This is a genomic window from Vreelandella arcis, assembly GCF_900103865.1.
Classification (GTDB): Bacteria; Pseudomonadota; Gammaproteobacteria; order Pseudomonadales; family Halomonadaceae; genus Vreelandella; species Vreelandella arcis.
Map to the genome: position 1 here is coordinate 169486 of NZ_FNII01000007.1, position 96641 is coordinate 266126.

96 protein-coding genes, 2 pseudogenes and 1 riboswitch (1 of these 99 running past the window's edge) are annotated in these 96641 nt (G+C 56.9%); of the genes and pseudogenes, 50 read left to right on the forward strand and 48 right to left on the reverse strand.

The genetic code is table 11. The annotated features are described in order from the left end of the window. Together BLR97_RS10245 and BLR97_RS10250 are read right to left on the reverse strand one after the other, a co-directional pair. A protein-coding gene (locus BLR97_RS10245) for a circularly permuted type 2 ATP-grasp protein (protein WP_089705890.1) crosses the window boundary here: on the reverse strand, positions 1-1564 show its 5' portion. It extends 845 nt beyond the left edge of the window; the window shows 1564 of its 2409 coding nt (coding positions 1-1564); its start codon is at positions 1562-1564; its stop codon lies off the left edge, out of view. Between the two features lie 64 nt (positions 1565-1628). Beyond that, the gene (locus tag BLR97_RS10250; protein WP_089705893.1) at positions 1629-4895 is read right to left on the reverse strand and encodes a transglutaminase family protein; all 3267 of its coding nucleotides are present in this window, start codon (positions 4893-4895) and stop codon (positions 1629-1631) included. Positions 4896-5250: 355 nt separating this feature from the next. On the opposite strand from BLR97_RS10250, the gene BLR97_RS10255 reads away from it, so the two are divergent. Together BLR97_RS10255 and BLR97_RS10260 are read left to right on the forward strand one after the other, a co-directional pair. After that, positions 5251-6723, forward strand: a complete 1473-nt coding sequence (locus tag BLR97_RS10255; protein WP_089705896.1) for a circularly permuted type 2 ATP-grasp protein — start codon at positions 5251-5253, stop codon at positions 6721-6723. Positions 6724-6738: 15 nt separating this feature from the next. Continuing rightward, positions 6739-7740 (forward strand): alpha-E domain-containing protein, encoded by a 1002-nt coding sequence (locus BLR97_RS10260; RefSeq protein ID WP_089705899.1) that lies wholly within the window; start codon positions 6739-6741, stop codon positions 7738-7740. Between the two features lie 11 nt (positions 7741-7751). Here BLR97_RS10260 and BLR97_RS10265 read toward each other — a convergent pair whose 3' ends face one another. Next, positions 7752-8798 (reverse strand): zinc-binding metallopeptidase family protein, encoded by a 1047-nt coding sequence (locus BLR97_RS10265; protein WP_089705902.1) that lies wholly within the window; start codon positions 8796-8798, stop codon positions 7752-7754. 240 nt (positions 8799-9038) lie between these two features. Between BLR97_RS10265 and BLR97_RS10270 the strand changes: the two genes are divergently transcribed. Continuing rightward, on the forward strand, positions 9039-10538 hold the full coding sequence (locus BLR97_RS10270; RefSeq protein WP_089705904.1) for a CoA-acylating methylmalonate-semialdehyde dehydrogenase: 1500 nt from the start codon (positions 9039-9041) through the stop codon (positions 10536-10538). Positions 10539-10615: 77 nt separating this feature from the next. Here the strand turns inward: BLR97_RS10270 and BLR97_RS10275 are convergent, their stop codons facing one another. Continuing rightward, positions 10616-11308, reverse strand: a complete 693-nt coding sequence (locus BLR97_RS10275) for a hypothetical protein (protein WP_089705906.1) — start codon at positions 11306-11308, stop codon at positions 10616-10618. Positions 11309-11508: 200 nt separating this feature from the next. Beyond that, positions 11509-11611: riboswitch (TPP riboswitch) on the forward strand. Here BLR97_RS10275 and BLR97_RS10280 point away from each other — a divergent pair. The 5 genes from BLR97_RS10280 (at position 11601) to BLR97_RS10300 (ending at position 17849) form a co-directional block, all read left to right on the forward strand. After that, on the forward strand, positions 11601-12980 hold the full coding sequence (locus tag BLR97_RS10280; RefSeq protein WP_089705910.1) for an SLC5/6 family protein: 1380 nt from the start codon (positions 11601-11603) through the stop codon (positions 12978-12980). Its footprint overlaps the riboswitch before it by 11 nt. A 63-nt stretch (positions 12981-13043) precedes the next feature. Continuing rightward, on the forward strand, positions 13044-14459 hold the full coding sequence (locus tag BLR97_RS10285) for a diguanylate cyclase domain-containing protein (protein WP_089705913.1): 1416 nt from the start codon (positions 13044-13046) through the stop codon (positions 14457-14459). A 45-nt stretch (positions 14460-14504) separates the two neighbouring features. Next, positions 14505-15473, forward strand: a complete 969-nt coding sequence (locus tag BLR97_RS10290) for a magnesium transporter CorA family protein (RefSeq protein ID WP_089705915.1) — start codon at positions 14505-14507, stop codon at positions 15471-15473. 120 nt (positions 15474-15593) lie between these two features. Then, positions 15594-16757, forward strand: coding sequence for an alcohol dehydrogenase catalytic domain-containing protein (locus tag BLR97_RS10295; protein WP_089705918.1), 1164 nt, complete (start codon positions 15594-15596; stop codon positions 16755-16757). 18 nt (positions 16758-16775) lie between these two features. Continuing rightward, the gene (locus BLR97_RS10300; RefSeq protein ID WP_089705919.1) at positions 16776-17849 is read left to right on the forward strand and encodes a proline racemase family protein; all 1074 of its coding nucleotides are present in this window, start codon (positions 16776-16778) and stop codon (positions 17847-17849) included. Here the strand turns inward: BLR97_RS10300 and BLR97_RS10305 are convergent. Next, the gene (locus tag BLR97_RS10305) at positions 17810-18022 is read right to left on the reverse strand and encodes a DUF1289 domain-containing protein (protein ID WP_089705923.1); all 213 of its coding nucleotides are present in this window, start codon (positions 18020-18022) and stop codon (positions 17810-17812) included. The genes BLR97_RS10300 and BLR97_RS10305 overlap by 40 nt on opposite strands. A 132-nt stretch (positions 18023-18154) precedes the next feature. Here BLR97_RS10305 and BLR97_RS10310 point away from each other — a divergent pair, with 132 nt between their 5' ends. The 6 genes from BLR97_RS10310 to BLR97_RS10330 all read left to right on the forward strand — a co-directional run bounded on the left by BLR97_RS10310 (position 18155) and on the right by BLR97_RS10330 (position 23532). After that, entirely contained in the window at positions 18155-18766 is a 612-nt protein-coding gene (locus BLR97_RS10310) for a flavin reductase family protein (protein ID WP_089705925.1), read from the forward strand. Positions 18767-18875: 109 nt separating this feature from the next. Next, positions 18876-19094 carry a hypothetical protein gene (locus tag BLR97_RS19730; protein WP_170833010.1) on the forward strand — a complete coding sequence of 73 codons (219 nt, stop codon included), beginning with the start codon at positions 18876-18878 and terminating at the stop codon, positions 19092-19094. Next, positions 19027-20181, forward strand: a complete 1155-nt coding sequence (locus tag BLR97_RS10315; protein ID WP_089705928.1) for an ABC transporter substrate-binding protein — start codon at positions 19027-19029, stop codon at positions 20179-20181. The genes BLR97_RS19730 and BLR97_RS10315 overlap by 68 nt, the downstream gene beginning before the upstream one ends. Before the next feature lie 55 nt (positions 20182-20236). Next, positions 20237-22351: a methyl-accepting chemotaxis protein gene (locus BLR97_RS10320; RefSeq protein WP_089705931.1), complete on the forward strand. Its 2115-nt coding sequence runs from the start codon at positions 20237-20239 to the stop codon at positions 22349-22351. A gap of 146 nt (positions 22352-22497) precedes the next feature. Beyond that, a complete protein-coding gene (locus BLR97_RS10325) occupies positions 22498-23067 on the forward strand; it encodes a DJ-1/PfpI family protein (RefSeq protein ID WP_089705934.1) in 570 nt (189 codons plus the stop codon). A gap of 102 nt (positions 23068-23169) precedes the next feature. Further along, on the forward strand, positions 23170-23532 hold the full coding sequence (locus BLR97_RS10330) for a ribbon-helix-helix domain-containing protein (RefSeq protein WP_089705937.1): 363 nt from the start codon (positions 23170-23172) through the stop codon (positions 23530-23532). 4 nt (positions 23533-23536) lie between these two features. On the opposite strand, the gene BLR97_RS10335 is transcribed toward BLR97_RS10330, so the two are convergent. Beyond that, entirely contained in the window at positions 23537-24304 is a 768-nt protein-coding gene (locus BLR97_RS10335; protein WP_089705939.1) for a DUF1499 domain-containing protein, read from the reverse strand. Positions 24305-24407: 103 nt separating this feature from the next. Here BLR97_RS10335 and BLR97_RS10340 point away from each other — a divergent pair, with 103 nt between their 5' ends. After that, on the forward strand, positions 24408-24767 hold the full coding sequence (locus BLR97_RS10340; RefSeq protein ID WP_089705942.1) for a hypothetical protein: 360 nt from the start codon (positions 24408-24410) through the stop codon (positions 24765-24767). A gap of 2 nt (positions 24768-24769) precedes the next feature. Here the strand turns inward: BLR97_RS10340 and BLR97_RS10345 are convergent, their stop codons facing one another. Then, positions 24770-24982, reverse strand: a complete 213-nt coding sequence (locus BLR97_RS10345) for a DUF3820 family protein (protein ID WP_089705945.1) — start codon at positions 24980-24982, stop codon at positions 24770-24772. 113 nt (positions 24983-25095) lie between these two features. Here BLR97_RS10345 and BLR97_RS10350 point away from each other — a divergent pair, with 113 nt between their 5' ends. After that, entirely contained in the window at positions 25096-25521 is a 426-nt protein-coding gene (locus tag BLR97_RS10350; RefSeq protein ID WP_089705946.1) for a VOC family protein, read from the forward strand. A gap of 8 nt (positions 25522-25529) precedes the next feature. Here BLR97_RS10350 and BLR97_RS10355 read toward each other — a convergent pair whose 3' ends face one another. After that, complete coding sequence (locus BLR97_RS10355) at positions 25530-26447, reverse strand: AraC family transcriptional regulator (RefSeq protein WP_244511283.1); 918 nt, start codon at positions 26445-26447, stop codon at positions 25530-25532. A 198-nt stretch (positions 26448-26645) separates the two neighbouring features. Here BLR97_RS10355 and BLR97_RS10360 point away from each other — a divergent pair, with 198 nt between their 5' ends. Together BLR97_RS10360 and BLR97_RS10365 are read left to right on the forward strand one after the other, a co-directional pair. After that, positions 26646-27692 carry an NAD(P)-dependent alcohol dehydrogenase gene (locus BLR97_RS10360; RefSeq protein ID WP_089705949.1) on the forward strand — a complete coding sequence of 349 codons (1047 nt, stop codon included), beginning with the start codon at positions 26646-26648 and terminating at the stop codon, positions 27690-27692. Between the two features lie 244 nt (positions 27693-27936). Continuing rightward, complete coding sequence (locus BLR97_RS10365; protein WP_089705952.1) at positions 27937-29619, forward strand: methyl-accepting chemotaxis protein; 1683 nt, start codon at positions 27937-27939, stop codon at positions 29617-29619. 42 nt (positions 29620-29661) lie between these two features. Here BLR97_RS10365 and BLR97_RS10370 read toward each other — a convergent pair whose 3' ends face one another. Beyond that, a complete protein-coding gene (locus BLR97_RS10370; protein ID WP_089705955.1) occupies positions 29662-30429 on the reverse strand; it encodes a class I SAM-dependent methyltransferase in 768 nt (255 codons plus the stop codon). A 240-nt stretch (positions 30430-30669) separates the two neighbouring features. Between BLR97_RS10370 and BLR97_RS10375 the strand changes: the two genes are divergently transcribed. From BLR97_RS10375 to BLR97_RS10385, 3 genes are all read left to right on the forward strand, one after another. Next, positions 30670-31593 carry a formate/nitrite transporter family protein gene (locus BLR97_RS10375; RefSeq protein ID WP_089705958.1) on the forward strand — a complete coding sequence of 308 codons (924 nt, stop codon included), beginning with the start codon at positions 30670-30672 and terminating at the stop codon, positions 31591-31593. 123 nt (positions 31594-31716) lie between these two features. Continuing rightward, positions 31717-32346, forward strand: a complete 630-nt coding sequence (locus tag BLR97_RS10380; protein ID WP_089705961.1) for a hypothetical protein — start codon at positions 31717-31719, stop codon at positions 32344-32346. A gap of 175 nt (positions 32347-32521) precedes the next feature. Further along, entirely contained in the window at positions 32522-33415 is an 894-nt protein-coding gene (locus BLR97_RS10385) for a dihydrodipicolinate synthase family protein (protein ID WP_089705965.1), read from the forward strand. Positions 33416-33456: 41 nt separating this feature from the next. On the opposite strand, the gene BLR97_RS10390 is transcribed toward BLR97_RS10385, so the two are convergent. The 12 genes from BLR97_RS10390 to BLR97_RS10445 form a co-directional block, all read right to left on the reverse strand. Then, on the reverse strand, positions 33457-34173 hold the full coding sequence (locus BLR97_RS10390) for an ABC transporter ATP-binding protein (protein WP_089705968.1): 717 nt from the start codon (positions 34171-34173) through the stop codon (positions 33457-33459). Beyond that, positions 34166-34930, reverse strand: coding sequence for an ABC transporter ATP-binding protein (locus BLR97_RS10395; protein ID WP_211605105.1), 765 nt, complete (start codon positions 34928-34930; stop codon positions 34166-34168). Before BLR97_RS10395 ends, BLR97_RS10390 begins: the two co-directional genes overlap by 8 nt. Continuing rightward, on the reverse strand, positions 34923-36170 hold the full coding sequence (locus BLR97_RS10400) for an ABC transporter substrate-binding protein (RefSeq protein WP_089705971.1): 1248 nt from the start codon (positions 36168-36170) through the stop codon (positions 34923-34925). Before BLR97_RS10400 ends, BLR97_RS10395 begins: the two co-directional genes overlap by 8 nt. A 2-nt stretch (positions 36171-36172) precedes the next feature. Further along, a complete protein-coding gene (locus BLR97_RS10405; protein WP_089705974.1) occupies positions 36173-37141 on the reverse strand; it encodes a branched-chain amino acid ABC transporter permease in 969 nt (322 codons plus the stop codon). Beyond that, positions 37138-37995: a branched-chain amino acid ABC transporter permease gene (locus BLR97_RS10410; protein ID WP_089705977.1), complete on the reverse strand. Its 858-nt coding sequence runs from the start codon at positions 37993-37995 to the stop codon at positions 37138-37140. The genes BLR97_RS10405 and BLR97_RS10410 overlap by 4 nt, the downstream gene beginning before the upstream one ends. 38 nt (positions 37996-38033) lie before the next feature. Further along, positions 38034-38867 (reverse strand): phosphoenolpyruvate hydrolase family protein, encoded by an 834-nt coding sequence (locus tag BLR97_RS10415; protein ID WP_211605107.1) that lies wholly within the window; start codon positions 38865-38867, stop codon positions 38034-38036. After that, on the reverse strand, positions 38864-40084 hold the full coding sequence (locus BLR97_RS10420) for a Tm-1-like ATP-binding domain-containing protein (protein WP_089705980.1): 1221 nt from the start codon (positions 40082-40084) through the stop codon (positions 38864-38866). Before BLR97_RS10420 ends, BLR97_RS10415 begins: the two co-directional genes overlap by 4 nt. Before the next feature lie 10 nt (positions 40085-40094). Further along, positions 40095-40529: an SRPBCC family protein gene (locus tag BLR97_RS10425; RefSeq protein WP_089705983.1), complete on the reverse strand. Its 435-nt coding sequence runs from the start codon at positions 40527-40529 to the stop codon at positions 40095-40097. A 48-nt stretch (positions 40530-40577) separates the two neighbouring features. Beyond that, positions 40578-41405 (reverse strand): phosphoenolpyruvate hydrolase family protein, encoded by an 828-nt coding sequence (locus BLR97_RS10430; protein WP_089705986.1) that lies wholly within the window; start codon positions 41403-41405, stop codon positions 40578-40580. Positions 41406-41436: 31 nt separating this feature from the next. After that, positions 41437-42423, reverse strand: a complete 987-nt coding sequence (locus tag BLR97_RS10435) for a branched-chain amino acid ABC transporter permease (protein WP_089705989.1) — start codon at positions 42421-42423, stop codon at positions 41437-41439. Between the two features lie 2 nt (positions 42424-42425). Next, the gene (locus BLR97_RS10440; protein ID WP_089705992.1) at positions 42426-43313 is read right to left on the reverse strand and encodes a branched-chain amino acid ABC transporter permease; all 888 of its coding nucleotides are present in this window, start codon (positions 43311-43313) and stop codon (positions 42426-42428) included. An 80-nt stretch (positions 43314-43393) separates the two neighbouring features. Beyond that, positions 43394-44626: an ABC transporter substrate-binding protein gene (locus tag BLR97_RS10445; RefSeq protein ID WP_089705995.1), complete on the reverse strand. Its 1233-nt coding sequence runs from the start codon at positions 44624-44626 to the stop codon at positions 43394-43396. A 115-nt stretch (positions 44627-44741) separates the two neighbouring features. On the opposite strand from BLR97_RS10445, the gene BLR97_RS10450 reads away from it, so the two are divergent. Beyond that, positions 44742-45587 (forward strand): helix-turn-helix transcriptional regulator, encoded by an 846-nt coding sequence (locus BLR97_RS10450; RefSeq protein ID WP_089705997.1) that lies wholly within the window; start codon positions 44742-44744, stop codon positions 45585-45587. A gap of 19 nt (positions 45588-45606) precedes the next feature. On the opposite strand, the gene BLR97_RS10455 is transcribed toward BLR97_RS10450, so the two are convergent. The 3 genes from BLR97_RS10455 to BLR97_RS10465 all read right to left on the reverse strand — a co-directional run bounded on the left by BLR97_RS10455 (position 45607) and on the right by BLR97_RS10465 (position 48433). After that, entirely contained in the window at positions 45607-46335 is a 729-nt protein-coding gene (locus BLR97_RS10455; protein ID WP_089706000.1) for an ABC transporter ATP-binding protein, read from the reverse strand. Continuing rightward, positions 46328-47083 carry an ABC transporter ATP-binding protein gene (locus BLR97_RS10460; RefSeq protein ID WP_089706003.1) on the reverse strand — a complete coding sequence of 252 codons (756 nt, stop codon included), beginning with the start codon at positions 47081-47083 and terminating at the stop codon, positions 46328-46330. The genes BLR97_RS10455 and BLR97_RS10460 overlap by 8 nt, the downstream gene beginning before the upstream one ends. Before the next feature lie 414 nt (positions 47084-47497). Then, entirely contained in the window at positions 47498-48433 is a 936-nt protein-coding gene (locus BLR97_RS10465) for a glycerophosphodiester phosphodiesterase family protein (RefSeq protein WP_089706006.1), read from the reverse strand. Between the two features lie 211 nt (positions 48434-48644). Between BLR97_RS10465 and BLR97_RS10470 the strand changes: the two genes are divergently transcribed. Continuing rightward, positions 48645-50255, forward strand: coding sequence for a PQQ-dependent sugar dehydrogenase (locus tag BLR97_RS10470; RefSeq protein WP_089706009.1), 1611 nt, complete (start codon positions 48645-48647; stop codon positions 50253-50255). 28 nt (positions 50256-50283) lie between these two features. Here BLR97_RS10470 and betA read toward each other — a convergent pair whose 3' ends face one another. Together betA and betT are read right to left on the reverse strand one after the other, a co-directional pair. After that, positions 50284-51975: a choline dehydrogenase gene (gene betA, locus BLR97_RS10475; RefSeq protein ID WP_089706013.1), complete on the reverse strand. Its 1692-nt coding sequence runs from the start codon at positions 51973-51975 to the stop codon at positions 50284-50286. Between the two features lie 20 nt (positions 51976-51995). Next, complete coding sequence (gene betT, locus BLR97_RS10480) at positions 51996-54038, reverse strand: choline BCCT transporter BetT (RefSeq protein ID WP_089706016.1); 2043 nt, start codon at positions 54036-54038, stop codon at positions 51996-51998. A gap of 367 nt (positions 54039-54405) precedes the next feature. On the opposite strand from betT, the gene BLR97_RS10485 reads away from it, so the two are divergent. From BLR97_RS10485 to BLR97_RS19950, 3 genes and pseudogenes are all read left to right on the forward strand, one after another. After that, a complete protein-coding gene (locus tag BLR97_RS10485; protein WP_170833011.1) occupies positions 54406-56568 on the forward strand; it encodes a putative bifunctional diguanylate cyclase/phosphodiesterase in 2163 nt (720 codons plus the stop codon). 202 nt (positions 56569-56770) lie between these two features. After that, positions 56771-57805, forward strand: a complete 1035-nt coding sequence (locus BLR97_RS10490; RefSeq protein WP_089706022.1) for a DUF2235 domain-containing protein — start codon at positions 56771-56773, stop codon at positions 57803-57805. 109 nt (positions 57806-57914) lie between these two features. Then, a pseudogene (locus BLR97_RS19950) lies at positions 57915-58077 on the forward strand (SDR family NAD(P)-dependent oxidoreductase); the annotation flags it as partial. Between the two features lie 80 nt (positions 58078-58157). Here BLR97_RS19950 and BLR97_RS10500 read toward each other — a convergent pair. The 3 genes from BLR97_RS10500 to BLR97_RS10510 form a co-directional block, all read right to left on the reverse strand. Next, positions 58158-59633 (reverse strand): sodium:solute symporter family protein, encoded by a 1476-nt coding sequence (locus BLR97_RS10500; protein ID WP_089706025.1) that lies wholly within the window; start codon positions 59631-59633, stop codon positions 58158-58160. After that, complete coding sequence (locus BLR97_RS10505; protein WP_089706028.1) at positions 59626-59850, reverse strand: DUF3311 domain-containing protein; 225 nt, start codon at positions 59848-59850, stop codon at positions 59626-59628. The genes BLR97_RS10500 and BLR97_RS10505 overlap by 8 nt, the downstream gene beginning before the upstream one ends. Positions 59851-59929: 79 nt before the next feature. Next, on the reverse strand, positions 59930-61123 hold the full coding sequence (locus tag BLR97_RS10510; protein ID WP_089706031.1) for a M20 aminoacylase family protein: 1194 nt from the start codon (positions 61121-61123) through the stop codon (positions 59930-59932). Between the two features lie 133 nt (positions 61124-61256). On the opposite strand from BLR97_RS10510, the gene BLR97_RS10515 reads away from it, so the two are divergent. Next, complete coding sequence (locus tag BLR97_RS10515) at positions 61257-62165, forward strand: LysR family transcriptional regulator (protein ID WP_089706035.1); 909 nt, start codon at positions 61257-61259, stop codon at positions 62163-62165. Between the two features lie 121 nt (positions 62166-62286). Here the strand turns inward: BLR97_RS10515 and BLR97_RS10520 are convergent, their stop codons facing one another. After that, positions 62287-63270 (reverse strand): aldo/keto reductase, encoded by a 984-nt coding sequence (locus tag BLR97_RS10520; protein WP_089706038.1) that lies wholly within the window; start codon positions 63268-63270, stop codon positions 62287-62289. Positions 63271-63367: 97 nt separating this feature from the next. On the opposite strand from BLR97_RS10520, the gene BLR97_RS10525 reads away from it, so the two are divergent. After that, positions 63368-64321 carry a LysR family transcriptional regulator gene (locus BLR97_RS10525; RefSeq protein WP_089706041.1) on the forward strand — a complete coding sequence of 318 codons (954 nt, stop codon included), beginning with the start codon at positions 63368-63370 and terminating at the stop codon, positions 64319-64321. 116 nt (positions 64322-64437) lie between these two features. On the opposite strand, the gene BLR97_RS10530 is transcribed toward BLR97_RS10525, so the two are convergent. The 8 genes and pseudogenes from BLR97_RS10530 to BLR97_RS10565 form a co-directional block, all read right to left on the reverse strand. Then, a complete protein-coding gene (locus tag BLR97_RS10530) occupies positions 64438-64710 on the reverse strand; it encodes a Txe/YoeB family addiction module toxin (protein WP_089706044.1) in 273 nt (90 codons plus the stop codon). Beyond that, positions 64691-64963 (reverse strand): type II toxin-antitoxin system Phd/YefM family antitoxin, encoded by a 273-nt coding sequence (locus BLR97_RS10535; RefSeq protein ID WP_089706049.1) that lies wholly within the window; start codon positions 64961-64963, stop codon positions 64691-64693. The genes BLR97_RS10530 and BLR97_RS10535 overlap by 20 nt, the downstream gene beginning before the upstream one ends. A gap of 78 nt (positions 64964-65041) precedes the next feature. Further along, a pseudogene (locus BLR97_RS10540) lies at positions 65042-65229 on the reverse strand (LysR family transcriptional regulator); the annotation flags it as partial. A 142-nt stretch (positions 65230-65371) separates the two neighbouring features. Continuing rightward, the gene (locus tag BLR97_RS10545; protein ID WP_089706052.1) at positions 65372-66367 is read right to left on the reverse strand and encodes an isoaspartyl peptidase/L-asparaginase family protein; all 996 of its coding nucleotides are present in this window, start codon (positions 66365-66367) and stop codon (positions 65372-65374) included. Then, positions 66364-67161 carry an amino acid ABC transporter ATP-binding protein gene (locus tag BLR97_RS10550; RefSeq protein WP_089706055.1) on the reverse strand — a complete coding sequence of 266 codons (798 nt, stop codon included), beginning with the start codon at positions 67159-67161 and terminating at the stop codon, positions 66364-66366. Before BLR97_RS10550 ends, BLR97_RS10545 begins: the two co-directional genes overlap by 4 nt. Next, entirely contained in the window at positions 67158-68258 is a 1101-nt protein-coding gene (locus tag BLR97_RS10555; protein ID WP_089706058.1) for an amino acid ABC transporter permease, read from the reverse strand. Before BLR97_RS10555 ends, BLR97_RS10550 begins: the two co-directional genes overlap by 4 nt. Before the next feature lie 9 nt (positions 68259-68267). Next, positions 68268-69425, reverse strand: coding sequence for an amino acid ABC transporter permease (locus tag BLR97_RS10560; protein ID WP_089706060.1), 1158 nt, complete (start codon positions 69423-69425; stop codon positions 68268-68270). 118 nt (positions 69426-69543) lie between these two features. Further along, on the reverse strand, positions 69544-70584 hold the full coding sequence (locus BLR97_RS10565; RefSeq protein ID WP_089706063.1) for an amino acid ABC transporter substrate-binding protein: 1041 nt from the start codon (positions 70582-70584) through the stop codon (positions 69544-69546). A gap of 314 nt (positions 70585-70898) precedes the next feature. Here BLR97_RS10565 and BLR97_RS10570 point away from each other — a divergent pair, with 314 nt between their 5' ends. Then, the gene (locus BLR97_RS10570; RefSeq protein ID WP_089706066.1) at positions 70899-71783 is read left to right on the forward strand and encodes a LysR family transcriptional regulator; all 885 of its coding nucleotides are present in this window, start codon (positions 70899-70901) and stop codon (positions 71781-71783) included. Positions 71784-72006: 223 nt separating this feature from the next. Here the strand turns inward: BLR97_RS10570 and BLR97_RS10575 are convergent, their stop codons facing one another. Next, complete coding sequence (locus tag BLR97_RS10575) at positions 72007-72909, reverse strand: LysR family transcriptional regulator (protein ID WP_089706069.1); 903 nt, start codon at positions 72907-72909, stop codon at positions 72007-72009. 106 nt (positions 72910-73015) lie between these two features. Between BLR97_RS10575 and trpB the strand changes: the two genes are divergently transcribed. From trpB to BLR97_RS10610, 7 genes are all read left to right on the forward strand, one after another. Next, a complete protein-coding gene (gene trpB, locus BLR97_RS10580) occupies positions 73016-74242 on the forward strand; it encodes a tryptophan synthase subunit beta (protein ID WP_089706072.1) in 1227 nt (408 codons plus the stop codon). Positions 74243-74289: 47 nt separating this feature from the next. Then, on the forward strand, positions 74290-75108 hold the full coding sequence (gene trpA / locus BLR97_RS10585) for a tryptophan synthase subunit alpha (protein ID WP_089706189.1): 819 nt from the start codon (positions 74290-74292) through the stop codon (positions 75106-75108). A gap of 107 nt (positions 75109-75215) precedes the next feature. Further along, the gene (locus BLR97_RS10590) at positions 75216-75440 is read left to right on the forward strand and encodes an addiction module protein (RefSeq protein WP_089706075.1); all 225 of its coding nucleotides are present in this window, start codon (positions 75216-75218) and stop codon (positions 75438-75440) included. A 306-nt stretch (positions 75441-75746) separates the two neighbouring features. After that, a complete protein-coding gene (locus BLR97_RS10595) occupies positions 75747-76802 on the forward strand; it encodes a DUF3541 domain-containing protein (protein ID WP_089706078.1) in 1056 nt (351 codons plus the stop codon). 90 nt (positions 76803-76892) lie between these two features. Beyond that, positions 76893-77522, forward strand: a complete 630-nt coding sequence (locus BLR97_RS10600) for an SDR family oxidoreductase (protein ID WP_089706079.1) — start codon at positions 76893-76895, stop codon at positions 77520-77522. A gap of 143 nt (positions 77523-77665) precedes the next feature. Continuing rightward, on the forward strand, positions 77666-77995 hold the full coding sequence (locus BLR97_RS10605; protein ID WP_089706082.1) for a hypothetical protein: 330 nt from the start codon (positions 77666-77668) through the stop codon (positions 77993-77995). Between the two features lie 43 nt (positions 77996-78038). Continuing rightward, complete coding sequence (locus BLR97_RS10610; RefSeq protein ID WP_089706083.1) at positions 78039-78398, forward strand: VOC family protein; 360 nt, start codon at positions 78039-78041, stop codon at positions 78396-78398. A 73-nt stretch (positions 78399-78471) separates the two neighbouring features. Here the strand turns inward: BLR97_RS10610 and BLR97_RS10615 are convergent, their stop codons facing one another. The 3 genes from BLR97_RS10615 to BLR97_RS10625 all read right to left on the reverse strand — a co-directional run bounded on the left by BLR97_RS10615 (position 78472) and on the right by BLR97_RS10625 (position 81002). Then, positions 78472-79083: a LysE family translocator gene (locus tag BLR97_RS10615; protein ID WP_089706085.1), complete on the reverse strand. Its 612-nt coding sequence runs from the start codon at positions 79081-79083 to the stop codon at positions 78472-78474. Between the two features lie 79 nt (positions 79084-79162). Next, positions 79163-79993 carry a helix-turn-helix transcriptional regulator gene (locus BLR97_RS10620; RefSeq protein WP_089706087.1) on the reverse strand — a complete coding sequence of 277 codons (831 nt, stop codon included), beginning with the start codon at positions 79991-79993 and terminating at the stop codon, positions 79163-79165. A gap of 175 nt (positions 79994-80168) precedes the next feature. Continuing rightward, a complete protein-coding gene (locus BLR97_RS10625; protein ID WP_089706089.1) occupies positions 80169-81002 on the reverse strand; it encodes an oxidoreductase in 834 nt (277 codons plus the stop codon). Positions 81003-81115: 113 nt separating this feature from the next. Here BLR97_RS10625 and BLR97_RS10630 point away from each other — a divergent pair, with 113 nt between their 5' ends. Next, a complete protein-coding gene (locus BLR97_RS10630) occupies positions 81116-82072 on the forward strand; it encodes an AraC family transcriptional regulator (protein WP_244511285.1) in 957 nt (318 codons plus the stop codon). 275 nt (positions 82073-82347) lie between these two features. Beyond that, positions 82348-82791 carry a GNAT family N-acetyltransferase gene (locus BLR97_RS10635; RefSeq protein ID WP_089706096.1) on the forward strand — a complete coding sequence of 148 codons (444 nt, stop codon included), beginning with the start codon at positions 82348-82350 and terminating at the stop codon, positions 82789-82791. On the opposite strand, the gene BLR97_RS10640 is transcribed toward BLR97_RS10635, so the two are convergent. Next, positions 82788-83177, reverse strand: coding sequence for an ester cyclase (locus BLR97_RS10640; RefSeq protein WP_089706099.1), 390 nt, complete (start codon positions 83175-83177; stop codon positions 82788-82790). The two genes, BLR97_RS10635 and BLR97_RS10640, sit on opposite strands and share 4 nt — an antisense overlap. Before the next feature lie 98 nt (positions 83178-83275). Between BLR97_RS10640 and BLR97_RS10645 the strand changes: the two genes are divergently transcribed. From BLR97_RS10645 to BLR97_RS10660, 4 genes are all read left to right on the forward strand, one after another. Then, positions 83276-83611, forward strand: coding sequence for a zinc ribbon domain-containing protein YjdM (locus tag BLR97_RS10645; protein ID WP_089706102.1), 336 nt, complete (start codon positions 83276-83278; stop codon positions 83609-83611). A gap of 228 nt (positions 83612-83839) precedes the next feature. Next, positions 83840-84778: a LysR family transcriptional regulator gene (locus BLR97_RS10650; RefSeq protein ID WP_089706105.1), complete on the forward strand. Its 939-nt coding sequence runs from the start codon at positions 83840-83842 to the stop codon at positions 84776-84778. Between the two features lie 180 nt (positions 84779-84958). After that, positions 84959-86194: an MFS transporter gene (locus BLR97_RS10655; RefSeq protein ID WP_089706108.1), complete on the forward strand. Its 1236-nt coding sequence runs from the start codon at positions 84959-84961 to the stop codon at positions 86192-86194. Beyond that, positions 86175-86885 carry a haloacid dehalogenase type II gene (locus BLR97_RS10660; protein WP_089706111.1) on the forward strand — a complete coding sequence of 237 codons (711 nt, stop codon included), beginning with the start codon at positions 86175-86177 and terminating at the stop codon, positions 86883-86885. The genes BLR97_RS10655 and BLR97_RS10660 overlap by 20 nt, the downstream gene beginning before the upstream one ends. Here BLR97_RS10660 and BLR97_RS10665 read toward each other — a convergent pair. Both BLR97_RS10665 and gstA read right to left on the reverse strand, forming a co-directional pair. Further along, positions 86882-87826: an RpnC/YadD family protein gene (locus BLR97_RS10665; protein ID WP_089706114.1), complete on the reverse strand. Its 945-nt coding sequence runs from the start codon at positions 87824-87826 to the stop codon at positions 86882-86884. The two genes, BLR97_RS10660 and BLR97_RS10665, sit on opposite strands and share 4 nt — an antisense overlap. A gap of 486 nt (positions 87827-88312) precedes the next feature. Next, positions 88313-88918: a glutathione transferase GstA gene (gene gstA, locus BLR97_RS10675; RefSeq protein ID WP_089706119.1), complete on the reverse strand. Its 606-nt coding sequence runs from the start codon at positions 88916-88918 to the stop codon at positions 88313-88315. Positions 88919-89039: 121 nt separating this feature from the next. Here gstA and BLR97_RS10680 point away from each other — a divergent pair, with 121 nt between their 5' ends. Next, positions 89040-89924 carry a LysR family transcriptional regulator gene (locus BLR97_RS10680; RefSeq protein ID WP_089706122.1) on the forward strand — a complete coding sequence of 295 codons (885 nt, stop codon included), beginning with the start codon at positions 89040-89042 and terminating at the stop codon, positions 89922-89924. Between the two features lie 10 nt (positions 89925-89934). On the opposite strand, the gene BLR97_RS10685 is transcribed toward BLR97_RS10680, so the two are convergent. Further along, positions 89935-90828, reverse strand: a complete 894-nt coding sequence (locus BLR97_RS10685) for a LysR family transcriptional regulator (RefSeq protein WP_089706125.1) — start codon at positions 90826-90828, stop codon at positions 89935-89937. Positions 90829-90977: 149 nt separating this feature from the next. On the opposite strand from BLR97_RS10685, the gene BLR97_RS10690 reads away from it, so the two are divergent. After that, entirely contained in the window at positions 90978-92189 is a 1212-nt protein-coding gene (locus tag BLR97_RS10690) for a YbfB/YjiJ family MFS transporter (protein ID WP_089706192.1), read from the forward strand. Continuing rightward, positions 92189-92788, forward strand: a complete 600-nt coding sequence (locus BLR97_RS10695) for a glutathione S-transferase N-terminal domain-containing protein (protein ID WP_089706128.1) — start codon at positions 92189-92191, stop codon at positions 92786-92788. The genes BLR97_RS10690 and BLR97_RS10695 overlap by 1 nt, the downstream gene beginning before the upstream one ends. 15 nt (positions 92789-92803) lie before the next feature. Here the strand turns inward: BLR97_RS10695 and BLR97_RS10700 are convergent, their stop codons facing one another. Further along, the gene (locus BLR97_RS10700) at positions 92804-93286 is read right to left on the reverse strand and encodes a DUF2938 domain-containing protein (RefSeq protein WP_089706131.1); all 483 of its coding nucleotides are present in this window, start codon (positions 93284-93286) and stop codon (positions 92804-92806) included. Positions 93287-93473: 187 nt separating this feature from the next. On the opposite strand from BLR97_RS10700, the gene BLR97_RS10705 reads away from it, so the two are divergent. Beyond that, positions 93474-93950, forward strand: a complete 477-nt coding sequence (locus BLR97_RS10705; RefSeq protein ID WP_089706134.1) for a helix-turn-helix domain-containing protein — start codon at positions 93474-93476, stop codon at positions 93948-93950. Positions 93951-94194: 244 nt separating this feature from the next. Then, a complete protein-coding gene (gene mmuM / locus BLR97_RS10710) occupies positions 94195-95163 on the forward strand; it encodes a homocysteine S-methyltransferase (protein WP_089706137.1) in 969 nt (322 codons plus the stop codon). A 27-nt stretch (positions 95164-95190) separates the two neighbouring features. Here the strand turns inward: mmuM and BLR97_RS19735 are convergent, their stop codons facing one another. Continuing rightward, positions 95191-95349, reverse strand: a complete 159-nt coding sequence (locus tag BLR97_RS19735) for a hypothetical protein (protein ID WP_170833013.1) — start codon at positions 95347-95349, stop codon at positions 95191-95193. 167 nt (positions 95350-95516) lie between these two features. Between BLR97_RS19735 and BLR97_RS10715 the strand changes: the two genes are divergently transcribed. The 3 genes from BLR97_RS10715 to BLR97_RS10730 form a co-directional block, all read left to right on the forward strand. Further along, positions 95517-95843 (forward strand): DUF427 domain-containing protein, encoded by a 327-nt coding sequence (locus tag BLR97_RS10715; protein ID WP_089706140.1) that lies wholly within the window; start codon positions 95517-95519, stop codon positions 95841-95843. A gap of 205 nt (positions 95844-96048) precedes the next feature. Further along, complete coding sequence (locus BLR97_RS10725; protein ID WP_089706146.1) at positions 96049-96327, forward strand: hypothetical protein; 279 nt, start codon at positions 96049-96051, stop codon at positions 96325-96327. A 78-nt stretch (positions 96328-96405) separates the two neighbouring features. Then, on the forward strand, positions 96406-96641 hold a 236-nt coding region (locus tag BLR97_RS10730), incomplete at its 3' end, for a transposase (protein WP_422821918.1).

Below are 96641 nucleotides of genomic sequence, written 5' to 3' on the forward strand. Positions count from 1 at the left end.
CAAGGGCTAACAGCAGCTCATCCAATAGCCGGTCGGCTATTTCGTCCTGGTCGTATTCCATCAGTCGTAATAATGCTTCACGCAGCAGGCGCGAGCGGGCGTCCAGACGTTCGCCATAGCGACCCAGCCAAAACAGACTCTCGGCCACGCGGCTGGGCAAGTCGGTTCCATCCCGCGTGGCCACCGCCGGGCCTCGCGCTTGGCGTAGCTGGCTAACGTGGGGCTGGGGGGTGTTGGCGGTTATCCAGACGTCTTTAACCACCGGACTTTTCAACGAAGGCGACCCTGGGGCGCCGACCCAAGCCAAGCCTCCCGGCATGACATGATAGTGGCTGGGCAGATGGCCAGGCGTTGTAACGCTGCCCGGCGTGCGGGAAACAAAGCAGCGCAGGTTCAGCGCTGTTGGGGTTAAACGCTGCATTTGGCGATCGAACACCGGTGCGGTGGCTGGCGTCGTACTCGCCGTGGCGTTGGGCAGCAGCAGCGTTTCGCCGAGCAAGTGTTCGCACAGGGCCGGCAGGTAATCGGCCAGGGCAGGGGTTTCCAGCACGCCGACGCCCAGTGCGTTTGAAAGTGCCACGCCGCTGGCGCGGCTGGCCTGAAGTAGCCCAGGCACGCCCAGTTGTGAATCACCCTTGAGTTCCAGCGGGTCGCAATAGGCATCGTCACAGTGGCGCAGCGCGACGTCCACAGCCTGCAAACCGCCCAGCGTACGCAGCCAAAGCTGGCTATCGCGCACCACCAAATCCTGGCCTTCAGCGAGGTTGATATTCAGATAGTTGGCCAGGTAAGCGTGCTCAACGTAACGGGGGCTGCCGGGCCCAGGCGTAAGCAGCACGACGTATGGGTTATCGCGATGCTGGTAGGCGAGGGATGTCAGCGTGCGATGGTACTTATCTAAAAAGCCCGCCAGCCGCTTTAACGGCGCGTTGCGATACATCTCGGGTAGGGCGCGGGCCATCAAAATACGGTTTTCCAAGGCAAAGCCGGTGCCGGCGGGCGCTTGTAAACGATCTCCCAAGACGCGCCATTGCCCCTTGGTATCCTGCATCACGTCGATACCGTGAAAATTAATCGCGGATCGGTCGCTGGGTTTTGCGTCGTGGCAGGGCAGCAAAAAGTGCGGCGATGCCAACAGCGTTTGCGTGGGCAACAGGCCTGCATCAAAGAGCGTGCGAGCACCGTAGATATCGTCGAACAGGGCGTTAAATAAACGGCTTCGCTGGATCATGCCAGCCTCAAGCGCCTGCCATTCGGCTTGATCGATTACCCAGGGCAGCGGATCAAGCCGCCACGAACGCCCTTGGGTCTCGTCGTGCCTATTGAAGATAACGCCGTTTTCCGCCAGCAGCCGTTGTATTTCTTCATGCCGCCGTTGGCGGCCGTCTGTCCCCAGGGCCTCTAGCCCGCTGATTAGGGCCTGCCAGCCCGGGCGCAACTGGCCGTGGCGATCGAGCATCGCATCAAAGGTGCCGGGCTGTCCCTCGCCTAGCTGGTTCAAGTAATCCTCAACGAGCCCGGCTGTGCCGAGTTCATGCAGTGAAGCAGAGACAGAGACCGACATAGTGCTTATTGTCCTAAGCAAAAAAGGCGCGAATTATCCCGCAGCCGGCGCCGTGAGGAAAGCATTAGCGTGGGCTCCAACGCAGATCCAGCGTATTGGGCAGCTCTTGGCTGGGCATTTCAACGGCTGGCGCCTGAAAACCATGGCGGTGACCGCCTTCGATAAACCTGCCCAAGCGCCGGGCTTCCGCCTCAAAGGCGTTAACCGGAAAAGTATCAAAATTACGTCCGGTTGGGTGCACCACATGGTACGTGCAACCGGCCACCGAGCGTTGGTTCCAGGTGTCGATGACATCAAACACGAGGGGCGCGTGGATGGGGATTTGCGGGTGCAGCGCCGAAGGGGGCTGCCATGCTCGGTAGCGCACACCGGCCACCGCTTCGCCGTTGCGGGCGGTGGCCGAAAGCGGAACCCGGCGACCGTTGCAGGTAACCACGTAGCGGTCGCCGCTCATACCATTGACTTTGACTTCAAGGCGTTCAACCGAGGAGTCGACATAACGCGCTGTGCCCCCCGCACTGGTTTCTTCGCCAAGCACGTGCCATGGCTCGATCGCCTGACGAAGTTCAATGTTCAGCATGGGCGTGTGCAGTCGCCCGTGGAGCGGAAAGCGGAATTCAAGAAAGGGTGCAAACCAGTCAAGCGCAAAATCAAAGCCGTGGTAGCGCAGGTCGCTCAACACATCGCTTAGGTCTTCCCAAAGGTAGTGGGGCAGCATCCAACGATCCTGCAGAGCGCTGCCCCAGCGAACCGGTTTGGCGCGGTAGGGCGTTTTCCAGCAGCGGGCCACCAGCGCGCGAATCAGCAGCATCTGCATCAGGCCCATGCGCGCATGGGGCGGCATCTCAAAGCCGCGCAGCTCGAGCAGCCCTAGGCGGCCGCTGTCGCTGTCCGGCGAATAGAGCTTGTCGATACAGAATTCGGCGCGGTGGGTGTTGCCGGTTAAGTCGGTGAGCAGATGGCGCAGCAGTCGATCCACCAGCCAGGGTTGTACGACCTCGCCTTGAGGCATTTGTTGAAGGGCAATTTCCAACTCATAAAGCGCCTCGTGGCGGGCTTCATCAACCCGCGGTGCCTGACTGGTGGGGCCGATGAAAAGGCCTGAAAACAGGTACGACAGGCTGGGGTGGTGCTGCCAGTAGGTGACCAGGCTCGCCAGCAGGTCCGGGCGGCGCAGGAACGGCGAATCCTCCGGCGTCACGCCGCCGAGGGTGACGTGGTTACCGCCGCCGGTGCCGGTGTGGCGACCGTCGAGCATGAATTTCTCAGTACCCAGGCGCGCCTCACGCGCTTCGTCATACAGCCGTTCGGTTTGTGCGACCAAGGTTTGCCAGCTAGCCGCCGGCATGATGTTGACCTCAATCACGCCGGGGTCGGGGGTGATCATGAACCTTTCCAGGCGCGGGTCGCGGGGCGGGGCATAGCCTTCAATCATCACCGGACAGGCCAGCTCGCGGGCGCACTCTTCAACGCTGCTGAGCAGATCCAGGTAATGCTCTAACTGGGTGAGGGGTGGCAGAAATACGTGCAAGCGGCCATCGCGAGGCTCGACGCAAAGACTGGTGTGGATCACTTTAGGAGCGCGCTCATCACCGGCGTTGGGCTGTGCAGCCTGTCGCCTGGCGACTTCGCCATGAATGTCGCCAATGTCGGGGCGTGGCGCAAACAGCGATTGGGGTTTCGGTTGCTCGTCGGGGTCTGCCCAAGGCAGTGACGAAAGGGGCAGGCGCAGTCCCATGGGCGAATCGCCGGGGACTAAAAAAAGCTGCTCGCGCTTGAGTGGCCAGTGCCCGCTTTCCCAGCGGTGCGACTGGACGATGGAGTGGCGAAGCGGCAGCGCATAGCCGACGACGGAGCCTAAATCCTGCTCAAGTAGCCGGGCCAGACGGCGACGCTCGGCGTCATCATTTAAATTGACATCGCGTGGGTCAAGGCCCACGGGCAGCGATTGCTCTTGCCATAAGTAGTAGTAGGCGTCTTCAAATGCCGGGATCCACTGGTGCTGCGCCACGCCCAGGTGCTCGCCAAGTGCGTGGGTAAAGCGCTGGGCCATGGCGTCGTCGGCGACTACCTTCGGCGCACCTTCCATGCAGGCAAGCCAATTGGGGTCGCGCCACAGCGGCACGCCATCCTTGCGCCAGTAACAGGCCAGCGACCAGCGGGGCAGGGGCTCACCGGGGTACCATTTGCCTTGCTGCTGTTGAATCACGCTGCCCGGCGCATAGGCCGCCTGTAGGCGCGTTAGCAGCACCTCGGCGCGCTCGCGTTTATGCTCGCCCAGGGCATCGGTGTTCCACTCGGGGCTTTCCATATCGTCGATGGAAACGAAAGTAGGCTCGCCCCCCATGGTCAGGCGCACATCGTGCTGATTGAGCTCGCTATCCACTTGGTCGCCGAGCGTTAAAATCTGCTGCCACTGGTCGTCGCTGTAAGGTTTGGTGACACGCGGGTCTTCATGAATACGCTCGACGCGCATTTCGACGTCAAAAGTGACCTCGCATTTTTCTGAAGACCCAGTGATGGCGGCGGCGCTCCCAGTGGTCGGCGTGGCGGCCAGCGGGATATGCCCTTCGCCGGCAAACAGGCCCGAGGTGGGGTCAAGGCCTACCCAGCCTGCGCCGGGGAGAAACACTTCCGTCCAGGCGTGCAGGTCGGTGAAATCCACCTCGGTGCCGCTTGGGCCATCCAGCGCTTTTACATCCGGGGTGAGCTGGATCAAATAGCCGGACACAAAGCGCGCCGCCAACCCCAAATGGCGCAGAATCTGCACCATCAGCCAGGCGCTGTCGCGGCAGGAGCCGCAGCCCAGGGTCAGTGTTTCCTCGCAGCTTTGCACGCCGGGCTCCATGCGCACCAGGTAGCTGATGTCGTGCTGGATCCGTTGGTTGATGGCGACCAAGAAATCGACGCTGGTGGTCGGCTCCATGGGCACCGCTTTGAGCCATTCCATCAAGCGCGGCCCGGCCTCGGTGACCTCAAGATATGGCCCTAGTTCTTTGCGCAACTCGCCGGGGTAGGTAAACGGAATTGCCTGGGCGATGTCGTCGAGGAAGAAATCAAACGGGTTAATCACCGTCATTGGGGCGATGAGTTCAACGGCAATGGTGAGTTCACGCCGCGGTTCGGGAAATACGATACGCGCATTGAAGTTACCGAATGGATCCTGCTGCCAGTTTACGAAGTGGTCATCGCCGGAGATGTTGAGCGAGTAGGCGTCGATTTGAGTGCGACAGTGGGGGGCAGGTCGAAGGCGAACGACATGGGGCGATAAACGTACCGGTCGGTCAAAGTGGTAGGTCGTGTGGTGGTACAAGGCAACGCGAATGGTCATAAGCCAGCCTCAAAAAGCCGATATCGACCGACAGCCGGTCAAAGGTGAAACATTACTCGCAAGTATCGTTCCAGTTTTACTTTTTTGCAGCTGTCATCGTTATTAGGCCGTTTAAGTCGGGTGTAAGAGTCTTTTTGCACCATAAAGAGTTGTTCTTTGCCCCCTTGAGGGGCATTTTTTACCCACAATAGGTTAATTAATCTTAGGCTTCGGCGAGGAAAGGAATCGAACGTTGAAAAAACGCTAGAGATGGTACGCATTTTGCTGGGTTTGTTTATTCGTTTTGCGCGCGGCCAGCCTAAACTCATTAGTAGTTAGGCAGCCGCCGACCTTCCCCAGCGCGAGGAGAGCGCCCATGAGCCAAGTGAATTGGAATAACTATGCGTGCAGCGATTATTACGATGAACTGTTGGCGGCTCCCGGCAAACCCCGCGCTTCGGCGGGAGAGCTTTGCAGTATGTTTGCGCGGTTCAACGCTGATGAGTTAGCCGAGCGTAAAACGGCCGCGGAAATCGCCATTCGCACCATGGGCATCACTTTTACCGTGTATTCCGAAGGGGCCATGATTGATCGCGCCTGGCCGTTTGATATTGTGCCAAGAATCATCCCGGCCACTGAGTGGCGCAAAACCGAGGCCGGTTTAAAACAACGCGTCCAAGCGCTTAATTTATTTATTGACGATCTTTACCACGAGCAAAAGGTGGTGAAAGACAAGGTACTGCCCGCTGAGGTGCTCGCCCAATCGGTTAACTTCCGCCCCCAATGCGTGGGCATTAATCCTCCCCACGGCGTCTGGGCACATATTTGTGGTTCGGATCTGGTGCGCGGTGGTGATGGCACGCTTTATGTGCTGGAGGACAACCTGCGCATTCCCTCCGGTGTTTCCTACATGCTTGAAAACCGTAACGTGACCAAGCGGGTTCTACCGGAGCTGTTTGCCACCGGCAAAATCCTTCCTGTGGACGATTACGTAGCCCAGCTATACGACATGTTGGCAGCCATGTCGCCGCGTCCCGGAGATGACCCACAGGTAGTGGTGCTTACCCCCGGCATCTACAACTCTGCCTATTTCGAACACGCCTACCTGGCTCAGCAAATGGGCGTTGAGCTCGTTCAAGGCAGCGACTTGCTGGTGGACGATGACGACGTGGTGTATATGCGCACTGTTGAGGGGTTACGGCGTGTCGATGTGATTTATCGCCGGGTCGACGACGAGTTTCTAGACCCCGAAGCGTTTAACCCCGACTCGATGTTGGGAGCGGCGGGGTTAATGCGCGCCTGGCGGTCGGGTAACGTTGCGTTAGCCAATGCGCCGGGGGCCGGGGTCGCCGACGATAAAGTGGTTTATGCCTTTGTCCCCGAGTTAATTCGCTACTATCTGGACGAAGAGCCGCTGCTGCCCAACGTGCCCAGTTACCTGTGCATGTTTGAGGACGATCGACAATATGTGCTGGAGCATTTGGACGAATTGGTCGTAAAACCGGCTAACGAGTCGGGCGGCTACGGCATGCTGATTGGGCCTCGCTCCACCAAAGAAACTCGTGATGAATTTGCCCGCTTGATCAAGGCCAATCCACGCAACTATATGGCCCAGCCTACGCTTGCGCTATCGACCACACCCACCCTGTCCAACGGTTTACCCCAGCCACGCCACGTTGATCTCCGGCCGTTTATTCTTTCCGGCCCTGAAACCCACGTGACTACCGGTGGCTTAACCCGCGTGGCGCTGGTGGAGGGCTCGCTGGTGGTCAATTCTTCCCAGGGAGGCGGCAGTAAAGACACCTGGATTGTTGAAACCGATGAGCCTGCGGCGGCTGCCGTTGAGTAGACAGGAGTCTAGCCCATGCTGTCACGCGTAGCAGAAAACCTCTATTGGATGGCACGTTATATCGAACGGGCCGAAGATACCGCACGGCTTTTGAGTGTGAATAGCCACCTGATGCTCGACCTGCCTCACCATTTGCCTCTGGGGTGGGGGCCGCTGATTGAAATGACCGGCACGCTTGAAGCGTTCAATGAGCGCCATGGCAATTTTGACGAGCGCAGCGTGGTGCATTTTTTGTGTGCTGATGCACAAAATGGCAGCTCGATATTGGCCGCTTTGGCCAGCGCCCGCGAAAACCTGCGTACCACCCGCGACGTGGTGCCCAGAGAGATCTGGGAAGAGGTCAATCAGTTGTATCTTAACGTGGCCGATCACGCCGAAAACGGCGTTAGCCCCCGCCGTCGGGATGCATTTTTGAAGAGCGTTATCCGTGGTTGCCAAACCTTGACCGGCTTAATCGAAGGCACGCTAAGCCATAGCCCGGCTCGTACGTTCATTGAGTTAGGCCGTCAGTTGGAACGAGCCGATATGACCACGCGCATTGTCGATGTGCGCTCGGCGAGCTTGCTACCGCAAAACCCGGAAGAGCTACTGCCGTTTGAAAACCTGCAGTGGATGAGCGTGCTGAAATCGCTCACGGCCTATCAAATGTATCGCCAGCAGGTGCGGCTGCGGGTACGCGGGCCGGATGTGCTGCGCTTTTTGCTTCAAGACCCTAACCTGCCGCGCTCTATCGCCTGTAGCTTGGAAACCCTCGGGCATGAGTTACAGCTCCTGCCCAGGCAGGATCGCGTAGCCGCCACCGTCTCGCTGGTACGGGCGGATGTCGTCGACGCCGATATTCAGGCTTTGGCCCATTCACCGAGCAAATTGCATGCCTTTGTCGATGAGCTACAGATCGGTTTCGCGGCGATTCACGACACGCTCAACACGACCTATTTTGTCAGCGGCGACAACGTACCCCATGTGACGCAGCGGCAAACACAAAGCCATGCAGGCGATCAGGATAATGATGATTAAGGGAGACTAGGTTAGGCGTTGGCGTTTTCAATCAAGGTGTGAATATACGCCAGCTTATCGCGCACTGCTGGGGCGATCGCCCTTGGTGCCAGATCCAATAGCCCCATCTCGCGGTTAAGTTCATTGACCGCCATGCCTACTTGATGGAAAGCACGCAACATATCGTCCAGTGAGCCATCGTGCTCGGCGCGGGAAAGCCCCATGTGCAGCGCGGTATCCAGCACCGCGACCATGTCCAAGTAAAACGCGAAGGTTTCGGCAAAATCCTCCCACGGATGCATGGTGGCGTAGGCGGAAATAAAGCGCATCGACCAGTCATTGGGTGCACCGTGATGATAGTACTGCTCTAACGCCTCGGCATAGGTGGGTGAGGTATGGTCGCCAAAAACCTGGCGGCAGGCCTGCTCATCGCGCTCTTTAACGAGTAAATCCCAATAGTAATGGCCAATTTCATGGCGGAAGTGGCCGATTAACGTTCGGTGGGACTCGTTCATGTCCACCCGCAACCGCTCGCGCTCAACATCGTCGGCTTCTTTTACGTTGATGGTGATATGACCGTTCGTGTGACCGGTATATACCTTCTCTTGGCTGGCGGTAGAGCGCCACAATCCCTGGTCAGGCAGGGCGTCGGCCATAAACGAAAAGCTTAACGGGACGCGGATGTTGTCCCCGTGGGTGCCGTGGGGCAGCGCCAGTAGATCAAGCGTATAAAATAGCCGACGTTTAGCCGCTTCAAGCGCAGCCCAACGCTCACGATTCCCGTTAATCGTTAAGTCCGGAATCATGGCGTTATAGCGGCAGCAGTCGCATAGCGTGTCGGCATAGCCGTCGTTCATCACCACCATGCGGTTGCAAACGTTACTTAATACATAGTTCTGGCATTTCATTAATGCGCTACCGCAGCTCGGGTGAGTGCAGCGGTAACCGCCCTTGGGTAGCGGTTCTAGTGCGACGATATGAGTGCAGACCGGGCACCAGCCCACCTCAGACTGGCAGGCAAGGCAGTGTGTGTTTTCAAAAAACAACGGGTTGCCGCAGCGACAGCTAAAGGTCTGCATAGAACCTCCTTGTGGGGGCATCACGTCGCGGACCATGGAGTCCGTTCACTGGCTTGGACGTATTTTTTAAGCATAGCGAGGCGCTGGCGTCTATGGAAAGGCTAATTGACGCCGTGGGAGAGATTCTGTTTACTCATGCAATAGCTCATTGACGTTAACGTCAACTTGCTGTGCTACTCTGAGATCCTGCTTAACAACTTATAACGCCAATCCCAACACAACGACAACAGGAGCAGTGCCATGTCCGTTCGCGACATCACCATGTATATAGATGGCCAACCCGTCGCCTCGCAAAGCCAGGAATGGCGCGATGTGGTCAACCCCGCCACCCAGGAAGTCGTCGCCCGTGTGCCTTTCTGTACCGCCGAGGAAGTTGAACGCGCCGTAGCGAGTGCCAAAACCGCCTTTAAAGAGTGGCGAAAGGTGCCGTTAGGCAAGCGCATGCGCATTATGCTCAAACTCCAGGCGCTGATTCGCGATCACGCCGGCGAACTGGCGGCGTTGATTACCGAAGAACACGGTAAAACGTTACCTGATGCCGAAGGCGAGGTAGGCCGTGGCTTGGAAGTCGTTGAACACGCCTGCTCAATCACGTCGCTACAGCTGGGTGAGCTGGCTGACAACGCCGCCAATGAGGTCGACGTCTATACCATGCACCAGCCGCTGGGCGTTGGGGCGGGCATTACCGCGTTCAACTTCCCGATTATGCTGCCCTGCTTTATGTTTCCGCTGGCCATTGCCACCGGTAATACCTTTGTTCTGAAGCCCTCCGAGCAAGACCCTAGCTCGACGATGCGGTTGGTGGAACTGGCACACGAGGCAGGCATTCCAGCGGGTGTGCTAAACGTGGTTCACGGCGGCCCCGACGTGGCGAATCAAATCGCCGATCACCAGGATATTAAAGCGCTGTCGTTTATTGGGTCGAGCCACGTGGGCTCGCTGCTTTACAACCGCTCTGCCGCAGCAGGCAAGCGCATGCAGGCCATGATGGGGGCTAAGAATCACTGCGTGGTAATGCCCGATGCCAACCGTAGTCAAGCGATTGATAGCCTGTTGGGGTCGGCCTTTGGGGCCGCCGGCCAGCGCTGCATGGCTAATTCGGTGGTGGTGCTGGTGGGGGAAGCCCGCGAATGGCTGAACGACATTGTCGAAGGCGCCCGCAGCATGAAAGTCGGCCCCGGTACCCAGCGCGATGCGGATCTTGGGCCATTGGTATCCCCCCAGGCCAAAGAGCGGGTCGAGCGGTTGATCACCGCGGGCGAAAAAGAAGGCGCCAAGCTGATGGTCGATGGCCGGGGTTGCACGGTTGATGGCTTCCCGAAGGGTAACTTTGTGGGGCCCACGCTGTTTGCTGACGTCACCGCCGAGATGACCGTCTACCGCGAAGAAATCTTTGGCCCGGTGCTCTGCGTGGTCAATGTGGAAACCTTGGACGACGCCATCGCGTTTATCAACGCCAACCCTAACGGCAACGGCACCTCGATCTTTACCAACTCTGGCTGGGTGGCCCGGCGTTTTGAAACCGATATCGATGTGGGCCAGATTGGCATTAACGTGCCGATCCCCGTTCCGGTTGCCTATTTCAGCTTTACTGGCTCGCGCGGGTCTAAGTTGGGGGATCTAGGGCCTAACGGTAAACAGGCTATTGCCTTCTGGACCCAAACCAAGACCGTGACCGCACGTTGGTTTGAGCCGGAAAACGTATCCAGCGGTATTAACAGCACCATCTCGCTGGGTTAACGCCTCACTGCATAATCTTGCTTACCCATTCGCCACCTTCCCCTTGGCCTGTATAGGCTGAGGGGAAGCGGTCAGGGTTAGAAATTGTGAAACAGCGGTATGCTTTCTTCTAACAGTTGTTCGATGGGATCCAACTGGCTTTCGTGCAAGACGAGCAAAGACGGCTCGCTGATAAAGTGCTTGCCGATGGGGATCAATAGCGCAAATTCACCCTCTTCGACGTGGAATTCGTGAATCTCACGCAGGCCAAAAGATGTGTAGCACTGAGTGCAGCGGTACGCTTCGTCTTCGCCGTACACCAGGCGATGGTACATTTTGAACAGCGTATAAAGGGCTAACCCGCCTTCAAATGCTGGCCATCGGGCGGGAATCGTGCGTGTCTCTTCGTTTAAGGGTTGCCCATCGGCCTCAGCATTGGCAATCGCGTCGTTGAGCGGAGACGCCAGCAGCGCGTCGTCATCGGCAGGAAACGCAATATTGTCTTTTGAGGCTTGGGTGAAGTCGTTTACCGCACGCTTGAAGTCGGCCACGTTATGAATGGCGTAATCGACATGCTGCAGATCCTGCGGTTCAAAACCGCCGTTTTCCCACCCATGGATGACCCTTAGTGTCATCAAGCCACGCTCCATTGGGCGCGCTAACAGCATATGCAGCATGATATGAATGTGCAGCTGCCGCTCGTCGGCATCGTTTTCAAACGCGTTGTAGGGGTCTGCAAACAGTTCGTGTAGCCTTCCCGGCGTATGTTCCCTGGCTTCTGTGTAGTGCATTAGCGTTTTCCCTTGTGGCGAACCGTTGCACGGTTTCTATAACATTATTAGGTTACTTACTGAGTATGGAGAGCGGCTGCCCAGATTGAAAGACCCGCCCCGTTAAACATAACCTGTCTGCTTAATTGAGCACAGACAGGCACTTTACGCCGAGGCGATTATCGTTGAAGATAATGTTAGCTTAAATAAACCTACTCACTAACTGTCGCCAGGGGAGCCCTAAGGGGCTGAGAGTGCGCTTCGCGCTAACCCTGGAACCTGATCCGGATTATACCGGCGGAGGAAGCGCGACATGCCTTACCTAACATCAGCCGTGCTCGCCGCGGCGCTCTGTGGTTTTATCCTGCTTGGCCTGCGTGCGCGTTGGGTCGACGGCACGGTCGATGACTACATCACTGCTCGTAACTCGCAGTCGGGGGCGACCCTCGGCCTTTCTTTTCTTGCCTCGGGCATGGGGGCGTGGATCCTGTTTGCCCCGCCGGAGATCGGCGCCTTTGTCGGGCCTGTGGCCCTGGCAGGCTATGCCATTGGCTCGGCGCTGCCGTTTATCGTGCTGGGCCTATATGGCCCGGCCATCCGCCGCGCGTTGCCCGAAGGCAGAAGCATCGCTGAGTTTGCCCAGGCGTGCTATGGCACTGGCGTGCGCCGTTGGGTGTCGCTGGTATCAGTGGCCTATATGGCGTGTTTTTTAGCGGCGGAATTGACCGCCATCGGCGCGATTACCGCGCTGCTTTCCGATGTGCCCCCTGCTGCGGTGGTGCTGGGCGTAGCTTTAAGCACGCTAGCGTATACCGTGCTTGGCGGGCTGCGGGCAAGCCTTGCCACCGACCGCTGGCAAGCTTGGCTATTGGTGGCCCTGCTGCTTATTGTCAGCAGCGTGGCGTTCACGCACCTGCCCACCATGCCTTCAGTGTCGTCGATGCCGAGCGCCCCGTTAAGCGAGGCGTTAAGTGTTGCGCTAACCTTGGTGATCGCGGTCACGGCGGCCAATCTTTTCCACCAAGGGTATTGGCAACGGGTGTGGGCCGCGCAGGACGCCGGCAGCCTGGGCCGTGGTGCTTGGCTGGGTGGTGGCCTGACGATCGTCGTGGTGATGGTGATTGGCGGCTTGGGGATACTCGCCGCGATGAGCGGCGTTGAATTGGGCAATCCTCCCATGCCGTTTTTTGCGCTGCTGGCTAACGCCCCTGCGTGGCTCGCCATGCTGGCCCTGGTGTTAGCCGTTACGCTGGTGGCGTCGAGTGTCGATACGTTGCAGAACGCGATTGCCTCTTTAATGGTGTCTCAGCATGAGCAGCAGGGGCGGTCATTAATCACCGCGCGCTGGTTGACCGTCGCGCTGATGTTGCCGGTGGTGATTATCGCCCTGCAGGGGCTATCGGTATTGCGACTTTTTCTGATTGCCGACCTGCTGTGTGCCGCCATTGTCGTTCCAGTGCTGCTGGGGTTGTGGCGGCATATGAGTGCCATGGCTGCGATTGGCGGCGGCCTTGCGGGGTTATTGGGGGCCGTATTGCCTGGCTGGTTTGCCAACGGCAGCCTTGAAGCGGGGCTTTTAGCGGCCACGTTCCCCGGTGGCATCCCTACGCTGGGCCCCTTTTTAGGCGCGTTGTGCGCCTCAACGCTGGTGAGTGTGGGCTTGGCGATGGCGAGACGTTTTCGCGCACATTGAGCAATGCTTCGCCGTTCGCGTTATGCTGGTCGACCACCGTCTATCAGCATGGGTGACAACATCATGAACTACCCAATTTTGCCCGACGAAGAAGCACGTCTGGCAGCGCTTTATGAACTGGCGCTGCTGGACACGCCCGATGAGCCTGCGTTTGATCGGGTTACGCGTCTGGTCACTCAGTTGCTGAACGTCCCTATGTCAACAGTAACGCTGATCGATGCGAAGCGTCAGTGGATCAAATCCCGTGTCGGAACCGATACCCGTGAAACCTCACGAGACGTGGCGTTTTGTGCCTACACGATTGCCGATACTGCTCCGCTGATCGTCGAAGATGCCCGCCATGACCCACGTTTTGCCAGTAATCCGTTGGTCACCGCTGAGGAGGGTATTCGCTTCTACGCCGGTATTCCGTTACGAACTTCCCAAGGGCTTGCTCTGGGGTCACTATGCGCCATTGACACCCAACCGCGCAGCATTAGTGCTGCCGAGCTCGCCGCGCTTGAAGATTTGGCGTCGATTCTCACCGATGAAATTCACCTCCGCGAACGGTTTTTGTTTGAAAAAAAGCGCCGGGAAGCTTCCCAGGCGTCACTTGATGCACTGCATCTCGATCTCGAAAACCAGATTGAACGGCGCACCCGAGAGTTGAACTTGGTGATCGAGTCGGCCTACGACGCCTACATCAGCATTGATGATCACTATGTAGTGCTGGATTGGAACCGCGCGGCGGGATCCATGTTTGGTTGGTCCCGCGAAGAAGCGCTTGGGCGGCCCATTCAGCAGCTAATTTTTCCCGATGGCGTGCCCGAAGGCGATCAGCAAACGCCAGTGACCTACTATGCGGCACGCCGTGACGGCAGCCAATTACCCGTGGAAATGCGCATCAAGGCGCTGGAAATTGAGGGCGAATACCGGCGTAGCCTTTTTCTACACGATGTTACCGAGCGCATACAGCTAGAACGACTCCTTGATCAGCAGGCTCGTGAAGACGCGCTTACCCAGTTGCCTAACCGGCGCGCGCTTGATGAGCGGTTGCCGGAGGCCATGGCGCGCACGCGACGCCTGCAAAGCGCTCTGGCCGTGTTGTTTATGGATCTTGATGGGTTCAAAGCCATTAATGATCTACATGGGCATGCTGCCGGAGATGAACTGCTGCGCGAAGTGGCTAAACGCCTTACCGCGGCCGTGCGTGAAACCGACTATGTGGCCCGCTGGGCGGGCGACGAATTTGTATTGTTGCTGGAAAATATTGTGCCCGACGCTGCCGAGCGGCTTGCCCAGCAACTCGTTGAGACAATAGAGCAGCCACTAAGTCTGGACGATGTCACCGCTCATATCAGCACGAGCATTGGGGTAGCCCTGTATTACCCTAATGTGGATGAAACCGCCCAAGAATTGCTTAAGCGAGCCGATGTGGCGATGTATGACGCCAAGCACGCAGGCAAAGCGCAGGTGAAAGTGGCCGACACACCCGCTTAACGCTGTGCTGCTAAGTCATTAAGCTCTACTAAGCCAAGGACGACCATGATTCGAACACTGTTAACCACCCCCGACGGCGAGGTGCACGAAGGTGACGAGCAGCTCATTGGCAGATGGCGGCAAACGCCGGGTAGTCATATCTGGGTGGACATGCAAGGCGAAAGCCAGGCCGATGAGCAACGCCTTCTAGAAGACTTTGAGTGCCATCCAATGGCCATTCAAGATGCCCACAGAGAGCGCCACCCGCCGAAAATTGAAGAGTTCAATAACCACACGCTGATCATCTACCGCGGGATTTCATCGTTTGACGCCCAGCTTAATTTTGTCCCCCAGCAGGTGTGTTTTTTCATTGGGGAGCGGTTTTTAGTCACGCTGCACCCCGGCGAGGCGCTGAGCATACAGCGTCTTTTCAACGACCAAGGCCGGGCGTTATTGGCGCATTCGCCGGAGCATGCGGCGCTTAGGGTCATGTACCTGTCGGCGGGGTTTTATATTGATAGTCTGTTGGAGTTCGAAGCGGAGCTTAGCGATCTGGAAGATGAACTGCTGGAAAATGGCAACGATGTGCTGATGCGGAAAATCATCGCCTACCGCTCGCGGCTGGTGAAAATGCGCCGCATATTCAGCTATCACAAGGGAATTACCCAGGAGCTAACCGCCTACGATTACGCTCACTTGCCTCGCGGCGAGAGCGAAACCCTGCACGCGATTACCGACGTAGAAGAGCGCTTTGAGCGGTTGTATACCCTCACGCAAATGTACTACGACATTTGTGGCGACCTGGTGGATGGCTATATTTCGATTTCATCGCACCAGCTCAACATCACCATGCGAGTGCTTACGGTCATCACCGCTATTTTTGTGCCGCTTACCTTTATCGCCGGTGTCTACGGCATGAATTTCGAATACATCCCCGAACTCGGCTATCGATACGGTTACTTTTTTGTCTGGGGGGTAATGTTGGGCATCGGCGGCGTGTTGATTTGGCTGTTTAAGCGAAAGCACTGGTTTTAGGGTTCGCACTAACCCTAGGCGTTATGAAAGGGTGGCCGTCTGCTTGAGACAATACGAAAGTTTGTTATGGTTCTAAATAGTCATATTGGTCTTTTAAACCACTCCTAGAGGAGCCCGCAAATGACTGACGTTGCAACGCCTCCTACCACCATGGCGGCCATGCTGCTAACCGGTCATGGCGGCATCGAAAAGCTGGAATATCGCCAGGATGTAGCGACCCCAAGGCCCCAGGCAGGCCAAGTGTTGGTGCAGGTTACCGCAACGGCGAAAAACAATACCGACCGTAAAGCCCGCGAAGGACTGTATCCCACCAAAGATAAAGGGGACGTCACCTCGTTTGCCATGGGGGGCGAACCGACGCTTACCTTCCCGCGCATTCAAGGCGCCGATGTGGCGGGCCGCATTGTGGCGGTGGGCGAGGGCGTCGATGCCGCGCGAATCGGCGAGCGGGGGTTGTTGGACTTTAATCTTTACGCCGATGATCGCCGCGATATCAATCTGACCCCGGACTACTACGGCCACGGCGCGGATGGCGGTTTTGCCGAGTACATCGCCGTTCCCGCCGATCAGTTTCATCACGTGCCCAACCCGGAGCTGCACGATGCCGAGTTGGCCGCCATGGGGATGTGCTCTTACCAAACGGCCTATCACATGATGACGTCGGCCAGCATTGCGGCCGGTGAGCGCGTGTTGGTCACCGGCGCCAGTGGTGGCGTAGGCACGGCGCTAATTCAGCTTTGTCGCGTGGTTGGCGCAATTCCTTATGCCGTCAGCCAGCCCGATAAAGCCGATGCACTCCTGGCGCTTGGCGCCGAAGCGGTGATCGACCGTGGCGATCTGCCCACCTTTGTGGATCGCGTATTGGCCACGACGAACGGTCAACCCATCGACGCAGTGATGGACTTGGTCGGCGGCGATATGACCAACCTGTTTATCGACACCATGATTGTTGATATGCAGCACCGCAAGCGCTATCCGCGGCTTTCCATTGCGGGCGCCAGCGGCGGCAATCTCAGCGAAATTATGTGGACGAAAATTTATCTGTACCAGGTGCAGATCTTTGGCGTCTCCCACGGCACTCGGGAAGAGGCCGAGCAGTTAATTGCCTGGATTCGCAGTGGCGATCTAAAGCCTGTTTTGCATGCTGCCTTCAAGCTGTCTGAACTCCATGAAGCCGAGCGCTATTTCGTCAATCGCGATAGCAACTATCTGGGTAAGATCGTGATCGTCCCGGACAGCCAGTGGCAAAACCACGGCGCGCCGTTTGCCCTAAACGCACCCTAATCGCAAAGAGACCGGCGAATGAATACTCAGCACACTATCCAGTTAATGGATACCCACGCGGGCGGTGACGTCAGCCGCATTGTCACAGGCGGCATTGACCATCTTCCCGGTAATAGCGTCCGCGAACAGATGGAATACCTGCGTGACGATGCCGATGGCCTGCGTCGACTGTTGCTTGAAGAGCCTTACGGTATCCCGGAAATGTCGGTGGATCTGTTGGTGCCGCCCTGCGACCCGGAAGCCGTTGCCGGCTACATTATTATGGAAGTGATGGGCTATCCGATTTACTCGGGCTCTAATACCTTGTGCACCGCCACGGCGGTACTGGAAAGCGGCATCGTGCCCAAGCAAGAAGGCATTCAGCGCTTCAAACTCGAAGCACCGGCCGGCTTGGTACAGGTCGAAGCCAGGGTACATAACGGCGTGGTGGAATCGGTCACCTGTGGCGGTTTGCCCAGTTACATTGATACCTACCGCGAAACGATCCAGGTGCCCGGCATCGGCCCCGTGACCTATTCGATTGCCTACAGCGGTGGCTTTTACGCGCTGGTGGATGCCGCCGAATTAGGTTTTAAGCTAACTCTGGAAGAAGAGGCGGCGCTGGCGCTTTGTGCACATAAAATCGTTGAAGCGATTAAAGCAGAACGCGGTTTTTCCCATTACACCCTGGGCGATGTGGGGCCGCTACCGTTTTTGCATTTCATGGGGCCGGAAGAGAAGGTCGCTGACGGCTACGTTCGCTCGCGCTCCACCACCTATGTTCATCCCGGCGTGATTTGCCGCAGCACAACGGGCACAGGTACCTCCGCTCGGCTGGCGTTGATGCATTACGAAGGGCGGCTTCATCAGGGCGACAAGCTGGAAACCGTGTCGCTGCGCAACACCGGCTTTATCGGTACATTCGTCGACTCGCATCAGGAAGGCGCGTATCAGGTGGTGGAAAATACCATCACCGGGCGCAGCTATGTGCTGGCACATTCGGATATTGTGATTAACTGCGACGATCAGATGGTGAACTGCGGCGAGTTACATCACATTTTAACCGATCGTCATCATCCGCCTCGCGCTGAGATTCCCTCAGAAACGACATAGCCCTCGGCCTCAATGCGTTCCCACACCGGGGCCTTATCGGCCTCGGTCATCTTTCCCCAGCCTGCGATTTCATCCAATGTACGGCCGCAGCCTTCACAGAGCGATTGGCTTGGCTCGATACGGCAGACTTTCCGACAGGGAGATAGCGGACGGGGAGAAGGGGGTGAAGTCACAGGTATCGTTAACCTCTTAGACGCAAAAAAGGGGCGCGCGGAAGCCGCGTTCAACGGCTAGCGTAACATGACCCGCTCGCCACGGGCTGTGATAGCGTAACGACTTCGTTCATGTGTTGATGAGGAAAGGCCATGCATTGTTTGCTCGATGAATCGCCGTTAGAAGCAGGCACCTTATATCGGCTATTGTCCGGCACGATTTGTCCGCGCCCAATCGCTTGGGTGGCTACCCAGGATCGCAACGGCAACGACAACCTTGCCCCGTTTTCGTTTTTTAATGTCGTCAGCGTTGATCCACCGGTGGTGGGGTTTTCGCCGCTTCAGAACGGGCAGGGGCGTAGCAAAGATACTGTGCGCAACCTAGAAGAAAACCCCGAATGCGTGGTGCATATCAGTAGCGAAGCGCTGGTCGATGCGCTCAATACGACCAGCGCCAGCCTGTCGCCCGGTGAGGATGAGTTTATGCTGGCGGGGCTGGAAAAAGCCGCCATGCCCGGGGTATCGGTGCCTCGCATCGCCAGCGCGCCGGTCGCGTTTGGCTGCCGTTTGCGCGATATTATTCACTTTGGCGACCAACCCATGGCAGGCAACCTGGTGCTTGCCAACGTGATTTCCCTGCATCTTGATGACGCTATTTGGGACGGCCGTCACGTCAACTTGGACGTGCTTAAACCGGTCGGCCGTTTGGCAGGCAGCGATTACATCCGCACCACAGACCGTTTCGCCTTGCAGCGCCCCCGTTAACCCTTCAACCCATCAGCCAACGGATGGGTTACAAGTCGTTACTATGTTTATTAGTAATTACGAATAGTCGTCCTTTAGTTCAGGATTTTGCGGCCGATAGTGCTTCTGTATGTTCGCCACACTGATATTCAGTGTGGCGAAAGCGTATCTTCACGGCACTGTTTTACAACACTTTTTACAAGTTGTTTTAAAACTAATTAAAAAAGTTATTACACAAGCCGTACTTGGCAAAAAGCTGGCAAGCAAATTGAGGAAGGGCAATGCGACGATTTTGGATAGCGTTACTGGTAAGCATGGTGTGGGTTCCGGTGGCCCAGGCAGAGCTTAATTTTGCCATTGTAGCCCCTGATACAGGCGCGGCTGCTTCGCTCGGGCAAGGCATGAAAAAAGGCATTGATACCTATTTTGCCGAGGTCAATGCGGCGGGTGGGGTGAATGGTGAAACACTTTCTCTCACCGCCTTTGATGACCGGTACGACCCGCTGAGTGCCGCTCGGCATACCCGCGAGGTGGTCAATAACGACGACATCCTAGCGGCGATTGGTAACGTGGGTACGCCCACCGCAACGGTTACCATACCGATCCACAATGAAGCGGAAACCCTCTTATACGGTGCCTTCACTGGTGCGGGGGTATTGCGCCAATCTCCCCCTGACCGTTATGTCATTAACTATCGTGCAAGCTATGTTCAAGAAACCGCGGCGATGGTCAATGGCCTGATGGAAGCCGGCATCGAGCCGGAGGAAATTGCCTTCTTCACCCAAAACGACAGCTTCGGCGACGCTGGCTACAACGGGGCGAAGCAAGCGCTTGAAGCACAGGGCTTTACCGGCATCCAAAACCTCGCCCACGGACGCTTTTCCCGCGGGACCCGCAACGTTCATCAGGGACTGGCCACCATCCTCCAGGCGGCTGAAACGCCCAAAGCGGTGATTATCGTTGGCACTTACGGCCCCGCCGCTGACTTTATTCGTGAAGCTCGCCAGGACATCCCTGATGCGGTGTTCCTCAACGTGTCCTTCGTGGGCAGCCAGGCGCTGTTGAATGAACTGGGTGATCAGGCAGACGGCGTGATCGTGACCCAGGTAGTGCCGCCATTGGACGCTGATCTGCCCGCCGTTGAAGCCTACCGCCAGGCCCTCGATGAACATGCCAACGGCAGTGAGCCTGACTTTGTTTCGCTGGAAGGCTATCTGGCCGCCAAGTTGTTTGTGGAAGGTGTAAAAGCCGCCGGCGACTCACCGGATCGCGAGGCAATTGTCGACGGCCTGCTGGGGTTGGGTGAGGTAGACATTGGCCTGGAAGAGCCGCTGCACCTGGGGCCTAACGACCACCAGGCGAGTGACAGCGTCTGGCCGACGATCATTGACGACGGAAAATTTGAGTTAGTCGAGTGGTCAACGCTGCTGCGCTAAAGCGTTCATCCGCTGCTGATGCGTAATTTACCTCTGACACAAGCGAAGTAAGCTAATGAAAAAAACTCTCAGTTTACGTGCCATGTTGATTGGCTTGTTTCTGGCTGCCGTTATCGGTGCCGTGGTGCTGGCGGCAACTGGTTGGATCACTAATCAGCGTTTGATCGATTCGCAGCGCTACATCACCGGTGAAGTAATGCCGCTGCAAAATGCCAGCCGCGAGATGGTGTCGACCATGGGCGCATTTGGACAGCGTCATGCCGACCTGCTGGCCGCCGAGAACGCCGCCGATCTGGAAGAGATCCCCACCCGGGAAACCCTGGATCAGCGCTTTAATCAGGCACGCGATGACCTGGCGGCCGACGATGCCGAAACCCAGTCAAGCCAGTTGGCCACGCTGGATGAGCACTACCAAACCCTGCTTGCAAGCGACACCTCGCTGGAAAACGTTCGCGAGGAAGAACTCGCCCTTCAGGCTCGCATGAACGAGCAACTGGCCGAGATGCAGGCGTTGATCAGCGAAGTGATGAGTAGCGCCGGCGATATCGCCGGGCGGACCGCGCTCGTTCAGGTGCGCGAACAGCGCGCGCTAGAGGACCAACTGAACGCCTGGCGTAGCGACGGCATGACCACCTTGCCGACGGGCCTGCTGGATAACCTGTTCAGCAATGAAGCGGACGTGACCCGACTGAGTAGTGAAGTGCGCATCGCCGTGGCCATGCTGGCCGACCTTGGGCGTCGCTTATTGCAGGTGGAGAGCGAAGACGAGCTGGTCAACCTGCGTCACAATCAGATCGGCCAGCAAATTGGTTTGGCTCGGCAGTCGCTGGCGGGGATCATGAGCGCGCCAAGCGCCGATACCGAACAGGTCGCGCTGGTTAACGAATTGGACGATATTATCGTCGAGCTGGAAAGCCTGATGCTCACTGATGAAAGCTCCGTCTACGCGCTGCGTCAGCAGCAGCTGGAGCGTCAGGAGCAGGTTCAGAATGAGCTGAATAACGTCGGCCAGGCAATGGCGCAGATGGGCGATGCCCTGACCGACGTTGAAGCCTATGCGGTGGCACAAGCCGATACCGCCGCCGAGCAGGCTGAAACCCTGGCCAACGCAGGGCGTACGCTATTGATCACGGTGACCCTGGTGGTGATTGCGCTGCTGGCGATCTTCGGCTGGCGCACCATGGTACGCGTGCTGGGGCCGCTGCTGACCATGCGTCAACAGATGGAAAATATCAGCGGTGCCGCCGGCGAAAATGCTGACCTGTCGATGCGCCTTGATTTGCAGCGTAATGATGAAGTCGGCCAGACCGCGCAGGCGTTCAACCGCATGATGGACACCTTTGAAGGCATGGTGGCGCAAATTCGTCAAAGCGCCGAGGCGATTGCTGCCAGCAGCCGCCAGATTGCCTCGGGTAACGAAAACCTCTCCCAGCGTACCGATCAGCAGGCCGCTTCGCTGGCGGAAACCGCGTCGAGCCTCGAGCAGATCACCGCCACGGTCAAGCAAACCGCCGACTACGCGGACCATGCCAAAGGCGCGAGCAACAGCGTTGATCAGCGCGCCCGTTCCGCCGGAGATGTCGCCCAGCGCACCACCCAGGCCATGGGCGATATTCGCGAGGCCAGCGAAAAAATCACCAGCATCATCAAGGCCATCGACGACATCGCCTTCCAGACCAATCTGCTGGCGCTCAACGCCTCGGTAGAGGCCGCCCGGGCCGGTGAGCAAGGACGTGGTTTTGCCGTGGTCGCCCAGGAAGTCCGCAAGCTGGCCGGTAGAAGTGCGGAAGAAGCCGCACAGATCCGCCATCTGGTCGATGACAGCGTGGTCAAGGTGAGCGAAGGCGAGCACCTGGTGAATGCCTCGAGCACTCACCTAAATGAAATCGTCGACAGCCTGACCGAAGTCACGCGCTACGTGACGGAAATTGCCCAGGCGACCCACGAGCAGTCCTCCGGTATTGAGCAGATCAACCAGGCGATTGCCCAGTTGGATCAGGTGACGCACCAGAACGCCCACCTGGTGCAGGAAGCCTCCACCGAAAGCCAGACCCTCGACGAGCGTGCCAGTGACATGAACCTGCTGGTAAGCCGCTTCAAGGTCGGCGAAGGTGCCGGACAGCGCCATCTATCCCTGCCGGAGCAGAAGCCAGCGCCCCGCCTCAGCTAGTCTGCCCATACACCCGCCGTCATCGCGCAAGGCTTGGCGGCGGGTGTAGTAACGGCCTACTACCCGTCTTTTAATGGCGCTTGCTAAGCTCAAATCACACGCGCTCCGCGTGGAACTCCAACGTGTGGATAACAAGGAGACTTGAGATGAGCAGCAAGCGGATTTTAATGATTACCGGCGACTTCACCGAAGATTACGAAACCATGGTGCCGTTTCAGGCGCTGATGGCGGTGGGTCACCAAGTGGACGCGGTATGCCCCGACAAGCAGGCGGGGGACAGCGTAGCGACCGCCATCCATGATTTCGAAGGCGACCAAACCTACACCGAAAAACCCGGGCATCGGTTTGCCCTCAACGCAACCTTTGCCGAGATAAACCCGGCGGATTACGACGCGTTGGTGGTGCCCGGCGGTCGTGCGCCGGAATATCTTCGCCTGAACAAACAGGTGCTCACCATGGTGCAGCACTTTTTCGAGGCCGATAAGCCGGTGGCGGCGATCTGCCACGGCGCGCAGTTGTTAGCCGCCGCCAAAGTGCTGGAAGGCAGGCAGTGCTCGGCTTACCCGGCCTGCCAGCCGGAGGTAGAGCTTGCCGGAGGTCGCTTTGCCAACCTGGACGTGACCGATGCAGTGACCGACGGCAATCTGGTCACCGCGCCGGCGTGGCCCGCACATCCGGCCTGGCTTGCCCAGTTCATGGCGGTGCTGGACCGCTAAGCGCACTTTCAATGGCCTGTGCACCGCGCTGATCGACTGGGCGCGGGGCAGTTTGGCCGCTATGCTGATGGCATAGCGGCCAATACTTCAAAGAGGCGTGTGATGTGCAAACTGTTTATTGATGCCGACCCCGCGCTGTGGCAAAGCGCGACCCATTCGCTGCGCATTGACGGCATGGTGACCAGCGTGCGGCTGGAAAACTACTTCTGGCAGATTCTTGAGGAAATCGCCCAGCGTGATGGCATGAATACCGCGCAAATGATCACCCGGCTCTACCATGAGTCGATCGCCGCCGGACACGACTTGGGCAACTTCACGTCGTTTCTGCGCGTCTGTGCGCTGCGTTATCAAGCCCTCCAGCTAAGCGGTGATATACCCACGAGCCTGGCGGTGCCGATTGGTTCGCTGGATAGCGAACCTCTGGTTGGCCAGCAGGGTGCGACTCGCGCCAACCAAGTGCACTGAACGGCTATTCGAGCCGTTCTTCCAGCCCGTCAAGAAACGCCTCGATACGGCGCGCGTTGGTGCCGACATCGCTGGCGCCCAACCGCGACGCCGAACGCATATCCACCTTGACGCCGTCTTCCTGTTCGCTCAGGCGAATCACCACGTCATCCTTGAAGCCGAACCAGCGAGTCTCGGCGGTGGCCTCGATCGTGTGGTCGCTAATCGCCGCTATCTGCCAGCCGGCCGACTCGACCTCTGACTGGGCGGCGCTAAGCACCCGCGATAGCGGTGCTGCTACCACGAGCGGCTGCACCTCGGGGTAAGCGTCCTGCTGCTGACGCGCCGTTTCATCGCCGGGGTAGTCAACGCCGTTGGGCGCGGCTTCCCGGGCGTCGCGCAGGGCGTCAAAGGTCGGCGGGTTCTGGGTGTCGGTAGTGATGTCGTGAATCACCGGGGCCTGCTGGGCCCGCTGCCATTGCTGCCACGGCATATACAGCAGCGCGGCAGTGCCCACGAGTACGATCACCGCGGTGACACCCGCGCCGGGACGGCGCGTAAAGATGCTGAGCACCAGCACAAGCAGCCCCAGCGTGGCTGCCGCGGCGGCGAGATAGGCGCCATAGCGCAGCAGGCTGAAGGCGTCGCCCAGGGCAAGCAGTTCAGTGCGGTAGGCGGGGCCTGCTCCGCCCATCAGCAACAAGGCCGCCAGTAGCGCTAAAACGCTCAGCCAGGCCAGGACGTTGGGCCAGCGGCCACCTTTGGGTTGCTGAGCGCTGGGTGGTTTTGTCATGCTTTTCTCCTGAGTGACGACGCGTTAATCCATTTATATGTCTTCAGCATAACCAGCCATGTCACGGTATGCTTGTTTTCCTGCAACGAGAACGCCAACCACAATGACGCAAACTGATACACACGCCGCACTTGCCGACCAGGTACGCACGCTGCTGACCGACAAGCCCAGCGCTGAACTACCCATGACTTACCAGCAGGTGGCAAAGACCCTGGGGCTTGAGCCGCCGCGCACAATTCAGCGCGTGGCCCAGGCGATCGAGCAACTGATGGAAGAGGATGTCGCCGCCGGGCGGCCGATGATCGCGGCCCTGGTGGTCAGCCGCCGGGACGACCTGCCCGCCGAGGGCTTCTTTGAACACGCAGTGGCGCTGGGGCGATTCCCCGCGGATCCCGACCAGTACAAGTCGTTGTACATCGTCGAGCGGGAGCGGGCGCTCAGCTTCAGAGGCGCGCCTTGCTGACATCAGCCCTGGCGGAGCGGCGCGAGCAGATCGCTCAGGCCGTTGTGGTCGATTTCATGCATCAGGTGGAGCAGCTGGCCTATTTCCCCGGCGGGAAACCCCTCCCGCGCAAACCAGTTAAGGTACGGCCCGGGCAGGTCGGCGATAAGCCGTCCTTCGTACTTGCCGAAGGGCATGGTGCGGGTCACCAGCTTTTCAAGGTCTTGCGGGTTCACGTGCGCGATCCTTTTATGTGCATTTATGCACCTTTTATCGTGTCAAAACGCTATCATCAAGCGATCGCTTTCAGATAACGCGATTAACCAGACAAACGCCACAGGAGACAACCATGAGCCTTTCCCCTTTTCATCTGGCGATCCCCGTCTATGACCTGAGTGCGGCGCGGGCTTTCTACAACGATGTGTTTGGCTTGAGCGAAGGGCGCTCCAGCGACCACTGGGTGGACTTCAACTTTTTCGGGCACCAGCTGGTCATTCACGAACACCCCAAAACCCCCGGACAGGAAGCCGTCCATACCAACCCGGTCGACGGGCATGATGTACCGGTTCCGCACTTTGGCGTGGTGCTTGGCTGGGGCGAGTGGGAGGCGCTGGCAGCGCGTTTGAAGGCCCGCGACACCCAGTTCGTGATTGAGCCCTACGTGCGCTTCAAGGGCGAAGTGGGTGAGCAGGCCACCATGTTCCTGCTCGACCCCTGCGGTAACGCGTTGGAATTCAAAGCCTTCAAAGACATGAACCAGCTATTTGCCAAGTAGCTGTCGCTTCAGGAGCGCATGGCCTGTTCTTGGCGACGATGCTGCAACGGCGCGTCGCCAAAATAGCGCTTATAGTCACGGCTGAACTGCGGCACGCTGCGGTAGCCCACCGCCTGCGCCGCTTGGCTTACGTTATGGTTATCTTGTAACAGCAATTGCTGGGCTTTAATCAGCCGTAGCTGCTTGATGTATTGCGTCGGCGATGCGCGAGTGATTTGTTTAAAGTGTTGGTGAAACGTCGAGGGGCTCATGTTGGCCTGCTGGGCCAACTGCTCAACGCTGTAATCGTCGGCGAAGTGGCGATGCAGCAACGACAGCACCTGGACAATACGCGCATAGTGGCCGTGGCCGCGCACCAGGGCTCTAAGTGCCGGGCCTTGATCTCCCTTCAATGCTTCAAACACGACATCGCGAATGCGCGCCTTACCCATCGTGGCAAGTTCCACCGGATTGTGGAGTGCGCTCACGAGTCGCCCTACCGCGGCATGCATGCCGTCATTCATCGCGACGGATGCCATCGGCAGCGTAGTGGGGTAATCGCTAGGCGCATCACCCATGGTAGTGACCATCTCGCTCAGCAGCGCTGGTTCCAATTGAATGGAAACCCCCAATAAAGGCGCTTCCGGAGAACCGTGGGTTTCACACTCAAACGGCAGCGGCAAGGTTTGTACCAAGTATTGACCAGGGTCGTAGTGAATTTCCCTATCGCCTAGATAGCCGATCTTCCGACCCTGGGCGATGATAATTAAGCTAGGCTGGTACAGCAGTGGCGTGCGCACTTGGTGGCGGTCAAGGCTGAGCAGGTTGACGCCGCTAAGTGCGGTAGGTGTCATGCCTTGTTGTTCCACCAGCGGTGTGATCAATTCAGCCAGTGTGCTGCCCACGCCGTCTATACGCATGCTAGGGGTGAATACTTCGCCCGCCATTGCTACCTCGTGATAAAATTTCCGGTAAGGAAGATGATTGTGACAGGTTTTCTACCATCTCTTGTTATTTTATAGCGATGATCCGGAGGATTGTGCAAAAATTTCGTAGCTTCATTCATCGCTATCCAGGCCTATTAGGTTAATAATGGGTGTTAATCCCCGTTGTTGAGGGGATCATTGAAAAAGGAGCTTCATTTGATGAGCCAAGCAAAAGCCTACGCGGCATTTTCCGCCGAAAAACCCCTAGCCCCGTTTACTTTTGACCGCCGCGAGCCCCGCCCGGACGATGTCGCCATCGACATCATGTACTGCGGCGTTTGCCATAGTGACCTGCATTTTGCTCACAATGACTGGGGCATGACGCAGTACCCTATTGTCCCTGGTCACGAAATCGTCGGCCGTGTGACCTCTGTAGGCGACAAGGTAACCCGTTTTAAAGAAGGCGATATTGTCGGCGTTGGCTGTATGGTAGATTCTTGCCGTACCTGCTCGGCTTGTAAAGATGGCGTAGAGCAGTACTGCCTGGAAGGGTTCACCATGACCTACGGCAGCGAAGATCGCCAAGACGGCACCATGACCCAGGGCGGTTACTCAAACAAAATTGTCGTGAGCGATCACTTTGTGCTGAAAATGCCCGATGGCATCGATTTAGCCTCTGCCGCGCCGATTCTATGCGCAGGGATCACGACCTATTCACCGCTCAAGCATCACGGCGTAGGCAAAGGCCACAAAGTCGGCGTGATTGGCATGGGCGGCCTGGGCCACATGGGCGTCAAACTGGCGAAAGCGCTGGGCGCTGAGGTAACTGTGTTTACCCGCTCGGATGCCAAAGTGGAAGAAGCCAAGCGTAATGGGGCCGACCACGTCGTGGTATCTGGCGATCAAGCGCAAATGGATGCCGTGGCTGAAACCTTCGACTTTATGCTCGATACCGTGCCGGTTCAGCACGACCTTAACCCCTACCTAGCGTCCTTGAAGTACGACGGAACGCATATCTTAGTCGGTCTGCTCGAGCCGATTGAACCGGCCATCGAAGGCTTTAATCTGGTCTTCAAACGTCGCGTGGTAGCCGGCTCGCTGATCGGCGGCATCGCCGAAACCGAAGAAGTGCTGAAGCTGTGTGCCGACCAAGGCATCACCTGCGATGTTGAAATGCTGGATATCCAAAACATCAATGAAGGCTTCGAGCGTATGAAAAAAGGCGATGTGCGCTATCGCTTTGTGATCGACATGGCAACTATTTAACCCCACACCTTAGCTAGCTGTCTTTTAACGCCCGTTGGCGAGCGCCTGCTCGCCAACGGGCGTTTTTTTGTGGCATTGGTTTGCTAGCGTGAGCCTTATCAAAGGCCACATTATTCTGCTCTGCCTGGCGTCTTTTGCCGACGGATGTTGGGCGAATGCCTAATGTTTATTTGATTTCCTTAATATTGCGCGATATTGGCCGATATCATTTACCGATACTTAAAAAAGCCAAGGGATCAATAGGATGAAGCACCTCTCGATTAAATGGAGCCTAACCGCCGCACTGGTTATATTACTGTTAATCATTGGGTTGGTTAGCGGGCTGGGTTTTTACTCAAGCACCACCAGTGAAAAAGCGCTGCACGAATTGGCGATTAATAATGAGGAACTGGCGAACGCCGCCAACCGTACCCAAGTTAACGCCCTGCGGGCCCAAACCTTTTTAGACCGCTATGCTAGCTTCAGCACCCAGGGGAACCCTGACAAAGGCCAGGAGAGCCAGGAAATGGCCCGTGCTGCCGTTGAAGCCGCTGAGGAGCGCTTTGCGCAGTTCCGCCAGGTTGAGCTGGCCGAAGATGATCCCCGCGCCGAATACGTCGAGGATATGGTGGTGGCTTATGATGCTTTCGTCACCGAAGGAATCATCCCCTTACTCGACGCGGCGCCGTTTCAAGTCCAGTTCCGTCAAGAAGAGTTGAGCGAGCTGGGAGCTGATTTTGATGACGCCATGCAGGCGTTTACGAGTTACGCCAACCAGCGTAGCGATGCCATGCGGGACAATGTCTCCTCGTTGAATAATATCGTGGGGATGATCGCCATTACCCTGCTGGTCATTGCCGTACTGGCAACGCTCATCATGCGCATGGTGATTGTGCGCGGTTTGGTGACGCCACTGCGCGAGGCGGTTACCCACTTTGAACAGATTGCCAGCGGCGATTTAACCGCTAACATTGAAGACCGAGGCCGGAATGAAGTAGGGCAACTCTATAAAGGGTTAGCCTTTATGCAGACCAAACTCAAGTCGTTGGTGGTCTCGTTACGTGAAAGCAGCGACAGCGTGTTCAGTGGCACTGGCGATATTTCAGCGGGTAGCCAAGACCTCTCGGCGCGAACAGAGCAACAAGCTTCAGCGCTACAACAAACCGCTTCCAGCATGGAGCAAATGGCCTCCACGATTAGCCGCAATACTGAAACGGCCCAAGAGGCTGATCGATTGTCGGTTGGGGCTTCGCAGTCGGCCGAAGCTGGGGGCAAAGAGGTGTCTCACACGGTTCAGCTAATGCGAGATATCGCCTCAAGTGCTGAACGCGTCAGCGACATCATCGGTGTGATTGACTCCATTGCCTTTCAAACCAATATTCTCGCCTTAAATGCCTCGGTAGAGGCGGCACGGGCCGGTGAACAGGGTAGGGGATTTGCCGTTGTCGCCAGCGAGGTGCGCTTGCTGGCAAGCCGCAGCGCTGATTCGGCCAAAGAGATTCGGCAGTTAATTGAAGCGACCACCGGCCAAATCCATCAAGGCGCCGAACAGGCCGAAAGGAGTGGCGAGACGATCAACGGCACCGTGGATTCCATTCGTCAGGTCACCGCCCTGGTAAGCGAGATTTCCACCGCCACGCGGGAGCAAAACAGCGGTATAGAACAAATCAACGCTGCATTGACCGAAATGGACTCCGTCACCCAGCAAAACGCGGCGCTAGTACAGCAAACCAACGTGGCCGCTTCCTCGCTAGAGGGGCAAGCCAAACAGCTGTCTGCCCTGATGGCTACCTTCCGGTTGAAGCAGGGTGACGTAGCTCAAGGCAGTGCCGATGGGCAGGACATGCCGCAAGATACCTCGGCGCTGGCGGCGCCCCGTAAAGAAAGCCCACGTAACAAGCAGACAGCGCCCGCCCAGCATGATAACGACGAGTGGGACGAATTCTAAAAAACGCGGTGTTACCCCGCCTCATACGAGGCGGGGAAGGTATTAGATGCTGGCGCGGACGCGTAGACGAACATAATCCGCTGTCCAATTACCCTGAGAATCGCGCAGGCTATGGCTCAACAGCATCATTGTGTTGTCGACTACCGAGTCGCGCAAATCGTCTTCCAGGCCATGCAAAAACGGCCCAGCGAAGGTCTCTAGCCAGCCGCCCATGCCGTTAGGCAGCGGGGTCGGTTGGGGAATAAGCTCAATTGAATTCACTTTGAAACCGGCTGTTTCCAGCAGGTGGCGATAGTGCTCTGCCGTAGGGAAATACCACGGATAACGCCCGCGAGCGCTAATGCCGCGAAACTGCAATGCGGCAATCAATGCCGTGCAAATTGCCGCTACGTTGCCATGCCCGCCAAACTCGGCGACAAATCGGCCGCCGGGTTTTAAGGCGCGTTTAATGCTGGCCAGCACGGCTTGCGGGTCGAGCATCCAGTGTAGCGTTGCGTTGCTAAAGACAGCGTCGAATTCTTGGTCAAACGGCATTTGATAGGCATCTATCAACCGTGCGTTGAGACCGCGCGCCTTAGCGGCGCTGACCATCTCCTCTGAGGTATCGATTCCTAGCACCTCGGCCCCGCGTTTGGCGATGCGCTCGGTTAATTGGCCATCGCCGCAACCCAAGTCCAAAATCCGTTCGCCCTGTTTGGGCGCAAGCAGTCTTAATACCTCATCCCCCTGGTCGGGCGTGAGGTTTGTATGCCGGGCATAACCCTCAGGATTCCAGGACTGCCCGGTAGGCTGGCGTGACGAATCAGTCATAAATGCTTCCTAGCGTGGTGTTCCATTTAAATTATTAACTAAGTATAGCGTGATACACGGTTAACTGCGTTGTGCTACCGGCTTTTAAATGCAACCTAAAGGTTGGTTTTTGTATCTAAGTAATTGATGAATTAACCCCGATTGCGTACGCAGGCGGTGACTATCCAATTAGGTGAGTTGCCACTAAGCTTGAGAGCACACGTTTCCCTATTATCGTATCGTTGGCACAGGACGCACAGCATGAGTGAGGAAGTACATCACGCGGAAGATGATTTTGAAGGCGGCACAGACGCCGACTCGGACGGTGCGCAAAAAGGCTCAGACAAAAGCGTCGACGGTAAGCGCAACACAGGCAGTGAAGAAAAAGATGAAGCGCGTGAGCTACCCTCTCAGGCGGCGGAGGTTCACCAACGGCTACGCATGGATGGCCAAAAAGAATTAGCGCGCGGGTCGATGGCGCTGCTGCTCTCCGCGGTGGCCGCGGGTATATCGATGAGCTTTTCCATGGTGGCGCGCGGCATCATGCATGCAAAACTGCCCGATAGTGATGTGGGGTTCCTGGTGGAGTGCCTGGGCTATACGATTGGGTTTATTGCCGTGATTTTGGCCCGACAACAGCTGTTCACCGAAAATACCGTGACGGCCGTCTTGCCTGTTATGAGCCAGCCAACACGTAAGAACTTTGGGTCTCTAGGGCGGCTTTGGAGCGTGGTGCTATTCGGCAACTTGGCGGGCGCGGCGATATCTGCCGTTACGTTTTTGTACATGCCGATGTTCGACGACGCTACCCACAAAGCGTTTATTACCCTGGGCGAGCATATGATGGAGAATTCGCCCTATGAAATGTTCGCCAAAGCAATTCTTGCCGGTTGGTTGATTGCCACCCTGGTGTGGCTGATCCCCGCGGCAGGGGAAGCCAAGGTATGGATCATTATCATCATGACGTATGTCATGGCGATCGGTGGGTTCACCCATATTGTGGTCGGGGCCAGCGAGGCGGTTTACCTGCTGTTGGTGGGTAATATCAACTGGCATGAACTGCTTTTTCAGTTCGGCTTGCCAACCCTGGCGGGTAATGTGATTGGCGGCACGTTTATCTTTGCGCTAATTAGTCATGCGCAAATTCGCGGCGACAAAGACATATCGATTAAAGACCAAAGGTAGCTGACGTCAAGCGTGTGGCAGCCGTATAACGTTGATTTTCACCGGCGGGCACGCTCGGGCGAATTGGCTATACTCCGAGTAATAAGACGTCCACATAACAAAAACGATGCTCAGGAGAACTCCATGACCCTCAAGCGTGCCTACTGCCTACTGGCAGCATTTTACAGCCTGTTACTGGTGATCGGTATCGTCGCGGTGCTGATGGGGGGCGGCACACCACTGTCGGCGGTGTATCTGGTCGTCGGTTTTTTTGCCGTGTTGGGGCTGTGGGGGGCAAGTCTCCAGCGCAGCGTCATGAACCCGCGTATGTGGCGTCCACTAGCCGTCGCCCTGGCGGTAGGGGGCGTGGTACAGCTGGTGGCCATGGTATTGGTGCCGGTATCGAGCGTGGCCCTTACCTGGGTGCTGGTCAGCAGCATTTTTGCTTTGTTATTGGCCGTGATGCTCTACCACTACGGTAACCGCGATCAGCCATTATGGGCCACGGAAGATGAGCGAAGCGCCGCTAGCCGTTTGCGCGCTATGCTCCATCAACAAACGGCGCTCACTGCGATTCATAAAGAAGGCGAGCGCGAAAACCACGCCAATGTGTTTAAAGTGGGTAATGAGTACGAAGCCAATATTACCCGCCACTCGCCGGAAGGTCAGGAAGCCTTTAGCGAACGCTTCCGCCATCCCGAATCGCTAGTGTTTTTTCTGGAAAAATTTGCCAGTATCTCGGTTAACGATTTTCAGCAGTCAACTGCCCACTAGGCTTTGTCTGAAAAGTCGGCGAGCGAAGGCCAGACAAGGCAAAAATCGGCGAAAAGACGGAGTTTACGTAGTGTAAATGAGTACTTTGAGCCGATTTTTAACGCCGTATGGTCGAGCGCAGCCAGTTTTCAGAAAGAGCCTAGGGCTTGGCCGCGTTTATTTTAAGGATACGCAAATGTTTTCCGGCCTGAGCGCCTTTCCGCTAACCCCCATGAATGAGCAGGGGCTCCAAGAACGCGAGTTTATCCGGTTAGTCGAACACTTAGCTGAGGCAGAGGTGAATTCCATTGGGGCGCTCGGATCCACCGGCAGCTATGCCTATTTAAGCCAAGCGGAGCGCGCTCGCGTTACCCAGCTTGCTGTGGCGAGCGCCGACAAGGTGCCGGTTATCGTTGGCATTGGCGCACTGCGTACTCGGGATGTGTTAATCCACGCAGAAAACGCCCAACTGGCAGGCGCTAGTGGCGTGTTGTTGGCACCGGTTTCTTACCAAACGCTCACCGATGACGAAGTCTATGGCCTTTATGAGACGGTAGGCCAATCGCTCAGCGTGCCGCTCTGCGTTTATGACAACCCTGGCACCACGCATTTTACGTTCAGCGACGAACTGCATGGCCGCATCGCGCAGTTGCCGCAGGTTCACTCCATTAAGATACCCCCGGTCGCAGGCGACCAAGCCGCCGTGCGGGAGCGAGTTGAGCGGTTGCGCGCATTAATACCTGGGGATGTCACCATCGGCATCAGCGGTGATCCGATGGCCGCGGCAGGGCTCAGTGCCGGCTGCGATGCTTGGTACTCGGTCTTGGGTGGTTTGTTTCCCGAGACAGCGCTGGCGATCACCCGCGCGGCTCAGGCAGGAGAGCCAGACAAAGCGCAGGCAATCAACCATGAACTTGAACCACTTTGGGCGCTTTATCGCGACTACGGCGGCAGCCTTCGGGTAGTGGCCACCATGGCCGAAATAACCGGCAAGGTGAGCCAACCGTGTTTGCCACTACCGCTTAAAACGCTGCAGGGCAGCGACAGAGACAGGGTCGCCGAGGTGATTGAAAAGCTCCCTCTACATTAGGCTTTTCGACAAAGATGTTTAAGCTGAAAGTCCCATCCGTCCTATACTGAGACGCCGAGGTAGCGCCCTAGCGTTGCCTCGTCGGACATCGACTCGCCGTCGACAGTCTCATGAACAATCTTGCCCTCTGACATGAAGTAGGCGCGATCAGCCGCCATCACTGCGGCCTTGACGTTCTGTTCTATCAGCAGCACAGCGACACCCTCGCGGCTGAGTTCCTTCAGACTCAGCGCTACATCCTCGACCACTGCTGGCGCCAGGCCTTCCGTCGGTTCATCAAGTATCAGGCAGCCCGGGTTAGTGACCAGGGCGCGGCCAATGGCCAGCATTGAGCGCTCCCCCCCGGAAATTTGGTCGCCATAGGCCCTGCGGCGTTGGCCCAGCGAGGGAAACAACTCGAACACCCGGCTGGCCGACCACTGCTGCCCAGTGGGGCCCTTACGAGCATTTAATTGCAGGTGCTCGTCGACGCTGAGAGACGGAAAAAGGCGCCTCCCCTGGGGCACGTAGCCGACCCCCAGGTGGGCGATTCGGTGTGGTGGCAAGCCCAGCACCTGCTGTCCGAGCAGCTTTACCGAGCCACTTGCCTGAGGGGGGGCGAGCCCCATCAGCGCCCTCGCCAGGGTGGTTTTGCCTACACCGTTGCGGCCCATGATCGCCACGCATTCCTTGCCGACGCCGAAGTTGAGGTTCTGCAATGCCTGACCTAGGCCGTAGTGAGCTTTGAGGTTTTCAACGTCTATTATCATTTCAGTCATTGGCACGCCCCAGGTAGATGTCACGTACGCCCTGGTGGGCGGCAATCTCGTCAGGGCTGCCTTCGGCGAACATTTCTCCCTGGTGCAGAACGGAAATGCAGTCGCTGAGAGCCAGCACCATCTCCATGTCGTGTTCGATCATCAGTAGAGTCACCTCGCGGGGGAGTTCGTGCAGAATGTCCTGCAGCACCTGGCGCTCGGCATGGGAGAGTCCGGCCGCAGGTTCGTCGAGTAGCAGTAGCCGCGGCTTCTGGGCCATGACCATGGCAAGCTCCAACTGGCGCAGGGTGCCATACGACAGGTTGGCCACCGTTTCGTCGAGCACGGCCGTGAGGCCCAGCTGGTCGGCCGTCGTCATCAGGTCGCCGTCCAGTCGAGATTGCCAAGGCTGCCACAATGAAGGCAATCGACCGTCTCCCCGGGCTAGCGCCAGGTTTTCCCTGACCGTGACCGAGGGCACAAGCGTTGACACCTGATAGGTGCGACCGAGCCCTTTAAGAGTGCGCTGGATGACCGAATCTCGGGTGATATTGTCGCCAAAGAAGCCGATCGACCCGCGGTCGGGCTTGAGCTCGCCGGCGATCATATTGAACAGCGTGGTCTTGCCGGCGCCGTTGACGCCGATCAGCCCACGCCGCTCACCGGATTCCACTCGCAGATGAACGTCACTGGCCACCAACAGCGAGCCGAATGACTTGGCCAGGCCAGCGACCTCCAGCGCTGGCGCAGAGCTCGTAGCAGGTTGTGTCTCAGTCATAGTAGGGATCCGAACAGTCACTCGGAGGGAAGTCACGGCTGTCGGGCTCACCGGCCAGGTACTCCTCGGCCTCGAAGGGGCCGAACTGGCTGACATTTTCGTAGGTTCTGATCGGCACATTGACCAGTCGACCGTCGACCTCCTGAACTTCATTGATATAGATGTTCTGTACTGGGTTGCCGTACTCATCAAGGTGGAAAGGGCCGCGCGGCGCATCCGGCATCTCGGTCTCACGCAGCGCAGCGATCACCTCGTCACGGTCACCGCCGTTGGCGCTATCGAAGGCACTCACGGCCATCTTGAAGGCCACGTAGCCGTGCTCGGCGGGCGCCAGCGGCATGACCTCGTCGCCATGCATAGCCCAGAAGGCGTCGCGGAAGGAGAGGAAGCTATCGCTCTCCAGGCCTTCGGCATACTGAAGCGCCGAGAGGCCACCGATGGCCTGATCGCCCATCTCTGGCAGGTTACCTACGGCGAAGAAATTGGAGCCGCCGAGCAGTGGCATACGCGCGTCGATGCCAAAGTCATGGTACTGCTGGAAGAACGCCAGGCCGTCACTGCCCGCGCCGTTGTAGAGCACTGCATCACCGTCCGGCAGGGTCGCTAGTATCGAGCTGTAATCGGAGGTGCCGGTGGGGTGCCAAATTCGCTCGACGGATTCGCCGCCGGCTCGACAGAACGTCTTCATGAAGCCGCCTGCCTGGTTATAGGGGAAGGAATAGTCTTGCCCAACCATGACAATTCGTTTGTAACCGAGCTCCTTGGCCACGTACTCGCCGAAGGCGAACATCGGCTGTGCCCCAGTCCAACCGGCACGCACTACGTTCTCTGCGCGGTCGCGCATAGTGATGTCTTCGGGAGCCGAGTAGGAAATCACCGTCGGCATCCCTGAGCCCTTGGCCCATTCAAGGCCGGCCAGGCCGGTACCGCCCAGCACCGGGCCCACCACCAAATCGATGTCATCCCGCGACTCCATAGCGCGCAGCCGATCCACGGTGGTCTCGGCATCGCCCTGAGAGTCGTAGAACTCGACTTCGATATTGAGCGCCTCCAGCTGGTCGGCAAGCTCCTCCTGGGCAAGCTCTACGCCCATGCGCTGCTGCTCGCCGAAGAAGGAGAACACCCCGGTGGTGGGTCCGATCACGCCGATGCGCAGGGTGTCGTCGGCCTGCAGATGGGCGGCGGCACCTACCGCCAGGGCGGATACGCTGCTTACGATGAGTGTCTTGGTGTACTTCATGACTATTCTCCTCGGGTTGTTGTTGTTACTGAAGCCTGAGGCTTCGACTTGCGCTTGAAGCGCTGCTCAAGCACTTCTGCCAGCCCGCGCGGCATCAGCAGAATCGAGAGCAGCAGAACCAGACCGATCACCATCATGTGTCGGTCGGTGTACTGGGCTACCAGGGTTTCCAGGGTGATCAGGATAGCCACCCCAATCGCGGGGCCGAGCAGGCTGCGATAGCCGCCTAGAACCGCAGCGGTCAGCACCCATACGGCGTGGCCGAGCCCCAATGGTGACGGCGACATGATGCCCATGTCGTAGACTAGAAAGACGCCCGCCACGCCAGCGATGGCACCCGCCAGCACGAAGGCACTGAAGCGGGCCAGGGCGACGGGATGACCCAGTGCGCGCATGCGCTGTTCATTCTCCTGTATGCCCAGCAGCAGTAGCCCGAAGGGCGAGCGATAGAGTCGCCACATGGCAAGGAAGATCGCTACCGTCACCGTGGTGACCATCACATAAAAGATCCGGGTGTCGTTGAGGTCGACACCGCCATAGACCGGCATGCGCACCCCGGCGATGCCGTTGTAGCCGCCGGTGACATCGACCCATTGAAACGACAGCGCCCAGACCATCTGCCCCAGGGCCAGGGTCAGCATCAGGAAACTCACCTTGCGTGAGCGTACGGTCAGCAAGCCGAAGATCACCGCGCTGAACGTGGTCAACAGGAGTGCCAGCAGCACCACCAGCGGAAAGGGCAAGCCGTAGCGCACGCCAAGAATGGCGACGGTATAGCCGCTGATACCGGCGAAGGTGGTTTGGCAGAGCGAGAACCAGCCCAGCCGACCGGCCAGCAGCGAGAAACTCAGCGCCGCGAGGGCGTAGATCATCGCCCGGTTGGCCTGGGCCACCGCATAGTTGCCCATCAGCAGCGGCCACGCGACAAGCGCGGCAACAATCGCGAGAATAAGCAGGTGTTCGCGTTTCATGCAGCCCTCCCGAATAAACCCTGGGGGCGGAAGACCAGAATCAGTGTCATTGGCAAGAACAGGAAGAACAGCGCGAACTGAGGCAGATAGCCGGTAGCGAAGCTCGATACCATGCCGGTGATCAGCGCGCCTACCGCCGCCCCTTTCAGCGAGCCCATGCCGCCGATGATGATCACCACCAGCGAGAGCATCAGCACCCGAACGTCCAGGCCCTGGGTCAACGACATGTAGGACGTGCCGATTACCCCGGCGATGCCGGCCAGAAAACTTGCCACGGCGAAAACGCCACCAAACAGCAGCGGCACGTTGATGCCCTGAGACATGGCGGTTTCGCGATCGTCGACGCCGGCGCGAATGGCGGCGCCGAGACGGGTATAGGTCATCACCAGCCACAGCAGGATGCCGAGCAACAGGGCAAAGACCATAATCAGTACCCGGAAGTAGGGGTACATCATCACGCCGAGATCCACCGGTGCGCGCAGTTCGCGAGACAATGGCAGGCTCACTGGTTGCCCGCCGTAGACCACCAGCAGGGCGTCGGCGATGATCAGCCCCACGGCGATAGTCATCAGCGCTTCTGAGAGATCCAGGCCGCGTACCCGCTGTAGCAGGAAGCGCTCCATCAGCAGCCCGCCGACCAGGGCGATGCAGCCCCCGGCCAGCAGTCCCAGCGTCAGGCTGCCAGTGTCGTTGATTACCTGCACCCCGACATAACCGCCAAGCAGATAGAAAGCACCATGGGCCAGATTGACTACCCGCATCAGCCCGAAGGCCAGGGTCAGGCCGCTGGCCATGATGAATAGCAGCGCCGCCATGGTCAGACCGTTAAGGGTCAGAAAGTAGAGGGTGTTCATTGCCACACCTCCGTGTCGTTGTCGAAGCCCATGGCAACTCAGCCCCGCTGAATATTCTTGAAGGCCCGCGTCTGCTCGGTCAGGGCACGTTCGGTGGGCAAGCGTTCCATGCTTGAAGCACCATAGAAACCGTGGCAGCCGGGGCAACGCGCGAGCACGTATTCGGCATCCTCGGGGTCGGCAATCGGGCCACCATGGCAGAGCACGATGATGTCGTTGCGAACCTCTTGGGCAGCCGCTGCCCATTCGTTAATCGAAGCCACGCAGTCATCCAGGCTCATGGCGGTCTCAGCACCAATGCTGCCGCCGGTAGTGAGGCCCATATGGCAGACGATAATGTCCGCTCCGGCGTCGGTCATGGCGCGTGCGTCATCGGTGCTAAACACATAAGGTGTAGTGAGTAGCCCCTCCTCGCGCGCCTGGCGGATCATCTCCACTTCGAGCGCATAGCTCATGCCGGTCTCTTCCAAGTTGGCGCGGAAATTACCGTCAATCAGCCCCACGGTGGGAAAATTTTGCACCCCGGCGAACCCCATCGCCTTGAGCTCGGCCAGGAAGGGCTCCATGAACACGAATGGATCGGTGCCGCAGACGCCTGCCAGTACGGGAGTCTTCTGGGTAACCGGCAGCACCTCGCGGGCCATTTCTTTGACGATCTCATTGGCATTGCCATAGGGCATGATCCCGGCCAGGGAGCCGCGTCCGGCCATTCGGTAGCGACCGGAGTTGTAGATCACGATCAGGTCGATGCCGCCAGCTTCCTCGCATTTTGCCGACAGGCCAGTGCCGGCACCGCCGCCGACGATGGGTTCGCCTCGCGCCACCATGGCCTGGAAGTGCGTCATCAGTTCTTGTTTATTCCACTTTTTCAATGTTCTCTCCTCGCATCTAGCGTCATGATGTCGCGAAAGTGTTCGACCAGCAGTGCGGCGAAGGCCGGGTCGTTGATGTGATGGGGGCTGCGGATCAGCTGCCGTTGTGGGGTTTGCTCAACGGTCTGCTCTAACGCCTCGAACAGCGCGGCATCGGCCTCAGGGTCGTGGAAGGGCTGGCCCGGGGCGTCCAGCGCCGAGACGCCGCCTTCGGGAAGCAGGAAGCGAACCGGCCCACGGCTGCGATTGAGTTTCTCGCCGATCCAGCGGCCCATGCGCGCATTCTCCTCAGCTGTGGTGCGCATCAGCGTAATCTGCGGGTTGTGCTCGTAGAGCAGGCGCTGACGATAGGCCTCTGGCAAGGTGTCTGGTGCGCCGAAGTTGACCATGTCCAGCGCTCCCACCGAGCCGACGTAGGGCAGTTCAGTGCGGGCGATGACATCGAGGCGTTGCTCGCCGGCGCTGAACACGCCACCCATCATCAAATCGCAGATTTCAGTGGTGGTGACATCCAGCAAGCCTTCGATCATGCCGCTATCGGCGAGCTTCTCCAGCGAGCGCCCGCCGGTGCCAGTGGCGTGGAACACCAGGCAGTCATAGTCGTCACCGAGGCTGGCGCACAGCTGATTCACGCAGTCGGTGGTGACGCCAAACATGCTCATGCCAATGGCCGGTTTGTCTTCGGTGACATCGGGTACCTGGTTCTCCAACATACCTGCCAGCGCATGGGCGGCATTGCCCAGCACCCGCCGCGAGATGCGGTTGAGGCCAGCGACGTCGGTCACTGAGTAGAGCATGGCGATATCGCTGGGGCCGACGTAGGGTGCAACGTTGCCGGAGGCGATAGTCGAGACCAGCAGCTTGGGTACGCCGATATCCAGCTCTCGCAATGCCGGGGCAATTAGAGCGGTGCCGCCGGAGCCGCCGATGCCGAGCACTCCGCCGAGATCGTTGCGTGTGGGCAGCCAGCAGCGCAGCGCCTCGGCCATGGCGGCCACTGCGCGGCCACGGTCGTTGACGAATACTGCGGCAGCGCCATCGGGGTGGCAGGCCGCGATCTCAGCGGCACTTACATCGGCGGCGCCCTGGTCGTCTCCTTGGGTGCCCACATCGACGATGCGGCTGTGCACGCCAGCGGCCTGCAAGCGCTCGCGCAGGTAGAGCAGCTCGGTAGCCTTGGTATCGCAGGTGCCGATCAGATAAGCGATGGGTTGCATGGTGTGCCTCCTAGCGTCCGACCTCGGCAGCCCCTTCAAAGGCCAGCCGGAAGGTGTCAGTGACGCGCTGGATCACGTCGTCACGTTCGGCATCGTCGACCTCGAACTCTGCCCACCATTCTCCGAAGCAGTTGCCGCTGGTGGTAATCGGCTTCAAGCGCATCTCCGACACATAACCGCGCACCGGCAGCGCCGGGGCCTCGAGGATGCGGTAGCAGCACAGGTGCTCACGGTCAGAAAGTGACAGCAACTCCTCGCGGATGGCGTTGCCGTCATGGTCGTGGAAGTGTCGCACGCAGCCCACTTGGTCGGCTGGCTTGCCGTCCTCGATATAGCTCTTGGCGAAGAAGGGGTGGTAGTTAGGCAAGCCGTTGAAGTTGCGCAGTACGCGCCAGGCTTGCTCCAGGCTGATTGGCATCACGGCACTGACGTATACCCGGGTCATGGTGATCTCCTCTTCGTTGTTATTTTGGCGTAGTGATGGTGCCGAACATCATGAAATGGCTTTGAACTGGCGGATCTGTTCGGTGAGCGCGATTTCAGTTGGCAGACGCTCCATGCTCGAGGCGCCGTAGAAGCCATGGCAAAGCCGACTTTTGCGCATCACATAGGCGGCATCCTCGGGAGTGGCAATGGGCCCGCCGTGGCACAGCACCAGCACGTCGTCGCGAACCTCACGGGCGGCCGCCGCCCATTCGTCGATCAGCGCGACCGACTCGTCGAGGGTCTTGCCCGAGGTGGCGCCAATGGTGCCGCCTACCGTGACGCCCATGTGCGCGACGATGATGTCGGCACCCGCCTGGGTCATGGCCACCGCTTCTTCGGCGGAAAACACATAGGGCGTGGTCAGCATGTCCATTTCGTGTGCCAGGCGGATCATCTCCACCTCGTCGGCGTAGTTGATACCAGTTTCTTCCAGGCTGATGCGGAAGGTGCCGTCGATCAGGCCTACGGTGGGAAAGTTCTGAACCCCGGCGAAGCCCAGATCCTTCAGCTCGCGCAGCAGCTTAGGCATGATCACGAAGGGGTCGGTGCCGTTGACCCCGGCCAGTACCGGTGTGTGCTTGACCACCGGCAAGACCTCCAGGGCCATTTCCTGAACGATCTGGTTGGCGTTGCCATAGGCAAGCAGGCCGGCGGAAGAGGCGCGCCCCGCCATGCGGTAGCGCCCAGAGTTATAGATTACGATCAGGTCGATGCCGCCGGCCTCCTCACATTTGGCAGAGATGCCAGTGCCGGCACCGCCGCCAATGATCGGCTGGCCGCGATCGACCATCTCGCGGAAGTGGTTCATCAGGTTGGCTCTATCAAGGTGGCTCATGGTGATTCCCTTTAGTGATGTGAGATCAGGTTCAGTGATGGGCACGCGTGCGGCGGCCAGCGGGTTGGCGGAGTGGTGCAATACGCCGCCGATTCAACAGTCTGCTCAGCTCGCCTACCACGCCCTGGCGGAAAGTAAGCACACAGGCCATGAACACCACGCCGATGATCACCGTGACCCAGGCACCGAACGGATCCAGGTAGTGATTGAGAGCAGCGACAATGGCCGCGCCGACGGCGGGCCCAAACACGGTGTTCATGCCGCCCAGCAGGGTCATCAGGATGACGTCACCGGAGGTGTGCCAGTGCACGTCGTAGAGCGCCGCGAGTTGGAAGATGATGGCTTTCAGCGAGCCGGCGATGCCGGATAGTCCTGCGGAGAGGCTGAAAACCAGTACCTTGTAGCGCGCCACCGGGTAACCCAGAGAAATGGCTCTTGGTTCGTGTTCGCGGATCGCCCGCAATACGTGGCCAAAAGGCGAGTTGACGGTACGCCATACGACCCACAGCCCGCCGCCTACGATGCCCACTACCACGTAATACAGGGCGGTATCATTATTGAGGTCGAGTACACCAAGGAAGGTGCCGCGTGGAATTCGCTGTAGCCCGTCCTCCGCACCGGCGAAAGGCGCCTGCAGGAAAAAGAAGAACACCAACTGCGACATTGCTAAGGTGATCATGGCCAGATAGATGCCGCTGCGGCGAATTGCCAACGCGCCGATGACCGCGCCCAGCAGCGCCGCCACCAAGCCACCGGCGAGAATGCCAAGCTCGGTCGGTAGGCCATAAGTCTTGACCAAATGGCCGGTCACATAGGCGCCAGTGCCAAAGAAGGCAGCATGCCCGAAGGATAGTATCCCGGTATGCCCCAGCAGCAGGTTGAAGGCGCAGGCGAACAGCACGAAACAGAGCGCCTTCATGACAAAGACGATGTAGACCACTTGAGGAAAGAAAGGCACCGCCAGCAGTGCCAGTAAGCCGACGGCCAGCAACGGCCAAGTCAGGTAGCGCAGTTGCATGGCTAGCCCTCCTCTCGGCCGAATAGGCCAGCTGGACGCAGCAGCAGCACCAGCACCATGACCAGGAACACGATGGTTGAGGAAAACTCCGAATAAAACACCCGGGTGAACCCCTCTACCACGCCCAGTCCCAGGCCGGTGACAATGGCACCCATGATTGAGCCCAGACCGCCAATAACCACGACGGCAAAGATGATGATCACCAGGCTCGATCCCATTGAAGGATTAACGTGAAAGATCGGTGCGGCGAGGACGCCAGCAAACCCCGCAAGACCTACACCAACGCCATAGGTGAGCGTCACCAGTCGAGGAACGTTAATGCCGAAGGCCTGTGTCAACTCAGCACGCTCGGTGGCCGCGCGCAGGCTAGCGCCCAGCGCGGTGCGCTCGATCACAAACCAGGTCACCAAGCAGATCAACAGCGCGGCGACGATCACGAAACCGCGATACACCGGCAGATACATGAAACCTAGATTAATGGCGCCTTGTAGCGCCTCTGGAGTGGCAAAGGGCTGGCCGGAAGAACCGAAGGCAACCCGGAATCCGCCTTCCAGCACCAGCACCAGGCTAAAGGTCAGCAGCAAGCCGTAAATCGGGTCGAGTCCATACAGCCGGCGCAGGAACAACCACTCGAACAACATGCCGAACAGTGCCACCGCCAGCGGGGCCACGAGCAGGGTCGTCCAGTAGTTGGCGCCAAGGTGCTGGGCCAGCAGGAAGGCGGTGAAGGCCCCTAGCATGAAAAAGGCACCATGGGCGAAATTAACGATCTTGAGCACGCCGAAGATGATCGCCAGGCCGAGGCTCATGACGGCATAGAAGGAGCCGTTGACGATACCCAGCATGAGTTGCCCCATCAGGGCCTGAATAGGTATACCGAAGACATCCATAATTGACTGCTCGCTAGGCAAACGAAGGAGTTAAGTCTCGAAAACACCACTGCCCAGGCCGCCCTAGGCAGTGGTCGCAATCACTCGTCGTTATCGAGCAGGTGGCAGGTGCTGTCTTCCAACGGCTGGAAGGCCTCTTCACCGGGGATGGTGGTGACCAGGCGCAGATAGTCGTAGTCGTACTCGGACTCATCGGGTGCCTTGACTTCCCACAGGTACTGGTCGTGAACCATCCGGCCATTCGGGCGGATGTGGCCGCCTTTGGCGAAGAAGTCGTTGATTTCCAATTCGCGCATCTGCTTGGAAACGGCATCCGGGTCATCGCTGCCGGCGGCCTCTATAGCGTTGAGGTAGTGCATGGTGGAGGAATAGTTACCGGCCTGTGCCATGTTGGGCATACGTCCGGTGCGCTCGTAGAAGCGCTCTGAGAACTCACGTGTCTCCTCGTTGGCATCCCAGTAGAAGGCATTGGTCAGCAGCAGACCCTGGGCGGTCTCCAGGCCGAGGCTTTCAATGTCGTCGTACCACAGCAGCAGCGCGGCCGGACGTTGATCTGGTGAAACACCAAACTCGGATAGCGCATTGATAGCGTTGATGGCATCGGCGCCAGTGGAGGCAATGCCGATGATCTCAGCCCCCGAGGCTTGGGCCTGCAAGGCATAGGACGAGAAGTCGGTAGTATTCAACGGATGGCGAGCGGCACCCAGCACTTCGCCACCAGCTTCACGCACTACTTCTGAGACCTGCTCTTCCAAGCCAACGCCGAAAGCAAAATCAACGGTCAGGAAAAACCAGGTGTCGCCACCGTCCTCGACGATCGACTTGCCGGTGCCGTGGGCCAGCGAGTGGGCATCGTAGGTATAGTGGGTCACGTAGGGCGAGCAGTACTCGTTGGTTAGCCCAATATTGGAAGACGAGTTGACGATGGCATGGCGCTGGCGTTCATCAGCGACCGCGGCCACCGCCAAGGCGACCCCGGAATTGGACAGGTCATTGATCATGTCGACCCCTTCGCTGTCGTACCATTCCCGGGCGCGGCTGGCACCGGTATCGGCGCGATTGCGATGATCACCGTAGGTGACTTCAATAGGCACGCCACCGACCTCGCCGCCGAAATCTTCGACCGCCATGCGTACCGCCTCGACCGCCGCTTCGCCCGAGAGATCTGTATAGATACCGGACATATCGGTCAGCACGCCGATTCGCACTACGTCGTCGGAAAAACCATTGCTTGCCATGGCACTGCAAGCGGTACCCATGGCAAGTGCTGCGGACGATAAAGCGATGGCTTTGATGGGGGACTTGGCTGACATATTAATCTCCTATGCTCGTTTAGAGCTGTTGTTATAGTTGGAGTTGTAAGAACGCTTTGTTATGTGTTGTCGAGTGTTGCTGTTATAAGTAAGGGCTAAAAAGAGTGATTCCGCCATGTCGTCAGAACACGACTACCTGTCTGAAACCCACATTGTGGGCGACGATACTCAACAATGGATCGTGCGCGTAGACGATTGCCAAGCGCTGCGCGAACGACATATCTCCCACGTTGGCGTGGGGGATGCCGCTGTGCCCTATCGCATTGTGCGTACACGGCTCAGCGGTGCTTATATTCACGGCTCGTTGGGCGGCGAGGGGCGCATGCTGCTCGATGGAGGCTGGTGCACCATGCGCCGTAACATGACGTCCTTCGCTCCGGCGCATGGTCTGCACGCCTTTCATGCCGTGCCGGGCAGTCGTTGGCAATACTGCTGGGTGCGCTATCTGCCCAGTGCGCCGCGCTCGGTGGTGGGTACCATCGCGCCGATCATGCAACACTTCGACCCCGAGCCGTTGAAACACGCCATTCTGGGGCTCTACAGCGAGGTGTTTAGCGGTCAGGGCGATGCTGCCAGCTGCGCGATGTGGGGCGATACCATCGAGCGCTATATCGCGCGCTTCGCCGATCCCTGGCGTCGCGATACGCGTATCGTCGCGGTGTTTGACGCGGTGATTCCCACCTTGGAAAAGCACTGGACCATCGAGGAAATGGCCGAGATTGCCCACGTCAGTAGCGAGCATCTGCGCCGTATTAGCCGCAAGGTATTCGGCCGTAGCCCCATGCAGCAGTTGACCCAACTGCGCATGCAGCACGCTGCCCACCTATTGGCTACCAGCAGCCTGCCGGTGGAAGAGATTGCCGTGCGGGTCGGCTACCAGAGCCCGTTCGCTTTCTCCAAAACCTTCAAGCGTATGAAAGGCGTCTCGCCGTCGCACTTTCGCCATCATTCTCGTGAATAACACTAGGTTAGATGGCAGCTTAAACGCCGAGGCGAGCCAGTAAGGCATCGGCGTTCTGCTCGATGCTTTCCCGGTCATACCGGTCGACCACCTGGCCATGGTCGACCAGATAATGATGATCGGCCACTGACATCGCAAAGCGCAGGTTCTGCTCCACCAGCAGGATGGTATAACCCTGTGCTTTGAGGTGAAGAATAGTGTCGCCAATTTGCTCGACGATCGCCGGGGCCAGGCCCTCGGTGGGCTCATCGAGCAGCAGTAGCCGAGCGCCGGTGCGCAGGATGCGGCCAATCGCCAACATCTGCTGCTCACCGCCGGAGAGTTTGGAGCCGGGGCTGTGCAAACGTTCGCGTAGGTTGGGAAACAGCTCAAGAATTTGGTCGGTGGTAAGACCGTTTGAATTGATGCGCCGTGGCAGTTCAATGTTTTCTCGCACGTCCAGAGTGGCGTAGATGCCCCGATCCTCGGGGCAGAACGCCACGCCCTGGCGGGCAATCTGGAAGGGGCGTTGGGTGATAGTCTCAACGCCCTGCACGGTAATGCTGCCCTGGCGGCGTGGCACGATGCCCATTATCGACTTCAGAGTGGTGGATTTACCGGCACCATTGCGCCCCAGTAAGGTCACTACCTGGCCTTCGGGCACATCAAAATCAATACCGTGGAGCACGTGACTCTCGCCATACCAGGCGTTAAGGCCTTGAATACTAAGCATCGGTGATGCGTATTGTTCGAGGGCTTGCTCAGCCATGGGTAGCCCCTCCGATATAGGATTCGATGACCCGTGGATCGTTGGACACCGTGGCGTAGTCGCCTTCCACCAGTACCTCGCCGCGTGCTAGTACGGTGATGCGGTCGCACAGCTCAGCCACCACGCCAAGGTTATGTTCCACCATCAATACGGTGCGTCCGGCGGCAACGCGGCGAATTAAGTCAGCTGTCCGGCTGACGTCTTCGGTGCCCATCCCAGCGAGGGGTTCGTCAAGCAGCATCACTTGTGGGTCCAGCGCCAGGGTGGTGGCAAGTTCTAACGCGCGCTTGCGACCATAGGGTAGTTCTGCGGCGGGGGTGTCAATCGCATCGCTTAGGCCAACATCGTCGAGTAGTTGCTCAGCTCGCTGGCGCTGGTGGTCGAGGCGTCGATGCGAGGCCCAGAAGTCGTAAGACTCACCGCGCTGGCGCTGCAGGGCCAGTTTGACGTTCTCCAGTGCTGTTAGTCGGCCGAACACTGCCGAGATCTGGAACGAGCGCACCAGGCCCAGGCGGGCGATCTGATCCGATTTAAGAGAAGTGATATCGCGTCCCTTGAACAGGATGCGGCCGCTGGTGGGGCGCAAAAACTTGGTGAGTAGATTGAAGCAGGTGGTTTTGCCAGCGCCGTTGGCGCCGATCATGGCGTGAATAGTGCCTGGCAGCACCTGAAGTGATATGTCGTTGACCGCCCTGAACCCTTTGAAGCTTTTGGTCAGGCCGGTGGTCTCGATAATAGCCTCTGGCATCGCAGGCTTCTCCGTTTTTTTATCGTTATTGGTGCGTATCAGCAACCCGGCAGCATTACCGAGCCGTATTGCCGAGCTATTCAGTTATGGTGCATCAATACACTGAATGCCATGACCACAGCGCACGACAGGCTATCTGAAACCCACATTGATACTACCAGGTTGATTACTGATTAAGTTTTAACTTATTGAAAAATAGGCTGATTTTAACAAGCACTTGGCTGTAAGCAGACGCCGATATAATTGATTCAAGAAGCGGGCTAGGCTGTTGGGTATAGACTGGGTGGAGTAAAGGGGCAGAGGATCATTTGGAGGGATAAATACGCGATGGGCAAAGCAAGGGTAATGCCTAGTTAAGCCAACAGAAACACAACACCCGGCCGTGGCCGGGTGCGATCGAGCGTGAAGCCGTGATTAGTCGACAAGCTCCAGTAGGCGGTCGGGATAGTTGGTAAACAAACCGTTGGCGCCCATGTCCATCAAACGCTCCATTTCTTCGGTTTCGTTGATGGTATAAACATGCACCGGCAGGCCGTTTTCCTGTGCCTGACTGATAAAGTCGGCGTCAATGACCTGCCGACCGTCATAAATATAGTTGGTGCCAATGCCCACGGCGTAGTCGGCGACTGCCTGGAAGTCTTCATCGGTAATCTCAGAGGGCCCCGGCGTTACGTCCGTCCATTCCACCAGTTTCGAATTGTCTTCTTCGCTGGGGTAGTACCACACTAGCTGGATCAGCGGCACGTCGTCGTTAAGTTCCTGCACTTTCAACAGGCTATCCTGCTCGAAGGACTGCACCAGGACGCGACCGTTCTCGATCATGTCGTGCTCTTCCAGCTTTTCCACCAGGGCTTCTTCCAGGCCCGGGTTTAGCTGCGGCGACTTGGTCTCGATGTAGTAGCGGGCATCGTGACCAAAGTGCTCGAACAGCTCATCCAGGGTGAGCATCTGCGCCCCAGCAAAGTCATCGCTGGCGCTATCGGGGTTTGCCTCGTTGAACCAGGTGCCGGTATCCAGCGCTTTCAACTCTTCCAGGGTGTAGTCGTTGATCGCGCCTTCGCCGTCACTGGTGCGGTCGATGGTGTCATCATGAAACACCACCACTTCACCATCGGACGATAGCTGGGCGTCCAGCTCCAGGTAATCGACGTTCCACTCATGGGCCATCTCAAAGGCCGCCATGGTGCTCTCCGGCGCGTGGCCGCTGGCGCCCCGGTGGGCGATGACTTGAAATTCTTCAAGATCTTTTAGCTGCTGCTCCAGTGGTGACATCTCTGCCAGCGCAGTAGTGCTGGCAGCACCAGCGAAAAGACCCAGTGACATTGCTGTGAATAGAGAATGACGTTGCATGGTAACTCCTTTATTTGAATGTCCGTTTAATAACCCTACCCGGTTTGAGAGGGTATTCCAAATGACGAACAGACAGCATAGTCGTGGGTGAGCCGGTTAGCGCACTTACTTGGCTTATATTGTGAGCCTTTAGTGCTCTAGGCGATCCTGCAACTGCTAGTCTTGTGATGTTGTTAAGTCATCTAATCTACTGAGCAAATTGATATTCATTATGAGCAAAAATCCCCGTTGGCCAGCTACCATCACTTACTTTGTTGTTGCGCTTTTGATCGGCGTGGGGCTGGGTAGCGTGGTGCAAACACAGTTTAATCTTGCCGCGTTGCAAGCCATGGGCGTTGAGATACCGATTGAGGTGAGGTTGACCACAACGTTGCAAGACTTGGCTAACTTCGCGCCGCTTTATGCGGTGCTGTTCTCGGTGGGTTTTGTGGTATCGCAAACGGCGGCGGTGCTGCTTTCCCGCTGGCTTGGGGGCAGGTTTCAAGCGATGTTATGCACAGGCGGTGCGGTCGTGGGGCTGTGGGCGACGCTATGGCTGGTCAATACCTTGGCTCCACCACCTACCTTGATTGCTGCTACGCGCGGCATCGCCGGGCTTGCCGCCATGCTGGCAACGGCAGGGATAGCAGGCTGGTTGTTTGCGCGGCTGCGCCAGCGGGCCGCAAACGCTAAACGCCCGCGCGGGTTTTCCGGCATGGCGGTTGTGCTGGGCGTTGGGTGCCTGGCCGCCGCGCCGGCTGTCGTTACCCAGCCAGCGCAGGCCCAGGAAGCACAGGCCGAACGCGCTTATCAAGTCGATGCCCTCGCCGAGGGGCTGGAGCATCCCTGGTCGCTGGCCTTTCTGCCGGACGGGCGCATGCTGATCACCGAACGCCCCGGGCGGCTGCGGCTGTTAAGCGCCGAAGGCGACACGCTTGAGGCATCGCTCGGCGGCGTGCCCGAGGTGTTTGCCTCGGGCCAGGCGGGGCTTTTCGATGTGCTGCTCTCGCCCCAGTTTGAGGACGACCGGCAGCTGTATCTCAGCTATGCCTGCGGCAGCATTGACGCCAATCATACCTGCCTGGCGAAAGGCACGCTGGCGGACAACGGCCTGGAAGACGTCAGCGAAATCTTTCGCGCCCAGCCCGCCAAGCAGGGCGCTGCCCACTTCGGCGGGCGTTTGGCCTGGCTGCCGGACGACACCCTGATTCTTACCCTGGGCGATGGCTTTGACTACCGCGAACAGGCGCAACAGCTGGAAAGCCACATCGGCAGTATTATGCGCCTGAACCCCGACGGCAGCGTGCCGGATGACAACCCCTTTGTGGATCGCGACGACGCCCGGCCGGAAATCTACAGCTACGGCCACCGCAATGTTCAGGGGCTGGTCTTTGACGCCGACAATCAACGGCTGATCGCCCACGAACACGGCCCGCGCGGCGGCGATGAAATCAATATCATCGAAGCGGGCAATAACTACGGCTGGCCAATCGCCACCGGCGGTGTGGATTACACTGGCGCCCTGGTCACGCCATTCGAGGAGTACCCCGGCACTGAGCCGCCGCGACTGGAGTGGACGCCTTCCATTGCGCCCTCGGGCATGGCGCGCTACACCGGTGATCTGTTTCCAGCGTGGCAGGGCGACCTGCTCGTTGGCGCGCTGGTCAATAAAGAGGTTCGCCGCGTGCGCCTCTCGAGCGATGGCACCGCCGAGGACGTAGAAGGTCTGTTTGGGGAACTGGAAGAACGCATTCGGGATGTACGCGTAGGCCCGGACGGGGCGGTTTATCTACTCACCGATAGCGCTGATGGCAGGGTGCTGCGGGTAACGCCTGCCGAATAGGTAACCGCAGGCGTTATCCGTCCGAGTTCTATATTTTTGCCGGGGAGGCTAGTCTCTGCTGATCCTCCCACCCGTCGGCGAAATATACCTTCGCTTGTGAGGGGGGAAGGAGCTCCCGGCCCAGGATATGATCCGCCGCCTTTTCGGCGATCATGATCGTGGGGGCGTTGATATTGCCATTGGTGACCGTCGGCATGATGGACGAATCCACGACGCGCAGATGGTTCACGCCGCGCACACGGCACTCCGTGTCCACCACCGCCATGTCATCTTCCCCCATGCGGCACGTACCGCAGGGGTGGTAGGCGGTCTCGGCGGTTTTGGCGAGCCAATCGTCGATTTCGTCATCGGTCTGCACGTTCTTTCCCGGAGAGACTTCTTCGCCGCGGAAGGGATCGAAAGCGGATTGCTCGAAGAGCTCGCGGGTAAGGCGTAACCCGTCCCGGTAGGCCTGTTTGTCGGCTTCCTCGGCAAGATAATTGAACAGCATCCGAGGTGGGTCGGCCGGGTCTGCGGAACGCAGCCAGACACGGCCACGGCTTTGGGGTTTGTTGTGGCCCAGGTGCGCCTGGAAGCCGTGCCCCTTAACCGCGCTGGAGCCGTCATAGGCAATGGCGCCAGCGAGAAAATGATACTGCAGGTCAGGCCACTTCAGACCGGCCCGGCTGCGGATATAGCCGTTGGATTCGAACTGGTTGCTCGCTCCCAGCCCTGTTTTGGTGAGTAGCCACCGGGCACCGATCCAGCCCTGGGCGACGGGGTTAAGCCAGCCGTTGAGCGTGATCTTTTGCGTGCAGCGCCGCTGAACCCAGACTTCGAGATGGTCCTGGAGGTTCTCGCCGACACCGGGCAGATCCTGCACCACGTCAATACCGTGCTCACGCAGTTGCGCCGCCGGGCCGATGCCGGAGAGCATCAGCAGCTTAGGCGAGTTGAAGGCACTGGCCGAGACGATGACTTCCTTACGCGCGCGAACCCGCACTGTCTGGTCGCGTTGCTGATACTCCACGCCGACAGCGGTCTGGCCGTCCATGATCACGCGTTGGGTCAACGCATGCATTTCCAGGTGGAGGTTGTCGCGCTTGAGCGCGGGCTTGAGGTACGCATTCGCTGTCGATGCGCGCACGCCGTTGCGTACGGTCATGTCCATGCGGCAGAAACCTTCCTGACGGTAGCCATTGTAGTCATCGGTCTTGCCGTAACCTGCCTGTTCCCCCGCTTCGATAAACGCGCGGTAAAGCGGGTTGCGCATATTGTTGCCGTTGGAAATACCCACCGGGCCGCCGGTACTTCGGTAGTCATCGGCACCGTAGATGCAGTCCTCGGCCCGTTTGAAATAGGGCAAGACATCGGCGTAGCTCCAGCCTCGTGCGCCGAGCTCGGCCCATTCATCGAAATCGCCTGCGCAGCCGCGAACATACGCCATGCCGTTGATCGACGAGGAGCCGCCGATCACCTTACCCCGCGCCTGATGGAGAGAGCGGTGGTTCAGCCCAGGCTCCTCTTCGGTGTACAGGCCCCAGTCGAAGCGCGGCTTATTCAGTGGAATGGAAAAGGCGATTGGCATCTGGATAAAAACGGAATTGTCCTTGCCACCGTATTCCAGTACCAATACCTGATGATCACCGTCTTCGCTCAACCGGTCTGCCAGCACGGAGCCGGCTGAGCCGGCACCCACGATGACGTAATCGAATTCCCGATCGAAGTCTTGTGCGCTCATGGTCTGCTCCCTGCTTGGGTTTATTCACTGCTGCGGTTGTGCTGACCAGGCATGGAGACATCACCTGGCGCATCCCGGCACCGCTGCAGATAGACCAGATGACGTTCGTACTGGTCGAGGATGTCCTCAACGATCTGGGCCTGGGTATAGTCCATGAGGTCATAGCCCTGTCCACCTTCCTCGAGATGCACCTCAAGCTCGTAACAGGTTGTGTGCTCGGCATGGGGCCGAATGGCAAAGGCGGGCATGCTCGCTTTACGCGGCCAGACCTGATAGGTGAACACGCCTTCCTCGCTCAAATCTACGTTCAGTTCAAGATGTTGGGAGTCGTCGTCCCAGCCCTTGATATCGGCCTTCAAGCCTTGTTCGTGTAGTTCGTGCTCAATCTGAGCCATGGCTGGTTTCACGGTCTCCTCAAGAAAGCGCATGGCTTGTTTGTAGTTCGGGAAACTCATGGCCCGGCTCAGGCGCTGGCGCCAGGTTGGCGCGGTGGCATCTGTGCCAGCGAAGGCGCCTGCCGGGGCTAGTCGTGGGCTTTGCCGTTTGAGCGACTCCGTCTTCAGAGCCTTATAAAGCCCCACCATGATGAAGAAGAGCACTATCGAGAATGGCAGCCCCATGATCACCACTGTACTCTGAAGTGCAGTCAAGCCGCCCGCCATAAGCAGGGCCAAGGTGAGCAGGCCGATAATAGACGCCCAAAGAATGCGCATCCAGATCGGTGCATCATGGTTGACGTCGGTAAGAATGGAGGTGAAGTTTGACAGCACCAACGCACCCGAATCCCCCGAGGTAACGAAGAACACGAGCGCCAGGATGGAGACGACAATGGTGGTGATCCCCGCCAGCGGCAAACTTTCCATGAATAGATAGATGGAGGATGCCGGATTGTTCATGGCCTGTTCGCCGAAGGACTCAGCGCCATTCATGACCATTTCGATGGCGCTGTTACCCATGAGCGACATCCACACCATCATAAAGGTCATGGGTAGAATGAGCGTGCCCAGGGTGAATTCGCGGATGGTACGCCCACGCGAAATACGCGCCAGGAAAAGCCCCACGAAAGGCCCCCAGGCAATCCACCAGGCCCAGAAGAAGAGGGTCCAGCCATTGAGCCAGTCGGTGGGCTGATCATAGGCGTAAGTGTTGAACGACATGTCGATAAAATTAGTGAAGTAATCGCCAATGTTCATTACCAGCGCATTCAACAGAAATATGGTGGGGCCTGCGATCAATACGAAGATAACCAGGCAGGCAGCGAGCAGCATGTTGAATTCCGACAGGCGGCGGATGCCTTTTTCCACACCGCTCACCGCCGACAAGGTGGCGAATACCACAATCAGCACGACCAGAACCGCCTGCACCCAGGTGCTATCGGGCAGGCCGAACATGGTACTCAGACCATAGTTTAGCTGGATGACCCCGATGCCCAGGCTAGTGGCAATACCGAAGACCGTGCCCAGCACCGCGGCAATGTCCACCACGTGGCCGATAGGGCCGTGAATTCCCTTGCCGAAAATGGGGTACAGCGCAGAGCGAATGGTCAGCGGCAACTGGTGTCGGTAACTGAAGTAGGCAAGAGACATACCCACCAGGGTATAGATGCCCCAGCCGGAAATCCCCCAGTGCAGAAAGGTCAGCTCCATAGCGTGGCGGGCTGCTTCCACCGTGCTGCCTTCACCCTGGGGCGGCGCCAGAAACTGCGTGACCGGTTCCGCGATGCAGAAGAACAGCAGATCAATGCCGATACCTGCGGAAAAAAGCATGGAGGCCCAGGAGATGATGTTGAATTCCGGTTTTGAATGGTCGGGACCAAGCCGAATATCCCCAAAGCGAGAGGCGGCGATAATGATGACGAACGCCAGATAGGCCACTACGGTGAGAAAGTAATACCAGCCGAAGGTATTTGAAACCCATCCCAATACGCTGTTGATCGCGCCTTCCGCCTGATCAGTGAAGAACATAGTCCAGAGCGCAAAAATCACGATCCCAATAGCTGAACCGAAAAATACGGTTGGGTTTAGCCGGTCGCGGGTTTCTTCTTCTGGCGCCTGCTTGTCCATGGTAAAGCCTCCTTATTATCGGTGGTTGCCCGTGGTCGCCGTCAGTTCGCCATGCTCAGATTGGTTGATTCACATCATCTAAAGTAATTTCGATAGAGAGACGTCTGCAGTGACGTATGCAGTATAGGAAACCCTAAGCCTTTGCTTTCCACGCTAGTCAACGGGTAAATCACCTGTATCTGCCTTTTCCGGGGAAGGCAGGAACGGCTGATCCTCGCCGTTAGGTGTGCTATGGCGGATGGTATACCCTGAAGGTCACCCGTCTTTTTAGACGAATGCTAACTGGAAAAGCGAGGCCTCCATGGGGCTCATACAAGGTGATGGAATACGCAGGGCTTGTCTGCGAATGGCTGGTCTGGCGATGGTGATGACCTCATCGGTGTCTATCGCTGCACCGATCCCTTCGCCTTTGGTATTCGCAGGCTCCGACGACTATCCCCCTTTCCAGTGGCTCGACGACAGCGGCGAGCCTCGGGGCTTTGTGATCGATCTGCAAAATGCCATTGCCGATCAGCAGAACCTTGAAGCCGAGCACCGGCTGATGAACTGGGATCGGGCCATCAAGGCGGTGGAAACAGGCGAGGCAGATGTAGTGGCGCTTTTCGTCTCCGAAGAGCGAGAGGAGCGATTCGACTTCACTGCCCCGATCTATCACGTGGCACACGGCATCTATGCGTCCTCGCCTGAAACGATCCAGAAGAACCCGGATGACTTATCTGGCATGCGAGTGGCCATTGTGGAGGGTAGCTATGCGCAGAATCGTCTGATCGAGAACCAAACCCAGGGAGAGCTCATACCCCAGGAGGACATTATAAGCGCCTTGTTGGCCGTCGCCGAAGGCCATGCGGATATTGCCCTGGTTGCCTCCCACACAGCGCGTCATGTCATCGCCGAAGCAGGCCTTGATATCCATCAGGTCAGCCCACCCTTCTGGCCCAGGGCCTACGCATTCGCCGTCAGCCAAGGGCGTGATGACCTGCATGCGTGGCTTGAGGAACAGGTGGGGCTACTGCAAGCCAAGGGCACCTATTTTGAGATACACGCGGACTGGCTTTCCGAAATGGAGTGGCAGCCGTCAACCTGGCGCGACCACCTGCGAACCCTGGCCTTAATAGCGTTGCCGCTGGTGCTGCTGGGCATCGGCGGCTATCTCTGGTCCTGGTTGCTACGCCGCCAGGTAACCCGCAAGACCCGTCTGCTTTCGAGGGAGCTCGAATCTCGTCGATCCTTGCAAAACGAGCTTCAGTATCGGGTTGAGCACGACATGCTCACCGGGCTGCCTAATCGCAACGCTTTCATAAGTAAGCTCGACGGGCTGATCGACGCCGAGCCTGACTGGTCGCCAAGTGTCGCCCTGATCCAGTTGGTCAATCTCGAGCAGTTGATCACTGCCTTCAGCTACCAGGTCGCGCAGGCGTTACAAAAAGCCTTTGGCCGGCTGATGGCGTCTCAGGATGGCCTCCTGGTCGGCGATTTCGGTTCGGGGCTCTTCGCCATTGCCACGCGAAAGCCGCTGGAGGGCAGCGACGTCGTGGGGCGCCTAACCGAGCCGCTCAACCTCGGCGCCGTCGATCTCGATCCCATGTTCGTCGTCGGCATTGTCAACGAAGCAAACCTCGCAGAGGGTGACGGTGCCGACGAAGTGATACGTTGTGGTGTCTTGGCCGTGTCGGTGGCCCGAGAGTCGCATCGCCGTTGGGTAACCTATAGTACGGATCTTGAGCCGGATATCGACGACCTGCTCCTGCTGCAGGACTTCCGTCGTCATGGCACCCGCGACATGTTCCTTGAGTACCAGCCCAAGCTGGATATTGAAACCCGACAAGTGCGGGATGCCGAGGCGTTAATCCGCTGGCGCCATCCCACTTTAGGCATCGTGCCTCCGGGGCGCTTCATTCCCATGCTAGAGCAGGCCGGACTGACACACTGGATCACGCGCTGGGTGATCGAAGAGACCAGCAGCATGCTGGAGCGCACGGGTCTCGGTGCCAGGGGCTTTCGCGTCAGCCTTAACTTGGCGCCCCAGGATCTCATGGAACCTGAACTGGTCGACTTCATCATCCAGCGCCTGGCGTCGCCGATGCTGGCATGCAGTCTCTGGCTGGAAATCACCGAGACCGGCTTCATCCGCGATGCATCGCTCACCCGCGATGTGTTCGCCAAACTTCACGATGCCGGCGCCCGCTTCTCGGTGGATGATTTCGGCACCGGCTATTCATCGCTCTCTTACATGAGCGAGTTTCCCGTTGACGAGGCCAAGATAGACAAAAGCTTCGTGGGTGACATGCTGACCAATGAGCGCCACTTAATCATCGTGCGCTCCACCATCGCCCTTGCCCACGAGCTGGGGCTGACGGTGACCGCCGAAGGGGTAGAGGACAAAGAGACCCTTCAGGCCCTCATCGCCATGAACTGCGATACCGTCCAGGGCTTCTTCCTCTCCCGGCCGCTGGGCGAGGAGAGCCTGCTCACCTTTCTTGATAGAGACTTGGCAAACGAACTCTCGGGAGTGACCACCCGCCAGACGTGAACCGTCTAGCAGAGCGTGCTATTTGGCGGGGCTTGGACGCGGATCAGATTTTCGCACTACGCTAAATAATACGCTTTATACCGACACCCCCCGACAGGTCGAGCATCGCCTAACGCCGGACTTGTGGTCGATTACCGATGCCTTCTACCGTCAATTCGGGTAAACATGGCCGCTACGAGGCTCTTTCATAGCGAGGCACCCCATGGCCCATATCGTGGTATGCGCAGACGGCACTTGGAACCGGCCGGAAGAGGATATAGACAACGACTTTCCCACCAACGTGTTGAAGCTTGCCCGGTCGGTGACCCCGCAGGCGGAAGGCATCAAGCAGCACGTGTTTTACGACTGGGGGCTGGGCTCGTACCACAGCAGCCTCAGCGCGGGCGCCACCGGCGTGGGGCTGCACAAAAACATCCTTGATGGCTATCGTTACATCGTGCAGAACTACGCCCCCGGCGATCATATCTACCTGTTCGGGTTTAGTCGGGGTGCGTACACGGTGAGGGCACTAAGTGGGCTGATTAACAACTGCGGCATTCTCAAACGCTCCGATGCGCGGCTGATTACCGAGGCCTGGAAGATCTACAAGAGCACCAAAAAGACCCATCACCCACGAGGCGAGGCAGCCATTCGGTTTCGTGACAAGCACAGCTACGCGCAGCGCGACGTGCATTTTATCGGCGTGTGGGACACCGTGGGCGCGCTGGGTATTCCAATCAGCATCATGGGCCTGTTCAATGGCACCGACGAATTCTACGACACCAAAATGGGCGCCAATGTCGCCATTGCCCGCCACGCCATGGCCATCGATGAGCGCCGCGAAGACTTCACGCCCACCGTGTGGACGCCACGGCCCGGGGTGGACTTAAAGCAGGTCTGGTTTGCAGGCGTTCACGCCGATGTGGGAGGCGCCTACGAGCCGGATAAACACGGCCTGCAAGCCGCCGACACCCCCCTTGCCTGGATGCTCGACGAAGCCAACACCGCCGGTTTGCTTACCGAACCGCATATTCGCAACAACCTCACCGACGGCACCCACGCCCGGCTTCACCAGTCGCGCAAGCACGTCTACCGTTTCAAGAAGCCGCTGGATCGGCCGCTGGTCATCGATGACAAGCCCACCCTGATTCACCCAAGCGTAAAAGCCCGCTATGAACGCGACGACCGCTACCGCCCAAAGCAGTTAAAAACGCTGGTGGAGCAGTATGGGTGGCAGGGGCTTACTCTGGGCAAGTGATCAGCAATGGTTTGAATTCTGTCCAGCTGCCTGCACGTATAGGCTGTTCCCATAAAAATGTATTCATGAAGCCGTTTTATGCAGAGCAAGCAATTCACAAGGAGTCGTTATGACAACGTTAGTGATCGGCGCAAACGGACAGATTGGTAAATAGTTTTGTGAGCTAGCGCAGTAGGCGGGGACGGCTATCAAGATGATGAGAGGGTGAGCTTGAGCACACCTTTGGAGGCTGTGATCAAGTAGTTTTTATCGCTGGCTCCGGCCTCCACTCTTCGATTAAGTAGGAGAGTTCTTATTCATCTAGAGGTGGCTGTTGCCACCTCTAGATGCTGAGCATATTTTATTTCACAAATCAGGTGTTGGTCCCGAGGGCTTGAGCTGGCGAACGCGACGATGAGCTGCGCATTGCTAAACTCACGCTGATGAATACGGCCGTATTGACTACCAAGCCGCAGAATCCAGCATGCCAGCCGAATGGGGTGCTAACACCAAATTGAAACAATAGGGTCAGTGCAGCACCTATTGCCAAGCCAGAGAAAGCGCCAGCACGGGAAGCACGGCGCCAGAACAATGCACCGAGCAGCATGGGTAGTAACTGCACCACGATGCCATAGGCGCCGAGCAGCAGGTCAACTAATGAACCGGGATTGACTAGGGCAAGCAAGTAAGCCGCAAGTGAAATTAGCACCACGCCGTAGCGAGTCAATTTTAGCGCCTTATTGTCTGGCATGTTGCGAAGTGCTGGTAAGTGCTGGCCCACGTCGCGTACCAGAATAGTAGCGGAGGTATGAGCTAGGTTTGCAGCAGTGGACATGGCAGCGGCCAGGGCGCCGGAGAGAGCCACGCCGATCAGCCAAGCCGGGAAGTCAGCTAACTCGACTACTAGCGTCAGCAATACTCGATCAGCGGAGTCAAGCGGGCGATCCTCTAGCAGTAAAACTCCGGCAAAACCGATAATTAGTAATGGTATCAACAGATAGCTGTAGAGAGGGTAGAGCATGAATACCCGCTTGAGGGTTCGCTCACTGCGGGCGCTATAGAATTTCATGAAAATGTGTGGCCACATTACGCAGCCTAGAGCACTCACTAGAATAGCCGTGGAGAAAGCGCCCCAGCCCATGCCGCCTGCGCCAGGCATGGTTAGGTATTCTGGGGCTTCTCGCTGTAGTTCGCGGAACATCTCGCCGACCCCACCAAAGAACTGGTCAGCCGTCGCCAAGCCCAAAAACCACGCCACGCCCACCATCATCACGCCCTGGAGAAGGTTGGTCCAACCGATGCCTTGTAAGCCGCTTGCATAGACATAGGCAGCGACCACGCCACAGGCGAGTAAACTGCCGAGCCAGAAAGGAATTGTGCCAGAGGTAGCCGCCTCGAAGAGAAGCCCTGCACCGGCGATCTGAATGGTTAAATAGGGAATCATTGCTAGCACGCTCACCACGCCAATGAACAGGCCCAGCAGGTTCCCTCTGGTTGGGTAACAAGCAGAGAGGAACTCTGCTTGAGTTAGGAAGCCATGGCGGCGGCCGAGTCGTGAGATGTAGGGAGCGATCAACCACCACACGATTACGGCCAGTGCCAGATAGGCGATAATATAGAGGGCTGGAGCCCCCTTGCTGTAGGCCCATCCAGGGGCGCCAAGGAAGGCGAAGGCAGAGAATATCTCCGCACCGAGAATAAAGAACAGCACTAGCAAGCCCATGTGTCGGCCGCCAGCCACATACCCTTCCAGAGAGGAGCTCTGATTGTGGCGTGCGCTTAGTCCCACTGTCAGCACAATCAGTAGGTAAGCCAGGGTAATGGTGGTAATCAGCAGTGAATCACTCATCGTCCACCTCCTGTGCGGCATCATGGCGATAGGCAATGACCAGTCCCACGAACAGGGCAAACACCCAGGCTACATACCAGAACAGGAAAAAGGGCAAACCGATTATCATCGGTTCAATACGATTCGCAACCAGCGCGCCGGGCCAGATCATGGCCAGGGCACAGACAGTAAAGTAAATCAGCATTCCCCTAGAAGGAAGCGAGGGTTGAGATTTCATGTGCATACCTCGTTTTATGAAGTTATGTGGTTATTTAGTTATGCCTTTGTAGCGTTATGGGTAGTGGCGTTTGCCTCAGTTATTTCGTAGCGAGAGCGTTAAGGCCGATCGCTAAAAGCAGTCGGCACCCAGTTGGAATCACGTCGTCATTGAAATCATAACGAGCGTTGTGAAGTGGCGATGGGGTATCGCCCTTCGCCGTGCCAAGAAAGAAGTAGGCCCCTGGGCAGCGTTGCAGCATGAAGGAAAAGTCCTCACCACCGAGGCTGGGGTCAACGTCGCGTATTAGGGCCGACTCACCGAGTGTTTGCACAATGCAGGCTTCCACATGACGGGTTTCCGCCTCGGTATTGATCGTCGCCGGAAATATGCGTTGGTAATCGATCTCAATGTCACCGCCATGGGCGATTGCCACCCCTTCACAGACGCGGCGAACCGCATGCTCCATACGATCCTGAGTATCAGCATCAAGGCTTCTTGCTGTTCCGCTGATGCGCACTTCATCGGGAATGATGGCGAAACCGTCCAGGTCGCCGCCCTGCAAACCACATAGGCTCAAGGCGGCGGGCGAGAGTGGGTTGATATCACGTGCGACCACGGAGTGCAGGCTTTGAATAAGGGCGCCTGCCATGCGGACAGGATCCGTCGATAGATGGGGGTTGACGCCGCCGTGGCCTCCCTTGCCGCGTACTCGGATATCTAGACGGTCGGTGGCCGCCATGATCGCGCCGGGTCGAATAGCCACTTGGCCTGCAGGTAGCGAAGGCCAGTTATGTAGGGCATAAATCGCCTGCATAGGAAAACGCTCAAATAGGCCCTCTTCAACCATTGCTCGGCCCCCACCCAGGCCCTCTTCGGCTGGCTGGAAGACGAGATGAAGAGTGCCCGCGAAGTCACGATGTTCGGCTAGGTAGCGAGCCACGCCGAGTAGCAGAGTAGTGTGACCGTCATGGCCACAAGCATGCATCCGGCCGGGCACTGCTGAGGTATAGCTGTGCTCGCTTAGTTCTTGGATAGGCAGTGCGTCCATATCAGCACGTAGACCAATATGTCGTCCGTTGTCAGGTCGTTCACCAGTCACGGTCGCAACGATACCGGTCTTACCGATACCGGTTTCAAAGGGCAAGCCGAGACGTTCTAGCTCTGCAGCGATGCGCTTAGCCGTTTCGTGCTCCTGAAATCCTAGCTCCGGGTGGCGATGTAACTCGTGTCGTATCTGAGTCAGTTCGGCGTGGTGGCGCTCGAAAAAGTTTGGATCGATGAGTTCTGTCATAGTCGATTCGCATGGTTGTGAATGGCCTTTTTAATCTTGGTTGTTTCGATAGCATAGAGAAAATAGTTTTTTTATTAGCTTTCCATACTAATATTGGATGGATTGCGGTAGATGTTATGGCTAGGGGCACCAGATGGATTTCAAGCGTTTAAAATATTTTCAAGTAGTCGTCGAGGAAGGAGCTATATCATTGGCGGCACGGCAGATACCGCTTGCTCAGCCGGCGCTATCGCGTCAATTACAGTTGCTTGAAGACGAGGTCGGCACGACGTTACTAACCCGTTCGCGACATGGTGTTCGGCTTACCGCCGCTGGTGAAGCGTTCTACCGTGATACCCGGCGCTTGCTGGGCGAATTCGACCAGGCTAAGCGTAATGCATGCCGCATAGCAGATGGCCAGTTCGGTCAATTGCGACTGGGAGTAACCGTCATGCATTTATGGGTGCCGCAGATCATTGGCTTGCTCAATCGCTTTCGTGAGCGCTATCCAGAGGTCACGCTGAAGGTGGAGTCATTGCTCTCCGGGCCTCAAATTGAAGCCATTAGGCGTGGTCGGCTTGATGCGGGTATGCTGTTCTTTCCGCCAGAGGAAGATAGCAGCCTGTGTTGTCATTGCCTGTATGAAGATCATCTCGTACTGGTCACCAGTGCCTCCTCACACCTAGCGCATCACCCTCCGCGGTTTCTCGCTGAGCTTAACGACGAGAATTTTATTTGGTTTGACCGCAGTGCTACCCCTGTCTATCACGATAAACTTATTCATGCCTTTCAGCGAGAGGGCTTCACGCCCCATGTGGTGCAAGAGGGAACCGACAATGCGACGATGCTATGCTTGGTGGCTGCCGGTATGGGCTGCAGTATACTACCGGCAATGACCATGGCTGGAGCACCGGAAGGCGTAGTCAGCCATCGCTTAGAAGACCTCAATCTGGTTTTGCCTCTGATGCTGGTGTGGCGGCGAGACTCGGGTCTACCAGCAGTACGCCGCTTAATCGAAATTGCAGAAACTGAATCCTTAGCGACGCATGAAGTGAAGGAATGAGGTTTTATCCTTCAAAGGCGGCTTTGGCAGCAGCCAGGCTTTTTGCCCCACGTTTGGCGTGCTGGGTTAAAGCTGCATTAGCCGCGCCATTGGCTGGGTGCAACGATAGACGCTAGTTCACTCACGCATTCACCCCCTTCATGCCCTCCGGTGTATAACGCTCGCCGATGACCGGTAGGCGAGCAGTGGCCGCCTCAAGTTGTTGCTGCTCATCAGTGGTCAGGGTGATGGACGCCGCTGCTGCATTCTCTTCAAGGTAGCGCAACCGTTTGGTGCCCGGAATCGGTACGATGTTGTCGCCTTTGGATAGCAGCCAGGCCAGCGAGAGCTGCGCAGGGGTGCAGCCTTTGAGTGCTGCCATGTCACCAATCACCTCCGCGATTCGGCGGTTAGAGTCCATGGCCTGTTCAGAGAAGCGCGGCAGGTTAGAACGAAAATCGTCTTCGCCGAAATCAGAGTTTTCTTGAAACCTACCCGTTAAAAATCCTCGGCCGAGAGGAGAGTAGGGCACAAAGCCGATGCCGAGCTCCTTGCAGGTGGGCAGTACCGCTTGCTCCACGTCCCGTGTCCAGAGCGAGTATTCGGTTTGAACTGCCGTCACTGGGTGCACGGCGTGTGCGCGACGCAGGGTCTCGTCGCTAACCTCGCAAAGGCCAATGTGGGCAATTTTTCCCTCTTTAACCAGTTGTGCCAAGCCCTCCATGGTCTCTTCGATAGGGGTTTCCGAGTTAACGCGGTGCACGTAGTAGAGATCGATTTGTTCGATGCCCAGCCGCTTCAGAGACGCCTCGCAGGCCTGGCGGGCATAGCGAGCGCTGCTGTCTAGGCGGCGTTGATACTCACCCGGGTTGCGCACAATGCCAAACTTGGTTGCGATACGTACCTTGGGCTTGTGACTGGCGAGAAAGCGACCAATCAACGCCTCGTTATGGTGCGGCCCGTACATATCCGCCGTATCGAAAAAGTTGATGCCCAGCTCCACCGCTTGCGCCAATACCCGTAGCGACTCGCTATCGTCTCGGGGGCCGTAAAACTCGCTCATTCCCATGCAGCCTAAGCCAATGGCGGAAACGGATAGGTCGGTGCCCAGTGTGCGTGTTTGCATGGTGTCTCTCTCCTGGCGTTTTTTATCAATGCGATGCGCTAGAAACGTGCTCTAGCCGTTCTTGAATCGCGCAGTTACAGCGTGGCACTATCCAGAAATGAAAAAAATTGACGAGTTTCGTAAGCCGCTTTCCGGTTTTGAAAACCAGATGCCGCGTGGGTGGGTATGGGACGATACGCGCACCTTTCTGGCGGTGGCCCGCCATGGCACGCTGAGCGGTGCGGCAGCGGAACTCCACCTAGGCATTGCGACGCTCTCCAGACGTATTGAACGGCTGGAAAAAGCTTTAAAGCTACCGTTGTTTGTGCGTCAGCAGTCGGGCTATCAGCTGACCGAGGAGGGGGCGGGGCTAATCGAAAAAGCCGAGGCCTTGGAAGCCGCTGCCGCGGCTTTTTCCAGCGGAGTGTCGCGCGCCACACAGCTAAGCGGCCGGGTGCGGCTGGCCACCGCTGAAAACCTGGCCACAGCGCTGATTCTGCCTACGTTGCCGCAGTTTCAAGCGCAGTACCCTGGCATCAGGCTTGAGCTGGTGACTGATATCACCACCGTCAATCTGCACCGCCGCGACGCCGACGTAGCGCTTAGAATGGTCAAGCCCGAGCGGGGTAATGTCACCCTTCGTCGCCTTGGCACCCTGGGTTTCGGGCTTTACGCCAGCCCCGATTATGTAGCGCAGCGTGAGGCTCATGATGACGCGGGGGATTACGACTTGGATGCTTTTATCACCTGGGGCGAAACGCAAGCACATCTGCCTGCTGCCCAGTGGGTCGAGCGGGTTCTGCAAGGTCGCGAACCGGCGCTAACCACCACATCGCTGGCGACCCAGCTAGCGGCGGCGAAAGCGGGGTTGGGGATAGCGGTATTGCCACATTTCCTGGCCAGGGAGGCCGGGCTAGACTGTGTTGCTGAGGATATCGGCGTGGATCAACCCATCTACCTCGTCATCCAAACGGATCTCACCCAATCAGGCCGTACTCGGGCCGTGGCGGACTTTCTGGCTGAGTTGGTGGCTAGTAACCGCGAGCGCTTGAGTGGGTGGTATAGTCGCTAAAAGTACTAGAACAGGCCCTAAGCAGTGTGCAAACACCGGAGTACGATCAGCATCCTGAGCAGCTAAACTACTTGATTGTGATGAGGGGCATGTTGCTCTTTATCAAATAAATCTTATCAGGACTGGTCGTAATGCCCACCGATGGCAAAAATATAAATAGCTTTTTCATCGAACCGGTAGATCAGCCGGTCTTTCTGTGAAATGCGCCTTGACCACAAGCCAGAAAGATTGTGTCTGAGGGGCTCGGGTTTTCCGATACCAGCCGTTGGATCGTCAGAGCGGAGCATTTCTTTTAAGAGTTTGCAGAGCGCTTTATGCAGCTTCTTATCTGTTTCACGCATTTTTTCATAGGCTTCCCACGTACGGCCCTCAAATACCAGTGATCTCATCCATCTGCTCATTATCAGGTTGGTATCCTTGACCACGGCTATGGGTATCTAGAGAAGCCGCAATTTGTTGCATGAGGTCTCGGTTCTGAAGCACATGCAGCGTTTCTTGCTCTCTTTCCCAGTCCTCAGCGCTAATCACCACAAACGCCTCTCCGGCACGACGGGTTACCTTTAATGGTTCGTGCCGGCTAATTACTTGTTCTACTACGCTTTTGAGGTTGTCCCTGAATTTGTTAACACTAATAATATCCATAACGTCACCATGATGTACGGAAATGCCGTACAAGTTTACCTCACTTGTTCCTGCATTACCAAGGTCAATAACTGCTATTTATTTGTTCTCTAACTCCCGCTTAAGCCACTCTGCCAGCGGCTCGCTGCGGCGGCCATCGGCTTGGCTGGGCAACCACAGGCAGAGACGGGCGGGGGGCGATACTGCCCTGCCCCAGGGCGCAACAAGCCGCCCGCTCTTCAGATCGTCTTCCACCTCGGCGCTATTGCTAGGCCTAAACCTGCCATTAAACCACTTCACTCAAAACATGACCTGCACCTTTATCAAGGGCAATTCGCTATCGGTGTTCAGATAACAAGCCAAATTATGTCCTAAAACTTATGGGTATTGCTTGAGTCATAGCGTTATTTTTGCCTCCTTTAAATTTGGCTAGCTATGCACTCGGTCATCTTTTGCATAGATCGCTGTATGGAGTCGCCCGTCATCCCCTCGCCACGCCCGGTACATGCCTGGGGTATTGAAGCTCAGCCAAGTTTTTCCATCCGGAGAGACGGCGATAACTCCACCCTGTCCCCCTAACGTTTTTAACTCCTGATGGACGACTTCGTCGCAGGCATCATAAAGGCTACGTCCACCAAAGCGCATGCGGGCCGCAATATCATGCCCTACTACACAACGAATGAAATACTCTCCGTGCCCCGTCGCCGAAATCGCCGCACTGCGATCATCAGCCCAGGTTCCGGCGCCAATGATCGGCGTGTCGCCAATACGTGAGTAGCGCTTATTGGTGATCCCGCCGGTAGAGGTGGCGGCCGAGACATGGCCATGCCTATCGAGAGCAACTGCCCCCACCGTGCCAAATTTATGTCCCGGCTTGTCACTCGCTACTGTCTCTTCAGCGTGGTGATTGGCACGGTTTGGTTCGAGGCTTGGGGCTTCTTGGCTGGAGCGGTTATCCTGCCACTGGCGACGACGCAACTCGGTATCAAACCAATCATTGGCCACCTGGGGCTGATTCTGTGTGCGCAAGAAGTGATCAGCCCCAGCTCCAGCCAACATGACATGATCACTGTGCTCCATGACGGAGCGAGCACCACGGATCGGATTACGGACATAATGGGCACCAGCAATGGCCCCGGCACTTCTATCAGCACCATTCATTATGGCAGCATCCATCTCATGGGTGCCGTCCTCGGTGAATACGGCGCCTTTTCCGGCGTTGAACCAAGGACACTCTTCCAGAGCCACGACACAAGATTCCACAGCATCCAGGCTGGTACCGCCTGCTGCCAACACTCGATAACCAGCATCAATGGATTGTCGTAAGGCCTCATGAATTGCATCTTCATCCTGAGGCGTCAGTAAGCCGGGGGTTAGCACTCCGGCGCCGCCGTGAATTGCAATAGCGATAGGGGCCTGGTTCATGCTGTCGTTACTCCATGATCGAGAATCTGGGTCAAAAACTGTTTCGTGCGAGGGGACTGAGGGGTGTCAAAGAACTGTTGCGGAGGGGCTTCTTCGACGATCTCGCCTCGATCCATGAAGACCACCCGGTCGGCAACGCGCCGAGCAAATCCCATTTCATGAGTGACACAGAGCATGGTCATACCATCGTTAGCGAGATCGACCATCACCTCGAGCACTTCGGCAATCATTTCCGGATCTAGTGCCGAGGTGGGTTCATCGAAGAGCATGACCTGTGGCCGCATGCACAAGGCCCGAGCGATAGCGATACGCTGCTGCTGGCCACCTGAAAGTTGCCCTGGGTATTTATTGGCATGTTCGCGCATTTGCACGCGATCCAGCAGAGTAAGCGCATACTCAATAGCTTCCGCTTGAGAAAGCCCCAGGTTTGCCGTCTGAGGCAAGGTGCAGTTCTTGAGTACACTCAAGTGAGGAAACAGGTTGAAGTGTTGGAAACACATTCCCACATTGCGTCGAATTCGTTGCAGGCGCTTTCGGTCCTCATCCAGCGTTTCTTCAAGAACAGTCAGTGAACCTTGCTGATGCCGCTCCAATTGGTTGATGCAGCGGATCAGGGTCGACTTCCCGGATCCTGATGGACCACAAATGACAATGCGTTCGCCGCTGGTAACTTTGAGCGAAATGTTCTTAAGCGCATGGAAGTTGCCATACCACTTGTTGAGGTTGTTAATGCTGACCGCTGTGGCGTCGCGGTCGACCGGCTCTGTACTAGTGAGTTGGGATGCGGTACTCATAAACGACTCTTTTCCATTTGTTTTTCCAAGTGGCGCGCATAGTGAGACAGGGTGAAGCAGATAATGAAGAAGAATAGGGCCAAGAATAGGTAGACTTCATGCTCAAGCCCCAGCCATTCAGGAGCAGATGTGGTACTCATAGCGATGCCCACCACATCGAGTACGCCTACCACCACGACCAACGTGGTTTCCTTGAACAAGCCGATGAACTGGGTAAGTAACGGCGGGATGGTGTTACGCAGAACCTGCGGCAAGATAATCAGACCCATCGTTTTCCAATAGGAGAAACCGAGGGCCTCGGCGGCTTCGAATTGCCCGCTAGATATACCTTGTAGGCCGCCACGGATGGTTTCTGCCATATACGCCGCAGTGAACATGATCAATACGATCAGTACGCGTAAGAAGATGTCGATGGTCATCCCTTCTGGGAAGAACAGCTGGATCATCAGCGATGCCATGAACAGCAGCGTGATCACGGGTACTGAGCGTACGAGTTCGATGTAAAGCACCGAGAGTAGCTTAATGGCCGGCTTCTTCGAGCGCCGTCCGAGGGCGAGCAAAATGCCAATTGGTAGGGCAAATAGCATGCCAATCACGCCGAGAAAGATAGTGACCAAAATCCCGGCAAACTTCGTTGAAGAAACCTCAGAAAGACCAGCGCCGCCTTTGAGGAGCCACCACATCAAGAACGGCAGAACGATGAGGTATCCCAGCACCCAGCGGCGATCAACTTGCTTGAGGTAAAGCACAGGCAAAATAGACGCTGCCAGCCCAAAAGCGATATTAACGCGCCAGATTTCCGTGTCGGGATAAAAACCGTAGACAAATAGTTCGATGCGTTGTGTCACTGGCAGCCAGCAGGCTCCGTCGCCGACGCAGTCAGCCTTACTGTCGCCAACGAAGGTGGCAGAGAACAACAGCCAATCCAGAGCGAACGGGATGAACCATAGCAATAGCACCAGTGTCGTTAAGCTCAGGCAAGACTGAAATGGCGTTGGGAAAAGCTGCTTTTTGATCCAGCGCGTCGCTAGGTGCTTCCAGGGGTGACGAGGCGGCGCTTGTCGATCGCTGTGAAGCTGTTTAGTCAAAACGGTCATCATAGCTCCTTAACCGTGCGTGCGCAGGCTGATGCGATAGTTATAAATGTTCATCAGTAGTGACGTGATAAGGCTGATAACGCAGTAGGTCGCCATCACCAAGGCAATACACTCGATGGCTTGGCCGGTTTGGTTCAGCGTTGTGCCTCCTGTGGCTGATACCAACTCCATGTAACCGACGACAACGCCTAGGGAAGAGTTCTTGGTGATATTGAGATAAGTACTGGTAACTTGGGGAACCATCGGATAGATAGCTTGAGGCACAATTAAGCGCAGCATGGTGGGCATTTCAGAGAAGCCCAAGGCGCTGGCTGCTTCGTACTGGCCGCGCGAAACGGACTGAATAGAACCACGTACGATTTCAGCAATATAGCTCGCGCTGTAGAAGGAGAGAGCTAACCACAGCGCGAGTAACTCAGGAGTCAGAGTTATTCCCCCTTTTAAGCCAAAACCCCGCAAGACCGGCACATCCCATTGCCAGGAAGTTCCCGTGATGAGATAGACAACCAGGGGGATCGCGATGGCGCCGGTTAGCATTGCCGGCCAAATGGGAGGGCCGAACCCCTTCCAAGGTAAATGTGCCCGATGGCGCGCCATCAACGCGTAACCTAGGACAGCTCCCCCTATGACACACACCAGTCCCCAGCCAACTAGAGAACCATCAGATGCCCATGCGAGTGTCAGGCCGCGGTTGCTGAGATAGCCAACATCGTTAAATGAGATGGCCTGGCGAACATTGGGGAGGGCCAGCATAAGGCCGTACCACCAAATCAAATGTACTATCAGTGGCACGTTTCGCAGGAACTCGACCGCGAGGTGACTTAGCCGCCCCAGCAGCCAGTTCTCAGAAACTCGACAAACGCCAAGAAAGACGCCAATGATCGTCGCCAGAACAATACTTAAAACGGATACTAGCAATGTGTTGAGAAGCCCAACTGCATAAGCTCGCAGATAGGTATCGTCCGGGCTGTAGTCGATTAGCTGGAAACTGATCGCATAACCGGCACGCTCATGCAGAAAATCGAATCCCGAGGCAATGCCCAAGGCATCAAGATTGGCACTGGCATTCGTGACCAGCATATAGAAAGCAATAGCGACAACAGCCAGCACAGCACACTGTTGTAATGTGCTCAGCACGCGTGCGTTATGAAAGATCTTGTTCCACATGAGTGTTACCTGTTGTCAGACCGTACGACGGTGACATAGCAGTTGAGACATGAGAAAAAATACGAGAGCGTCCGGAAGAAGTGACCGTCTGGGCGCTCTAGCTTGGGTAGATACTGACTTATCGAATGGGAGCAGCGTAGAGGATGCCACCCTCGTTCCACAGGCGATTAAGTCCACGCTCGAAATTCAGCGGAGTGTCGGGGCCGACATTGCGATTGAAGATTTCTTTGTAGTTACCGACCTGCTTGATGGCCTGGTAAGCCCACGCATCGTCTAGCCCGAATCGTTCACCAATGTGCCCTTCGGTGCCAAGTAGCCGCGCAACATTGGGGTTTTCAGTATCGTCGCGCATTTCGTCGACATTCTCAGACGTAACGTTGAGTTCTTCTGCGTTCATGAGTGAGAAAGCTGTCCAAGTGACGATGTCTCGCCATTGTGCATCGCCCTGTGGGACATAAGCGCCTAGAGGCTCCTTCGAGATGGCCTCGGGGAGAAGGGTGAAAGCATCCGGGTCAGCAAACTGCGTGCGTCGTGACGCAAGGCCGCTCATGTCGTTAGTGATGGCATCGCAGCGGCCACGTTGAAAGGCATTATACAGTTCGGTACTTTTTTCGATCACCACGGTGCTATAGTTCATATTGCGTCGACCGAAGTAGTCTTCGAGGTTTTGCTCGGAGGTAGTGCCGGGGGAGAGGCAGAAGACGGCACCATCGAGATCCTCGATAGAGCTAACACCGAAGTTGGCATGGGTCATGACACCTTGGCCGTCGTAGAACCAAGGAGTTGTGAAATCAGCCCCTAGATTGGCATCACGCGACGCGGTCCATGTGGTCGCGCGCGACAGTACATCAATCTCGCCAGATGCAAGTGCGGTGAATCTGTTCTTAGCTGTGGTAACCACGAAATCGACCTTACTGGCTTCACCGAGGACTGCTGCAGCCACGCTGCGGCAAAGATCGACATCCATGCCACTCCATTCGCCGTTATCGGTCAGGTAAGAAAATCCGGCTTTATCACTGCTAACGCCGCAACGCAGCGTGTCGCGGGTCTTCACATCTTCTAAGAGACCAGCCTGGGCGGTGCCAATGAGAGCGATACCAATACCAACGCTAAGGACGCTGAAGGTGGCACACTTCTTTATTAAACTAATGTTATTCATGTTTTTCCCTTTTTTATCAAGTTTTTGATCTAATTCTGCACAATATGAAGCGAAGCATCAGGGCACGTTGTGGATTTGCCCTTCGACTCATCAATGAATGTTGAGCGGTATGCATTGCGCCTTAACCCTTCCTAGAAACTCTATCGACCCTGGCAGACAGCTGCCAGCGCTGATTGATCGCTAGATTTGCACTAACTATCGAATATGCAAATAATCTGATATTTTAAAGGTTGCTTTTTCAGCATGGCGGCCATGAGTTCTGTGGTAAAAGAAACAGGGTGCTAGGGTGGTCTTAAAGCTTGTCTGGAGACAACATGGACATTACTTGGTACAGAGACTTTCTAGCGCTTGCCGAAACGGGCAAGTTCACAGCTGCGGCGCGCTTGAGAAAATGCTCGCAATCGACATTGAGCCGCCGGATTCGGTTGCTGGAAACTCACCTGACCACGCAGTTGCTTGATCGACGCACCACGCCTATCCGGCTAACTCCCTCCGGCGATGCGCTCATTCCGGTAGCGTCTGAGTTGGTGAGGCTGTCCCAAGAATGCGAACAGAGTGTAAGGGTCATTAACCGCCCTTTGACCTTCGCTTCGTTGCACACGCTTGCTTGTAACTTCTTCCCTCAATGGATCTCTAAATATTCCTCTTTGGACGAACCGTTATTTACGCGGATCGATACCGGCCATAAGAGTACCGAAAATTATTACATGTCGTTAATGTCGGGGCGGAGCGATTTCATTCTGTTCTACCGTGATACAGAGTCGGAGCGATATTTTCAACGCGATGATTTCGAGGTGCTATCGTTAGGACAAGAAGAGTTGTATTGGGTGGGAACACAAGAGATGGCCGAGCTGTGCGAAAGCTCACAAAAGACTATCCCTTGGCTTACCTATGCACGTTCGGCGCAACTACATGAGTTATCGCGTTCCCAGGTGGCGCGCCATCCTGAGCCGAGCCGTTTAAAGCGGGTTTTCGAAGCCACGGTGTCGGAAGCACTCAAACCTATGGTCGCGTTAGGGCAGGGTATCGCCTGCATGCCCCATAGCATGATTGCTTCGATGATTGATGAAGGCCACTTGGTTAGACTATATCCCGAGATGCCCTCAGAACATGTGGAGATAATTCTGGTCAGGTGGCTAGGAAATAGAAACGCTGCAGCCGATGCTTTCTGGAAATGCCTTGCCAGTGAGCAATCTTAATGTGGAATGTGGCCGGTTAGCTCGATTATGTTCTCTTCTGAAGGTATCCCTTAGAGCAAACTGTGCAGCCTGTTTTTAGGGGTAAAGGGGCGGATGATAGCTGATCAGCCCTACACGAAATCCATTCATGCTTTCGGGAGCAACAGATGGAGAGTGAACTAATTGCTATACCTAGCGTGAAGCCTATCTCTTAAATAGCGTATTGGAGCAGCTTTAAGTGACTTCAAAACACCCCGCCATCCAACTCCCGCTTAAGCCATTCCGCCAGCGGTTCGCTGCGGCGCATATCTGCCTGGCTGGGTAGCCACAGGCACAACTGGGCAGGTGTTTCGATGCTGCCCCAGGGGGCGACCAGTCGACCGCTCTTCAGGTCGTCTTCGATCAATAGCTTGGGCGCAATCGCCACGCCCAAGCCCGCCACCGCTGCTTCTATCAAATAATAAAGATGCTCGAACCCCTGGCCGTTGCTGAGCGCCTCTTCCAGTTGGGTCAGCTCAAGCCCTTGGGCGTTAGCCCACTGCGGCCACGCCTGGGGGCGCGAGGCGGTGTATAGCAGCGTGTTGGTAAACAGCGTTGCCGGCCGGGCGGAGTAGCACTGGGCCGCCAAGCGCGGGCTCGCTACCGCGCAGATGCGTTCCGGGGTTAGTTCGATCACCTGCTTGTCGGCGGGCCAGGGAGGTGCCGAAAACGCCAGACTGGCGCTGGCCTCCGTCTGCTTTTCGGGATGCTCGCTTTCGCTGACCACGACTTTCAGCTTGAGCTCGGGCAGGTCGCGGTGCAGGCGATCCAGGCGGGGGATTAACCAGCGCGCCAACAGGCTGCCCGGGCAGGCGAGGGTGAACGGCGCTTCCTCTACTTCATGCTTGAGGGAGGCGCAACTATCGCGCAGCCGCGTGAAAGCCTCGCCCACACCGTTTTGCAACCGCTCCCCGTAGGGGGTAAGCACGATCCCACGGCCAGCCTTGGCAAACAGCGCGACGCCAAAGTGTTCATCCAGGCTACGCAGCTGGCGACTAACCGCGCCGTGGGTCACGCTTAGTTCATCGGCGGCGGCAGTCACGCTGCCCAGCCGTGCGGTGGCTTCAAAGGCGCGCAAGGCGCTGAGTGGCGGCATGCTGTGTTGCATTGATAGTTGATCCTAGCTCACATGTTGCTGCCATCTTATCGATTTTTATCCCCGCCTGCCTGCGCTACTTTCATTGCATTGTTTGATAACGCATGCCGAGGTCGTGATGAATAAACCCATGGATTTATCTTCCAGCTTGCCCGATGCCAACGGGCTGTTTGGCAGCTTCGGTGGCCGCTTCGTCGCCGAAACGCTGATGCCGTTGATCTTAGAGCTTCAAGACGAATACGCCACCGCCAAAAACGATCCCGAATTCCAGCGCCAATTGGCTTATTTTCAAGGCGACTATGTAGGGCGGCCAAGCCCGCTCTACTTTGCCGAGCGGCTGACCGAGCATTTCGGCGGGGCGAGCATCTACCTCAAGCGCGAAGAGCTGAACCACACCGGCGCGCACAAAATAAACAACTGCATCGGCCAGGTGTTGCTTGCCAAGCAAATGGGTAAAAAGCGCATAATCGCCGAAACCGGTGCGGGCATGCACGGCGTGGCCACGGCCACGGTGGCGGCACGCTTTGGCCTACCGTGCGTGATCTACATGGGCACCACGGACATCGAGCGCCAGCAGACCAACGTGTTTCGCATGAAGCTGCTGGGCGCGGAAGTCATCCCCGTTACCTCGGGCACAGGCACGCTAAAAGATGCCATGAACGAAGCGTTGCGCGACTGGGTAACGAATGTCGACGACACCTTCTACATCATTGGCACCGTAGCGGGGCCACACCCGTACCCGGCCATGGTACGTGATTTTCAGGCCGTGATCGGTCATGAAACCCGAACCCAGATGCTCGAAAAGCACGGTCGCCTGCCGGACTCGTTAGTGGCCTGTATTGGCGGCGGCTCCAACGCCATGGGGCTGTTCCATCCCTTCCTGAACGATTCAGCGGTGCAGATGATTGGCGTGGAAGCGGGCGGCAAGGGCGTGAAAAGCGGCCTGCACGCGGCCAGCCTGAACGGCGGCACCCCAGGGGTTCTACACGGCAACCGCACCTACCTGCTGCAAAACGCAGACGGCCAGATCAGCGACGCCCATTCGATTTCCGCGGGGCTGGACTACCCCGGCATCGGGCCCGAACACGCCTGGCTGCACGAACAAAAACGGGTTGAGTACGTCTCCGCCACCGACGCCGAAGCGCTGGAAGCTTTCCAGATCTGCTGCCGCCAGGAGGGCATCATTCCCGCGCTGGAAACCGCCCACGCCCTGGCGGAAGTCGCCAAACGCGCGCCCACGCTGCCCCGCGAGCATCTGATGGTAGTCAACCTCAGCGGTCGCGGCGACAAGGACATGATGAGCGTCGCCCACCATCTGGGTGAACAACTCGACGAGGCATGCTAATGATCGCCATCCAGGACAACACCATGAACGATACCGTCAATCAGGCCGTGACCCACTCATCGCGTCTTGAGCAGTGCTTTGCCACACTCAAGCAGCAAAACCGCCCGGCGCTGGTCAGCTACCTCACCGCCGGCGACCCGGACGCTGATGCCTCCCGCCGCCTGCTGCACGGTTTGCCGGAAGCCGGGGTAGATATCATCGAACTCGGCATGCCGTTCAGCGACCCCATGGCCGATGGCCCTGCTATACAGAAAGCCGCACTGCGTGCACTGGAAAGTGGCCAGACCCAAGCCAAGACCCTGGAAATGGTGCGTCGTTTCCGTGAGGAAAACAGCTCTACACCAATTGTGCTAATGGGCTATTACAACCCCATTTTCTGCTACGGCGTAGAGCGCTTTTTAACCGATGCGGCAAACGCCGGGGTAGACGGTCTGATCGTGGTCGACCTGCCGCCGGAACATGACGAAGAACTCTGCCAGCCAGCGGCCCGGCACGGCATTGATTTTATTCGCCTGGCGACCCCGACCACTGATGCCAGGCGCCTGCCCAAGGTGCTGGCGAACGCCTCCGGGTTTATCTACTACGTCTCGGTGGCCGGGGTGACCGGCGGCAGCGCGCCCACGCCGGAAAGGCTGGAAAGCTCGGTGGCGCAACTGCGCGAACATACCGACCTGCCCATTGCCGTCGGCTTCGGTATTCGCACTGCCGAACAAGCCGCCACCATCGGCCGCTTCAGCGACGCCGTGGTGGTGGGCTCGGCGCTGGTCGACTGCATTGAACACGCCGCCAGCGCGGATGATGCCGTCGAGCAGGTGCACGGCCTCGTCAGTGAACTGGCGGAAAGCGTCAGGGCGTGCCGGCAGTAGATAGAAAGTGATCTTATTGGGCAGCATCACATAGCAAAAAAGAGCTAATATGGCGAAAAGATAATAGTTGAGATACCTTCAGTCTGAACCATTCATGAGGTGAGACTATGAACATCCAAGAGCTTGTCAGTGAAGCAGAGTCATTACCCGTTGAAGAGCGTGCAAGAGTTGTCGATGTGTTGTTGCGTAGCCTCAACTCCCCTGAGGCTGATATCGACAAGCAATGGGTCGATGTTGCCCGCAGCCGCTTAGACGATATACGGGCGGGTAAAGTGGCTACGGTTTCAGGCGAGCAAGTATTCGCTAACCTTCGGGCAAGGCTTGAGAGATGAGTGTTCGCTTTCACCCTGAAGCGGAAGCAGAGGACACAAGCGGCCTCCAGACATTCTCAACGCCAATTGACAACGTCACGGCGACCACAATAACCCCGCCATTACCCAGTTGAACCCCTTCACGACCCTGGTGTGTTGAATACGCTTGCCGACGAGGTTGCCGATCATCACATAACTGCCGGCCGCGCCCGCCGCCATGGCGGATAGCCCTAGCTTATGCCGGTAGCACTATGGGTGCTTGTACATAATTGCTCATCAACTGTGCAATGATGGCCTATCGTTAGTGAACACCACCGAGGGGGCGTTATGAAAAAGCTCTTTTCACTGATAATGGTGCTGGCGTTGGCCGGCTGCGCTGCCATGGAGCCGCATGCGGAGCGTGACGTCCAGCGCGACGCCGGTCTGGCCATCCAGGAGATCTACGAGCAGGCGCTGCCGACGCTGTCCGAGAACAAGCAGCGCCACTTTGCCCAGCGGCTCTACCGCCTGACGGGCGAGCAGCGCTGGCGGGCCCTCAATCGTGCCTACGGCGAGCGTCTAATTGTGCAACTCGAGGAGGACATCGTCGGCCTCGCCGAGCCCGGGTACGCGGCTGCCCGCAGCCGGACGATCGTTGCCGACTACTCCCAGAGCACGGCCAAGCAGCGCGCCCGGCGCGCCATGCTGGGTGAGTGGGGGGAGATCGCCTTCGCCCGTTCGCTGTTGTTCCGGCTGGTCCAGGCCGAGTACCACGACCTGCTGCCGGCCATTGAGAATCACGAACGGGCGCTGGGCTACCAGGCAGAGGTCGACTGGTCGACCTTCCTGACCGACCCCTCGGTGATCGGGGTCTATGCCGCTCAGGTGGCCAACTATACGTACTTCCTGCACCAGCTCGGCGTGATGGATCTGCGCCGGGAGGTGGAGGAAGCCTTCCGACGCCACTACCCGCCTGATCGAGTCGCCGAGCTCGACGACGCCGAGTACCGTAACTGGCTCTATGGCCTGACCCACTTCGTCATCGCCGACAGCCACTACTACCAACGGAAGGTGGATCCGGAGGTACACGCCTGGGTGCTTGAAGCGCTGGAGCGGGAGACGGCCGGCATCCTGGCCCGGGCCACGGCCGACATCCAAGCCGAGGTGGCATTGGCCTTCCTGCTTGCCGGCCGCGAGAACCACCCGCTGGTGGGCCGGGTGCGCGAGTCGCTGGTGGCGGCGGTGGATCCGGCCAGCGGCATCATCCCCTCGCCCTCGGGGGAAAAGGGGCTGGCGGGTGGTGAACACCGCAATGTTCTGGCGATCATGGTGTTACGCTGGCCGGGCCGCCTGCATCCCGGCCCCGACCTCTCGGACTCGCTTGGCTTACGCTCAGCTGAATAGATTGGAATTGCCCCTGTGTTGGAGGCGCACGGTTGAATTACCTCAATGTGCCTACACTGATGGGGTATCAGTTCACCATAAGGAGGTGCTATGACCACGCTAGTGATTGGCGCGAACGGACAGATTGGCAAACAGTTCTGCGAGCTGGCCCAGCAGGCGGGCACGCCCATCAAGGCGATGCTGCGCAGCGACGAGCAGGTACCATGGTTCAAGGAGCGCGGCATCGACACCGTGGTTGCCGACCTGGAAGGCGACTTTGCCCACGCCTTTGAAGGCTGCGACCAGGTGGTCTTCACCGCCGGTTCAGGCCCCCACACCGGGCCGGATAAAACGCTGCTGATTGATCTTTACGGGGCCATTCGCGCGGCGGATATCGCAAGCGAGCAGGGCCTATCGCGCTACGTGATGATCAGCGCCATGCGCGCGGAAGACCCCATGCAAGCGCCGGAAAAACTGCGCCCCTACATGGCCGCGAAGTTTGCCGCCGACGCCCACCTGCGCACCAGCGGCGTGCCCTACGCCATCCTCAAGCCCGGCCGCCTGACGGACGAACCCGCCAGCCAGCAGTTTGCGGATTCCCTGGATGAAGCGGGCGATAACCAGATATCCCGCGCCAACGTCGCCCACGCGCTGCTGCATACCGTGCAAAACGCCAACATCACCAACCAGGAATTCATGCTGCTGGACGGTAAGCGACCGATAGGTGAGATCATCAAATAACCATCGCCGCAGGCATTGCCCGTCTAATAACCAACACGCCGCCGCCCTGAGTCGCTTTCTCGATACAAGGGTGGCGGCGTTGCGTTATGGTCTCTGTTACCGCAGGAAGCCACCATCCAAGTTCTGACAACTCGAGAAACTCGATGAAAAAGCTATTATCACTGTTAGTCGTGCTCGCGCTGGGCTATGCCGGGCTCTATGTTTATTACGGCGTGACTGTGAAGCAGGAAGCGCAAAAGCAGCTGGATGACCGTGGCCTTTCCTCCATCAGCGTGGATAACGTCGAGTATGGCCTGCTGGCGCCCATCAGCACCTCCGCGAACATCACCATGACCGTCGCGTACCGCGGCGCTGAGGTGGCACTGGATTTAGCAGTGCAAGGGCACCCGGTATTTTCAGACGAGGTAAGCGTCGAATTCGACGGCCTTCAGGCGCTGCGCCTGGGCATCGGCTTCGGACAGGGCGACGATTAAAAAAGCCGTATTAAAAAGCACAACAAAAACAAAGGAGCAGGGCATGAACCAACATGAAACGCTCAACTACGTCGAGTTCGCCGCCAAGGACTTGAACGCCACCAAAGCCTTCTTCTCAGCCGTGTTTGGCTGGGAGTTTACCGATTACGGCCCCGAATACACCGCGTTTGCCAGTCAGGGGCTGGACGGCGGCTTCTACCAGGGGGACGCCTGCAGTCGCACCGCCAACGGCGCTGCCCTGCTGGTGTTCTACAGCGAACACCTGGAAGCCACCTACAACAAGGTGGTGGACCACGGCGGCGAGGTCATAAAGCCGATTTTCGAGTTCCCCGGAGGCTTTCGCTTTCACTTCATCGAACCCAGCGGCAATGAGTTTGCCGTTTGGTCAGAGACGCGCGCCTAACGCCTACCTTCGGGCTGATTGATATTGAGCCGGTTGATAATGAACAGTAGGAACGCGTTATCAAACAATCAAGCTAGGCAGTAGACGTGAGCGGTAACCAAACGTGCTCATAACCAATCGATAACGCCACGGCGACAAGCAACCCTGCCATCAGCCAATTGAAGCCCTTAACGATTCCTGGGTTTTTAATACGATTGCCTACCACGCTGCCGATCATCACATAACTGCCGGGTGCGCCTGCGGCTAGCATCGCCAGCCCGAACGCCCAAACCACTAAGCTAAGCCCATGAATGTCAGCGGCAGGAAACTGCAGTGTGGCGATGGGCAGGGTGGCCACAATGGCTTTGGGGTTAAGCAACTGCATGATGAGCCCGTCTCGAAAACTTAACAGCCGAGGGACGTTATCCGGCTTGTTTAAATCAATGTTTGAACGGGCAATTTTGCTCGCGAGATAAACAATATAGCCACAGCCCAAAGCACTCACCACAAGCAGTGCTTCATCGTTAATCCAAGCAGCCCCCACCCAGCCCAATACCAATAAGTAAACCAGCATGGCGGTGCCCACGCCCAGGCAAAATCCTACCGATTGTTTGGCGCGACCATTGATGCCAATATTCAGGCCAAGCAGATTCACAGGCCCAGGCGAATACATAGCGCCTAGGGCATAGGCGACGATTGCTAACATGGTGAAGCCTCTATTCTGGTACTTAGGTGTAAGGGTCTGTCCGAAAAGTCGGCGAGCGCAGCCAGTTTTCGTTCAGAGCCTAGCGTGCGATATCACGCTGGTACTTATGGGGCGTCATGCCATAAATGCGCTTAAAGCGACGATTGAAATGGCTGAGATCGGCAAACCCATAACGCAAAGCGACCTCGGTCAGGGAAGCGCCTTGATCTAGCGCGGAGCGGGCTGCATTGATCCGACAATTAATCACATACTGATGCGGCGTGATGCCGTAATGCTGACGAAACAGACGCAAGAAATGGTATTTAGATAGATGCGCCGCTTGGCTGATGTCATCAAGAGAGAGATCGACGTCCAGATGGGCGTGGATATACTCTTTCGCCAAGCCCAGCAGTGCATCGGGCCGAGTGGGCACTTGATTGGGTTGAGAGACTCCGCCGAGTTGCACTGTGCGCTCGATCACCTGATAAAGCGCGTTCTCCTGATCAATACAGCTACCGGAGTGAGAAGTGACCAAGCGCGCCAGTTCCAGAATGGCATTGCGCAGCCGTACATCCTGAACAAGGGTGTTATTTGAGTGAAAGTCAGTCGTATGCTCGTGCCCCAGGGCATCAGCAAACAAGGGTTTAACCTGCTCGGGGTGTGCATACACCATCAGGTAATCCAGCACGCGCTCACCGCCCGGTTGGCCGTCGTGGACTTCCTCTGGATTGAACAAAATAACGTTGCCCGGTGGGCTACGATGAAACTGCCCACCGCTGAAGAAATCCTGCCGTCCCGCCAGCGTTACGCCGAAGGCATACTCCTCGTGGGCATGGCGGTCGTAGCTGAAATCCTCAATAGCCGCGTGAAGCACCGTCAGTGTTGGCACGTGCTGGCTTTTGATGAATTGAAACCGGCTTACGTTACTCATGCCGCCCCCTCCTGATTAGTCACACCACCTAGCTTATGCCAACCCCGCGCCCGAATGCTTGTACATAATTGCTAATCGGCTGCGGGGGAAGGAGGCGAGATAACCGACAACGATGCATTGGCATCTATCGCGCTATCGAAAGGTAGCCATGCGAAGGGATTTAGCAGTTGAACCTTCAGCCATCGGTCGAGCGCGTGAGTGTCTCCCATTCACTGATTTCGTCGGCAAGCGCCGACAATTTGCCGCGCACCAGCGCTAGTGCATCGCTTCCCAGCAGCAGATGCTCCGGCGGCGTGTCGCTGGCTATTGCGTCCAGCATTGCGCGAGCTGCCTTTGCCGGATCGCCAAGTTGCTGACCGCTTTTCTCGACGCGGGCATTACGAATCGGATCAAACAGCGCATCGTATTCGGGGATCGAGCGCGGCGAGCGGGACATCGAACGACCAGCCCAATCGGTGCGAAACGAGCCGGGCGCCACGGCAGTGACATGAACATTGAACGATTTCACTTCCTTACCGAGCACCTCCGAAATACCTTCAAGTGCAAATTTACTACCACAGTAATAAGCGATGCCTGGCATCGTGATGAAACCACCCATAGACGTGATGTTGAGGATATGTCCGCGCCGACGTGCGCGCATGTATGGCAACACAGCCTTTGTGACGGCAACGGCTCCGAATACGTTCACGTCAAACTGCCGACGCATTTCGGCCAATGAGGACTCCTCCAGGATACCTTCATGGCCGTAACCGGCGTTGTTGACGAGAACATCGATTTCTCCGACGTTTGCCTCTATCTCGGCCACGACCCCGTCGATGGCATCGAAGTCGGTCACATCGAGCACACGGCCCACTGCTTTCTCCGGATTGAGTGCCTCAAATGCCTGCCTGGCCCGTTCGCTGCGTACCGTGCCGACCACCTGATGGCCGGTAGCAAGTGCTTCTTGAGCCAGCGCCCGGCCAAAGCCGCTACTGACGCCTGTGATGAGTAAAAGTTTGCTGGTAGACATGCAAATAGCTCCTGTGTATCAGTGAAAGATGCACATTACCCCTTTGCATTGCCTGCTTTCAGGCATAAAATTCTTATATTATTGCCTATTCTGATAATTCCAGTCGGTATCGCGTGAAAAAAGCACTTTCCACTCCGCAGACGGCTGAACAGCGGCACATGGTGACGCTGCTTCAGGCGCTGGCGCCGGAAGAAGGATACAACCTCACGGCCCTGCCCGACGTGCGCATCCTGCGTTCGGATCGTCCCTTGTCTCGTACCCCCGTGCTGTACGACCCCGGTATCGTGATTGTTTGCCAGGGGCGAAAGCGGGGTTATTTCGGCCATCAGGTTTATCTTTACGACGAGCAGCACTATCTGGCGGTCGCGGTGCCGGTACCCTTCACGATGGAAACCGAGGCGACGCCAGAACACCCACTGCTAGCCATATATATGCATCTGGACTTTCAGCTCGCCGCGGAGCTGATGATCCAGATCGACCGCCATCAGTCTCCTGCCCAGGAAAACGTGGCCCAAAGCCTAATGTCCAGCCCCATGGATGCTGCGTTGCGGGTGTCCGTGACACGTTTTCTCGAAACGATGAGTCAGCCGCTTGAGGCGGAGATTCTTGGCCCCGCGCTGGTGAGAGAACTGTATTTTCGCGTGCTCACCGGTGCGCAGGGCAATGCCATGCGTGCGGCGCTGGCAATGCAGGGGCAGTTCGGGAAAATCGGCAAGGCGTTACGCCACATCCACGCGACCTACGCTCAGCCGCTTAACCTGTCGCAACTGGCTAGCGAGGCTGGTATGAGCGTTCCGACGTTTCTTAATCACTTCAAAGCCATTACGCACACTTCACCCATGCAGTACGTTAAATCCACGCGACTGCATCAAGCACGACTGCTGATGGTTCGTCAGAGCATGACGGCAGAGGCCGCTTGCCACGCCGTCGGCTACCTGAGTGCTTCGCAATTCAATCGGGAGTTCAAACGGCTTTTCGGATTGACGCCAGCTGCCGAAACGAAGCGAATGCGGGAGAACTTCGCGCTACCGCCTGCTTTCACCAAGTCGGATTACGTCTCGTCGCATTGAGGCTGACCTGAGTTTAGTCACAACGCCGCCATGCGCAGGCTAATGAGCTGCGCTACCAAGGCGGATAGCACCGTCTTGATAAATTGAAACCGGCCTGCGTTGGTTATGCCGCCCCTCCTGATTAGTCACACCACCTAGCTTATGCAGGCCCGCCTCCTAATGCTTGTACATAATTGCTAATCGGCTGTGGGACAATAAGCGTACAAATTAGCCTGAAATAAGAAAGATAAACGAACAGAGCTTCAACTTAACCACCACCCAGTGAGAATCCATTAATGCACTACCGTACGATGACCATTAACGACTATGAGGCCGCCATCGCTCTATGGAGCGAGAGTGAAGGCGTTCGCCTGCGCGATGCCGATTCACGGGAAGGCATCGAGAAATACCTGCTGCGCAACCCCGGCTTGAGCTTTGTGGCCGAAGTAGAGAAAGGAGCAGAGGGAAAACTGGTGGGTACGTTAATGGCGGGCCACGATGGCAAGCGGGGCTATATCCAGCACTTATCAGTTGCGGACGCCCACCGCCGAAAAGGCATTGCGACACAGTTGGTAAGCCTATGCCTGGAAGCGCTGAAAAACGAAGGGATACTGAAATCGCACCTAATGATTATGGCCGAGAACGAAACCGCCAGACAATTCTGGGCCAGCCAGGGCTGGGCGTGTCGTTCAGATATTCAGCTGTATTCGTTTATTAATGGGAATAATCAGAACGTTTAGCCAAGTTGAGCTTCAATCGCGGCCTTATCGATCACCGACCAGACGTCTCGAATCTTTTTGTCGTGGAAGAGATAGAACGCGTTCTCGCAAAACGTCACTTTCTGGCCATTGATAGGTAAGCCCAGGAAGTTGCCTTTGGGCGTGACGTCGAACCGAAGCCTGCACGCGATAGTCAGCGGTTCAGCGATCAACAGCTGAATGTTGAAGTGAAGGTCAGGTATCTGCTCGTAGTCGGCTTCCAGCATGGCGCGATAGCCATCGAGCCCCAGCGGCTTGCCGTTGTGGCGAACATCGTCATGCACGAACTGGCCAAGGTTCGTCCACGCCTGCTTATTGAGGCAGGCGATGTAGCCGCGATAGGTCGCTTTTAGATCAAACTTGCTCATCTTTGCTTCTCCTTTCCTGGGCAGGCGTGAAGGCATTCGCCAAGGGTACACAGGCCCAGTATCATAAGCAGCAAATCAAACCACAGAAGCCATCATTTATGTCGTGCCCACCTTGCCCAAGTTGCCAATCTGAATTCGTCTATCAGGATCAAAGCCTGCTCATCTGCCCGGAATGCGGCCACGAATGGAACCCCGCTGAGCCAGAGGCGGAAGACACCTTAACTGTAAAAGATGCCCACGGCACCCTGTTATCGGAAGGCGACAAGGTAACGATGATCAAAGACCTCAAGGTCAAAGGCAGCTCACTGGTACTCAAGGTAGGCACCAAAGCCGTTATCAAGCGGCTCGTGGATAGCAAGGATCACCAACTGGACTGCAAGGTCGACGGCGTCGGCGACATGATGGTGACCGCCCATTTTGTGAAAAAGGCCTGAATAAGATCCGGAATTCTTCGATCCACCTCACGACGCCGTGAGCTGAGGTTCATCCACCACCGCGTCACTCAGCGTTTAAGCGAAGCGGGTGTCCGGGTATCTGGTCGGGTGCGACAAAATTAGCTTTAAGGCCTTTGACAGCGGGATTGGAAAGTATTCAAAAGCGCTATTTCCTTTCGGTTGATTTAGCTAAAGTAAGACTAAAGCTTATCTGCCGGAAGGCCTTCAATGACTGATTTGATAATCCTGAGAGATTTCCTGGCCCTTTGTGAAACCAAGAGTTTTAGCCGCACGGCTGAGCAGCGGCATGTTTCGGTGTCAGGGTTGAGCCGTCGTATTCAAGGTCTTGAAGAGTGGGCAGGCACCGCGCTGTTTGAGCGGCGTAAAGGGGAGCTAGTGCTGACGGAAGCAGGGCAAAGCCTGCAAATGGTAGCTTCACAAGCGCTTAGCGCTTTTGATCGATTTCGCCACTCCGTTGCTGATGATATTAACGATCAGAAAAGGCGGATACGATTTTGCTCACCACACATTATGGCTGCGATATTTTTTCCCCACTGGATGCCGCGCTTACAAGAGCAGTTCACACAGGCAAAATTTAGCATTGATGCTAATACATTGCCGGAATGCCTGGCCGCTCTGGATCAGGGAGAAGCCGACTATGTAACGGCGCTATTCGATGATGAATACCTTATTGCAAGTCGTTTGGGAGTAGAGAGTGGTAGTTACACTTCAATTGAGCTCGATACCGAGTCTCTCATCCCTGTTAGCGCGCCAAATGCCGCAGGTCAGCCACTGTTTAATTTACATGCTGCAGATGGCTCCCCTCTCTCATTTTTGAATTATTCCCAAGAATGCCATTTGGGCTGGTCGCTGAGTGCCATGCTTGTGAATCAGGGTTTGAATTTACAGCAACACCATGATGCTGGTCTTGCGGATAGTTTGCGTCATATGACGTTATCAAAATTGGGAGTTTCGTGGCTTCCCTATTCGCTAGTGCGAGAAGACCTTGGGGCTAAGCGGCTTGTTCGAGCGGGAGGTGCCGCTTTCGATGTGCCATTAAAAATTATCCTGCTGAGACGAACAGCGCCCCTAGCAATAGAAGCCCAGCGGCTATGGGATGGGCTGCTGGAAATGAAGAATGTAAGAACGTTCTTTGACGTTGTTTGAACGGTATCCGAGCTTGCGTTGCAACGTTGGCAACTTTTTCGTCTCTTTTATCCGGTATCGCAATCTAGCCAGAAAAGTCGCGGTGCTTGCTGATTTGGCAATAGGCGTTGCGATATCGTCGTGGCTTAACGCCCAAAAAGGGTTAATGCTTGGGAAAAGCCCAATGCGCTGAGAACCCTTATGACGATACTGCTGCCGATAACTTCTGCTCAAAACTACCGCTGGATCATTCTTCTGATAGCCACCCTGGCTCAAGCAGCAGCATGCTTTTTTGTTCAAGGTATCGGTGCCATCAGCGTTTATATACAAGCAGATATGGCGCTCTCTGCATTTCAGATTGGGACGCTGGTCTCTGCTGCTCAACTGGTGCCTTTAGTCGGGCTGTTAGTTGCCGGGGAACTGCTGGACAGGTTCAGTGAGCGTTTGGTGGTGGGAGTGGGAACCCTCGTTGTGGGCATTGCGCTTAGCGCTGCCGTGCTGGCGGAGAGTTACTGGGCCATGCTGCTGTTTTTGGTCATTGTAGGGGCAGGCTACAGTACCGCTCAGCCTGGCGGTAGCAAATCGGTAGCCGCTTGGTTTGACAAATCCCAGCGTGGTTTTGCCATGGGGATTCGCCAGGCAGGCTTGCCGCTGGGTGGGGCGCTGGCCGCGATCATACTACCAACCGTCGCGATCAACTGGGGGTGGCGTGCCTCTTTTCTGGTGGGTGGGCTGATTGCGATCTTCGGGGCGTTGGTCTTTATGCTTTTTTACCGTACCCCTGGTGGGGTAGTGCCGGTCGCAAGAGCCTCTGAAGGTAGTGTAACAAACGTCGTCTTATCTCGACTGGCGATGATTCGCGAACCGGCCATGAAGCAGATTATGGCGTCCGGTATTAGTTTAATCTCGGTTCAATACGGCATTTTGATTTTTACCGTGCTCTATCTGCATAGCCGCTTGCAGATGGAGGTACTGCAGGCGGCGACGTTGCTATTCGTAGCCCAGGGGGCCGGGGTTGCCGGGCGTATTTTGCTGGCGGCCTGGAGCGACCGCTGTCGCTCGCGCTATTTTCCGGTCATGGTGTGCATGGTGGCGGTAATCGTAGGGCTGCTGGTATTGGTTTGGCTGCCGCTACCCTCAACGCTCATGCTGAGCGGTTTGATGGCCTGGCTGGGCTTTTTTGGTTTTGGCTGGTACGGCCCTTGGGTAGCTTATGTGGCTGAGTCTGCACCTGCTGATAAAACCGGTTTTGTGCTAGGCCTGGCCATGGCGATTAACCAACTGGCGATTGTATCGATACCACCACTCCTTGGGTGGCTGTTAGATATAAGTGGCAGTTTTATGCTCGGCTGGAGTCTGCTGATCGCCATGACGTTATTGGGGCTATTAATGACCATCCAGCGGCAAGGAGAAAATAATGAAAGCGATCGTGTTTGACGTATTTGGCACTATTGTTGATTGGCGCTCCAGTTTGATTCATCAGTTCAATGAGCTAGAGAAAGAGTTGGGGATTGAACTGCCTAGTGACGTGCTGGCTGATCAATGGCGTCAGCTTTATGCGCCTTCCATGGACAGGGTACGCAGAGGGGAAATCCCCTGGACGGTATTAGATGATCTGCATCGAGAAAGCTTAGTCAAACTACTCAATCAACATGGGATTGCGCTAGACGAAGCGACCATTGATCGCGTCAATTACTTTTGGCACCAATTAGAGCCCTGGCCGGATGTCCCACATGGCCTACAACGCTTAAAAGAGCACACCATCATCGCAACGCTGACCAACGGTAATGTCTCATTAATGGTCGATGTTGCCCGTCATGCCAAGCTACCGTGGGATATGATTTTTTGCGCCGAGTTATTCGAACACTACAAGCCTGATTCGGAGGTTTATTTAGGAGCTTGCCGTCTGCTACGCCTACCGCCTGAAGAGGTAATGCTGTGTGCGGCGCATAATGCGGATCTGCGTGCTGCCCGTGCATTAGGAATGAAAACGGCGTTCATACCCCGTCGTACAGAGTATGGCCCTCAACAGAGCAAAGATTTAGAAGCCGAAGAAGCATGGGATTTTGTGGCTGAAGACCTCGTCGCGTTGAGCGAGCGGCTAATAAGAGATAGAAGGCGAGCTTAGTGCTGCGTCTCGGCCCGCAAGTTTTCTACTTCTTCGACGCTCAGCTCTTCGATGTCGGCAATCATCTGGTCATCCATTTCGGTGCGAGCGATTAGCTTACGGGCTGCATTACGCTTGCTTTCCAATGCGCGCTGCTCAGCTTCTTGTTGCGCTTCTTGACGTCCTTCTTGACGTCCTTTCTCAATACCCAGTCGCTCAATCGTGTTGACGTAAGGCATGTGCTTCTCCTCCTGTATGGCGTAGACCGCCTGTGCAAAGTCAGGATCTAAACTTCTAGGTAATTGGATCATCCAATCGATGATATTGAACAGTCGTAAAACCTGATCGCGGCTGTAGCCTCGCTCGTAGAGCAGCCGGATCAGGGCCACTTTGGTATCCTTTCGCGATGCGTTCTCCTTCACGCGCTTGGCCTGTATCTGGGCCATTACCACTAAAGCAAAGACATTGTCGCTGGCTTCCAGTTCTGCCCAGTGCGCTTCCCAATCAATTAGTTTAGCCGTGGGGAAGGTAAAGGATAGCGCACATCCCCAGCGTTGATAGTGAAAGGTCGTGGGCCGGAAGCTCTCGCGGGTATCTGCGAGTACGGCAAGGCTGACCACATCAATATTATAGCGGTCACGCAACCGGTACTGGTAGGTAAACATACGCTTGGCAAAGCTATCTTCAGGCTCGCCCTGTACTTCAACATGGATCAATACCCAGGTCTCAATGCCATCCAGGGCAGCCACCTTGATCAACTTGTCGGCATAGCGCCTACCGCTTTCCGCATCAGCAGTGATCTGCTGGAGTTCTTTGTCAAGAAAGCTGTAGCCCTGTGACCAATCCACCTGCTTATGAATAGCCGGGAACAGCAGCCCTAGAAACTCCTGAAAATACGCTTCCAGCGCCATCTTCCATGGGCTGTCGTGATCACCGCGGCGACTATCCTCCGGATCGCTCATGCATTCCCCCCGTATCAATGCGATACGCTACCGCTTCGCAAAAAAAGATATCTAAGAATAAATAGCGGGTCTTCGGGAAGCAACTATTGGTCATGAGCAAGAGAGGAGATAACCATGTTAGGGCTGGGTGCTGCCCATTTTGTAAATAAGGCCTGAATAAGACCCGGAATTCTTCTACCCACCTCACGACGCAGTCAGCTGAGGCTCATCCACCACCACCGCGTCACGCAACGTTTCAGCGAAGCTTGCCAGGGCGGGTGTCCAGGACTCTGGTTCGCAAAGTAGGTAGCGATCATGGCGATGGACGTGGACAACTCCAGTGTGGGAATCCCGCCCTGGAGTTGGTGGGCTTCGACTGCCCTATACCAATGGATATGATTAGACTGTTTAGTCGTGGCACTTTCAAGGAATAGGCCATCAATCATAAGTGCAGCGAGATACTGGTGCTTGTTGGCCGTGATGCAAATTATCGCCACTCCCAGCTTTTCACCTCTGCTGCTCTGCTTTCTGAGCAGCCTGAACCGACGGTCGCTCACCCACACGTGATACATAATTTGTCAGCGTCGGCCAATGCCCCAGGTCAATGTCGAAAAACCGACACCAACCTAACACTGTGAATAGATAGGCATCCGCGACAGAAAAGTTTTTGCCCATCAGGTAAGCGTTACACTCAAGAACACTGCCGAGATAGTCAAAGCGCTTGAAGGTCTTATCGCGAAACACATGCTTGGCCTCTTCGGGTAGGCTGGAGTTAAACAGTGGCGCTAATCCAGCGTGAATCTCGCTATTAATGAAAGCCAGCCACTCTTGAAGACGAACTCTCCCCCAGCTTCCTAGTGGTGGAGCAAGGTTCGCCTCCGGCGATAGATCAGCTAGGTACTGGAGTATGGCAGGCCCCTCGGTCAGGATCTGCCCATCCTTTAGCTCCAAAGCCGCTACATAGCCCTTGGGATTGATGGTGAGGAAGTCTCGGCCATCCTCTGTTGTTTTTGTTTGGTTGTCGACACGCACTAACGTGAAAGACAGCGCCAATTCACGCAGGACAATATGAGGCGATAACGAACAGGTATCGGGGGCGTAATACAGCTTCATGGGATTCCTTTATAGTGATAAAAAAGAGATTAGCTACCGCTAACAATTCAAAAGTGTGCGGATCCTTTTAATCACCGTAAAATTAATATCTCACGAGTTAGCCATTAGCTGAGCTACTGACATGATGAATCTCTCCCATTGGCGCTTGATTGTCGCCATCGCGGACACTGGCACTATCACACGAGGTGCCGAGCGTGTTGGCATGACTCAATCCGGCGCCAGCCAGGCGCTCGCACAAATGGAGGAAACGCTGGGAGCACCGCTATTTGCCCGTTCGCGACGAGACGTCAGCATGACGGCCTTTGGAGATGCGGTTGTCGAGCACGCGCGTGGTATGTTGGCGAGCCTCAACGCGATTGGTGGTTTGGCCGATGAGCAGAAAGGTATAGGGAGTGGCCGTCTTCGATTAGCTAGTTTCCCGTCTGTAATCTCGACTCGTCTCCCTGCACTGCTTGGCTCCTTTCGACAGCGCCATCCCGGTATCGACATCGTCGCTCTGGAAGGTACCGATGAAGAAGTCGAGACATGGTTAGCTAGTGGCGCCATCGACCTTGGCGTGGTGCTGAATCCTACGCCGGAACGCCAAGCCTTGATACTCGGCTGCGATGCTTGGGTAGCCGTGGTGCCAACGGCTCACCCCATGGCGCGCCGTGCATCCGCACGAGGTGTCGACTTTGCAGAACTCGCTACCCAGCCGTTCATTCTCGCAACGGGGGGCTGCGCGGTGAACGCCCAGCATTTGGCTCAAGAGAGGGGAGTAGCGTTGAGCAATATCCGTGTGACGGTACGTGACTGGGTCAGTGCCTGTGTACTGGTTCGTGAAGGAATGGGAGTCGCCATCGTGCCGGAATCAACACTACCCGAAGATCAGCGTGGTTTACGCGTGTTATCGCTAACACAGCCGATTTATCGAAGGTTTGGGCTCGTCCCTGCAACGGCCACACCGGTCTTGAAACTTGTCGAGACTTTCTGGCAACACGTAGCAAATCACAAAACGCCACCATAGGATACCCACCTCACGACGCAGTCAACTGAGGCTCATCCACCACCACCGCGTCACGCAACGTCTCAGCGAAGCTTGCCAAGGCTGGCGTCCAGGATTCCTGTTCGGGGGCGACAAAATAAGTGTCGATATTAGCGATGGACGTGGGCAATTCCAGGTAGTGAACTTCGAAACGGTGTTGGTGAGCTTCGACCGTCCCACGGGGTAGTACCGTGTAACCCATCCCGGCAGCAACGCAGCCAAGCATCGCGTCCAGTGAACCGAACTCAAAAATTCGGCCTGCATTGACGCCATAGGATGCCAGCAATAACTCGATACGCTGACGATAGCTACACCCTTGGCGAAACGCTAGAAAGGCCGACGTCAGCAGTTCTTGTGAAGAGGGCATCGTCGTCATAGGCGTTGAGCCCACTAACACAAGTTGCTCGCTAAACGCTTTGAGCAAGTGATAGCGGGGATGCTCGATACGCCCGGCCACAAATATGCAGTCCACCTGCCCGTTTAGCAACCATTCGACCAGTTCAGCCGTTGGGCCTGTCTTGAGTTTGATATCAACCTCAGGCTGCGCTGCGTGGTACGCCGCCAGTATCGGCGGAAGGCGCAGCGCGGTCGTGGTTTCCATGGCGCCTATGCGTAGCTGGCCGCAGGTCTTATCTTGGCCCTTAAACAGCGATACCGCTTCATCATGGGCAGTCACCATGCGCTCAGCATATTCCAACAGCGCTAAACCAGCACTCGTCGGGCGGACTAACCCCGCACGGTGAATGAGCTGTACACCTAACTCCTCCTCGAGTTTCTTGATGTGGGCCGTCACGTTGGATTGCACGGTGTGTAGCTGTTTTGCGGCCGCCACGAAGCTGCCTGTTTCGGCCACCGCCATGAATAGTCGCAGCGATTTAAGTTGCACGCGCCATCTCCCTGTCAGGCTATCTCTAAACAAGATAGTAGCTATCAAAACTAATCGTTTCTAGAAAACCCTCTCTCGCACGTAGTCTGTCTGTGTACCAACGCGCTGCCCACCTTGTTCGAATGGCGGCACGAAAAGGACGCGACATGATGAATAGCAAACTTAATAGCCAAGACTTGCCCGCGCTGTTAACCGGGATAATGGCGACGTTGGCTGGAATCGGCATTGCTCGCTTTGCCTATACGCCATTATTGCCCGCGATTATTCAACAGGGATGGTTCACCGCAAGCCAAGGAGCCTACCTGGGGGCTGCCAACCTGCTGGGTTACTTTATCGGCGCACTCGCAGCCCACTCGCTGAGCGAGCGTTTTTCTCCTCGCAAGGTGGTCTGCGCAAGTTTCGCGGGTATCGCGCTAAGCTTTATGCTCTGCGCCGGGGAGGGCGGTTTCACCTGGTTTTTCTTCTGGCGGTTAGTATCTGGCATTGCCGGAGCCATCTTAATGGTCGTTGGCCCCTCGCTGGCGCTGGCGGCCACCCCGCCTGAAGGGCGAACCCGTGTCGGTGCCATGGTGTTTACCGGTATTGGTCTAGGGGCACTACTTTCGGCCTTCATCGTGCCGTTACTCATTGAGTTAAGCCTAGCGTTCACTTGGGGCACGCTGGGGCTGCTCTGCATTGTTGCGGGTTTTATATGCGACCGAGGCATCACTCGCTTAGCTTCACCTGTAATGGCTAACCCAGGGGGCAATGGTCGCAAGGGTTATGCGGGTATAAAGGTGGTCGTGCTGCTTGTCATCGGTGCTTATGCCCTGGATGCGGTTGGGTTTGTGCCTCATACCGTGTTCTGGGTGGACTATCTCGCCAGGGAAAATGCACTGGGTAATCAAGCCGCTTCCCTACAGTGGGGCATCTTTGGTTTGGGGGCATTGTGTGGGCCGTTCATGGTAGGCGCACTGGCGCAGCGAATAGGCTGGCATCGTGGTTTAGCGATCGCCTTTGTGGCGAAGGCCGCTGCCGTCTCGCTGCCGGTGTTTTCGCTAGCACTCCTCAGTCAATCAGTTTCCTCTTTCATGGTGGGGGCGATGATCCCCGGCATTGTTGCACTCACCTCTGGTCGCCTTGCTGAGCTGGTAGGGCCGACCGCCCACAAAAAGCTCTGGGGGCAGGCCACCGCCGCCTTCGCTGCCGCCCAAGCGGTGGCGGGTTATGCCATGTCAGCGCTCTACGAGCTCTGGGGTACCTACGCGCCACTGTTTGCCATCGGCGGCCTCATGCTAGCCGGAGGCTTTTTGCTGGTGCTTCTAAGCCGTGGTGTGCAACAGCGCCACAGCCATCTCACTGTTCAAAACAGGAAGCAATAATGGAACTCTACCTGAACGCAACGTCGCCTTATGCGCGCCTGGCGCGAATCGTTTTAATTGAAAAAGGTTTAGCGGAAGCCGTTACGCTGAAATGGTGCGACCCCTGGGCAGACGATGCCGCTCTATTAAAGGCCAACCCCGCTGGGCGTATTCCGGCGCTGATAACGGAGGACGGCACCACGCTAAGCGAGTCGATGCTGATTGCCGTTTATCTGGATGGCGTTAGTCCCAACAAGCCAATGATTCCCTCAACGTGTTTGGGTGATGTGTTGCACCTGGCTGGGTTGGGTCAAAACCTGATGGATGCCGCTTTCACGACCGTGATTGCAAGAAAGCATTATGGCAACGAGATTGAAGAGAGCGAACTCGGGCTAAGACGCCAACGAGCCATACAGCGAATCTTAAAACAACTGGACGGCGAGCTTAAAAAAACCTTTGCCTCGTCAGTTAATCTCGGTGAAATCGCTATAGCCGTTGCGCTCGATTACTTAGCTTTCAGGTTGCCAGAGGTGCGCTGGAAAGAAGCGTATCCACAACTTCAGGTTTGGCACGCTGGCATGGTCGCAACAAAGAGCTTCCAGCAGACGGCATTCTGTTAGTAGAGGCTGACCACATCAAAGCAACCATCCCAAGCCCGCAATCCATAGACCAAAACCGAAGCTGGAATGTGCCACAAGGCTGCGAAGCCTAGCGGTGTTTGGCTGAGGTGCCTTACGGGCGGTGATCCCTGCGCCCAAGCAAGGTTGCAGGACAAGAAAAGGCGCAAGCACCGTCATCGCACCGAAACCTAACGCAGGCATGAGCGTAGGTCGGGCGAGCCAGTCCGGCCCAACAAGTACCAGGAACGTCATCGCGAAAGCGATCCCAATCAGATAATGCGCAAACCACCCTAGAGGCGCTTCTGCTTGGATCTGTGCGCTATTGCCGATAGGTCGATGGATAAATCTGCCGTTCGGCAAGTGACCCAGCCAGCGACCGACCATCGCGTAATTCAGTGAGGGGATACCCAACAGGCGTTTTTGCAACAGCGCTACGATATCCATGAAAGCGGTCGCCCCAACGCCGAGCAATAGAGCATCGATCAGCAGCCCGTTCATTTCGGGGCAACCAAGGTGATGGTGATAATCAGTGTGGCCTGAACGACTGCCAATAGCGTAAACGCAGGGCTGACCCTGTGGGTGAAACGAACCTGATTATTGAAAAGAGGCATCTTCCTCAATCTCCTTGAAGGCGAGGGTGAGGCGAAGTAGCTTATTACTTCAAGTCAACTTGAAGTCAAGTGCCATGCTCGATATTGCCGAACTCTCCCGCAAAAGCGGCATTCCCGCCTCGAAACTGCGCTATTACGAAGAAGTGGGGCTGATCAGATCAGTTGGGCGCAATGGGTTGCGTCGCGTTTTCGAAACGGACGTATTGACGCGCTTGTCGCTGATTGCGCTGGGGCAGGTCGCGGGGTTTTCGCTGGCTGAGATACGCGAAATGCTGGGTTCTGAAAGACAGCCGGAAATAGACCGTGAGATGGTGAGTGCCAAGGCGGATCTCCTGGATCGCCGCATCAAAGAACTGACAGCACTACGTGATGGTTTGCGTCATGTGGTGACTTGTACGGCGCCAAGTCATCTGGAATGCCCCACCTTTCAACGTCTGATGCGGATTGCACAAACGCGCCAGGCGATGCGAGGGCGTGAGCAGAAAAAGGCCCGCACGAAGCGGAAGGGTGGAGGGGGTAATCGCAAGGCATCATCGTTTGGTAGAGACTGAAAATACTCCTGACGGAGTGATCGCCTAGCAGTGGGTGGTGACGCGCTGGTTCCAGCACTTATCACCCGTGCCCGGCTTATGTATTCAAAATAAGAATATATAAGCTTTCTTTTATACTTTTTTGAAATGGCGAGATGCACTAAAATGGTGCTCCTTTAAGTCAGGCCGCTGGGCGTCTGCTGCCGCGTTAAGCCAAAGATAGGGATATCACCATGCACACAACCCCGTTGAGGAACAGCCCCCTATGAGTGAGTCGAATCCGATCAAAGCCCTGTTGGCAGACGTGCCTTTTATGGTTATCGACGGTGCCTTGGCCACCGAGCTGGAAGCGCTAGGCTGCGACCTCAATGACGCTCTCTGGTCGGCGCGTTTGTTGACTCAGGCCCCGGAGAAGATCCGTCAGGTTCATCAGGCTTACTTTGAAGCCGGTGCCGATTGTGCGATTACCGCCAGCTATCAGGCCACCGTGCCGGGCTTTATGCAGGCGGGGCTGACGGCAGAAGAGGCACGGGCGTTGATTCAGTTATCGGTTACGCTCGCGCAACAGGCGCGGGATGCGGTCTGGCAGCCCGGTCAAAGCGACCGCCCCAAACCGCTGGTGGCCGCATCCGTCGGCCCTTATGGCGCTTATCTAGCGGATGGCAGTGAATACCGGGGCGGCTATGATCTGGATCGCGCCGGGTTGGTTGAATTTCACCGCGAGCGTTTTGAACTCTTGCTGGCGGCGGGGGCGGATCTATTAGCCGCTGAAACCTTGCCTTCATTAGAGGAAGCAATGGCGATCACCGATTTGCTGGCCGAGCATCCGGGCGCGCAGGCCTGGATCACCTTCTCAGCGAAGGATGGCCAACACATCAGCGATGGCACGCCGATCGAGGAATGTGCGGCAGCCCTGGCCAACTGCCCAGGCGTGGCGGCGATCGGCGTGAACTGCACGGCGTTGCCCCACATTGAATCGCTGATTCAGGCGATCCGGCGTCAGTGCGATCTGCCGGTGTTGGTCTACCCCAACTCGGGGGAAGTGTACGACCCGGTGACCAAAACCTGGCACCCGGCCCAATGCGATCATACCGCTGCCGATCTTTCCGGGCTGGCACAAGGGGTGGAGCATTGGCTGGCGGCAGGCGCGTCAGGCATTGGCGGTTGCTGCCGGACGACACCGGAGGATATTCAAGCACTGGCCGAGTGGCGGCGGTCACGCCAGCTTGCTTAGGCATTAATGCTGAGTCTCTGCCCGTCACTACTCCACCTCTTCGACGGGCAACTCTTCGATGCCCGCGATCATCTGATCATCCATTTCAGTGCGAGCGATCAGCTTACGAGCCGCGTTGCGTTGGCTTTCCAAAGCGCACTGCTTGCCTTCCTGAATCCCTTCCAAACGTCCTTTCTCAATACCCAAGCATTTATTACTCCAGCCAAAGACATTGGTAGGGCGGTAGCACTGGCATCAACATGAACCAGGTCATGTCCGTATCCTAAAGTTTAATGAGGCAAGCGTGGGATTCAACGGAGCCAACTGCTAGGCTCATTTTACTAAAGCGAAAAAACGCCGCAGGGAACAACCTAATGCCACAGGCACCTCGCATCGAGCTTCACCCCGTTAACCAGCGCGTGCAGGTGCATGGCAAGCTGCTTGTGGAAGTTATAAAGAGTACCCAAACCCTCGAACTCCGCGAAACCGGCTACCCGCCGCGCCATTATTTCCCGCGTGAAGATGTCCGGATGAATTTACTCACCCTCTCAGAAAAGACCACCCACTGCCCGTTTAAAGGCAACACGGTGTATTTCTCGCTGGGTGACAAAAAAGACATTGCCTGGAGCTACGAGCAGCCGATTGAATGGATGGAAGCGATAGCGGGTAGGGTGGCGTTTGGTGAGGAAGAGAAAGAATGATGTCTTTCGAACCTGAGCGGACGTGCCGGGAAATGCAGCAGGCGCGCGAATTTTGGATATGCAGCTTAATTAAAGCTAATAGCCAAAATAATCATAGGGTTGGGAAAATCTGGCAGGCTGCATTTATCGGAAAAAAGTGCCAGCACGTTCATTCAAGCATAGAGCGCGCCGTCTAATACGCTGTTAAGTTTAGGAATTAGCTTTTATGAGTCGAATCGAAATAAAGACAGAGGATGTTGAGCTGGCGAAAGACTTGCAGTCACTGGATATAGACGGACTGCAAGTTGGGCGCAGAGTCGTCGCTTTTGATGGTGCGGATCCCGAATTGATGGCCGCAGCGAATCAAGTCGCCACATTCGTTATTAGCTCGGGTAGCACCATCGCGCTAAGCCTATTTTCGTCTTGGCTGTACGATCGATTAAAGAGAGGTAAGCAAGAAAAAAACATCAAAATTAACCCTGGGATATTCATGAGGGAGTGCTGAAAACGAAGATAGCGAATGGTAAACTCCAATAGAATCATACAGTTCCTGCAAGAACACGATTCCAAGAGGCCATTCGCTATGGGTGAAATCTTATCTCCCTGGACTCCCTCCTGCAACGGGTCTATCCGCGTCGAAATGAGCGGTGAGCGCACCACCAGTGATAGCGGTGCTCTGCTGCTCCGCGAAGCGCTCGACAACAGCGGTGTCATTGACGCACTGGAGGATAATCTGGTCGATCAGCGCGACCCGCAGCGTATCCGTCACTCTCTGGCCAGCCAAGTTCGTACCGTGGTGCTGCAACGGGCCATGGGCTG

What these genes read in the sequence shown, in the direction of transcription:
- BLR97_RS10355 (WP_244511283.1), bottom strand. Translation starts at nt 26,447, where the DNA reads ATGGCGGGCGAAGTATTCACCCCTAGCATGCGTATAGACGGCGTGGGC.
- BLR97_RS10530 (WP_089706044.1), bottom strand. Translation starts at nt 64,710, where the DNA reads ATGAGATCACTGGTATTTGAGGGCCGTACGTGGGAAGCCTATGAAAAA.
- BLR97_RS10690 (WP_089706192.1), top strand. Translation starts at nt 90,978, where the DNA reads ATGAATAGCAAACTTAATAGCCAAGACTTGCCCGCGCTGTTAACCGGG.
- BLR97_RS10335 (WP_089705939.1), bottom strand. Translation starts at nt 24,304, where the DNA reads ATGACAAAACCACCCAGCGCTCAGCAACCCAAAGGTGGCCGCTGGCCC.
- BLR97_RS10275 (WP_089705906.1), bottom strand. Translation starts at nt 11,308, where the DNA reads ATGCACTACACAGAAGCCAGGGAACATACGCCGGGAAGGCTACACGAA.
- betT (WP_089706016.1), bottom strand. Translation starts at nt 54,038, where the DNA reads ATGGACAAGCAGGCGCCAGAAGAAGAAACCCGCGACCGGCTAAACCCA.
- BLR97_RS10560 (WP_089706060.1), bottom strand. Translation starts at nt 69,425, where the DNA reads ATGTGGAACAAGATCTTTCATAACGCACGCGTGCTGAGCACATTACAA.
- BLR97_RS10505 (WP_089706028.1), bottom strand. Translation starts at nt 59,850, where the DNA reads ATGAAATCTCAACCCTCGCTTCCTTCTAGGGGAATGCTGATTTACTTT.
- BLR97_RS10285 (WP_089705913.1), top strand. Translation starts at nt 13,044, where the DNA reads ATGAACTACCCAATTTTGCCCGACGAAGAAGCACGTCTGGCAGCGCTT.
- BLR97_RS10330 (WP_089705937.1), top strand. Translation starts at nt 23,170, where the DNA reads ATGTGCAAACTGTTTATTGATGCCGACCCCGCGCTGTGGCAAAGCGCG.
- BLR97_RS10405 (WP_089705974.1), bottom strand. Translation starts at nt 37,141, where the DNA reads ATGAAACGCGAACACCTGCTTATTCTCGCGATTGTTGCCGCGCTTGTC.
- BLR97_RS10430 (WP_089705986.1), bottom strand. Translation starts at nt 41,405, where the DNA reads ATGAGCCACCTTGATAGAGCCAACCTGATGAACCACTTCCGCGAGATG.
- BLR97_RS10390 (WP_089705968.1), bottom strand. Translation starts at nt 34,173, where the DNA reads ATGACTGAAATGATAATAGACGTTGAAAACCTCAAAGCTCACTACGGC.
- BLR97_RS10340 (WP_089705942.1), top strand. Translation starts at nt 24,408, where the DNA reads ATGACGCAAACTGATACACACGCCGCACTTGCCGACCAGGTACGCACG.
- BLR97_RS10395 (WP_211605105.1), bottom strand. Translation starts at nt 34,930, where the DNA reads ATGACTGAGACACAACCTGCTACGAGCTCTGCGCCAGCGCTGGAGGTC.
- BLR97_RS10365 (WP_089705952.1), top strand. Translation starts at nt 27,937, where the DNA reads ATGAAGCACCTCTCGATTAAATGGAGCCTAACCGCCGCACTGGTTATA.
- BLR97_RS10270 (WP_089705904.1), top strand. Translation starts at nt 9,039, where the DNA reads ATGTCCGTTCGCGACATCACCATGTATATAGATGGCCAACCCGTCGCC.
- BLR97_RS10315 (WP_089705928.1), top strand. Translation starts at nt 19,027, where the DNA reads ATGCGACGATTTTGGATAGCGTTACTGGTAAGCATGGTGTGGGTTCCG.
- BLR97_RS10410 (WP_089705977.1), bottom strand. Translation starts at nt 37,995, where the DNA reads ATGAACACCCTCTACTTTCTGACCCTTAACGGTCTGACCATGGCGGCG.
- BLR97_RS10695 (WP_089706128.1), top strand. Translation starts at nt 92,189, where the DNA reads ATGGAACTCTACCTGAACGCAACGTCGCCTTATGCGCGCCTGGCGCGA.
- BLR97_RS10500 (WP_089706025.1), bottom strand. Translation starts at nt 59,633, where the DNA reads ATGAGTGATTCACTGCTGATTACCACCATTACCCTGGCTTACCTACTG.
- BLR97_RS10320 (WP_089705931.1), top strand. Translation starts at nt 20,237, where the DNA reads ATGAAAAAAACTCTCAGTTTACGTGCCATGTTGATTGGCTTGTTTCTG.
- BLR97_RS10490 (WP_089706022.1), top strand. Translation starts at nt 56,771, where the DNA reads ATGGCCCATATCGTGGTATGCGCAGACGGCACTTGGAACCGGCCGGAA.
- BLR97_RS10650 (WP_089706105.1), top strand. Translation starts at nt 83,840, where the DNA reads ATGACTGATTTGATAATCCTGAGAGATTTCCTGGCCCTTTGTGAAACC.
- BLR97_RS10460 (WP_089706003.1), bottom strand. Translation starts at nt 47,083, where the DNA reads ATGCCAGAGGCTATTATCGAGACCACCGGCCTGACCAAAAGCTTCAAA.
- trpB (WP_089706072.1), top strand. Translation starts at nt 73,016, where the DNA reads ATGAATAAACCCATGGATTTATCTTCCAGCTTGCCCGATGCCAACGGG.
- BLR97_RS10550 (WP_089706055.1), bottom strand. Translation starts at nt 67,161, where the DNA reads ATGAGTACCGCATCCCAACTCACTAGTACAGAGCCGGTCGACCGCGAC.
- BLR97_RS10595 (WP_089706078.1), top strand. Translation starts at nt 75,747, where the DNA reads ATGAAAAAGCTCTTTTCACTGATAATGGTGCTGGCGTTGGCCGGCTGC.
- BLR97_RS10385 (WP_089705965.1), top strand. Translation starts at nt 32,522, where the DNA reads ATGTTTTCCGGCCTGAGCGCCTTTCCGCTAACCCCCATGAATGAGCAG.
- BLR97_RS10295 (WP_089705918.1), top strand. Translation starts at nt 15,594, where the DNA reads ATGACTGACGTTGCAACGCCTCCTACCACCATGGCGGCCATGCTGCTA.
- BLR97_RS10605 (WP_089706082.1), top strand. Translation starts at nt 77,666, where the DNA reads ATGAAAAAGCTATTATCACTGTTAGTCGTGCTCGCGCTGGGCTATGCC.
- BLR97_RS10280 (WP_089705910.1), top strand. Translation starts at nt 11,601, where the DNA reads ATGCCTTACCTAACATCAGCCGTGCTCGCCGCGGCGCTCTGTGGTTTT.
- BLR97_RS10615 (WP_089706085.1), bottom strand. Translation starts at nt 79,083, where the DNA reads ATGTTAGCAATCGTCGCCTATGCCCTAGGCGCTATGTATTCGCCTGGG.
- BLR97_RS10260 (WP_089705899.1), top strand. Translation starts at nt 6,739, where the DNA reads ATGCTGTCACGCGTAGCAGAAAACCTCTATTGGATGGCACGTTATATC.
- BLR97_RS10520 (WP_089706038.1), bottom strand. Translation starts at nt 63,270, where the DNA reads ATGCAAACACGCACACTGGGCACCGACCTATCCGTTTCCGCCATTGGC.
- BLR97_RS10640 (WP_089706099.1), bottom strand. Translation starts at nt 83,177, where the DNA reads ATGAGCAAGTTTGATCTAAAAGCGACCTATCGCGGCTACATCGCCTGC.
- BLR97_RS10510 (WP_089706031.1), bottom strand. Translation starts at nt 61,123, where the DNA reads ATGACAGAACTCATCGATCCAAACTTTTTCGAGCGCCACCACGCCGAA.
- BLR97_RS10700 (WP_089706131.1), bottom strand. Translation starts at nt 93,286, where the DNA reads ATGAACGGGCTGCTGATCGATGCTCTATTGCTCGGCGTTGGGGCGACC.
- BLR97_RS10265 (WP_089705902.1), bottom strand. Translation starts at nt 8,798, where the DNA reads ATGCAGACCTTTAGCTGTCGCTGCGGCAACCCGTTGTTTTTTGAAAAC.
- BLR97_RS10445 (WP_089705995.1), bottom strand. Translation starts at nt 44,626, where the DNA reads ATGTCAGCCAAGTCCCCCATCAAAGCCATCGCTTTATCGTCCGCAGCA.
- BLR97_RS10300 (WP_089705919.1), top strand. Translation starts at nt 16,776, where the DNA reads ATGAATACTCAGCACACTATCCAGTTAATGGATACCCACGCGGGCGGT.
- BLR97_RS10400 (WP_089705971.1), bottom strand. Translation starts at nt 36,170, where the DNA reads ATGAAGTACACCAAGACACTCATCGTAAGCAGCGTATCCGCCCTGGCG.
- BLR97_RS10620 (WP_089706087.1), bottom strand. Translation starts at nt 79,993, where the DNA reads ATGAGTAACGTAAGCCGGTTTCAATTCATCAAAAGCCAGCACGTGCCA.
- BLR97_RS10555 (WP_089706058.1), bottom strand. Translation starts at nt 68,258, where the DNA reads ATGACCGTTTTGACTAAACAGCTTCACAGCGATCGACAAGCGCCGCCT.
- BLR97_RS10465 (WP_089706006.1), bottom strand. Translation starts at nt 48,433, where the DNA reads ATGCAACGTCATTCTCTATTCACAGCAATGTCACTGGGTCTTTTCGCT.
- BLR97_RS10310 (WP_089705925.1), top strand. Translation starts at nt 18,155, where the DNA reads ATGCATTGTTTGCTCGATGAATCGCCGTTAGAAGCAGGCACCTTATAT.
- BLR97_RS10360 (WP_089705949.1), top strand. Translation starts at nt 26,646, where the DNA reads ATGAGCCAAGCAAAAGCCTACGCGGCATTTTCCGCCGAAAAACCCCTA.
- BLR97_RS10370 (WP_089705955.1), bottom strand. Translation starts at nt 30,429, where the DNA reads ATGACTGATTCGTCACGCCAGCCTACCGGGCAGTCCTGGAATCCTGAG.
- BLR97_RS10515 (WP_089706035.1), top strand. Translation starts at nt 61,257, where the DNA reads ATGGATTTCAAGCGTTTAAAATATTTTCAAGTAGTCGTCGAGGAAGGA.
- BLR97_RS10575 (WP_089706069.1), bottom strand. Translation starts at nt 72,909, where the DNA reads ATGCAACACAGCATGCCGCCACTCAGCGCCTTGCGCGCCTTTGAAGCC.
- BLR97_RS10470 (WP_089706009.1), top strand. Translation starts at nt 48,645, where the DNA reads ATGAGCAAAAATCCCCGTTGGCCAGCTACCATCACTTACTTTGTTGTT.
- BLR97_RS10380 (WP_089705961.1), top strand. Translation starts at nt 31,717, where the DNA reads ATGACCCTCAAGCGTGCCTACTGCCTACTGGCAGCATTTTACAGCCTG.
- mmuM (WP_089706137.1), top strand. Translation starts at nt 94,195, where the DNA reads ATGAGTGAGTCGAATCCGATCAAAGCCCTGTTGGCAGACGTGCCTTTT.
- BLR97_RS10420 (WP_089705980.1), bottom strand. Translation starts at nt 40,084, where the DNA reads ATGCAACCCATCGCTTATCTGATCGGCACCTGCGATACCAAGGCTACC.
- BLR97_RS10565 (WP_089706063.1), bottom strand. Translation starts at nt 70,584, where the DNA reads ATGAATAACATTAGTTTAATAAAGAAGTGTGCCACCTTCAGCGTCCTT.
- BLR97_RS10250 (WP_089705893.1), bottom strand. Translation starts at nt 4,895, where the DNA reads ATGACCATTCGCGTTGCCTTGTACCACCACACGACCTACCACTTTGAC.
- BLR97_RS10325 (WP_089705934.1), top strand. Translation starts at nt 22,498, where the DNA reads ATGAGCAGCAAGCGGATTTTAATGATTACCGGCGACTTCACCGAAGAT.
- gstA (WP_089706119.1), bottom strand. Translation starts at nt 88,918, where the DNA reads ATGAAGCTGTATTACGCCCCCGATACCTGTTCGTTATCGCCTCATATT.
- BLR97_RS10705 (WP_089706134.1), top strand. Translation starts at nt 93,474, where the DNA reads ATGCTCGATATTGCCGAACTCTCCCGCAAAAGCGGCATTCCCGCCTCG.
- BLR97_RS10455 (WP_089706000.1), bottom strand. Translation starts at nt 46,335, where the DNA reads ATGGCTGAGCAAGCCCTCGAACAATACGCATCACCGATGCTTAGTATT.
- BLR97_RS10680 (WP_089706122.1), top strand. Translation starts at nt 89,040, where the DNA reads ATGATGAATCTCTCCCATTGGCGCTTGATTGTCGCCATCGCGGACACT.
- BLR97_RS10570 (WP_089706066.1), top strand. Translation starts at nt 70,899, where the DNA reads ATGGACATTACTTGGTACAGAGACTTTCTAGCGCTTGCCGAAACGGGC.
- BLR97_RS10655 (WP_089706108.1), top strand. Translation starts at nt 84,959, where the DNA reads ATGACGATACTGCTGCCGATAACTTCTGCTCAAAACTACCGCTGGATC.
- BLR97_RS10535 (WP_089706049.1), bottom strand. Translation starts at nt 64,963, where the DNA reads ATGGATATTATTAGTGTTAACAAATTCAGGGACAACCTCAAAAGCGTA.
- BLR97_RS10450 (WP_089705997.1), top strand. Translation starts at nt 44,742, where the DNA reads ATGTCGTCAGAACACGACTACCTGTCTGAAACCCACATTGTGGGCGAC.
- BLR97_RS10715 (WP_089706140.1), top strand. Translation starts at nt 95,517, where the DNA reads ATGCCACAGGCACCTCGCATCGAGCTTCACCCCGTTAACCAGCGCGTG.
- BLR97_RS10425 (WP_089705983.1), bottom strand. Translation starts at nt 40,529, where the DNA reads ATGACCCGGGTATACGTCAGTGCCGTGATGCCAATCAGCCTGGAGCAA.
- BLR97_RS10660 (WP_089706111.1), top strand. Translation starts at nt 86,175, where the DNA reads ATGAAAGCGATCGTGTTTGACGTATTTGGCACTATTGTTGATTGGCGC.
- BLR97_RS10635 (WP_089706096.1), top strand. Translation starts at nt 82,348, where the DNA reads ATGCACTACCGTACGATGACCATTAACGACTATGAGGCCGCCATCGCT.
- BLR97_RS10375 (WP_089705958.1), top strand. Translation starts at nt 30,670, where the DNA reads ATGAGTGAGGAAGTACATCACGCGGAAGATGATTTTGAAGGCGGCACA.
- BLR97_RS10435 (WP_089705989.1), bottom strand. Translation starts at nt 42,423, where the DNA reads ATGCAACTGCGCTACCTGACTTGGCCGTTGCTGGCCGTCGGCTTACTG.
- BLR97_RS10590 (WP_089706075.1), top strand. Translation starts at nt 75,216, where the DNA reads ATGAACATCCAAGAGCTTGTCAGTGAAGCAGAGTCATTACCCGTTGAA.
- BLR97_RS10545 (WP_089706052.1), bottom strand. Translation starts at nt 66,367, where the DNA reads ATGAACCAGGCCCCTATCGCTATTGCAATTCACGGCGGCGCCGGAGTG.
- BLR97_RS19730 (WP_170833010.1), top strand. Translation starts at nt 18,876, where the DNA reads ATGTTCGCCACACTGATATTCAGTGTGGCGAAAGCGTATCTTCACGGC.
- betA (WP_089706013.1), bottom strand. Translation starts at nt 51,975, where the DNA reads ATGAGCGCACAAGACTTCGATCGGGAATTCGATTACGTCATCGTGGGT.
- BLR97_RS10645 (WP_089706102.1), top strand. Translation starts at nt 83,276, where the DNA reads ATGTCGTGCCCACCTTGCCCAAGTTGCCAATCTGAATTCGTCTATCAG.
- BLR97_RS10600 (WP_089706079.1), top strand. Translation starts at nt 76,893, where the DNA reads ATGACCACGCTAGTGATTGGCGCGAACGGACAGATTGGCAAACAGTTC.
- BLR97_RS10725 (WP_089706146.1), top strand. Translation starts at nt 96,049, where the DNA reads ATGAGTCGAATCGAAATAAAGACAGAGGATGTTGAGCTGGCGAAAGAC.
- BLR97_RS10255 (WP_089705896.1), top strand. Translation starts at nt 5,251, where the DNA reads ATGAGCCAAGTGAATTGGAATAACTATGCGTGCAGCGATTATTACGAT.
- BLR97_RS10610 (WP_089706083.1), top strand. Translation starts at nt 78,039, where the DNA reads ATGAACCAACATGAAACGCTCAACTACGTCGAGTTCGCCGCCAAGGAC.
- BLR97_RS10665 (WP_089706114.1), bottom strand. Translation starts at nt 87,826, where the DNA reads ATGAGCGATCCGGAGGATAGTCGCCGCGGTGATCACGACAGCCCATGG.
- BLR97_RS10350 (WP_089705946.1), top strand. Translation starts at nt 25,096, where the DNA reads ATGAGCCTTTCCCCTTTTCATCTGGCGATCCCCGTCTATGACCTGAGT.
- BLR97_RS10625 (WP_089706089.1), bottom strand. Translation starts at nt 81,002, where the DNA reads ATGTCTACCAGCAAACTTTTACTCATCACAGGCGTCAGTAGCGGCTTT.
- BLR97_RS10525 (WP_089706041.1), top strand. Translation starts at nt 63,368, where the DNA reads ATGAAAAAAATTGACGAGTTTCGTAAGCCGCTTTCCGGTTTTGAAAAC.
- BLR97_RS10485 (WP_170833011.1), top strand. Translation starts at nt 54,406, where the DNA reads ATGACCTCATCGGTGTCTATCGCTGCACCGATCCCTTCGCCTTTGGTA.
- BLR97_RS10290 (WP_089705915.1), top strand. Translation starts at nt 14,505, where the DNA reads ATGATTCGAACACTGTTAACCACCCCCGACGGCGAGGTGCACGAAGGT.
- BLR97_RS10440 (WP_089705992.1), bottom strand. Translation starts at nt 43,313, where the DNA reads ATGGATGTCTTCGGTATACCTATTCAGGCCCTGATGGGGCAACTCATG.